This is a genomic window from Bradyrhizobium guangxiense (assembly GCF_004114915.1).
GTDB classification, from domain to species: Bacteria; Pseudomonadota; Alphaproteobacteria; order Rhizobiales; family Xanthobacteraceae; genus Bradyrhizobium; species Bradyrhizobium guangxiense.
Genome location: NZ_CP022220.1, coordinates 57,672 through 173,014, shown reverse-complemented (window position 1 = coordinate 173,014; position 115,343 = coordinate 57,672). Strand labels below are relative to the sequence as shown.

At 59.2% G+C, this 115,343-nt stretch carries 101 protein-coding genes and 13 pseudogenes (2 of these 114 cut by a window edge); 49 read left to right on the top strand and 65 right to left on the bottom strand.

Going from position 1 to position 115,343, the window contains the following annotated elements:
- The 4 genes from X268_RS35375 to X268_RS35360 all read right to left on the bottom strand — a co-directional run.
- Nucleotides 1-95 carry the 5' end (the start) of a hypothetical protein gene (locus X268_RS35375; protein ID WP_128929606.1) on the bottom strand. It extends 127 nt beyond the left edge of the window, so 95 of the gene's 222 nt are visible here — the first part of the coding sequence; its start codon is at nucleotides 93-95; its stop codon lies beyond the left edge, outside the window.
- A 15-nt stretch (nucleotides 96-110) separates the two neighbouring features.
- Complete coding sequence (locus tag X268_RS35370) at nucleotides 111-812, bottom strand: SAM-dependent methyltransferase (RefSeq protein WP_237866549.1); 702 nt, start codon at nucleotides 810-812, stop codon at nucleotides 111-113.
- Between the two features lie 210 nt (nucleotides 813-1,022).
- The gene (locus tag X268_RS35365) at nucleotides 1,023-1,280 is read right to left on the bottom strand and encodes a hypothetical protein (RefSeq protein ID WP_128929604.1); all 258 of its coding nucleotides are present in this window, start codon (nucleotides 1,278-1,280) and stop codon (nucleotides 1,023-1,025) included.
- A gap of 240 nt (nucleotides 1,281-1,520) precedes the next feature.
- The gene (locus X268_RS35360; protein WP_128929603.1) at nucleotides 1,521-1,712 is read right to left on the bottom strand and encodes a hypothetical protein; all 192 of its coding nucleotides are present in this window, start codon (nucleotides 1,710-1,712) and stop codon (nucleotides 1,521-1,523) included.
- A 313-nt stretch (nucleotides 1,713-2,025) separates the two neighbouring features.
- Between X268_RS35360 and X268_RS40605 the strand changes: the two are divergent.
- Nucleotides 2,026-2,748, top strand: a pseudogene (locus X268_RS40605) (CBASS cGAMP synthase); the annotation flags it as partial.
- Nucleotides 2,749-2,800: 52 nt separating this feature from the next.
- Here the strand turns inward: X268_RS40605 and X268_RS35350 are convergent.
- The gene (locus tag X268_RS35350; RefSeq protein ID WP_128929601.1) at nucleotides 2,801-3,220 is read right to left on the bottom strand and encodes a GFA family protein; all 420 of its coding nucleotides are present in this window, start codon (nucleotides 3,218-3,220) and stop codon (nucleotides 2,801-2,803) included.
- 56 nt (nucleotides 3,221-3,276) lie between these two features.
- Here X268_RS35350 and X268_RS35345 point away from each other — a divergent pair, with 56 nt between their 5' ends.
- From X268_RS35345 to X268_RS35315, 7 genes and pseudogenes are all read left to right on the top strand, one after another.
- Nucleotides 3,277-4,101: a hypothetical protein gene (locus tag X268_RS35345; RefSeq protein WP_128929600.1), complete on the top strand. Its 825-nt coding sequence runs from the start codon at nucleotides 3,277-3,279 to the stop codon at nucleotides 4,099-4,101.
- A 405-nt stretch (nucleotides 4,102-4,506) separates the two neighbouring features.
- On the top strand, nucleotides 4,507-5,700 hold the full coding sequence (locus tag X268_RS35340) for a Fic family protein (RefSeq protein ID WP_128929599.1): 1,194 nt from the start codon (nucleotides 4,507-4,509) through the stop codon (nucleotides 5,698-5,700).
- Nucleotides 5,701-5,758: 58 nt separating this feature from the next.
- On the top strand, nucleotides 5,759-6,175 hold the full coding sequence (locus tag X268_RS35335; protein ID WP_128929598.1) for a hypothetical protein: 417 nt from the start codon (nucleotides 5,759-5,761) through the stop codon (nucleotides 6,173-6,175).
- Between the two features lie 179 nt (nucleotides 6,176-6,354).
- On the top strand, nucleotides 6,355-6,954 hold the full coding sequence (locus X268_RS35330; protein WP_128929597.1) for a DUF6088 family protein: 600 nt from the start codon (nucleotides 6,355-6,357) through the stop codon (nucleotides 6,952-6,954).
- Nucleotides 6,947-7,953: pseudogene (locus tag X268_RS35325) on the top strand (nucleotidyl transferase AbiEii/AbiGii toxin family protein). Before X268_RS35330 ends, X268_RS35325 begins: the two are co-directional and overlap by 8 nt.
- Before the next feature lie 51 nt (nucleotides 7,954-8,004).
- Nucleotides 8,005-8,751 (top strand): restriction endonuclease, encoded by a 747-nt coding sequence (locus tag X268_RS35320; protein WP_128929596.1) that lies wholly within the window; start codon nucleotides 8,005-8,007, stop codon nucleotides 8,749-8,751.
- A gap of 129 nt (nucleotides 8,752-8,880) precedes the next feature.
- Complete coding sequence (locus X268_RS35315) at nucleotides 8,881-9,276, top strand: AAA family ATPase (protein ID WP_164935606.1); 396 nt, start codon at nucleotides 8,881-8,883, stop codon at nucleotides 9,274-9,276.
- On the opposite strand, the pseudogene X268_RS35310 reads toward X268_RS35315, so the two are convergent.
- Nucleotides 9,186-9,528 (bottom strand): annotated as a pseudogene (locus X268_RS35310) (transposase); the annotation flags it as partial. The gene X268_RS35315 and the pseudogene X268_RS35310 sit on opposite strands and share 91 nt — an antisense overlap.
- An 11-nt stretch (nucleotides 9,529-9,539) precedes the next feature.
- On the opposite strand from X268_RS35310, the pseudogene X268_RS40190 reads away from it, so the two are divergent.
- A pseudogene (locus tag X268_RS40190) lies at nucleotides 9,540-10,865 on the top strand (AAA family ATPase).
- A gap of 416 nt (nucleotides 10,866-11,281) precedes the next feature.
- On the opposite strand, the pseudogene X268_RS35295 reads toward X268_RS40190, so the two are convergent.
- Nucleotides 11,282-12,557, bottom strand: a pseudogene (locus X268_RS35295) (DUF2130 domain-containing protein).
- A 315-nt stretch (nucleotides 12,558-12,872) separates the two neighbouring features.
- Here X268_RS35295 and X268_RS35290 point away from each other — a divergent pair.
- Complete coding sequence (locus X268_RS35290) at nucleotides 12,873-13,670, top strand: type IV toxin-antitoxin system AbiEi family antitoxin (RefSeq protein WP_128929593.1); 798 nt, start codon at nucleotides 12,873-12,875, stop codon at nucleotides 13,668-13,670.
- Nucleotides 13,657-14,577 carry a nucleotidyl transferase AbiEii/AbiGii toxin family protein gene (locus tag X268_RS35285; protein WP_128929592.1) on the top strand — a complete coding sequence of 307 codons (921 nt, stop codon included), beginning with the start codon at nucleotides 13,657-13,659 and terminating at the stop codon, nucleotides 14,575-14,577. Before X268_RS35290 ends, X268_RS35285 begins: the two co-directional genes overlap by 14 nt.
- A 1,300-nt stretch (nucleotides 14,578-15,877) precedes the next feature.
- Here the strand turns inward: X268_RS35285 and X268_RS41080 are convergent.
- Together X268_RS41080 and X268_RS35270 are read right to left on the bottom strand one after the other, a co-directional pair.
- Nucleotides 15,878-16,111 carry a hypothetical protein gene (locus tag X268_RS41080; protein ID WP_476727269.1) on the bottom strand — a complete coding sequence of 78 codons (234 nt, stop codon included), beginning with the start codon at nucleotides 16,109-16,111 and terminating at the stop codon, nucleotides 15,878-15,880.
- A gap of 262 nt (nucleotides 16,112-16,373) precedes the next feature.
- On the bottom strand, nucleotides 16,374-17,438 hold the full coding sequence (locus tag X268_RS35270; protein ID WP_128929591.1) for an XRE family transcriptional regulator: 1,065 nt from the start codon (nucleotides 17,436-17,438) through the stop codon (nucleotides 16,374-16,376).
- Nucleotides 17,439-17,650: 212 nt separating this feature from the next.
- On the opposite strand from X268_RS35270, the pseudogene X268_RS35265 reads away from it, so the two are divergent.
- From X268_RS35265 to X268_RS35225, 9 genes and pseudogenes are all read left to right on the top strand, one after another.
- Nucleotides 17,651-18,590, top strand: a pseudogene (locus X268_RS35265) (CBASS oligonucleotide cyclase).
- A 2-nt stretch (nucleotides 18,591-18,592) separates the two neighbouring features.
- Complete coding sequence (locus X268_RS35260) at nucleotides 18,593-19,093, top strand: HORMA-1 domain-containing protein (RefSeq protein ID WP_128929590.1); 501 nt, start codon at nucleotides 18,593-18,595, stop codon at nucleotides 19,091-19,093.
- Nucleotides 19,090-19,986 carry an AAA family ATPase gene (locus tag X268_RS35255; RefSeq protein ID WP_128929589.1) on the top strand — a complete coding sequence of 299 codons (897 nt, stop codon included), beginning with the start codon at nucleotides 19,090-19,092 and terminating at the stop codon, nucleotides 19,984-19,986. Before X268_RS35260 ends, X268_RS35255 begins: the two co-directional genes overlap by 4 nt.
- Nucleotides 19,986-21,152: a hypothetical protein gene (locus X268_RS35250; RefSeq protein WP_128929588.1), complete on the top strand. Its 1,167-nt coding sequence runs from the start codon at nucleotides 19,986-19,988 to the stop codon at nucleotides 21,150-21,152. The genes X268_RS35255 and X268_RS35250 overlap by 1 nt, the downstream gene beginning before the upstream one ends.
- Complete coding sequence (locus X268_RS35245; RefSeq protein ID WP_128929587.1) at nucleotides 21,149-21,703, top strand: 3'-5' exonuclease; 555 nt, start codon at nucleotides 21,149-21,151, stop codon at nucleotides 21,701-21,703. Before X268_RS35250 ends, X268_RS35245 begins: the two co-directional genes overlap by 4 nt.
- Before the next feature lie 123 nt (nucleotides 21,704-21,826).
- Nucleotides 21,827-22,501: a DUF1889 family protein gene (locus tag X268_RS35240; protein ID WP_128929586.1), complete on the top strand. Its 675-nt coding sequence runs from the start codon at nucleotides 21,827-21,829 to the stop codon at nucleotides 22,499-22,501.
- An 83-nt stretch (nucleotides 22,502-22,584) separates the two neighbouring features.
- On the top strand, nucleotides 22,585-22,950 hold the full coding sequence (locus tag X268_RS40750) for a hypothetical protein (RefSeq protein ID WP_128929585.1): 366 nt from the start codon (nucleotides 22,585-22,587) through the stop codon (nucleotides 22,948-22,950).
- 35 nt (nucleotides 22,951-22,985) lie between these two features.
- Nucleotides 22,986-23,411 carry a WGR domain-containing protein gene (locus tag X268_RS35230; protein WP_371746380.1) on the top strand — a complete coding sequence of 142 codons (426 nt, stop codon included), beginning with the start codon at nucleotides 22,986-22,988 and terminating at the stop codon, nucleotides 23,409-23,411.
- Nucleotides 23,412-23,656: 245 nt separating this feature from the next.
- Complete coding sequence (locus X268_RS35225) at nucleotides 23,657-24,640, top strand: hypothetical protein (protein ID WP_128929584.1); 984 nt, start codon at nucleotides 23,657-23,659, stop codon at nucleotides 24,638-24,640.
- A gap of 200 nt (nucleotides 24,641-24,840) precedes the next feature.
- On the opposite strand, the pseudogene X268_RS40180 reads toward X268_RS35225, so the two are convergent.
- Nucleotides 24,841-25,061 (bottom strand): annotated as a pseudogene (locus tag X268_RS40180) (helix-turn-helix transcriptional regulator); the annotation flags it as partial.
- 898 nt (nucleotides 25,062-25,959) lie between these two features.
- Here X268_RS40180 and noeE point away from each other — a divergent pair.
- Nucleotides 25,960-27,165: a nodulation protein NoeE gene (noeE, locus tag X268_RS35215; RefSeq protein WP_283818307.1), complete on the top strand. Its 1,206-nt coding sequence runs from the start codon at nucleotides 25,960-25,962 to the stop codon at nucleotides 27,163-27,165.
- 113 nt (nucleotides 27,166-27,278) lie between these two features.
- On the opposite strand, the pseudogene X268_RS35210 reads toward noeE, so the two are convergent.
- A pseudogene (locus X268_RS35210) lies at nucleotides 27,279-27,974 on the bottom strand (IS91 family transposase); the annotation flags it as partial.
- 334 nt (nucleotides 27,975-28,308) lie between these two features.
- On the opposite strand from X268_RS35210, the gene X268_RS40175 reads away from it, so the two are divergent.
- The 6 genes from X268_RS40175 (at nucleotide 28,309) to X268_RS35175 (ending at nucleotide 35,077) form a co-directional block, all read left to right on the top strand.
- Entirely contained in the window at nucleotides 28,309-28,470 is a 162-nt protein-coding gene (locus tag X268_RS40175) for a hypothetical protein (RefSeq protein WP_232995580.1), read from the top strand.
- A gap of 616 nt (nucleotides 28,471-29,086) precedes the next feature.
- Nucleotides 29,087-29,413: a plasmid mobilization relaxosome protein MobC gene (gene mobC / locus X268_RS40170; RefSeq protein WP_237866544.1), complete on the top strand. Its 327-nt coding sequence runs from the start codon at nucleotides 29,087-29,089 to the stop codon at nucleotides 29,411-29,413.
- 143 nt (nucleotides 29,414-29,556) lie between these two features.
- Nucleotides 29,557-30,486 carry a relaxase/mobilization nuclease domain-containing protein gene (locus X268_RS35195; protein WP_245478031.1) on the top strand — a complete coding sequence of 310 codons (930 nt, stop codon included), beginning with the start codon at nucleotides 29,557-29,559 and terminating at the stop codon, nucleotides 30,484-30,486.
- 276 nt (nucleotides 30,487-30,762) lie between these two features.
- Entirely contained in the window at nucleotides 30,763-31,584 is an 822-nt protein-coding gene (locus X268_RS35190; RefSeq protein WP_232995578.1) for a hypothetical protein, read from the top strand.
- A gap of 1,150 nt (nucleotides 31,585-32,734) precedes the next feature.
- Nucleotides 32,735-33,505, top strand: a complete 771-nt coding sequence (locus X268_RS35180; protein ID WP_128929582.1) for a helix-turn-helix domain-containing protein — start codon at nucleotides 32,735-32,737, stop codon at nucleotides 33,503-33,505.
- Between the two features lie 15 nt (nucleotides 33,506-33,520).
- Complete coding sequence (locus X268_RS35175) at nucleotides 33,521-35,077, top strand: hypothetical protein (RefSeq protein ID WP_128929581.1); 1,557 nt, start codon at nucleotides 33,521-33,523, stop codon at nucleotides 35,075-35,077.
- Nucleotides 35,078-35,656: 579 nt separating this feature from the next.
- Here the strand turns inward: X268_RS35175 and X268_RS35170 are convergent.
- From X268_RS35170 to X268_RS40740, 4 genes and pseudogenes are all read right to left on the bottom strand, one after another.
- The gene (locus tag X268_RS35170; RefSeq protein WP_128929580.1) at nucleotides 35,657-37,750 is read right to left on the bottom strand and encodes an ATP-binding protein; all 2,094 of its coding nucleotides are present in this window, start codon (nucleotides 37,748-37,750) and stop codon (nucleotides 35,657-35,659) included.
- Nucleotides 37,747-38,760 carry an SIR2 family protein gene (locus X268_RS35165; RefSeq protein ID WP_232995577.1) on the bottom strand — a complete coding sequence of 338 codons (1,014 nt, stop codon included), beginning with the start codon at nucleotides 38,758-38,760 and terminating at the stop codon, nucleotides 37,747-37,749. Before X268_RS35165 ends, X268_RS35170 begins: the two co-directional genes overlap by 4 nt.
- A gap of 606 nt (nucleotides 38,761-39,366) precedes the next feature.
- Nucleotides 39,367-40,103, bottom strand: a pseudogene (locus X268_RS40745) (DUF2130 domain-containing protein).
- Between the two features lie 157 nt (nucleotides 40,104-40,260).
- Complete coding sequence (locus X268_RS40740; RefSeq protein WP_347341921.1) at nucleotides 40,261-40,671, bottom strand: hypothetical protein; 411 nt, start codon at nucleotides 40,669-40,671, stop codon at nucleotides 40,261-40,263.
- A gap of 586 nt (nucleotides 40,672-41,257) precedes the next feature.
- On the opposite strand from X268_RS40740, the gene X268_RS35150 reads away from it, so the two are divergent.
- The 4 genes from X268_RS35150 to X268_RS35135 all read left to right on the top strand — a co-directional run bounded on the left by X268_RS35150 (nucleotide 41,258) and on the right by X268_RS35135 (nucleotide 44,895).
- Nucleotides 41,258-41,926 carry a DUF6088 family protein gene (locus tag X268_RS35150; RefSeq protein ID WP_128929578.1) on the top strand — a complete coding sequence of 223 codons (669 nt, stop codon included), beginning with the start codon at nucleotides 41,258-41,260 and terminating at the stop codon, nucleotides 41,924-41,926.
- A 9-nt stretch (nucleotides 41,927-41,935) separates the two neighbouring features.
- A complete protein-coding gene (locus X268_RS35145; protein WP_232995576.1) occupies nucleotides 41,936-42,967 on the top strand; it encodes a nucleotidyl transferase AbiEii/AbiGii toxin family protein in 1,032 nt (343 codons plus the stop codon).
- A gap of 294 nt (nucleotides 42,968-43,261) precedes the next feature.
- Nucleotides 43,262-43,468, top strand: a complete 207-nt coding sequence (locus tag X268_RS35140; protein WP_050631493.1) for a hypothetical protein — start codon at nucleotides 43,262-43,264, stop codon at nucleotides 43,466-43,468.
- Between the two features lie 245 nt (nucleotides 43,469-43,713).
- Nucleotides 43,714-44,895, top strand: coding sequence for a radical SAM/SPASM domain-containing protein (locus tag X268_RS35135; protein WP_128929577.1), 1,182 nt, complete (start codon nucleotides 43,714-43,716; stop codon nucleotides 44,893-44,895).
- Here the strand turns inward: X268_RS35135 and X268_RS35130 are convergent.
- Genes X268_RS35130 through X268_RS35120 form a run of 3 tightly spaced genes read right to left on the bottom strand, consistent with a single transcriptional unit; the run spans nucleotide 44,870 to nucleotide 48,065 of the window.
- On the bottom strand, nucleotides 44,870-46,564 hold the full coding sequence (locus X268_RS35130; RefSeq protein WP_128929576.1) for a hypothetical protein: 1,695 nt from the start codon (nucleotides 46,562-46,564) through the stop codon (nucleotides 44,870-44,872). The genes X268_RS35135 and X268_RS35130 overlap by 26 nt on opposite strands.
- A 20-nt stretch (nucleotides 46,565-46,584) precedes the next feature.
- Nucleotides 46,585-47,073, bottom strand: coding sequence for a hypothetical protein (locus X268_RS35125; protein ID WP_128929575.1), 489 nt, complete (start codon nucleotides 47,071-47,073; stop codon nucleotides 46,585-46,587).
- On the bottom strand, nucleotides 47,067-48,065 hold the full coding sequence (locus tag X268_RS35120; protein ID WP_128929574.1) for a hypothetical protein: 999 nt from the start codon (nucleotides 48,063-48,065) through the stop codon (nucleotides 47,067-47,069). Before X268_RS35120 ends, X268_RS35125 begins: the two co-directional genes overlap by 7 nt.
- 157 nt (nucleotides 48,066-48,222) lie before the next feature.
- Here X268_RS35120 and X268_RS35115 point away from each other — a divergent pair, with 157 nt between their 5' ends.
- The gene (locus X268_RS35115; RefSeq protein ID WP_128929573.1) at nucleotides 48,223-48,804 is read left to right on the top strand and encodes a hypothetical protein; all 582 of its coding nucleotides are present in this window, start codon (nucleotides 48,223-48,225) and stop codon (nucleotides 48,802-48,804) included.
- A 617-nt stretch (nucleotides 48,805-49,421) separates the two neighbouring features.
- Nucleotides 49,422-50,318 carry a hypothetical protein gene (locus X268_RS35110; RefSeq protein WP_128929572.1) on the top strand — a complete coding sequence of 299 codons (897 nt, stop codon included), beginning with the start codon at nucleotides 49,422-49,424 and terminating at the stop codon, nucleotides 50,316-50,318.
- Nucleotides 50,319-50,346: 28 nt separating this feature from the next.
- On the opposite strand, the gene X268_RS35105 is transcribed toward X268_RS35110, so the two are convergent.
- The 3 genes from X268_RS35105 to X268_RS35095 are packed head-to-tail and all read right to left on the bottom strand — an operon-like array spanning nucleotide 50,347 to nucleotide 53,625.
- Entirely contained in the window at nucleotides 50,347-50,799 is a 453-nt protein-coding gene (locus tag X268_RS35105) for a Mov34/MPN/PAD-1 family protein (protein ID WP_128929571.1), read from the bottom strand.
- On the bottom strand, nucleotides 50,796-52,529 hold the full coding sequence (locus X268_RS35100; protein ID WP_210347026.1) for a ThiF family adenylyltransferase: 1,734 nt from the start codon (nucleotides 52,527-52,529) through the stop codon (nucleotides 50,796-50,798). The genes X268_RS35105 and X268_RS35100 overlap by 4 nt, the downstream gene beginning before the upstream one ends.
- Nucleotides 52,477-53,625, bottom strand: coding sequence for a CBASS cGAMP synthase (locus X268_RS35095; protein WP_128929569.1), 1,149 nt, complete (start codon nucleotides 53,623-53,625; stop codon nucleotides 52,477-52,479). Before X268_RS35095 ends, X268_RS35100 begins: the two co-directional genes overlap by 53 nt.
- Before the next feature lie 159 nt (nucleotides 53,626-53,784).
- On the opposite strand from X268_RS35095, the gene X268_RS35090 reads away from it, so the two are divergent.
- From X268_RS35090 to X268_RS35080, 4 genes are all read left to right on the top strand, one after another.
- Entirely contained in the window at nucleotides 53,785-54,801 is a 1,017-nt protein-coding gene (locus X268_RS35090) for a CBASS cGAMP-activated phospholipase (protein WP_128929568.1), read from the top strand.
- Between the two features lie 164 nt (nucleotides 54,802-54,965).
- Nucleotides 54,966-55,397, top strand: coding sequence for a Cap15 family CBASS effector (locus X268_RS35085; protein WP_210214793.1), 432 nt, complete (start codon nucleotides 54,966-54,968; stop codon nucleotides 55,395-55,397).
- Nucleotides 55,301-55,609, top strand: a complete 309-nt coding sequence (locus X268_RS40735; RefSeq protein WP_210214794.1) for a Cap15 family cyclic dinucleotide receptor domain-containing protein — start codon at nucleotides 55,301-55,303, stop codon at nucleotides 55,607-55,609. Before X268_RS35085 ends, X268_RS40735 begins: the two co-directional genes overlap by 97 nt.
- A complete protein-coding gene (locus X268_RS35080) occupies nucleotides 55,590-56,708 on the top strand; it encodes a nucleotidyltransferase-like protein (protein WP_128929567.1) in 1,119 nt (372 codons plus the stop codon). Before X268_RS40735 ends, X268_RS35080 begins: the two co-directional genes overlap by 20 nt.
- Nucleotides 56,709-56,720: 12 nt before the next feature.
- Here the strand turns inward: X268_RS35080 and X268_RS35075 are convergent, their stop codons facing one another.
- Entirely contained in the window at nucleotides 56,721-57,173 is a 453-nt protein-coding gene (locus X268_RS35075; protein ID WP_128929566.1) for a hypothetical protein, read from the bottom strand.
- Here X268_RS35075 and X268_RS35070 point away from each other — a divergent pair.
- Nucleotides 57,172-57,765 carry a Cap15 family cyclic dinucleotide receptor domain-containing protein gene (locus tag X268_RS35070; RefSeq protein WP_128929565.1) on the top strand — a complete coding sequence of 198 codons (594 nt, stop codon included), beginning with the start codon at nucleotides 57,172-57,174 and terminating at the stop codon, nucleotides 57,763-57,765. The two genes, X268_RS35075 and X268_RS35070, sit on opposite strands and share 2 nt — an antisense overlap.
- A 266-nt stretch (nucleotides 57,766-58,031) precedes the next feature.
- On the top strand, nucleotides 58,032-58,301 hold the full coding sequence (locus X268_RS35065; RefSeq protein ID WP_128929564.1) for a WGR domain-containing protein: 270 nt from the start codon (nucleotides 58,032-58,034) through the stop codon (nucleotides 58,299-58,301).
- A gap of 297 nt (nucleotides 58,302-58,598) precedes the next feature.
- Here the strand turns inward: X268_RS35065 and X268_RS35060 are convergent, their stop codons facing one another.
- The 5 genes from X268_RS35060 to X268_RS35040 all read right to left on the bottom strand — a co-directional run bounded on the left by X268_RS35060 (nucleotide 58,599) and on the right by X268_RS35040 (nucleotide 62,694).
- On the bottom strand, nucleotides 58,599-59,159 hold the full coding sequence (locus X268_RS35060; protein WP_128929563.1) for a ubiquitination-like system serine protease family protein: 561 nt from the start codon (nucleotides 59,157-59,159) through the stop codon (nucleotides 58,599-58,601).
- Between the two features lie 9 nt (nucleotides 59,160-59,168).
- A complete protein-coding gene (locus X268_RS35055; protein ID WP_128929562.1) occupies nucleotides 59,169-60,773 on the bottom strand; it encodes a phosphotransferase in 1,605 nt (534 codons plus the stop codon).
- Entirely contained in the window at nucleotides 60,727-61,926 is a 1,200-nt protein-coding gene (locus tag X268_RS35050; RefSeq protein ID WP_232995573.1) for a HesA/MoeB/ThiF family protein, read from the bottom strand. Before X268_RS35050 ends, X268_RS35055 begins: the two co-directional genes overlap by 47 nt.
- A gap of 146 nt (nucleotides 61,927-62,072) precedes the next feature.
- Entirely contained in the window at nucleotides 62,073-62,456 is a 384-nt protein-coding gene (locus tag X268_RS35045) for an E2/UBC family protein (protein ID WP_082847948.1), read from the bottom strand.
- Nucleotides 62,443-62,694, bottom strand: coding sequence for a multiubiquitin domain-containing protein (locus X268_RS35040; RefSeq protein WP_042336969.1), 252 nt, complete (start codon nucleotides 62,692-62,694; stop codon nucleotides 62,443-62,445). The genes X268_RS35045 and X268_RS35040 overlap by 14 nt, the downstream gene beginning before the upstream one ends.
- A gap of 455 nt (nucleotides 62,695-63,149) precedes the next feature.
- Here X268_RS35040 and X268_RS35035 point away from each other — a divergent pair, with 455 nt between their 5' ends.
- The gene (locus tag X268_RS35035) at nucleotides 63,150-63,566 is read left to right on the top strand and encodes a hypothetical protein (RefSeq protein ID WP_128929560.1); all 417 of its coding nucleotides are present in this window, start codon (nucleotides 63,150-63,152) and stop codon (nucleotides 63,564-63,566) included.
- Between the two features lie 374 nt (nucleotides 63,567-63,940).
- Here X268_RS35035 and X268_RS35030 read toward each other — a convergent pair whose 3' ends face one another.
- A complete protein-coding gene (locus X268_RS35030) occupies nucleotides 63,941-64,441 on the bottom strand; it encodes a type 1 periplasmic-binding domain-containing protein (protein WP_128929559.1) in 501 nt (166 codons plus the stop codon).
- Nucleotides 64,419-64,681: pseudogene (locus X268_RS40905) on the bottom strand (IS110 family transposase); the annotation flags it as partial. The gene X268_RS35030 and the pseudogene X268_RS40905, both read right to left, overlap by 23 nt.
- 178 nt (nucleotides 64,682-64,859) lie before the next feature.
- On the opposite strand from X268_RS40905, the pseudogene X268_RS35020 reads away from it, so the two are divergent.
- Nucleotides 64,860-65,132: pseudogene (locus X268_RS35020) on the top strand (IS21 family transposase); the annotation flags it as partial.
- A 546-nt stretch (nucleotides 65,133-65,678) separates the two neighbouring features.
- Here X268_RS35020 and X268_RS35010 read toward each other — a convergent pair.
- Both X268_RS35010 and X268_RS35005 read right to left on the bottom strand, forming a co-directional pair.
- Nucleotides 65,679-67,952, bottom strand: coding sequence for a hypothetical protein (locus X268_RS35010; RefSeq protein ID WP_128929558.1), 2,274 nt, complete (start codon nucleotides 67,950-67,952; stop codon nucleotides 65,679-65,681).
- A 625-nt stretch (nucleotides 67,953-68,577) separates the two neighbouring features.
- Entirely contained in the window at nucleotides 68,578-69,036 is a 459-nt protein-coding gene (locus X268_RS35005; protein WP_128929557.1) for a helix-turn-helix domain-containing protein, read from the bottom strand.
- Between the two features lie 655 nt (nucleotides 69,037-69,691).
- Between X268_RS35005 and X268_RS35000 the strand changes: the two genes are divergently transcribed.
- Nucleotides 69,692-70,558 (top strand): IclR family transcriptional regulator, encoded by an 867-nt coding sequence (locus tag X268_RS35000; RefSeq protein WP_128929556.1) that lies wholly within the window; start codon nucleotides 69,692-69,694, stop codon nucleotides 70,556-70,558.
- A gap of 24 nt (nucleotides 70,559-70,582) precedes the next feature.
- On the opposite strand, the gene X268_RS34995 is transcribed toward X268_RS35000, so the two are convergent.
- From X268_RS34995 to X268_RS34975, 5 genes are all read right to left on the bottom strand, one after another.
- On the bottom strand, nucleotides 70,583-71,290 hold the full coding sequence (locus X268_RS34995) for an RraA family protein (RefSeq protein WP_128929555.1): 708 nt from the start codon (nucleotides 71,288-71,290) through the stop codon (nucleotides 70,583-70,585).
- 115 nt (nucleotides 71,291-71,405) lie between these two features.
- Nucleotides 71,406-72,212 carry an amidohydrolase family protein gene (locus X268_RS34990; RefSeq protein WP_164938220.1) on the bottom strand — a complete coding sequence of 269 codons (807 nt, stop codon included), beginning with the start codon at nucleotides 72,210-72,212 and terminating at the stop codon, nucleotides 71,406-71,408.
- 97 nt (nucleotides 72,213-72,309) lie between these two features.
- Nucleotides 72,310-74,178, bottom strand: a complete 1,869-nt coding sequence (locus X268_RS34985; RefSeq protein ID WP_128929553.1) for a TRAP transporter large permease subunit — start codon at nucleotides 74,176-74,178, stop codon at nucleotides 72,310-72,312.
- Nucleotides 74,175-75,161 carry a TRAP transporter substrate-binding protein gene (locus X268_RS34980; protein ID WP_164934238.1) on the bottom strand — a complete coding sequence of 329 codons (987 nt, stop codon included), beginning with the start codon at nucleotides 75,159-75,161 and terminating at the stop codon, nucleotides 74,175-74,177. Before X268_RS34980 ends, X268_RS34985 begins: the two co-directional genes overlap by 4 nt.
- A 93-nt stretch (nucleotides 75,162-75,254) precedes the next feature.
- Nucleotides 75,255-76,553 (bottom strand): NtaA/DmoA family FMN-dependent monooxygenase, encoded by a 1,299-nt coding sequence (locus X268_RS34975; protein ID WP_128929551.1) that lies wholly within the window; start codon nucleotides 76,551-76,553, stop codon nucleotides 75,255-75,257.
- A gap of 205 nt (nucleotides 76,554-76,758) precedes the next feature.
- Here X268_RS34975 and X268_RS34970 point away from each other — a divergent pair, with 205 nt between their 5' ends.
- From X268_RS34970 to X268_RS39730, 7 genes are all read left to right on the top strand, one after another.
- A complete protein-coding gene (locus X268_RS34970; protein WP_128929550.1) occupies nucleotides 76,759-77,676 on the top strand; it encodes an SMP-30/gluconolactonase/LRE family protein in 918 nt (305 codons plus the stop codon).
- Between the two features lie 54 nt (nucleotides 77,677-77,730).
- Entirely contained in the window at nucleotides 77,731-78,705 is a 975-nt protein-coding gene (locus X268_RS34965) for a flavin reductase (protein WP_128929549.1), read from the top strand.
- Between the two features lie 35 nt (nucleotides 78,706-78,740).
- A complete protein-coding gene (locus tag X268_RS34960) occupies nucleotides 78,741-79,799 on the top strand; it encodes a ketopantoate reductase family protein (RefSeq protein WP_164934239.1) in 1,059 nt (352 codons plus the stop codon).
- 31 nt (nucleotides 79,800-79,830) lie between these two features.
- Nucleotides 79,831-80,835 carry an Ldh family oxidoreductase gene (locus tag X268_RS34955; protein WP_164938219.1) on the top strand — a complete coding sequence of 335 codons (1,005 nt, stop codon included), beginning with the start codon at nucleotides 79,831-79,833 and terminating at the stop codon, nucleotides 80,833-80,835.
- Between the two features lie 84 nt (nucleotides 80,836-80,919).
- Nucleotides 80,920-81,159 carry an SDR family NAD(P)-dependent oxidoreductase gene (locus X268_RS40900; RefSeq protein WP_128929546.1) on the top strand — a complete coding sequence of 80 codons (240 nt, stop codon included), beginning with the start codon at nucleotides 80,920-80,922 and terminating at the stop codon, nucleotides 81,157-81,159.
- Between the two features lie 18 nt (nucleotides 81,160-81,177).
- Complete coding sequence (locus X268_RS40895) at nucleotides 81,178-81,420, top strand: SDR family oxidoreductase (protein ID WP_128930146.1); 243 nt, start codon at nucleotides 81,178-81,180, stop codon at nucleotides 81,418-81,420.
- On the top strand, nucleotides 81,421-81,576 hold the full coding sequence (locus tag X268_RS39730) for a hypothetical protein (protein WP_164934241.1): 156 nt from the start codon (nucleotides 81,421-81,423) through the stop codon (nucleotides 81,574-81,576). It abuts the gene before it with no gap.
- Between the two features lie 459 nt (nucleotides 81,577-82,035).
- On the opposite strand, the gene argE is transcribed toward X268_RS39730, so the two are convergent.
- The 29 genes and pseudogenes from argE to hypA form a co-directional block, all read right to left on the bottom strand.
- Nucleotides 82,036-83,199: an acetylornithine deacetylase gene (gene argE, locus X268_RS34940; RefSeq protein WP_128929545.1), complete on the bottom strand. Its 1,164-nt coding sequence runs from the start codon at nucleotides 83,197-83,199 to the stop codon at nucleotides 82,036-82,038.
- Between the two features lie 304 nt (nucleotides 83,200-83,503).
- Nucleotides 83,504-84,178 carry a DUF1028 domain-containing protein gene (locus X268_RS34935; protein ID WP_128929544.1) on the bottom strand — a complete coding sequence of 225 codons (675 nt, stop codon included), beginning with the start codon at nucleotides 84,176-84,178 and terminating at the stop codon, nucleotides 83,504-83,506.
- Nucleotides 84,179-84,182: 4 nt separating this feature from the next.
- Complete coding sequence (locus X268_RS34930; protein WP_128930145.1) at nucleotides 84,183-84,599, bottom strand: RidA family protein; 417 nt, start codon at nucleotides 84,597-84,599, stop codon at nucleotides 84,183-84,185.
- Between the two features lie 64 nt (nucleotides 84,600-84,663).
- Nucleotides 84,664-85,953 carry a flavin-containing monooxygenase gene (locus X268_RS34925; RefSeq protein WP_128930144.1) on the bottom strand — a complete coding sequence of 430 codons (1,290 nt, stop codon included), beginning with the start codon at nucleotides 85,951-85,953 and terminating at the stop codon, nucleotides 84,664-84,666.
- A 328-nt stretch (nucleotides 85,954-86,281) separates the two neighbouring features.
- The gene (locus tag X268_RS34920; protein WP_128929543.1) at nucleotides 86,282-87,541 is read right to left on the bottom strand and encodes a Glu/Leu/Phe/Val family dehydrogenase; all 1,260 of its coding nucleotides are present in this window, start codon (nucleotides 87,539-87,541) and stop codon (nucleotides 86,282-86,284) included.
- Between the two features lie 243 nt (nucleotides 87,542-87,784).
- The gene (locus X268_RS34915; RefSeq protein ID WP_128929542.1) at nucleotides 87,785-89,056 is read right to left on the bottom strand and encodes a hypothetical protein; all 1,272 of its coding nucleotides are present in this window, start codon (nucleotides 89,054-89,056) and stop codon (nucleotides 87,785-87,787) included.
- A gap of 47 nt (nucleotides 89,057-89,103) precedes the next feature.
- Nucleotides 89,104-90,540 carry an NAD-dependent succinate-semialdehyde dehydrogenase gene (locus tag X268_RS34910; protein ID WP_128929541.1) on the bottom strand — a complete coding sequence of 479 codons (1,437 nt, stop codon included), beginning with the start codon at nucleotides 90,538-90,540 and terminating at the stop codon, nucleotides 89,104-89,106.
- Nucleotides 90,541-90,554: 14 nt separating this feature from the next.
- On the bottom strand, nucleotides 90,555-91,049 hold the full coding sequence (locus X268_RS34905) for a flavin reductase family protein (RefSeq protein WP_128929540.1): 495 nt from the start codon (nucleotides 91,047-91,049) through the stop codon (nucleotides 90,555-90,557).
- Between the two features lie 486 nt (nucleotides 91,050-91,535).
- Complete coding sequence (locus X268_RS34900) at nucleotides 91,536-92,162, bottom strand: UPF0149 family protein (RefSeq protein WP_232995571.1); 627 nt, start codon at nucleotides 92,160-92,162, stop codon at nucleotides 91,536-91,538.
- Complete coding sequence (tnpC, locus tag X268_RS34895; protein WP_128929539.1) at nucleotides 92,159-93,718, bottom strand: IS66 family transposase; 1,560 nt, start codon at nucleotides 93,716-93,718, stop codon at nucleotides 92,159-92,161. Before tnpC ends, X268_RS34900 begins: the two co-directional genes overlap by 4 nt.
- A 50-nt stretch (nucleotides 93,719-93,768) precedes the next feature.
- A pseudogene (gene tnpB, locus X268_RS34890) lies at nucleotides 93,769-94,123 on the bottom strand (IS66 family insertion sequence element accessory protein TnpB).
- Nucleotides 94,120-94,593 (bottom strand): IS66-like element accessory protein TnpA, encoded by a 474-nt coding sequence (gene tnpA, locus X268_RS40890; protein ID WP_128929538.1) that lies wholly within the window; start codon nucleotides 94,591-94,593, stop codon nucleotides 94,120-94,122. Before tnpA ends, tnpB begins: the two are co-directional and overlap by 4 nt.
- 350 nt (nucleotides 94,594-94,943) lie before the next feature.
- Nucleotides 94,944-97,067, bottom strand: coding sequence for a hydantoinase/oxoprolinase family protein (locus X268_RS34880; RefSeq protein ID WP_128929537.1), 2,124 nt, complete (start codon nucleotides 97,065-97,067; stop codon nucleotides 94,944-94,946).
- A 17-nt stretch (nucleotides 97,068-97,084) separates the two neighbouring features.
- Nucleotides 97,085-98,680: a hydantoinase B/oxoprolinase family protein gene (locus tag X268_RS34875; RefSeq protein WP_128929536.1), complete on the bottom strand. Its 1,596-nt coding sequence runs from the start codon at nucleotides 98,678-98,680 to the stop codon at nucleotides 97,085-97,087.
- 238 nt (nucleotides 98,681-98,918) lie between these two features.
- Nucleotides 98,919-99,854 (bottom strand): LysR substrate-binding domain-containing protein, encoded by a 936-nt coding sequence (locus X268_RS34870; RefSeq protein ID WP_128929535.1) that lies wholly within the window; start codon nucleotides 99,852-99,854, stop codon nucleotides 98,919-98,921.
- A gap of 199 nt (nucleotides 99,855-100,053) precedes the next feature.
- Entirely contained in the window at nucleotides 100,054-101,403 is a 1,350-nt protein-coding gene (locus X268_RS34865; RefSeq protein WP_128929534.1) for an LLM class flavin-dependent oxidoreductase, read from the bottom strand.
- A 45-nt stretch (nucleotides 101,404-101,448) separates the two neighbouring features.
- On the bottom strand, nucleotides 101,449-102,216 hold the full coding sequence (locus X268_RS34860; protein WP_128929533.1) for an amino acid ABC transporter ATP-binding protein: 768 nt from the start codon (nucleotides 102,214-102,216) through the stop codon (nucleotides 101,449-101,451).
- Complete coding sequence (locus tag X268_RS34855) at nucleotides 102,213-103,103, bottom strand: amino acid ABC transporter permease (protein ID WP_128929532.1); 891 nt, start codon at nucleotides 103,101-103,103, stop codon at nucleotides 102,213-102,215. The genes X268_RS34860 and X268_RS34855 overlap by 4 nt, the downstream gene beginning before the upstream one ends.
- A complete protein-coding gene (locus X268_RS34850) occupies nucleotides 103,100-103,975 on the bottom strand; it encodes an ABC transporter substrate-binding protein (protein WP_128929531.1) in 876 nt (291 codons plus the stop codon). The genes X268_RS34855 and X268_RS34850 overlap by 4 nt, the downstream gene beginning before the upstream one ends.
- 571 nt (nucleotides 103,976-104,546) lie before the next feature.
- Nucleotides 104,547-104,789, bottom strand: a pseudogene (locus X268_RS40885) (hypothetical protein); the annotation flags it as partial.
- 213 nt (nucleotides 104,790-105,002) lie between these two features.
- Complete coding sequence (locus X268_RS34840) at nucleotides 105,003-106,364, bottom strand: sensor histidine kinase (RefSeq protein WP_128929530.1); 1,362 nt, start codon at nucleotides 106,362-106,364, stop codon at nucleotides 105,003-105,005.
- Nucleotides 106,339-107,793, bottom strand: coding sequence for a sigma-54-dependent transcriptional regulator (locus X268_RS34835; RefSeq protein WP_128929529.1), 1,455 nt, complete (start codon nucleotides 107,791-107,793; stop codon nucleotides 106,339-106,341). The genes X268_RS34840 and X268_RS34835 overlap by 26 nt, the downstream gene beginning before the upstream one ends.
- Nucleotides 107,790-109,490, bottom strand: coding sequence for a hydrogenase maturation protein (locus X268_RS34830; protein WP_128929528.1), 1,701 nt, complete (start codon nucleotides 109,488-109,490; stop codon nucleotides 107,790-107,792). The genes X268_RS34835 and X268_RS34830 overlap by 4 nt, the downstream gene beginning before the upstream one ends.
- Before the next feature lie 8 nt (nucleotides 109,491-109,498).
- Nucleotides 109,499-110,539: a hydrogenase expression/formation protein HypE gene (gene hypE, locus X268_RS34825; RefSeq protein WP_128929527.1), complete on the bottom strand. Its 1,041-nt coding sequence runs from the start codon at nucleotides 110,537-110,539 to the stop codon at nucleotides 109,499-109,501.
- A complete protein-coding gene (gene hypD, locus X268_RS34820; RefSeq protein ID WP_128929526.1) occupies nucleotides 110,536-111,678 on the bottom strand; it encodes a hydrogenase formation protein HypD in 1,143 nt (380 codons plus the stop codon). Before hypD ends, hypE begins: the two co-directional genes overlap by 4 nt.
- Entirely contained in the window at nucleotides 111,675-111,911 is a 237-nt protein-coding gene (locus X268_RS34815; RefSeq protein ID WP_128929525.1) for a HypC/HybG/HupF family hydrogenase formation chaperone, read from the bottom strand. The genes hypD and X268_RS34815 overlap by 4 nt, the downstream gene beginning before the upstream one ends.
- Nucleotides 111,911-114,166: a carbamoyltransferase HypF gene (gene hypF, locus X268_RS34810; protein WP_164933597.1), complete on the bottom strand. Its 2,256-nt coding sequence runs from the start codon at nucleotides 114,164-114,166 to the stop codon at nucleotides 111,911-111,913. Before hypF ends, X268_RS34815 begins: the two co-directional genes overlap by 1 nt.
- 2 nt (nucleotides 114,167-114,168) lie before the next feature.
- Entirely contained in the window at nucleotides 114,169-115,074 is a 906-nt protein-coding gene (hypB, locus tag X268_RS34805; protein ID WP_128929523.1) for a hydrogenase nickel incorporation protein HypB, read from the bottom strand.
- Nucleotides 115,074-115,343, bottom strand: the 3' portion of a protein-coding gene (gene hypA, locus X268_RS34800) for a hydrogenase maturation nickel metallochaperone HypA (RefSeq protein ID WP_128929522.1). 72 nt of this gene lie beyond the right edge of the window; the window shows 270 of its 342 coding nt (coding positions 73-342); its start codon lies beyond the right edge, outside the window; its stop codon occupies nucleotides 115,074-115,076. The genes hypB and hypA overlap by 1 nt, the downstream gene beginning before the upstream one ends.

The window sequence follows — 115,343 nt, the reverse complement described above, 5'->3', positions numbered from 1 at the left end:
GGCATTGCTCTGATTTCACGGGCGCAATCGTCGGGCGCCGTCAGCAGCAACTCCTTCGCTCTGGCGAGCACGCGCTCAAGTGGGCCGGTAGTCATGGCAAACGTCCCGTTTCAAAAGCCGTTCTCGCGACCGCCATTGGCGGGGTCGATCGGCGGAATGTAGATTGTCGTCGCGTAATTTACCCCATCCGCCGCCAGGCTCCAAGCGCAAAGCGGAACGGTCAGAAACAGCGGCTCCGCGCCGCTCTCATCGAGGTCGCAAAAAGTTATGCGGTGGTCGGCGGGATACTGCTCGAGCAGCCGCTCCATCAATGGTGCCAGCAATGCGGGAGCCAATGCCTGCTCGCCGTCTGCGGTGGGGATCCGAAAGCTGCCGATTTGCGCGACGAGGGTCGATCGCCACGGATTGATCGAGGCTGTGCCTTCGACCAAGGGATCGGCCGAGATGACCTGGAAGCCGGCCGGGCCGACCACAAGCGGCAATCGTGCGATGATGGAATCGACGAATGAGACACCTGGTACGACGTGCGTCCGCAGACCTCTTGCCGGTGCGCCGGCTATCATCAAACGAACGGGCTCGTCGAGATACATCGGATGCCCGTAGGTCAAATACGCGACCGGACGCTCCCTGGTCGCCTTTTCGAAAATATGGGCGGCGACATCTGCGTAAATCTTCGCTCGCTCTTTCCCTTTTTCGTAGAGGTGCTCGATGTTGACGAAATCAAGCCCGTTGCTTTCGAGAAACGACCGGAGATTGGGGCTTGGCAGCGTCGTATATGAGACCACCTGACGCAGGATCGAGAGCGCTTCCAAAGTGACGTCTCGCGCAGGCAGGATTCCGCATCCGATGAGGTAGAGATCGGCGGTCTTGATCGGCGGGGACTCCGGCGAAGGTGGACAGCTTTGCGACATCACAGGTCGTTTTTACCCCAGTTCCTTCACTATCCGCTACTCCTGCCCGGAGAAATCCGGAAATTGGGAAGCGAATTCCGCTTGCCCCATCCACCCGCTCTCCTCTGTCGCCTAGCCAGCACCAGAGTTCCGGCTCGCGCGTGCTGCCTTGCGCCCTTCCTTCGCCACCTTCGCGATCGCGACGTCGAAGTTGGTCCGCCCGCGGCGCTTGTGCGGCACCGGGGGATGATCAAGAGCGGCGATGTCGTAGCGCGGGTACTTCTCGATCTCGGCCGCTATCGTCTCGATCCAGCAGTCTCCGTAGTCGTTGCCCGCGTTCGAGTCCTTGGGACGGTGGCCGGTGATGAAGCCTTCGACCTCGCGGTCCATCTTGACGTGCCTCGCCACGCTCTTGAACAGATGGCGCCAGCCGTGGTTGGGCTTCACGTCGTAGGGTATGTTGATTCCGGGACCGTGAACCCATTCGCCGATCCGCTCCGCGAGCTTGTGGAATTGAGGATGCCCTGACCGTTCCGCCGCGACGACGTTCCGGATCGTAGAACAGAGGCTTCTTGAGCTTGGCGCGGGTCGCCACTTACCTCGGTCGAGTTCGCCGCCCGGGCAGCCCCGTCACGCAGGCGGGCCCATTGAGCCTCGATGGCCACGTTGACGGCGCCGATCTTGATGTTGGCCCTGGCGTTCGTCCTTGGTCCCCAGAGTGGCCCAGAGCTCGGTCTTGCCGACCAGGGGCACCTTCTTGCGGATCCAGTAGTTCTCGGAGGTCGGTCGCTTGATCGGCTTGGGCATCTTGAAATTCGACATGGTGGAGCACCTCGGTGTGGGACCGGCCGTACAAGAACCCCTGAAAATGAAGGTTAGGCTTGTAAACAAGGGGTCCGCGACCCCGAAAGGGGGTGAGTCCCACTCTCTCTGCCAGATCGTATTGAAATCACTTATATTTTTTTGAAGTTTTGTTACAAACCACGGCTTGCCCACCGGAAGACCGAATCCTCTCGCATTTTTAACTGGGAAAGAAGGCGCGTTCCGGCGGGACCCTATTTGTTCACGTCACCTCTCGTGTCTGGGCAGCAGCCCACCACATTTTGTTGATATTCCGCTCGATTTGGGGGTGATAATGGCTCTACTCAACTTGCATCGCGCATTCACTGACGCGGCGACCGAGAACGACTATCTCGCCCGGCTCACGGTACCGGAGCCGCGCGAGGGAAAGCTCCGCAAGGCACGTGACGAGATCCGAGAGACGCTTAAGGCTGGATTTTCGGATTGGCAACGCTTCGCGGATCGTAGTTTGGTTATGGAAACGACTGCCGTTCGGAAGGGCGCGACCGAACCTCGATTGCGTCTGAAGTTCCGTATGCAGGGTAGTGCCTCGCCCGCGTATCGCACGCTCAATGATCCGGCACATCCGCCGCAGCAGATTGATTACGACGATGGCGTTTACCTTCCGGTCTCGTTTCTCGCCAAGACGGGAAACCCCGTGATCGCGGCCGCAGGTTACTACCGGTTGGTCGAGACGGTCCTTGCGCCGCTCTGCGAAAAACGAAAATGGACGTTGGATAGACGAGCCAAAAAATGCGTCCGCGTCGTCCTCGACAGCAAAGCTTACATCGACCTTCCGCTGTACGCGATCCCGGATCAGGAGTTCGTTCGGCTGGCCGAGGACGCCGCATTGACCAAGCGGGCTGACAGCGCGCTGTTTCTTGATGCAGAGACGCTCGATGACGAGATATACGAGCGCCTCAATCAGGACGAACTCCGGCTCGCTCTTCGGGAAGGCAAGTGGATCGAATCCGACCCTCGTCTGCTCGAAGATTGGTTTAAGCAGGCGGTGGCCGACCTCGGACCGCAAGTTCGACGCGTCAATCACCTCGTCGGCGCGGGGCGAGATTTCAGCCTGAATTTTCCGGGTGGTAGTTTTCCCGAAAGTGCTTTACGGCACCCTCAATTTGAACCCAGTCGTGTTTCGATTTCTCAAAAACCGATATGCCGGGAGCTGGGTACTTTGGATTTGCCATCGCGCCGACTGCAACACCGATCATCGAAGGCAAGCTGGTGACTTTCCAATAGACCGTTGATCCGCACTGCGGACAAAAATAGTTATGCATTTCCCCGCCGCTTGCAGCGGCATGTGCGAACTCTTTTGAAGTTCCTGAGACGGTAACAACCTCCGCGGGGTAATATGCTCCCACGCCGAACGGCGCACCTGTTCGACGTTGACAGTCGATGCAGTGACAAGCAACGACTATCTTGGACGGTTCTTCCGGGAGCGAGAGCATGACTGCACCACAGTTGCACCTTGCGTAGACCATAGTAATTCCCCATCGTCGTCCGAGACTCACTGCAAAGCACTAGGCTAGCAGATTAGTTGCGCGAGGAGAGTGCGAAAGCGACGGCCCAGGCCGCGCGCGTTCTCGATGAGACCGCCGACAAGATAACTTTGTCCGGCGACTACGTCCGATCGGACAGCGGTTCGCCGGTGCTGGATTCGGATGGCCGGGTGATCGGACTTATGATCGAAGCGACCAACCAGCCGGGCAGCGCGACGCAAGGCATCGCAATTCCGGTGACGCGCTTCGCATCGATCCTCAGCGGTCCGACCGCGTCACCGATCGCGCGAAAAGCCATTCCGAGCATGGCCGAGCTCGGCGGAACCAGGCCGACGAGCACGGCCGTAGATGCTATCGAAATCGCGGTTTCAGGGTGCGTCTTTCTCGGAAAACGTTCGGCTCGGCTCGCCAAAAATACGCCCGACATGCCTTTCGGATTGAGTACTCTGCAGATACTCCTCGACGCAGATAAGCGTGGATTCTTGATGGGCACGAGGCTTTCCCCGGATATCGCAGTCAACCTCCGATCCGATTGTCCGGTCGTCGAGTCTGGATCCGCCTACTACTCGCCCGCGCGCGTCCAATTGAAGCCCGGAGACCGGGTGACACTCTCCGAGATATTGCCGTTGAACTACCTCGACGACGTGTTCTTCTGGGCGCGAGTAACCGCTCGGGGGAGCAACAGTGGTTCGAACGACAGTAACGCGGGCATCGACCCAAGTGCGGCCCCAGCGGACGCCGGCTCGCTTCAAATCGGCGAACGTGATGTCTGCGGCAGCGCTTTACTTGGCCTCCTTACCGTCATCGGTCAGCGCCACGCAGGCGTTTGCCCAAGACCGTGGCCGATGCACGAACTCGGGTAGGAACGCCGCAGCGCAGCACTCGCCGTCATGGCCGCTATCCGCACGTCACGGCGCGCGAGTTTGCCGAATATGTCGCGCGAAGATTATAAACATCCCAGTACGTCGGGACTGGTATTTTTCGTAGTGGGCGGCGAGGCATATGTATGTACCGGCCAGCGAGGAGGGCCGTTGGGTGAGAGGACTGCCTATGAAGAACCTTTCATGTAGAGATCGCAGGACCGGCCAAAATACCGGCCAATCGAAACGTTAAAGGTCTAAAATATGCTTTAAAGTCAATGCCTTGAATGAAAGTTCCAGCGGTCACGAAAGCGCAATCGGAGATCGGCCAATAAATGGGCCAAATTCGGTTGTAATTTGGAAATTCATGCGTAAAATCAGCTAGTTAATTTGCGATAAGATCGGCCAATGGCGATAGAAACACCCCAGCGCATTGAGCCGGCGCGGCTTGAGGAAACGTCCGAGGCCATCGCGGATGTGGTTGCCGACCTGTCGGCAGCCTCGGCCAGGCTCGGTGTCGGGCTTCATCAGCGCACAGCTGCGAACCTTGCCAACTTGGTGCGGCTGATGAACACCTACTACAGCAACCTCATCGAGGGCCATAACACGCGGCCAAAGGACATTGCTCGCGCGCTCGAGGGGGAGCTTGACCAAGACGAGGGCCGTCGCAACCTTCAGCTGGAGGCCGCGGCACATGTACGCGTGCAGACGGAGATCGATCGCCTTACCGCCGACAGCGAGCTCGGTGAGCCGGCCTCAGTGGAGTTTATCAAGTGGTTGCATCGTGAATTCTATCGAGGGGCGCCGGGCGATATGCTCCAAATCCGCGGCAACGACACGACCTTTATGATGGTGCCCGGCGAATGGCGGTCGAAGCCTGAGCATGATGTTGCGATAGGCCGTCACGTTCCGCCATCTAGCGAGCGTGTTGACGACTTTATGCGCTATTTCGAGCAACGCTACGCCTTCAGGCCGCTGAAAACAGCCGGCCGAATCATGGCGATCCCTGCGGCGCATCACCGCTTCAACTACATCCATCCGTTTCCTGACGGAAACGGCCGCGTTAGCCGCTTGATGAGCCACGCTATGGCCCAGCTGGCCGGCATCGGTTCACACGGGTTATGGTCGATTTCGCGCGGCCTCGCCCGAGGCCTCAAATCGCCGAGCGAGTACAAGCGCATGATGGATATGGCGGACTCGTCACGACAGGGAGACCTCGACGGACGGGGCAATCTTTCGCTGAAGGCGCTCAACGAGTTTGTTCTATGGTTTCTCCAGGTCTGTCTTGATCAGGTGAAGTTCATGGACGGGCTGTTTGAGCTTGATAACCTAGGCTCGCGCTTAAACACCTATGTCGAACGCAGCGACACGCTCAAGCCAGAAGCAAAGCGCCTCCTCGAAGAGGCGCTGGTTCGCGGGCAGTTCGAGCGTGGTGACGTCGCCCGGATAACGGGTTTGCCTGAGCGCACCGCGCGTCGCGTGCTTGCTGACGTGCTTGCCGACGGCGTGCTCGGATCAGACACGCCCAAGGGCGCGGTATCGCTCCGCTTTCCGGTTGAGGCCTTGGATGTGCTGTTTCCGCGATTGTTCCCGGAAACGTGATTGCGGGAGTGAGTGGTAGGAGACTCGTTACGCCCCTGAGCGCGCCCAGACACCCGTAATGCCGCGGGAGCGCAGGAAACATGTCGCGCGCCATGGAAAACTGCCCCCTCACAGCGACATCGACATTCCGGTTCGGGTGGATCAGCCAGCAAGGGCGAGAGTCGTCGTCACGTATCGTTATCAGGTGCTCCTGCTTTCCAAATTGCTGAAATCCCAGATTGAACAAGACGCGCAACCTGTTCGGCCGCGCGCCTTGGCTATGCAAGTTTTCGCCAGTCGGAAATCGCCGGCATGTGATGACGTGCCAATTCGTGACCAAATAGAAACGTCCGTTTCGGCTCCAAATAAAACCCATGGCAATGTCCAGGCTCTCTTCATTGAAGAGCTGTTCGAGCGGCACGACAGCCAGCGAGTAACGATCAATTCGGGTCATCGGAACCTCGGTGAATTAGCTTGCGTGACGGATTCCTCATGACACTATCTTAGGGTGCGGGCGTGCGATCCATCAGCCCGCTCGGGAACAAAATCCAGCGTGTTTCGACCTACCTGCTTGATGAATTTAGCAGCTAACCTGCTGATTTTGCTTGGCAAGCATGCTAAGTATTGCAGGCTGTCAGAAATCACTATCTATTTCTGACAGATAGGAGGAGGGGCATGCAGACCGTAGCTGAGCGCATTCTGGAATATGCCCGAACATTGCCCGAAGGCGCCTTGATTGGTGCTAAGGATGCTTTGCATTTGGGGAGCCGTGCAGCGGTCGATCAAGCTCTGAAAAGGCTTTCTGAGCGCAACGAGCTGATGCGCCTTGCTCATGGGTTCTACGTCCTGCCGGTCAAAACCCGGTTCGGTGTACGCGCACCGCAAGCGGAGAAAGTCGTCCAAGCGCTCGCTGCCACGCGTGCCGAAACAATCGTCCCGCACGGGGCAGCAGCTGCAAACGCACTTGGTCTTACGACCCAGGTGCCAACGAAACTCGTCTATCTGACGTCTGGTCCTGACCGGGAGCTTAAGCTCGGCGCACAAACCGTTGAGGTGAAGCATGCGCCAGAATGGATGCTGTTTCCGGCAAAGCCGGCTGCCGGGCAAGCCATTCGCGCCTTGGAATGGCTCGGCAAACGGCAAGCGAACGATGCGCTGCGGGGCCTTAAGCAGAAATTGTCGGCGGAAACGTTGCAAGACCTCATCGCCGTGCGCCCCGCTCTGCCTGCGTGGATGTCAAAATCGATCAGCCAATCGCTGCTAAGCTATGGCTGAATCCTTTCTGACGTTTTCTGCCGAAGATCGGCTTGAGGCACTTGGCGTTGCTGCCACCGCCTCAGCCGACCCATTCATTTGCTTGAAAAAGATAGTTGGGTCGTATGGGCCTTGCAGGGCCTGTTTGAAACGAAGCTCGGCGAACATCTCGTTTTCAAGGGCGGCACCTCGCTCTCAAAAGGTTATGGCATCATCCAGCGCTTCTCCGAAGATATCGATCTCACCTACGACGTTCGTCAGATCATTCCCGAACTCGCCAAAGGCGATCACCCGATACCCGAGACACGCGCCCAAGCCGACAAATGGACGAAGGCTGCGCGCGAAAAGTTAGTCGTGTGGGTCAAAGATGAAGCCCTGCCGGTTCTACAGCAACATGCCGCGGCGACGGGTGTGAATGTAAAATTCCGCGTCGATGCGGATGTGATCTATATCGACTATCACCAAGTCTCCGAAGGTTCCGAATATGTAGCGCCGTCCGTCAAACTCGAATTCGGTGCTCGATCAACCGGCGAGCCGGCCGAGATACGCCAGGTCACATGCGACGCAGCATCTTATCTGCCGGAATTATCGTTTTCGGCAGCGGCGCCCAAGATCATGCTGCCTCAGCGCACCTTCTGGGAGAAAGCCACCGCCGTCCACGTCCTTTGCGCCCAAGGCATCAAAGGCGATCGCATCTCCCGCCATTGGCATGACCTTGTGAAGCTTGATGATGCTGGCTATGCCAAGGCTGCATTCGACGATCAGGATCTCGCAAACGAAGTCGCCGACTGGAAAAGCAAATTCTTTCGCACAAAAGATCGGGACGGCAACGTGATTGACTATCATGCCGCCGTTTCCGGCAAACTCCAGCTCGTCCCTGACGGTGAAATGCGCAAAGAACTTGAGGCCGACTATCAGAAGATGGTCGATGCCGGTTTGCTTCTCGGCGACGCCATGCCTTTTGCCGGTCTGATGATGCGCTGCGCAGATTTGCAGAAGCGTGCCAACGAGCGACATTGATGCGCCGCCGCCCTGTCCATCGTCGGCTATGTTCATTCAATCGCCTTTCGCATGATCACATCGAGAACCCCCTCAAGCTGGCAAGATCTTCAGGAACAGTCCGCACGCATCTTGGCGGAATGCGGGTTTGCCGTCGAAATCGAAAAAAAGGTGAAGCTTGTTCGTGGCCAAGCGGAAATCGACGTCTATGCCGAGGAAACTCTGAAAGGACGAAAATACATCATCCTTTGTGGGTGCAAGCATTGGAGGGCCGCCGTTCCCCAAACCGTGGTTCATTCCTTTCGCAGCGTGATGACGGATGTCGGCGCCCACAAGGGCTACATCATCTCGAGTTCGGGCTTTCAGTCGGGAGCCCGCGATGCCGCGCAGATGACAAATGTCGAGTTGGTCACCTGGGATCAGTTTCAGAACGCGTTCGAGCCGAGTTGGCTCGAAAATTGTTTCACTCCGGTGATCACAGCGAAGCTCGATCCGCTGATGGGCTTTTCCGAGCCGTTCCTGCCGCCCTCGTTTCCCCATTGGCCTGAGGCCGATCAAAACGAATATCTTCAATTGAAGGATGAGCTCGATCCCCTCGGCTGGTTCGCGATGTCGATGGCTACTTATTCGAGGATTCTCCGCCATAGCAGTTATCCACCGCTGCCGCTCAAGAATATTCCCGATCCCACCGAGAAGTATAAGGGGCTTCCCACGGATATCATGAGCGCCGTGGGTTATCGCGATCTTCTCGACGCCACACTTCACCATGGAGAAGCGGCGATTGCGAAATTCCGCGCGGTCAGAGATCGCAACAAGTAAGCCAGCATTGAACCATCTGTCGAACAGTTGAAGCAGTGTCGGTCTCCGACTGATCAGACCGACTTCAGCTTAGCGACACGCATGTAGCGGGTATAGCTGCGGGTACCCGCTGGTTGCGAGTTCGAGTTTGTGACAAGCGAAGGAACGACGGTAAAGGCGGGTGCGGGCAATAGCTTGAGCAATCGCCTTGCAGTCTTCAATGAAGATTTCATCGACCTGAATCTGCAATGGTCGGCTGGTCGGGCCAAACCCGTCTTCTACATCGGCCGAGAACAGGCCGAGTTAGCCGCCGAGCTTGCAAAGAAGGAGGCAGCGCTACCGGTTGCCAACGAACGCAAGATCGCGGCAGAAGCGCTCTTTCGCGCAAAGGAGCAACAGCTAGCAAACTTCAAGCGTGCGCATGCTCGTACAGTCTCAACAGAGCTGCGGCAGGGAAGCCGATCGCGGTTCTTGCAGAACACGGTCGCGTCCCACACCGAATCGTCCGCAGACAAGCCGACGAACCAGCGAAACAGCAGGTTGTAGTCAAGCTGCTCCATCATGCCGTTCCGACCGCACCGTGTAGAACGCCTGCAGCAACAGCGCTCGCAACAGCCGCTCCGGAGGGATCGATGGCCGTCCTTCGCGGGCATACAGCCGATCAAACGACCGCGACAAATCCTTCAGCGCCGCATCAACGAGTTCCCGGATCGCTCGCAGCGGATGGTCCGCCGGGATCCGGGTCTCCAGCCGCACGTAGCTAAAAAGGCGTTCCGCATGCTCATCTTCGCCGCGCATCCCGTTCCTCAATCGAAAGGAATCAACCGCATGCACAGAATCACACTCCAGCCGCCTCACGAAACGACTTTTTCAGCAGCCTGCTAGAAGCGGTCGAGACAGTTCTCAGTCCGGCGGTTGCCGCCATCGACGCAAAGTTAGCCCGACCGACAATTGCGCTACGGGAGGAACTGGCGTGGAACGACGACGAGACGATCGCCGTGACGTTGGGCTTGGTAAACGCCTGGGTGGGCACGCTCAACGCTGCCATCAAGCAGCACAACGAGACCTTCGCGCAATTCACCCAACGGCAGGATGAAGCCCGTCTTGCTCTGAGGCGCCACCATTTGGCTGACAAATCCCAGGAGTTTCAGAACGCGTGCGACGCGGTGAGCGAAGCCAAAACGGACGTTGATGCTAGGACGCTCAGTTACAATCAACTTCAAGAGCAAGCCACGGACTTGCGATCTCGGATCAAAGAGCACGGTCAGGCTGCGGAGAAAATCAATCGCTTGATCGAGGCCTACCTTGGCCACAAGGAACTTTCTATTGCAAGCGTAGAAAAAGGCTATGAAATCCACCGTCGCGGTAGGCCGATAGACAGCAGTCCTAGCGAAGGGGAGAAGACGGCGATCGCACTCTGCTATTTCCTTTCAAGGCTTGAGGCTGAAGGGCGTTCGATCAAGGACCGTATCCTCGTCGTGGATGATCCGATTTCTAGCCTGGACAGCAGAGCGTTGAACTAAGCGTGTTCCCTTCTTTTAAGTCGGCTTGGGAATGCAGCTCAGGTGTTCGTTTTGACACACAACCAAAACTGCATGAACGAGTTCAAGAAAGCCTGGAAGGGTTTCCACAAACCTCGCAACGAAGCGACCCCGCCTACGGCAAGCCTCCTGTTTTTAGATGTCAAAATTCCAAAAGGGCTGGACGGACGCTCAACAGCTATTGTTGAGATGTCAAAGCTGCTCCGTGAGGATGAGTCTGAATACCACTACTTGGTGGATCACGTCCTGAAGTTCAACGCCAGCGCAGATCCAGACTACGAATACGCCTACATGATGCCGAATGTACTTCGGCGAGTGCTCGACGTTTTCTTAGCGTTCCGGTGCCCGGGAAGTGCAGGTTTCGCTTCGAAGATGGGCCAGTTGCGAAAAGATCATGCTACGCTCGACGGCGAGCGCCTGGCCGCGCTGGAACGTCTCGTGCAACTGGAATCGCACTCCGATAACATCGATGACCTAATCGGGTTTTCCTCTATGACGCTGGAGGAGAGTAAGGCTGCCACGGCGGCCTTGATCGCGATGATGGAGGCCGTAGACCCTACCCATCTGGCTGGGCTGCAACGACTATGCCGATGAACCCTTGTCGCAGTTCCAACCCGGCGCAAAGAACACAGCTATGCTAAAGTGGTCCAGTTCGGAGGCAAGGACCTTGTTGCCTGGCCGACTAGACCACGACGGCTGGTGAGCAGATCGTGCTGACGGCGAACGAAGTAAGGGCACGCGCAGAATCCACTGCACGACTGCGTGCTGTTTGTCCTTCACGGTATCACCTTGGGCCGACGCAAGAAATCAGGGGGAAAGATCGACTTGCAGCGTCCGTGGAAGCCAGAGAACGACCGTTTGAAGCCGGTCACCTTTATCTATCGTCGCAACAGCTGATCGTTTTCCGCTTTAGTATTCGCCATCAATGGCGATCGAGCCCAATCGCTGGATGCAGCGCAAAGAGGGTAGGGGACGGATCACCCAGTTTTCCGTTCGGCCTCGACAGCGTTCTACAACAGCGGAGCATCTAGGCTGGGAATCTCCGGCATGGCCTTGCCGGCAATTGCCTGCAGGTCGCCGACCATGCCCACGGTCGAATCGATGACGGCCAGGATTTGGGTTTCCCGCTTGGCCCATTGGCCGGCCCATAAACTTGCGCTCCTTGTCGAGATCCTCGCGCATATCGTTGAATTTCTCAACGACAGCTTCGACCCGCTGTCGAAACTTCGTGCCTGTCAGGTAGTGATAGACCTGCTCCATCTTGGTCTGCTGGCCCTGCTGAACGAGGCGTGAGCTGCTCACGTCGATCAGACCCTGGCGGAGCGCCACGGCGACCGGCAATGCGCAACGCGGATGAGCCACCCATACGCCGTCGACGAGGTCAAATTGCTCGATTTGTTTCGGCAGCGCGTGGGAGATGATCAGAGCGACGTCGGCGCCGGAACGGCGCTGGTCGTCACGTAATTTGGCGAGCCACACGTCACTCCATGCCTTGGTGCGTTTAGTTTCCCAAAGGATGATGCCGGCAGATTGGCCGATAGCACCATTTACTTGCTGAATTACGTCCGCCCCGAGCTCACCTTTTCCAACCGGCTCAATCGAATCGGTCGGAAAACGTCCGCGCAGAAGCTCTTCGAGCTCGAGCTCGAGTACTTCCCCTTGGGATTGCTGTGATCCCTGCTCGGCCTTTCGCTTAAGTTCCTCGATCGTGCGCGTCATCGACTCGATAGTCTGGTCCTTCTCGGCAACGCGTAAGCGCGCAGCCTCGTCGGCTTCCTGCCTGGCCTTGATCTGGATTTCGCTGATTGAGGCCTGCACGCGCTTCTCTATTGTCAGGTCGAGCTCGCGCTTTTCCTCTTCGAGTGCGCGCTGCTGTCGCATCAGTTCGGCTTGCTGCTTTTGGGCCTCGGCAAGCTTTGCGTTGTTGGTAAGCAGGTTGGCTCGCAGCTCCGCGGCTTCCGCTTCCTTCGCCTGCAGCTCGGCCGCGGCCGCCTCTCGCGCCTTCTTGCTTTCGGCCGCGACCAGCTGGGCACGTTCGGCGATCAATCGTTTCGCAACGTGGTCCTCGATTTGCTCGCGGTCCTTAGCGACCTGCTCGCGTTCCAGCCGCAGTGCCTCGGTCTTACGCTCCATCTCTGCATCTTTGCTGGCCAGCTGCTGTTGAAAGCGCTGACGGGTTTCAGCGAGGAGGGGAGCGGCCAATGACTCCGTCAGACGGATCTCGTGATTGCAGTTGGGGCAATGTAGGGTCGCCTCGTGCGAAGCGCCGGTTGCTTTGAAACTCATGAATTCCCCATCATCGTTGCAACCGGATTCAACATGATCTGTGCGTGATTGCGATGTCGCTCGACTTCATGTCCACATACGCGTCGTCGATTTCGACCTTGGCCGGCGGGTTTTCCACCGACACGTCGATCTACCCGAACGCGTGCACGAGCAGCCTCGCACGAATGTAGTCCAGAATAGAACAAAATAGGAACGCGCGTCAACTTTGGATCCCGAGGTGAGTTTGTATGACGACGATTTTACTTAGTCTGGCCATGGGAAATGGATAGAACTTAAACCTTGGATATAGTTTGAATATGCGCTAGTTTACTTAGTATGGCTGAGCAAAAGGACAGAAAGCTAAACAGGCTCGAAAGGACCCTTCCGCAGGGACTTCTGGTCGATGCCGCCTGGATGGAACGACATGGATATTCCACCAGCTTGCGCAGCCAATACGTATCGGCCGGCTGGCTCGTTCAGCCGGCGCGGGGAACCTTCAAGCGCCCGCTCGGTGAACTCTCCTGGCAGGGCGCCGTCGTGTCACTCCAGCGATTGCTCGGCTCCGACTTCGTCGTTGGCGGACGCACCGCCATCGAAGTGCAAGGCTTCGGCCACTACCTGAGCCAGACGGGTCCTTCGACCATACATCTATACGGAACGCGGTCTGCTCCCGGCTGGCTCGGCAAACTTCCGCTCAAACAGAAATTCCGCGTTCACCGCACGCAAAGCCTGTTCAAAACGCACGGGAGCCTGCCCACATCAGAGTCGGGGACAACGCGGGAAATACCGGGACCATTCGACTGGCCTCTCACGGTATCGACGCCCGAACGCGCGTTTCTCGAACTGCTCGACGAATTGCCCCGCCACGAAAGCTTCCATCACGTCGATGCACTGGCGGAAGGCTTGAGGAGCCTGAGCCCCCGGCGGCTGCAAATGCTTCTGAACGACTGCAAAAGCGTCAAGGTCAAACGATTGTTTTTCTGGTTCGCGGAGCGACATCAGCACGCTTGGCTCAAACAGATCGACAAGTCGAAAGTCAATCTCGGCACGGGAAAGCGCATGCTCGTCAAGGGCGGCAAACTCGACACCAAATACCTCATAACCATCCCAGACGACCTCAATGCCCCTGTCTGAAAAATATCGGCATCAAGTGGCCTTGTTGATCGAGACGATCCCGTTCGTCGCGGCGGAGCCCGATTTTGCGCTCAAGGGTGGCACCGCCATCAATCTCTTCCACCGAGATATGCCGCGCCTATCGGTCGATATCGACCTGACATATCTGCCGGTGGCTCCGCGTCCCGAATCTCTTGCGGCGATAGATGCGGCGATGAAGCGCATGACAGAGGCCATAAGGAAAGGATTGCCGGGCGCGCGGCTGACGGAAGTCGTCAATCCCCGTGAAAAGATCGTCACCAAGCTGACCGTCCAGAAAGGCGACGCGCAGATCAAGATCGAGATCACGCCGGTGATCAGGGGCTGCGTCTTCGAGCCGGAGCTGCGCGACGTGTCGCCGAGCGTCGAAGAGACGTTCGGCTTCGCGCAGATGAAAGTCGTTTCGTTCGCCGATCTATACGCCGGCAAGCTTGTCGCGGCGCTCGACCGGCAGCATCCGCGCGACCTCTTCGATGTCCGCGATCTGCTCGCCAACGAAGGCATCACGGACGATCTCCGCAAAGCGTTCATTGTCTACCTCATCAGCCATGACCGGCCGATCTCCGAGGTCGTGGTTCCTCGTCGCAAGGACATCCAGCACGAATTCACGCACGGCTTTGAGGGCATGACCGCCGATGAAGTGACCCTGGACGAGTTGCTCAAAACCCGGGAAACGCTGATCGCCGAAATCGCGGGAAAAATGCGGCAAGCTCGCAAGGACTTCCTCATGGGATTCAAGCGCGGCGAGCCGGATTGGAACCTGCTAGGCGTCCCTGACGCAGCGGACCTGCCGGCGGTGCGCTGGAAGCAGATCAATCTGGACAAGCTTCCTGCCGAGCACAGGGCGACGCTCGTCGCGCAGCTCGAGAAGGTCTTGCGCAATGCCTGAGGTCGGAGGAGGGGATCTCAGTCGAGCACGCTCGTAGCAACTTGTTGAGAGAATTTTTGGGGTACGCCCGCCACCCAGCGAGCCCAGAGCTTGCGGGCTTCAGCTCAGCCGCCTATCGAACAGTGGACGCGCCTACCTATGCGTGCCGTACACGTTTCCGGTGCTTGGATTTCGGTAGGAGCCGCCTTTATGAGAAGAGCCCGAGCCGCCGATGTAAGTCCCGCCGTGGCTAGAGGTATGATGGTCTCCACCATACGACACGCGGCCGCCAAAATGGCTACCACCTATTCCAACAGCAGACGCTCAGAAATGCTCGCTGTTGTGTTTGTCGGATTTGCGCATTGAGGGCATGAACCGCAATATCGTTCTCGTCTTTATCACCGCCTCTGGCGGCAAGAAGATGCGCGAGGCAGGCTTGGCGAGATTTGCCCACATCGTCTTTGCCGATCGTAGCTTGCTCGAGAAAAGGCGCGCGATGCGCCTATCCGCTGAACGCGCGTCGATGTTGCAAGCCGGATTCGCCACCTCGGGTGAGAAGCCTGATCATGGCGACCCGGGTCGGCGCCGAGTATGCCGAAATAGATTATTCAAGGTAGACGGAGGGGAGGGTGAAAGCCTGACTCGGTATTGGTGCGCTCCTTCTAGCGCTCATCATTGGCGCGCAGTTCATCACCATCTTTGTTGTCCAGCCTATTGGCGCGTTACCCGAGGGGCGGACCGTCGTCATAGCTCGCCTTACAAAGCTGAACTTTATCGACAGCGCGGACGCCTTTTGCGACCGAACAATGGGTGGTGTCAGCCTCCTGTGCCAGGCTGCCGTCCTCGGCAAGGTCACGAAGGAAGGTCCCATTCTCCTGCGTCTTCCTTATTCGGCGACCCTTTATCAAATCAGCACCGGCGGCAAACACTACGACCGATAGAAAGCGGCGAGCCGCCTATGAGGTTCGCGTTCGCCAGGAACGATGTTGCCCTTCGTTAGCATTGAAGTGCGAGAGTCTATCGCGCCATCGACCTAAAACTCCCTCGTCGACAGCTGGCGCGCCAGGGCGACAGCAGCCCTTGGTCTGAGTTGCATGTCGGGCTTGATGGCAAAATGAAACTTCTTCCTCTTGATGAAGGAGAATGGTCCAACCTCCTCGGGACCTAGGCCGAGCGTCGAGGGATTTTGCGCCTATTGACTTTGCGCCGCCGGTTTCGATGGTCCAGAGACCGTCCCGGCGGGCAGGGGGTATGGATACGACCTCTGGCGTGAGCTCGGCGCTTTCGCGGTCGTCTTCGGGGGGGGGGCGTGGTGGATCGTTCACGCGCCGAACCGGGTCAGTCGTCGCCGAACTTCCGTCGTTGGAAGCCGGCAGCGAGGATGCCTGGAAATGGCAGTTAAACCCGCGTGCAGTCGGCTCAGTTCGCAGTGGTTGCCGTCGGCGAGCTGGTCGAAAATCCATAGCACGCCGTGCATTTGCAGCCCGACCGAGGTCGCCAACTCGCGCAGCCCTCCGTCGCCGGTCAGAAGCGTCCATTGGCGGGCCTCCGCGATGGCAAACGCGAACGTGTCCGGCGTGGAGAGATGAGCGCGTTGCCGCGGACTGTCGTCGCGCGGGTCAATTCTGCCGGGGACAGCTCTTCGACCCGTAGGCCGAGCGCAGTAAGGCGATCGCCCAGGTCCCCGGCCAGCTCTCGAACAAAGAGCAGGTCGGGGACCGCAAACTCAAAAGGGAGACGAAACAGGTCCTCGAGCAAGGCGCCTCGCTCCAGATCGATCAAAACCGAGGTATCGGAAACGAGGACCGCCAAGGTGCTTACGCCGCAACTTGATCCAGACGAGCGTCCAGTTCGCGAACCGTTATTCCCAGCAGTTCAGCGGCCCGGGCTTCGCCGATGACTCGTTCGGCCAGCGCACGATAGCAAAGCCTCTCGAAGCGCTTCGGCTCCTCGAGTTCAGGCTTCATCCGGCCTGGCTCTTCATAGGGCGCCGTCCGCCATCCCCGTTCCGCGAAGATCTTGAACAGCCGGCCAAAAGCGGACTGGCTGATGATGCCGAGATCCTTGCAGCGATAGGCGATGGCCTGGATGCTGACGCCAAAACGCTTCTTGAGCGCGACCAGCTCGCCAAGACTGATCGACGATCGGCTGACCCCAACTTCGGCCCGAAGGACGTCGGCCGGCATCAGGAAGGCGCCGGCAAACCGATGCGCCGCCTTTTCCTCATCGACGCCGGGGGATGGGGCCAGCACCATATGACCGAGCTCATGGGCGAGATTGAAGCGCTTCCGCTCCGACCACGTGCTTTGCTTGATGACGATTACTCGCGCAGCGTTGCGGTCCTTGCGTCGCACCTTGGCGGCAAGCCCGTCGATATCGTCGAGATCGAGCGACAGGATCTTGATCCCGCGCTCCTCCAGAAGCTCGGCGAGCTGCGGGATGGGATCGTTTCCCAAACCCCAGTCTTCGCGGACAGAGCGAGCCGCATCTTCGGCGTCCCGGACATCGGCCACCGGATGTGGTGCGCTGCGTGGCTGCTCCCAATCGATGCTGCGCATCTGGAGCAGGTCCTCGATCGCGAGATAGCGCTCCAGCATGTGAATCGCGCGGGCTTCGAGGGCGGCTTCTTCCCGGAACGACGTGCCCGCCTTCTTGCGGAACTCGACGCCCTCAAGGGCAAGTTCGTCCTCGCTGAGCAGGTAATCCTCCGTCACGTGGAGCGTCGCCGCCAAGGCGATCAGCACCCGCGAGCTCGGCATATCCTCGTTTCTCTCATATTTGCCAATGGCTTGGGCCGATACGATGCCATCCATGGCGTCAGCGAGGCCACGCAACGACAGGCCCGAGGCCGACCGTGCGACCTTAAGCTTGTGTCCGATCATCTGGGCCTCCTTTGCGTCTCAGTTTACAGAAGTACGATATGGGCACAAATTTGTAAACCAAAAACCCTTGATGCGCGGAAAATTGAGCCTATATGGCCCGCATACCGCTCCATTGTCCCGGATTTGTAAACCGGTCTGGGTCGGACAAGTTCCACTGTGGCGTACTTTTGCGCCAGCCGCCGGCGAAACCGACCAGCAGGAATCGAGCAGCGATGTTGAACAATACTCAACTGCGGTACTACGACAGCAACGTGCTGCGCCTGCCTGCCGACAAGCGCAAGGAATACCACGAGCAGGTCGATCGCTTGATCGATGAACTCCGCAAGACCGTTCGCGACAAGACCGAGATCAAGATCACTAAGGTCGTGAAGGCCGGCCTTCGCCAAATACACGATTCTGCGGAAGACCGCTGTCGATCCGGTCGATGTCGATGTCGTTTTTTACATTTCTGGCCGAGACGTCAGCAAGGAGACGCTGGATAGCCTGAACGACACGATCTACGCGCTGCTGATCAAGCAGTATCCGAACAAGTCGGTCGAGGATTTTGAGATCCAGCGCAAGGCGGCGACCGTCACCTTCGTGGGCACGGGCCTCAGCGTTGATATCGTGCCGGTCATCGAAGACGAGAACCGCGCCGGCTACGGTTGGCAGTTCGACATTCACGACGGCACGAAGACGCAGACCTGCGCGCCTTGCCAGATCAAGTTCGTCCGCGATCGCAAGGACCAGGACGCGGATTTCCGCACCTTGGTGCGCATGGCCAAGAAGTGGCGCAACCAGGCGGAACTGAAGCCGCTGAAGTCCTTCGCCATCGAGCTGATCATGGCGCATGTCCTCGCCAAGCAGGGCAACGGTGCAAGCATCGAACAGCGCTTTCGCAATTTCCTCCTCTACGTCGCGCAGTCGCAGTTGAAGGAAGAGATCAAGTTTCCCGAGAATGTCGCGCCATTCACGACGTTCTGCGATCCGGTGGTCATTCTCGATCCGGTCTACAGCCTCAACAACGTGACCAGCCGGATTTCCGAGGACGAGCGGAAACAGATCGTCGCCGCCGCCCAGGAGGCCTGGGAGACGTCCAATTTTGCATCGGCCGAGAACGACAATGAGGTCTGGAAGGAGATCTTCGGCCCTCGATTCAAGACGGAGGACTGAAGATGAGCATGACCCAGGTCAGAAGCGCGAGCGCGACCTACACCTACGTCGACATCGAGAACGTCGTTCGGCGCGTCAACGCCGATCTCGTGATGATCGCGGACAGCACCGGCTGCTGGACTCCGGAGGAGGCTCGCAACTACGCCCATGACATCGAGGTCCTGGCCAAGGACGGCTACCTCAAATGGGTCGACGTCACGCTGATCAGCAGTGGGGTCGAGATCAAGGCCGTCAGGTTCGAAGTCGATACCGACGCCGGCTCGCTGTCTACGAGCCGGCCCGGCGGCGTTCTTTGGCCGAAGGTCGCAGGGGCCAAGCTTCGTGTCGTGCTGAGCTACACCGACGACTACACCAGTGCCGCACGCGAAGCCACGAAAGGTAAGCTTAAGATCGGTTGGGTGACCTGCTACGACGATACCAGCCATGCCGCTCTCTCGTCGGCTGGCGGCCGCAACTATGTCAGCAATGCCTATGGCATGCAGCGCAAGGATTGGGCCTCGTGAGTCAACCCAGCATCTTCGACAGCGAGACGCCGCTGCCCAGCGATACGCTGGCCAAACGCGAGAAGACCCTTCTGGGGTTCGATACCCGATATGCGCGGGTCCACGATCAGCTTCGTCTGCTGCTGAATGTCCGCGAGCTGGCGGGCTGGAGCCACAAGAATCACGGCAAGAGCCTTCCGATCTGCGATCTCGTCGCCGAGCAGTATCCGCTGGTGATCTTTCACGGCGATGTCGGCACCGGCAAGACCGCAACAGCGGAGTGCATCGCCAACAAGTTGGTAATCGAGGCCAGAAGCGAAGATTCGATCCTGTTCAAGCTGAGTAACCGCGTCCGCGGCAGCGGCATGGTCGGCGAGATGGGAACATTGATCGCGGAAGCCTTCAAGAAGGTCATTCAATCGGCCGGCAAGCACCGCCGCGCGGTCCTGATCATCGACGAAGGCGACAGCCTCGCCGCCTCGCGCGCCCAGGAGCACAGCCACCACGAAGACAAGGTAGCGGTGAACACGCTCATTCAGGGCGTCGATGACCTGCGCCAGTACGGCGGCCGGATCGTGGTGATCCTGTGCACCAACCGGCTGTCGGTCCTGGATCCTGCCTTGTGCCGCCGCGCCGCCATCATCGAGGAGTTCCGCCGTCCAACGGACGACGAGCGCCGCCAATTGCTCACGATGGATCTGGCCGGGTTGTCTCTGACGCCCATTCAGCTATCGCAGCTCGTCGAAGCCACCGGAGCGCGGGCAGGCAAGCCGTCCTGGACCTATTCGGATATCAGGACGAGGCTCTATCCGGCCGCGCTGGCAAAGGCCTTCCCGAGCGGGCCACTGCGCTTCGATCAACTCAAGCTCGCCGCCGCGGCGATCACCGCGTCGCCGGTGATGGAGGATCGCTGATGGCGCGCTCCCCTCTGTTCGGCCGGCGCATCCACATTGCCGGCAGCATCGTCGAAGACCTTGCCATCGCCTCGACCGCCGACGTCAATCAGGCCCGCGAGCTCGTTGCTGCGCTGGTCAAGGAATTGGCCCGTCGCGGTGCGAATTTCGTCGTGCCTGTCGACGCTGAACCTCTGCGCAAATCCGACGGGCTTCCGATCTGCTTCGACTGGCTGATCTGGAAGACGCTCAGGGAGAGCCTCGCGTCACGCCCGGCGAATGTTCCGGGCCCGCTCGCGGTCGCCGTGCAGCACCACAAGAGCGAAGATCAGGTCCCGGCTGAGTATGCCGACCTATGGGACGAGCTGCGCAGCTCGCCAATGGTCAAGATCGAGAACGCCGCGCACTGGAACATGGCCAGCAAGCGCATGGAAGCCCAGGCCCGCTTCGGCGATATTCTTGTCGCGCTCGGGGGGACGGAAGGGGTCCTCTACCTCGCAAATCTCTACCACGATGCCGGAAAGCCGATCATTCCCCTCAATCTTCCCGTGTCGCCGGAAACGGCGGGCGCTCGCCGGCTCTACAGCTTCGGATTGACTAGCAGCCAAACCCGCCGCCTGTTCCAGGTTGCGGATGACGGCGACGCCCATGACTGGCTCAACAAGATCCGGTTTCCGCCGCGCCAGTCCATCCCCGATCGCGTCGCGGTCCTCGTCGACCTGCTCGAGTCCCTGGAAAGACCAAAGGCCTTCGCGGTGCGGCTGCTGAATCCGGCGCTGCCGGACTATGCCGACGTGCAGGACTTTTTCGACACCGTCGTGCAGCCGGTGATCGAGAACGAGCTTGGCTACCGGCTCGTCGTCATCGACGGCCGGCAAGCCCACGACCATGCCCGTATCGATCAGGAAATCTTCGCCAAGTTGCACCGCAGCGCCGTCGTGATCGCCGACATTACCGGCGGACGATCGAATTGTTTCCTCGAGCTGGGATATGCTCTGGGTCGCGGGCTGCCTACTATGGTGACGGCGCGTGAGGGCTCGGACCTGCCGTTTGACATCACCACGCTCTCTGGCCTGCATTGGAAGAACAGCGGCGCGGCCGAGGATCGCCGGCGCGCCTTCCGCGAACATTGGCAGGCGATCCGCACGCGACCCTCGCTCGTGCCGGCGGAGCCATTGATCTCATGAGGCGTAAAACCGAAGTGTTCGTCTCAGTCGACGTTGAAACCGCCGGGCCGATCCCCGGTGAGTACAGCCTTCTGTCGATCGGCGCCTGCGTTGTCAACGATCCGGCAAAGACCTTCTCCTGCGAATTGAAGCCGATCAATCGCAATGCCGATCCGAAAGCCCTGCAGGTTTCCGGCCTGTCGCTGGATGAGCTTGCCAAGAACGGGCTCGAACCGGCGGAGGCGATGCGGGCCTTCGCGCAGTGGCTCGACGCGCTTGTTGAAAAAGACGGCTCGGTCGTCTTCGTCGGGCTCAACGCGCCGTTCGATTGGTCATTCGTAAATTATTATTTCCATCGGTTCACGGGCGATAATCCATTCGGGTTCACGGCTTTGGACATCAAGGCGCTTTTCATGGGTGCGACGGGGTGCGATTGGGCCGATACGCGATCGAGCAAAATGACGGAGCGCCTGTCGCCTCGGTTGAAGGGCGATCATCAGGCCCTGCATGATGCGCAGTATCAGGCCGAGTTATTCAGTCTCATTCGAACCAAGCTCTTGGGAAATCGGTAGAGCATGGCGGGAGACATGAAGCGACGCTCGCTCATTGTCGAAGGACCACTCGCATTCGCGATGCAACTTTTTGCAAAGCAACTACGTTTGATCGGTCGCTTTTCTATTAAAGGGGAACAATAGGTGGCATCAGTCGCGCGATATGTCGTTGAGCGGTCGCCGGACCAGGTCCGGCTCGCTTTCAAGAGCGTCCTCGAAATTTGCAAGGAAAGGAATATCTCCAGCGTGACGTTGGTGGTGCCGCAGAAGGGCGGCTTCGATCGGACCATCGTGGCCGAATTCCTCGGACCGAACGTCGTAAAGGCGCTCGTCAAGGGGCAACCCGTTCTGGTGGCGCAGGGCGTTCAGATGAAGTTGGAAAGTGCGCAGACCTCCCGGGGGAGTTGGTCAGATGGGCTGCTGATCGGCGGCCACATCTCGGACAAAGACATGAACAAGCTGGACGATGCGATCGGCGCGCAAGCGATCGTCTACCTTCCTTGGAACGATACCGACGGCAAAAACTGGCGAGCGACATGGGGAGCTCAGATCGTAGGAGCCACTACTGCACCGGCACCGACCGTTAGTTTGCCCGAGCCCGTGGAGGAGGCGCTGCAGAGCCTGACCCAAGCCGTCAATTTGGGTACGGGTCTCAATCATCCCTCAGACAAGAAACACGCAGAGCGCACAATCGCGCAGCTGCGTCAGGAAGGGCATTCGTTTGATCCAGTTGAGGTCCGCCGATGGGCTCAGCGGAACGGCTGGTCGTCAAGTGCGGCCGCAGACCTTGAAAAGGTAGCTCGCAAAGCATTCCGATAAGGTCAGTGTTGGATTCTAGTTTGGGATCCAGAGAAGGCAGCCGTTGAGAAGAATATATCGATGTCTCCTGCGCATTCGCCGTGATGGCGGACCTCAAGCGCGGCGAGCCGGATTGGAGCCTGCTGGGCGTCCCTGGCGCGGCGGACCTGCCGGCTATACGCTGGAAGCAGATCAATCTGGACAAACTGCCTGCCGAGCACAGGGCGAAGCTCGTCGCGCAAGTCGAGAAAGTCTTGCGCAACGCATGGGGTCGGAGGAGGAAACCCTCCATTTACCTGGCGGCCATGCGATGGCAACTTGTTCAGACGGCTTCTCCAGGGGAGACGCTGCCACCCAGCGAGGCCGGAGCGCGCCTCAGCTCAGTCGCCCATCGCGAGCCTCGCCGCGACCTGTCTCGTTGTCAGCATGAAATTTTTGAATCGTTGGCGCTGATCGATTCATTTATTTAATTGGACGGTCGATTCGGCGGCTGCGATTCTGGCGCATGTCCGAACTCACCGTGCAATATCTCGTGCTCGAGCGTCGCGATCCGGCCCGTAACATGGCGCGGTTCTATGTGCTCACGATTGAGCCGACGCTCTTTGGCGATACGGCATTGGTGCGCGAATGGGGCCGTCTCGGTGGGCGCGGTCGACGGCGACTCGATCTGTTCAAGCCGTCGAGGCTCTTGAGTCCTGGCTCAGGCGCAACGCCCGTCGCGGTTACGTCCAGCGGCACTTTCCGGGCTCGGAGCCGGCGTGCGACACGCCACAAGTCGGCTGATCTGGACAAAATGTCAGTGGAAGTATATCAAAGTAATCCGAGATCATACTCGACCATATTCCAAGAATTGCGAAAGTATTCCATAATTAATTATGCGAATTTAAATAGTGTCATGGTTTCAGTAGGAGAGATCAACCGAACTCCATAATAGAAATGCTCCATCAGTTGCTATTCAAGCGAGGCGTGGATCCGTGCGGCGCCAGATCGCCGGGAATGAGTGAAACAGATCGAGTCGACCGCGCTGTTGCCCACAAGCAGAGCATGTGTCATTCGACATGGTCACCGGCTCCCGCCATCCGGAACTGACCCCCCGCATTGCCTCACTAAAAATGTTACCGGACAACTTCTCTGCCGTGTCTGGGGCGGAGCTGCCGAATCAGTTCGGTGGCAGGTATGGCAGGGAAGATCAGCATGCGCGCAAAGCGCGAGATCAGATCAGCGGGTGGACCGAATGCTTTCCGCTTGTTGTGCGTGAAGCAGCTCTTGTGGTCGAAGCTCTCGAGCGCGCAGAACCTATTTCCCTGGCCCGTTCGGGGGCTCGATTTTGACAACGACAGCGCCTTCATGAACGACACGGTCGTGTCGTGGTGCCGTTCTCACGATGTCGAAGTCACTCGTTCCAGGGCCTACAAGAAGAACGATCAGGCATTCGTTGAACAAAAGAACGGAGCTATCGTTCGCCGCCTGGTGGGCTACGGGCGGTTTGAAGGCATTGATGCCGCCCGTTCATTGGTTCGCCTGTTTGCGGCGGCCCGGCTATACATCAATTTCTTCCAGCCCTCGTTTAAGCTGAAGGAGAAGCACCGCGAAGGTGCCAAGATGATCAAGTGCTATCTTCCTCCCGCTACGCCGTACGAAAAAGCATTGGTCCACCCGAGGCTCAATGAGGCATTCAAAGGTCGGCTGCGGGAGATTTACCGGACGCTTGATCCTGTGGCATTGCTGGCACAGATGCGGGACGCTCAGAATGAGTTGGGTAAGCGTGTCGATCAACGGGCTGGAAAGTCAGCGATGACTGTCGCGCAGGGGCACAGTGATTTGGCGGCCTTTGCCCGAGAGCTCGGCGATGGTTGGAAACAGGGTGAGCAGCGAGGCATTCATCGGCGTCGCTATGTGCGGCGCAAGCCTGTGCCACGTCGGCCATCGATGCTCGACCCATACATTCCCATCATCGAGGAATGGCTCGCCGCAGCTCCGCACTTGTCTGCGGTCGATCTTCTCTCCCTGCTGGAAGCGCATGCGCCCGGTCGGTTCAGCGGCCATCAGCGGCGCACGGTGCAGCGATTGGTGAAGAATTGGCGATCAAAGGCCGCTCGACAGCTCATCAGCAACACAGAGATCACACTATCGGTCCAAGCTTCGCGCCTTCGTATTTAATCCTGACAGGTTCTTTCGCTGAAGCACCGCAAGCCGCTCGCTCGCTACGGCGCTCTGGGGGGCGAGCTTCGCGAGCGGCTTGCTCCGACTCGCGGCAGTCGATCCAGAAGACACCAGGGTGACTTCGGTAACATTGTCATCTGAGGCAATATGGGGGGCAGTTTTCCATGGCGCGCGACACATAAGGAATGCGGTATTTGCCGCTTTGCGAGCAAGACCGTTCCTGTGCCGGGATCGCTGGTCGATTTCTTGGCTCCGCGGTCCACCAAGGCTTCGAGGTTTTCGAGCCCACCGAGCTTGCGATAAGTCGGCCCCGTACCGTATGTGCGATGCTTTTCCAAAGTTCGGCGGACAGGCCGAGAAAGCGTGCCGCTTCGGGGCTCCGCAAGTATCGCGGCGGCAGCCGGCGGTGGTCTGGCATTTGAGATGCTCCCTGCTCTTCTGGAGGGCTCGCGCGGCTGATCGCGTGCCGACGAGCATGATGGTGTGGAGTAGAAGAGCGCTTAAGGGGATGCCGAAGATGCGGGAATGATTTCGGCACCCCTGCTCTGTTCCTTGCGAGATGACAGGCAGAGCACGGCCGTGTCTCTTTGGATGCAGAGGCCGTTGGCCGGTTAAGCCATCAATCCACGGTATGGATGTGCTCCATCAAAACTATTGAGTTTTGCCGATCCTACGAATGGCGGATATTGGGTTCAGATGGCGCACTTAGACATCGAGATGAGCTACCGTCTTCTTTGGCTGGCGAGGGAATGGCATCGTGGCGGCTCGAAGCGACGGGCTTCCGCGGTCGCTTTGCCGCTTATTTCCGATAAACCACGGTATAGCTTTTCTGATGGTCTCAATATGGCTTAGCTCCGCGCGGCGGGGCGATGCTTGGAGGCTCCGGCCCCGAAAGGAGCTGGGCGCAGCCGATCTCAGGTGCGGTGCTGTGGCTGGCTAAATGGATTGAATTCATGGCACCCAGATCATGCGAAACAGGGATAGGGTCGTCTTCCATTTCCGCTACGAATGGGATCGATGAGAGTTACGGTCTATCTGCAACAAACCTGAACAACGGGCAATCTACGTACGCATTGCCAATCGGAGATGGCGCGCGTCCATCCGAAGCGCGCAGTAGGCGCTCATGCAGCGAACAAGCCAAAGCTGCCACAAGGGCCATCGAATGTTGTCGCGGCATGATGTCATCCTCGCGGATGTCACGTCATCTGAGGATAGGGATGGTTGACCCTATCTGGATTGCCATTGCTGGTGTTGTCTCTTTCTACCGGACGAAGGTTTTAAGACGGACGCTCGGTCTGTCCAAGATAGGCTGTTGAATGATGAACCGCGATGTAAGCCATGCGCCTGCGGTGTGCTTTTTGCTCGGTCTTCCCCGCTCGGGGACGACGCTGCTAGCGCATTTGCTGCAGCGGCACCCGGATATTTTGGCTCCGCCTGAACCGTGGCTCATGTTGGCACTTGAGGCCTTCGGTAAAGTCGACCACCGCCACCCAGCCGGCGCATCATTGGTTCAAAGCGCAACCTCGCAGTTCTTGGGGCGAATAGATCGGATGATCGTTACCCGCGCTTTTTCCGATGCAGCTTATTGCCAGTATTTAGCTGCTGCAGGCAAACGCACTCTCATAGACAAGACGCCGCGCTATTGGACGGTGCTCGACTTTTTGGATTCCCTTTATCCGGAAGCACCGCGTCTCGTTCTCATGCGTAACCCCTACGCCATCGCCGCATCACTGAAGACGACATGGGGCGTCCCTCTGCTGGCCGCAAGTTCCCCGCCCGCCATCGCATCGTGTCTCGCCGATATCGCGTTGGGCCAGCCCACGCCCGCGATCGCATCTTCTCTCGCAGATCTTGTCCTGGGCCTGCCTGCGCTAGCAGCATACCGCAGTCGACCTCAGACGCAGGTGGTCCACTATGAGACCCTTGTGGCGCACCCCGATGACGAAATTCGGCGCGTGCTTGCCGGCCTCGGTTACACTCCGACCGAGACGGGATCGGCGCGGGGGGGGCAGACGGACTATCTCCGCTCCAGCACTTTCGGAGATCGCAAGATCCTGGAGCGAAAGGCCGTCGATGACCGCTCAGTGGAGGCTTGGCAAACTGACTTGAGCATCGAAGAGATGCAAGTCGTGACCGACCTGGTTGGGGCGAAGCTCTTGACAGAGCTCGGTTATGAGCGGGATTTTCAGTACGCAAAGCAAGCCGGCGTCGTCGATAGGGGGCCGGAAGCAACCCAAGGCTATCGCCACTTATTTCGGACCTGCTGGGATTTTCTGGACGGCAAGACGGGAGGATCGTTCGAGCTCCCCGCCGAACTCAATAATAGTGGTGGGCAAGCGGAGGAACACGCCGCGGTTGCTTTCGCAGCCTCAGTGTTTCAGCAAGCGCAACGTCTGGCCGCCACTAAGAAGGAAGAGAATCTGCGGGTGGCAAATTCAATCGCGGCGCAGTTGAACGAGGAGCTCACGGCGGTCGTGTCCTCGGAGGTGAGGCGACAGCTTGCGCCGGCGGGCCGACGATAGGACAAACGCGTGACCACCGCGCGCCCGATCGCCCCACCGGCCCACAGGTCCCTCCCGCGCGCGCTGCTGCGTCGCTTGACGTGCAGTGGGAGCGAATAAGTCGAGGTAGTCGGTCATGATGTATCGCAGCGAGGTGCGCGTCGCGGCGGCGCACGCGGCGCAGGCCCAATCTCGACCATGCGGCCTCCGCAGATGGGGCACACGTCGAGGCGGTGACCAAGGAGGATGGCGCAGCGCTCACGATAGTCGACAGCTTCGGCAGGCGGAGGGGGCTGCGGGGCTTCAAGTGCCGCTCGGATGCGCGCGAGTTTGGCGGCGCGGCAGGCGTTCGCCAGGAAACCAAAATGACGGATGCGGCGGAACCCCTTCGGCAATATGTGAAGCAGAAAGTGACGAAGGAACTCCTCAGTGTCGAGCGTCATTACTTTGGATTTGTTCCCGGCGCGATAATCTTTCCACCGGAAGCGGACGTGGCCCTGCTCACAGGTAAGAAGCCGGCCGTTGGCGATCGCAACGCGATGAGTGTAGCGCCCGAGATAAGTCAGAACCTGTTCTGGTCCGCCGAAGGGACGCTTGGCGTAGACGACCCACTCGACCTTGCGGAGGGCGTTTAGATGGCGGGCGAATGCCGCTGGCTCGACGAGGTGCGCGAGATGGCCGAACAACTGGAGCTTGGTGCCATCGAACGCCGCCTGCAGGCGCTCCAGGAATAGCCGACGATGCAATCGTGATAGCACGCGAACGGGAAGGAAGAAGCCGGGGCGACAATGAACCCAGCTTCCATCAGGAGCGATCCCGCCGCCTGGTATGCCGGAATTTCTCCGGTCGAAGCTTGCGGGCTCGTCAATCCGTGCAGTGTATGAACTCTACCAGGCTTGGCGTGAGCAGCCCAACGCCGTCGAGACCATATGTGCAGCACAGGAGAGCTTCACCGACGCCCACGCCCGCCAGCTGGCTCGCAAAATTCGTAGCGGAGTTGGGGGCTCCCATGCTGATAGCGAAGGTGCCGCTGGAGCTCAATCGGCGCGAGGCCCGATCGCACCGCAAGTAGCATTGCGACCCATAGAGAGAGACCGTGTAACGGCGGCCGCGGAGAAGAGCTCCAGGTCTTCCGTCCATCGAAATGAGCGAATGAGTTCGTCAGTGACGATCAGAGTGCGCCACCAAGATCGCGCGGGCTGTCTTCTCGTCGATCGGCTCGCGTCTCAAGGCTCACGCCATGCCGTGCTGTTGGTCGATGGCGCAGAAGAAGTGGAAGAGGTGCCGGCATCGACCATCACCATCGAAGAGATCATTTTCGCATGAAGCTGGCCTTCGACTGTCTCCTCAGAAAGACCGCTGCGCTTGGCATGCCGGCGGAGCGGATTTCCCATCCGAAGGATGGCGCGTTAGCGCAGCAGCCGGAGGCCGAACGCGCCCCCCACAGCGCCGTAGAGAGGCCGGAGGCTGCTGGTAAGCCGCGGTCCACATACCCGGTGCCAATGTTGCCGGTCTCCACGCGCGGCGTTCGTGGAATAAGAGCACCGGGGCTGACGGCGGCGCCATTCCCGGAGGAATTCTGCGCATCGATCGTCGGCTGGGTTGGATCTCACCTGCAGCAAATCCCGAGCTTTGAATGCCGAGCCTGTTGGTTCGAACCAACACGGAGGGAGTGGAAGGATTCGCTTTTTCTAGTGCAGGATAGGCTTCGCGCCAGCGATGTATTAGATCGCGATTGGGATTGGAGTGCATGGCTCTGATCTCGCTTCGCGTCTCTGACGAAGTCGCTGCGGAGTTCTCAGCTTTGGCAGCGACCCAGGGCGGCAAATCCGCGCTCTTGCGGCGTCTCATTGCTGAGGCACTTGCTGAACCAGTGCCGCGCATCTCCGTGCTGCCTGTCGGGCGACCGGAGAAGGTGACGGTGCGATTTCGCGAGAGCGAGATGCGGCAGCTCGCGGAAGTGTCACATCAGCGCGGCATGACCCGAACCGGCTGGATCGTTGCATTGGTGCGCTCGCGGTTGGGATCACCGGTGCAGCATTCTCCAGGCGAGCACGAGGCGCTCCGCGCGATTGTTCGCGAGCTCAACCAGATCGGCGGCAACATCAATCAGATCGCGCGCGCAGCGAACGCCAGTGTGCTGCAGGGCAGGGCGGTCGAGCCCGATCTGTCCGCAATTCAAGAGGCCCAGTTGGTCATCGAAAAAGAGCTCGCGCAACTACGCAATGCGCTGCACGGCAACGCGGATTATTGGGATGGGCGGCGATGAGTCGGCGCCATAAGCCGCGGCCGGCAGACCTGGCCTCCGAGCTTCCGCCGATCTCATATGTTTGGGAAACGCCCAATCGGCGCCCGCGGCGGGCCGAGTGGGATATCCCCGATCCGGCGGTTCCTAGTCGCCTGACGCCGGCTATGCGCGCGAAGCTCGAACGGATCGTGCGCCGAGCGCCAGAGGTGATGGTCAAGATCACCGGCCGCACCAAGGACGTGGCGCATCTCAAGTCGCACCTTGCGTATATCACGCGAAACGGCGAGCTCGATGCGGAAACAGAGCAGGGCGCGAGTCTGGCCGGTCGTTCCGGATTGAAAGACCTACAGCAACGCTGGGAGGATGATGCCGGCCTTGACGACAAGCGCCGCCGTGATGGGTCGCTTTCGATCAACATCATTCTGTCGATGCCGGCTGGCACCGATGCCGTCGCCGTCAAGGATTCAGCCCGGGCATTTGCCATCGAAACGTTCGGGGACAATCATGACTATGTCTTCGTCCAGCACCTCGACGACAAACATCCCCACGTGCACTTGACCGTCCGGTCCCTGGGCCACGACGGCAAGCGTCTCAACCCTCGGAAGGCAGATCTGCAGGCTTGGCGGGAGCGATTTGCTGGCGAACTCCGGCTTCGCGGGATAGCGGCCGAGGCAACGCCGCGGCGAACCCGCGGGCGAGTTCAAAAGGCCGATCGCGGGGCGGTGCTCGCTATGCGCAAGCGAAAAATCGTACCTGATGTCGACCGGCTCGCCCGGAAAGAGGGGCTTTCGGAGGGGAGGGGCGGCACGACTGCAAAACGTCCTTGGGACGAGCAGATCAAGTCACGTCAGGATGCGATCCGGCGGCGATATCTCGATTACGCAGCCGAGCTGCAGCATTCTGGAGCGGCGGCAGATCACGCGCTCGCGCGCCAGGTTAGGCAATTCGTGAACGACATGCCCGCCGTTGAAACCCGGCGGCATGCACTAAAGAATGAGCTTTCGGAGCTCACCAATAGCCGTCGCCGCAAGGCAGAGCAGGGAATCGATGCCGAGTTGCGCGGTCACAAGCGAGACGATGAGCGGACGAGGTAAGGCGCCCGCGCGCTCCGCCAACCGTTTCATCGGTTGGCACGTAGATGTGCACTGGCGGCTTGTCATGTTCCTCGAGCGCGCGAACAGCATTGGAGCCGTCAACGGGAAGTTACACCCCTATGGAGCGGCTGCCCTGAGGCGCCTAGGTCCTTGAAAGCTGGCTGATAGATCGTGCATTCTTCGAATCGGCCGTCTCGCCGGACCTGCCACAGGGTCAAAGTGGGCACTATTTCAAATCCTTGGATCGACCGTCATATCCAGGTCGGTGCGTAATCTGTGGACATCGGCCGCCGATATGAACAGGTGGATCCTTTGACCGCTATCCCTTTGACTGAATCTGCGCTCACGTCCGTGAAGCGTGCGGTTAGGCAGGGCTATCCGAACTACAAATCATCCCATCTGACCGAGGCGATCGCAGCCGCATGCGGCTTTGCAAGTCATGCAGCGCTGCGAGCCCGCATGTTGGAGCGTGCACCGGTGCATCCGGACTTTGCATTGCTCGAGGAATTGCCGTTCCTGAGCCGGCTCGCGGCGATGACGGGTGTTCCGACATCGGACGAAGACCTCCGCGGATTCTCCTTCGATCGCCTCAACTACGAGGGTGCGGACGTGATTCCGACCGCGTCCAAGGGGGTAACCAAGGTGAAATACGACGGGTCCCGCAGGCGGCGGGCCTGGCGCAATGTGATGGTCGCCGGGATCAATGCTGGCATCGACCAGGGATTGTTTACGCCGCGTGCAGGAGAAAACAGCTGGCCGCTGCTGGATCCGAGGTACGGGGACGATGGTCGAACGTACCGATTCATGATCGAGGATATTGCGGCGATTGCCAGCGTTCACGACGCGGATTGGGACGAGCTATCAATCCACGTTGCTCTGTGGCCTGCGATCGACGGCGAACGCTGGGTCCGAACGGCAAATGGCGGTTTCCTGGCGGGCGAGGTGTTTGCATCCGGATGGCTTGAGCGCCGTGACGGAGCGTGGCTCCAGGTGGGAGATCACCCCGAGTTTGGTTGTCGGAAGCAGCGCCTGGACCTGATCGCCGCGCTGGATATTCGGCCCAAAGGTTATGCGGATCGCGGCAGCTTTAGGCTTTGATTACGAACGAGGTGCGGGCTGCACGACAGTGCCAAGAAGGAGACGCTTCGCTCTCTCTACGCCTTTGCGTGCTGCGCGCCCCGACTGCGGGATGCCTGTGAAGGCGGCTGTCGGGATCAGACTGATGATGCCGGCGAAAAGTGAGTTTCCTCGGTGGCGATGATGTGCCAGTACGGAGAGCGACATAGTAGGCGCCGGGCAGGAGATGTGTGCTACCGGTGTCGAGGACCAAACGGCTGCCTGGATGGATGATCTGCAGGCGATCGGCAGGCAAGTCTCGCCACCGTGGCGACACGATCAGCACGACGGCGGTCGCCGGCTGACAGCCTAGCGTCTCAACAAGATAGACTTCGGGAAGCCGCGTCTCGTGGGCTCGATAGGGGCCAGATGCCACCAAAGCGGGCAGCGGCCTCTCAACTGGACTCGAAGCCGGCCGCTTTTCGGGCGGCGTGAAGTCGTTAGCCCGATCCGTGTCCCGCTTGTTAAGGCTCCTTCATCCCCGATCTTTTCCGACGACCTACCCCTTCGGGTTGGCCCTGCCCGTCGATTTCAAGGAGTCGTTTGCCCAGCTCCTTCTTTAGAGCGTTGCGATCGCCACCGGACAGGGGTGTTGGATGGTGGTTAAGCGCCATTGAGTAACAAACCGATCGCGAGCGGATCCTTTAGGAGCTCTTGAAAGATAGCCAGCAGCCATCCTCCTCGTAGCGCGCGCTACGATTCTGACATGTCCGATCGGCCGACTTCTGCCCGACGTCCTTCCAGACTGCATGCTGATCGAAAGACCCGACCGCATCTGCCTTTTCGGATCTCAACGATTCGACTGCAGCGCTGGCAGGTCACCCGCAAAACGTGACGAGGGATCTCCGATAGCCGTCGCTGCTGAATTGGCACGCCTGGACTCGTTCCGACGCTCGCGTCAGCCAGGATTGAATCCCAATACTCTTGCGGTAAATCTGCGTCTGAACCGACGGAATGCGATGACGACGACCGAGTAGCGGCGGTCCATTTTTCAATCTGTTTTGGTGACGGCATTCGCCAACTCGCGCGTCGGGACGACACTCCCGCGGAAGGGGAGGGGGACAAAGCAGGTTCTTTTTTCTGACATATTGTCAAAATACGAAGGACAAATTATCAAAACGGATTTTACATAATGACAAGTATTGAGCTGACTGAAATTTTGACATTTCTGGGCCTCGACCTGGCCGAGGCTGCGCAACTGTTGGGAGTTTCGACGCGAACGCTTCGAAGATGGATGGAAGGCGAGGAAATTCCCGGTCCGGCCCAAGCCGCTCTGCGTGCCTGGCACCAACTCCACGCGCGGCACTTGGCTTGGAAGCCGGACGCCATTTCCATATTCGAGAACGACCAAGCTCAGCTCGAGCGTGCGCGACTTCATGCGCGAGAGGTGAGCGGGCTGATCAAAGCGGTCGAAGCTCGCGGCGGGCCGCAAAATCCATGGTCGGTCAATATCGCTAAAGGCGTTGCGACGTTCGGTCCTTTTGAGATCGGGTTTTACAACCTGCAAAACGGAAGCTTCTCTCTCAGCGGGTACCGCCGCAAAGACAGCTCGCCGGACCTCGTGCGGGACAGGCCGTACCTTGAAGATGCCGCGTACAGCATCAGCATGGCTTTTTCAAAGGCCGGCGAAAGCGAAATTGCGCTGGACAACGTCGCGGAGTACGTCCGAAAACATTCGGCCGCGTTTGTTGTCGATGGCCCGCAGCGGCTGTCGCCTGCGGACTCCAAACGCCGCCAGCGGGACATCGAATTACTCGCCGGCAAAATCGATGAACTGGCGAAGCTTGCCGCCAAGGGCAGCGCCAATCACCTTCAATTTGAGGAATTACTGCATCAACTCCACGAACTCGGGTTCTTCCCGACTATCGATCTGGTTTCAGCAGTAGCTAAGGCTATGGTCTAAAATATGAAGAATTCAGTGAGCGTTCCAGATCTTGGCGCGCGAGGTGAGAATGTGTTCATCGGTTGGTGTGAACCGGAAGGGTTTCGTGCCCAGAAATCACAGGCAGACCGTCTCGGCTGGGACTACCTCCTTGAAGGCGAGCCTTTGCGGATGAAAGAGCGTCCGCTTGATTCCCAGAACGATCTTCCGAAATTCTTGATCCAAGTGAAAGCGACAGAAGGATCTCAGCCGCCGAGGATCAAGCTGTCGGCGCTCAAGCATCTCGTTGATGCTGACCTGCCGGCGGCGATCGTCGTCATGTTTTTCGTCAAAGACGGGCGGACGCCGATTCGCACTCTCCTCGTCCCGGTCGATCAAAAAATGATCTACGACACCCTCAAGCGGGTTCGCAGCGAGGAAGCCAAAGGAAAGCGGAACATTCACAGAATCACGATTCTTGTGCCACTCGATCGTGCGGTAGAATTGTCTCCAGCAGGAGAAGGGCTGGCAAAGGCTTTAAACGGAATGCTCGGAGGGGCACCTGCCGATTATATTGCAGGGAAGGTCGACTACCGCAAGACTTGCGGTTTTGATAACAGATCCATTGTCGGTCGATTTTTCGTTCCAGGAGAAAATGCGGGCGAAAAGATCGGTCAGCTCTTTTTGGGTGGCCCTCGCACGCTTAAGGTGACGGACCTGACGATTGAGCGACGCCGGTTCGGAATTCCGCTCGACAATGATCGCGATGAGTTTCGGGAAGCGGTGCTGGAGCTAAACGTATCGTCATCGATGTCAACCACGGTTGAACTTTCTTCGGAAGCAGGCGAGTGGACCTCGGTAGAGCTCGAGATGTTCGTCACTCCGATATTCGATGGAAAGCTCGGGCCGGTGCGACTTGCAAACAACTTCCTTGAATTTTTGATCGACTTTCCGAAGGCGGAGGCGAACCTAACGCTCAACTATGACGGTGAACGAATTGTCGACCTGGAGGAGGCGGTCGCCATCATCGAGATTGGCGTCATACTGGCCAGGCCGCAGAAATCGATAACGCTCCGTTTCAAGGGAAAAGAGCTCAAGTTGGAAATGGCACCAGGCGAAGGGCCATTTGCGCATTGGATTCCGGCCGCGCCAGTTCTTCGTAGGATTGTATCGGCGATGGTTCGGGCAGGTCGGCAGACAGCGCGCCGCTTTAAATTTGCCGACTTCGTCGATTGGGTTGATACTCACATCGAATTTCTTGCCGTAGCATCAACGCCAGGCGTCAATATCATCTTCAACCATTGGCCTGACGAAATTCAACTGACTTCTGACGATGCTTTGTTGACGCCTTTTTCGCTCGAATGTTTTGGGTCGTGCTATACGGCGCTTATCGAACTTCCGATTGTATCATCGAGCCGCTCGGAGCCGGAGGTCACGCTCATCGGTGGTCGGCCCCATATTGTATCAGAGGTGGTGCGGGCATTGAATGCCGATACGTCTGACTTTGTCGAGAGCGCAGTTGAACGATCGAATAAGGATCGGGGGTCGAAAAGACCGGCCTTTTTCGCGGAGGGATTCTCTAACTGGGATAAGGTCATGCTCTCCATCTCGTAGAGAAGTGCTTATCAGTCACAACGGTGGAAGTACGACCGTAAAAAGCAAGGCCAGCGCAGCCGGCAAAGTCGGCTGAGCTCTCTAAGGCTGGAGACGAGCTTGCGGGGAAAGCAGTCTGCTATTGGGAAGGCAGGTGCTATTCTTTCGATTTCGTCGACACCCTCATCCTCAAAAACTTGGCGCCAGTTGATTGCAATGGTGTCGATCCGATCGATCTCGGCCCTAGCCTCGTCTGTGCTCAGCACGAAGTCCCCGCAACACGAAACGCAGTTAGCAATGCTCGGGCACTTGCTGCCGGATCAGTGTTTCCGTCGAAGCGATCTCATCGCCTGCTGACGCCGGCCGACTTACGCCACTCAACTTAGCGGGCAAGCTGTCATTCGGCATGCAAAATTGGATGCTGAAGGGATCAATTGTGACGCCGAATGACAATAGCGGATTCGACGAACTCGACCTCGCTCTCCGTCTCGTCCTGCAAGCCATTGAGCAATGAGATCACCAGCTCACCTTGTTTTCTCCCGTCGGACTCATAAGGCGTGCGGCAGTCATGGAAACGTCTGATCGAGGAGCGCAGTCTGTTCAATTCTGCGCACTGCCGGTCCAATCGCCGACGAGGGTGGGCCAATCGATCGGACGTGGGTTCTTGCCGATCCAAACGTCCCAGAAATCTGGGTCTGACGATTGCGGCCGATGTGCCTCGGCAAGTTCATCCATCTCCACGAGCAAAGGAATCGGCGTGGCCCATCCCAGCAAAATTGCCTGACGGGATGGTAGGCTAGGTAGCTCCTTTAGCAAGCCCGCCACATTGTCGGGAACGAGACGTCCAACTAGCGCCTGATCGAGGTCGTTTACGATCCGGTGCAGTAGGAAAGTATTGCACTGTGCAAGGATCGTGGGCGAGAGCTCCGATGGGCGTTGTGACGATAGCATCAATCCAAGACCAAACTTGCGACCTTCGCGCGCGATCTTTTCGAACGTCTCGCGACAGAGCTGGGTCGGGTTTTCTGCCGGCCCATCTTCGTTGGCGCCTCGCCGAACAAAGTTGTGTGCTTCCTCTAGAACCAAGGTCGTGGGCAGAGGTTTGCCATCAGGATGAAGCCGTCGGTAGCGCTGCAATGCCTCAAACGTCAGCCGTCCCAGAACCGCAACGACTACGTGGATTATTTCTGAAGGCACCAACGAAAGGTCAACGATTGCGACCTGTCCGTTGGCCGAGGCGTTGCTGCCCACGAACGCGTCAAGCCAGGCATCGAAGGTGATCGCCGGGTCACTTCCAATCACTTGACCGAGTCTCGGGTCCGACATCATGCCGCGGATGCGCATGCCGAGCGTGCTGATGAATCCGGCCAACGCACCTCCCTCCGTCGCTGCTATCCTCTCAAGGTGCTCTGGCAGCATGTGTACGTCGAATGGTATCGGTGCATCTTCCGTAAGATGCGCGATGGCGAAAGCATCCTCTACCAGATCTACGAAGCTCTGCAGTGACCTCCGCACCGCTTCCATGTCCTGTACTGAGAAGGAGTTGAACCAGTCTCCTGACCGACGGGAATTAGCGATAGTTTCGATAATGCTGCTTATCTCTTCCAGAGCTGTCTTGTGCTCACCATCAACGGATTCCGTCATATTGCTGCAGTCTGATGCAATGTTGTCTAGCAGTTCGCCGCAGCGCCGCCGATTGCTTGCGCTGCCAGCGTAGGTCGCGGCACCTTCGGCCAACATAGCGGCGATCATGATGCGATAGGAATACAAATGCCGCCTGACGATAGTTTGGCGAGGCGTCCCCGCCAGCTGCCCGTTCTTTAGTTCACGAAGCGCTTGGAGCAGCAGGGGCCGCTGCGCTCCGGGTCGTGCGAACGATACCGCGGTCCACTCGTGACCGTTCCAGAGCCAGGCCGGCAGACGGAGCGCGCGTTCACCCCTGTTGAGGTCGATGGGCGGGACACGAAACAGGCGGATATTTCCGCCCCTATCTGCAAATGCTTTGGCGTACTCCCCATTAGGATCAAGAATAATAAACCGCGCATTCGGCTGTTCTGTGCCATTCTCAAGAGCGGCCTGCGCCGCATCGAGTGACCAGCGGATCAGCCCAGCGACGGAGCAGGATTTTCCACTACCGGTGTTGCCGAGTACGGCGACGTGCCGCCCGAAGATCTTATCGGGATCGACCATAATTGAGGTATCTGCAGCCAGCGGTGACGAGCCGATGCGAACGCGGCGGTCCTTGTCCTTTGCTCCGACGATAGCTGTGATTTGTTCCGGCGTTGGGATTGGTATCTGATCGCCTACCGAAGGGAACGCAACGATTCCTCGACTCAATTCGAACATACTGCTTCCCTCGCGTCGGTTTCGAGCGACAGACAGGGTGCCGATCGGAGTGAGCGACATCTTCCGCAGAGGGAATGGCAGATCGATCAGGCCGAAATCCTTAAGCCCCGACCGTTTGGGGTACGGCGATCGTTCAATCCCGATCCACGTGACGTAGGCGACGGTAGCACCAGCCTCATTCGGTATCAGCACGTAACTATTGAGCCTTGGGAAGCTCATCGGTGTGCCGGTGTTGAGCGCAGTAGCCTGTGGCGCATCGAGATCGAGCAGCACACGGATCTCATCCGAGGAGATCGACTCGACCGTGCCGATGACCAGTTCAGCGAGCCGTTCGATCGGGGAGCTCACGTTCCTCCTCCAGAGCCCGCTGGCGGCTGACTCGGTTCGGCTGGCGCCAGGCCCGCAGCGGCATCTGCGAAAGCGCGGTTCTTCAGCAAGTCAGACATACGCCCGGTGATGTAATCGAGCGCGGGCTTTGGCAGATAATCGTCGACGAGGTGCTGGAGGCTTCCGAAATGGTTGCCGGCGAGGAGGCTGACTTGTGCAGGACGAGTTTGATTGAGAAATCCCTTGATGCGATCGTCTAGTTCAAAGGCGATGATCACGAGGTGTGCGGACGGAACCGACAGCATATCGAGCAGAACACGGTTGATGTGGTCATCACCGAACCCGTAGCCGTAGGTCACCACCACCGAGTTGGGTCTGCAAGTTGCCGAGGCGAAATCACGGAATAGCTCCGCATAAGGATATTGGGTGGTCTCCACGTCCTTAGCCGGATTAGGATAGATCATCACGGTATCAACTGGAGAATCTGGTAAGCTCGGATGATCGTCGTCGGCACCAAATGGTGTCTCTGACCGATAGATCCGATGCGCGATGGGGTCGAAGCGCCAATCAAGGCTGCCGTGGAGCTTGGTCAGACGGACGACGCCTTCCATAAAGCGCGGCTCACCGCGGATCCCGGGTGGGTTGTAATGATAATCGAGCTCGATCCGAGTGTTGCGGAACAGTGGACGCAAGCTCCCCACAAAGCGATCAATGATCCGTAGCCCCGCTTGATCGCAGCCATGTTCGATCAACCGGTCGTAGTTGGTCGTGAAGATATGTAAACGCTCGCGTGAAGCGGCGCGGCTGACGAAGCTGAGCAGAAATGACTGCACCGTCGCCAGTGCTGATGCACTGTTTGCTTCGAAAATACCTCGCTCGGTAGCAAGCAGTGAGGTTAGGAATGTCGCGATTGCGGAGTTAATGTCGTCGCGAACACCTTGCGCCGACCCCTTATCGATGATGTCAAGACCATCGAGCACAGCAATGGCGCTACGCAACTGATCTTCGATGTTAGCTTGACCGCGACCCATCTTTTTGGCGCTTGCGGTCGCGTGACGAGGATTGCCTTGGCATGTTTCGACTTCCCCGTCGCAATCGCCATACCCGTCGCCTTGACGCCGGCAGCGAAGCCCACAGCAATGGTAAAGCCGCTGCCAAGCAGGAGGTTCAGATGCTCAGCTTGGAATACCGCCGAGAGCCACGGCTCGATCTTTCGGCGGTGTAGCGCGATGAACCGATCAAGTTCGTCTGCGCTTTCTGGGATGCTATCGAAGGTCTCGCTCGATGCACCAACCCGGTAACCGTGCGCCTTCCACTCCATGGACCCTCGCGACGAGTTGCAGGACCGACCTGAGTCCCCGCTAGTAAGTCTTAAAGCAACATAATCAGAGGTTGCAAGGCGGGCAGGTAGTCAAAGTGAAAAAGGTAAGCAGCGAAGCGGCGAGGGGATGAAGGGCATCGAGATTAGCTTCCTCGACTAATCGCTTGAACCGGTGAGGAGACGAGATCTGACGAGGAGTGCCGCTATCCTGGCTCCCTCACGCCTCCAGCTTCAGTCGATCCCGTCCGCCGGCTCGGGTGGAGGCGGCGGGAGCGAGGTATGCTCTCCGACTCGAGCTCGCCATCAGCTTCCGCCATCATCCCACCTTTCGTTCAGGAGCGGCGTGGCTCTCAAGCAGTGGCATATCCAGGCTCGGAATCTCTGGCATGGCTTTGCCGGCGATCGCCTGCAAATCGCCCACCATGCCAACGGTCGACTCCACCACGGCGAGGATCTGAGTTTCGCGCTTGGCCCATTGCCGGCCCATGAACTTGCGTTCCTTGTCCAGGTCGTCGCGCATATCGTTGAATTTCTCAACCACAGCTTCTACCCGCTGCCGAAACTTCGTGCCGGTCAGGTAGTGATAAACCTGCTCCATCTTGGTCTGCTGACCCTGCTGAACGAGGCGCGATCCGCTTACGTCGATCAGCCCCTGGCGCAGCGCCACGGCGACCGGCAATGCGCAACGCGGATGGGCCACCCATACGCCGTCGACTAGGTCAAATTGCTCGACGTGCTTCGGCAGCGCATGAGAGATGATCAGAGCGACGTCGGCGGCGGAACGACGCTGGTCGTCACGCAGTTTGGCAAGCCATCCGTCACTCCATGCCTTGGTTCGCTTGGTTTCCCAAAGGATGATGCCGGCAGGTTTGCCAATGGCGCCATTTACTGCTGAATACGTCCGCCCCAAGCTCACCTTTTCCACCGGCTCAATCGAATCGTCGGAAAACGTCCGCGCAGAAGATCTTCGAGCTCGAGCTCGAGCACTTCCCCTTGGGATTGCTGTGATCCCTGCTCGGCCTGTCGCTTGAGTTCCTCGATCGTTCGAGTCATCGACTCGATAGTCTGGTCTTCTCGCAACGCGCAAGCGCGCAGCCTCGTCGGCTTCGTGCCTGGCCTTGATCTGGATTTCGCTGATTGAGGCCTGCACGCGCTTCTCTATTGTCAGGTCGAGTCGCGCTTTTCCCTTCGAGTGCGCGCTGCTGTCGCATCAGTTCGGCTTGCTGTTTTGGGCCTCGGCAAGCTTTGCGTTGTTGGTAAGCAGGTTGGCTCGCAGCTCCGCAGCTTCCGCTTCCTTCGCCTGCAGCTCGGCCGCGGCCGCCTCTCGCGCCTTCTTGCTTTCGGCCGCGACCAGCTGGGCACGTTCGGCGATCAATCGTTTCGCAACGTGGTCCTCGATTTGCTCGCGGTCCTTAGCGACCTGCTCGCGTTCCAGCCGCAGTGCCTCGGTCTTACGCTCCATCTCTGCATCTTTGCTGGCCAGCTGCTGTTGAAAGCGCTGACGAATTTCAGCGAGGAGGGGAGCGGCCAATGATTCCGTCAACCGGATCTCGTGATTGCAGTTGGGACAATGCAGGGTAGGTTCGTGTGAAGCGCCGGCTGCGGTTACTTTGAAACTCATGAATTCCCCCGTCATCGTAGAGCAGGATTGAACACCATCCGCGCGCGATTGCGATGTCGCCGCTCTCGATGTCCACATCCGCGTCGCCGATATCGACCTGGCCGGGGGATTTTCCACGGAAGGCATCACGACATGTCGACGTAAGGCCACGCCTCAGGGCGAGCCGTTCTATTGGGAATATATTCTAGATGAGAACAAAACAGGATCAAGCGCCAATTGGCTGCGCAGGCTGGTGGAATAACCCTGTCGTTCCATCCAGGCAGCATCGACCAGAAGCCCCTGAGGGAGAGTCCTTTCGAGCTTGTTTAGCTTTCTGTCCTTTTGCTCAGCCATACTAAGTAAATTAGCACTTTTCCAAACCAACCCGAGGGAATCCTCTATTTTACGTAATCTGACTGGGCAAAGACGCCGAAACAGCCGGAAATCTCGCGATGGCTCCTGGAAGAGGCCCATCGCGTGGTGCTTCGCTGCTCCGATATGTTCCGGCGCCGAAATTAGACGGCCGTAAGGAATATGAGTCATATTTCTTACGCGGTCTTGACTTTGTAAGATTTAAGGCGCAAATTTCTTACAAGGGAACCGTAAAATGGCTAGCACAGCGAACCAGATATACGATCGGATGAGCCATGACCCTCAGCCGAGCAAGGTATGGACCGCACGCGATTTTGCGGACACCGGCACTCGATCGGCTGTCGACGTCGCCCTCCACCGCCTCCGGAGTGACAACCGCATCAGGCGCATCGACCAAGGTCTCTACGATCTTGCTCGCACCAACCAACTGACGAAGAAGATTTCGCCACCGGACTACAAGTCGGTGATTCAGGCGGTCGCGAGACGGGACGGCGCCAAAGTACTGGTCGACGGAATAACCGCCGCCAACAACTTGGGACTTACCAACGCCGTCCCGGCGAAGGTGGTCGTGTGGACGGACGCCCGCGTGAAGCCGATCCAACTCGACCAAATGGTCATCGACTTCAAGAAAGTCGCGCCAAGTCGACTTCTGTGGGCTGACCGCCCGGCCGCGCAGTTGGTGCAAGCTCTGATTTGGCTGCGCGACGTTCTTCCTTCGGATGGCGACAAGATCGCAAAGCGCCTCAAGTCCATCCTGAACGACGGCGACGACGGGCACCGCATGCGAAAGGATTTGCAGGACCACTTGGGTGATCTCCCCGACTGGCTCGTTCCTATCGTAAAAGATATCCTCAAGTCCGACGCAACGGCGCCAGATCCGCTCCCGCCGATCCGCGGCCAATGAGATGCGATCATGACCGACCTGCCGCAGATCATTCGAGCAAGCGCTGAAGACCGGCGGGGACTGTTCCAACAAACCGGACAGCGTCTCTCGTGCCCCCCGGAGAACATCGAAAAGGACTTTTGGGTCTGTTGGATCCTCGACGCGCTCTACAACAAGGCGGGCATCGAGCAGCGTCTGCTTTTCAAGGGCGGCACGTCACTCTCGAAGGCCTTCGATCTGATCCAGCGGTTCTCGGAAGACATCGACATCACCGTATTCCGCGACGACCTGCCCGGCGAAAACTTCCCGTCAGATGACGATCTCCGCGCGATGGGATCGAACGAACGCAAGCGAAAGCTTGACGAAATAAAGGAGCGGTGCAGCAGTTTCATTAACGGCGAATTCCAGAACGCGCTGACGAACTTCGCCGCTGGTGAGCTCGAAGGACTGACGTTCAAGATCGAGCCCGATCCGGACGACCCCGACGCTCAATCCCTGCTCTTCCACTATCCAAGCGCATTCGCGGATTCCGACGAGCGGTACGTCCGACGCGTCGTGAAGATCGAATCCGGCGCTAAGTCGGCGCTCGATCCGCATGAGACGAAAACGATCAGTCCATATTCTGCCACCGACACCGACGGCCTGGACCTCACCGTGCCAAACGTGCTGACGATCAAGCCCGAGAGGACGTTCTGGGACAAGATCATCATCCTACACGGACAGCGACACTGGTTCCAGAACAGAGGGGAGCTCTACAAGGACGGGCAGCGATTGTCGCGCCATTACTACGACATATTCCGGCTTCTGACCTCCGAACACGGCGAAGCCGCACTTAAAGATCTGGAGCTCGCGGAAAGCTGCGTTCGCCATGCCCGCCTCTACTTCAACCGGAAGCCTCTCGATCTCGACCAGGCGACTCCCGGAACGTTCGGTATCGTACCGGTCGACGGCATGCTCGAACCTTTGAAGGCGGACTACCAGAAGATGGCCGGCATGATCTTCGGAGGATCCCTTCTTTCGAGGATATCCTCGGCAAGATTAAAGCAGCCGAAGCGACCTTGAACGCCACCTGACCAAAGTCTCAATCGGTCCTCCACCGGCTACACCCCTGCCGATGGACTTGCCGACGTGCCTGCCGTCGGCGGCCGTCGCGAAGTCGGGTACCCACATCATCGGCGAAACCCGGTGGAGCGATTGAAAACGAGTTCGCTGGACGCTTAGCCTCGATACGGCTTCGATGCCAGGCGCACGCCGCCGTCAGGGATTCCTAAGTTCGGACGGGCAAAAGGCTGCACTTGACGATTGCGAAGAATGTGCGACCATAGGTTGTTCACGGAAACGGGGCGGGAGGAAGCCATGGCGCGAAAGCCGACCAAGAAGCCGAAGGTGAGCTTGATCGTCTCCGACGACAAGGACGTAAAGTTGAAGGTCCGACCCGGCAAGCTGCACGTCGTTCAGGTCGAAACTATCACTCCGGATCTGAAGAAGGCCGGTCGCGTCGGTGCTCGGCTTTGCGGGTACGGCACGAATATCTGCCTCGCCATCGTCGATATCGACAAGTGACTGCAGCGCGGCATCGTCTGCGATCATCGCGCTACAACTTCTGCGTCCCGCTAGGCGACGACAACGTCCTGTACAACGCGGGTACGGGCGCTTCGGTTCGGCTGTCGGGCCAGGACGCGCGCGAGCTTGCGCAGCTGCTTTGCGGTCCTCCGCGGAGGGTCGCCGCCAAGACGATCCCGCGTACGCTCCTCGCCACACTACGGCGAGGGGGCTTTCTCGTCGACCACGAATTCGACGAGCTAGACATGATCCGCGAGCGCTATTGGCATGCGCGTGGACGGACGCCTATGGTCATCACCCTCACGACGACGCAGGACTGCAACCTGGGTTGCTACTACTGCTACGAAGAGAGATCCCGCGATGCTCTCGCAGAAGGCGATGTTCCGGCGATAGTCGATTGGACCCGACAGCGCCTTGTCGCGTCGGGTAAGGACAGCCTTCACGTCGACTGGTACGGCGGAGAGCCGCTCCTCAACGTCGATTTCATCGATGCAGCGTCCGCTGCGCTTCAATCGTTATGCAAGGAGATCGGGGTAAGTTACTCCGCTTCCGTAATTTCGAACGGGACATGCTGGCCGGACGACATCGCCGGCTTCGTGAGGCGACACCGCCTCCGGCAGGTGCAGATTTCCTTTGACGGCCTCAAACCGAACCACGACAAGAGACGCCGATATAGAAGGGGCAGGGCGCCCGATCCGTCTGTCTCCTCGTTCGATCAGGCGACCGCGGTGGTCGACGGATTGCTCGAGGTGGTACGCGTCGACGTAAGGTTCAATGCCGATCACGGAAACCAATGCGATTTGGACGGCTTCATCGCCTTCTGCAAGGACCGCGGCTGGTTCGACAGAGCGTTTCCGTGCGTTTTTCAACTCGCACGGATATCCGACTTTTCCGAGCGCGCCGGATTTCTTAGCCGCACGAAGCTTTCTGAGGAAGAGTTTGAGAGACTTCGCGAACGGTCCCGGCAGATGGTCCCCGACGAAGCAACTCTCGACGAAACCACAACCCGCTCGCTCTATCCTTTGCCAAGGACCTCCGTTTGTGCAGCGCTGGCCAACGATTCGATCGTGATCGGAGCGGACGGCAATCACTATCGGTGCGGGCTTCAAGTGGGCGAGAAGGACCGCCCCGTCGCCATCCGCCGTGCCGGAGGCGACATGGTGCCCGGCCGCGATGCGGCCTGGTGGACCGGCTTCGACCCAACGCGGCAGCCCAATTGCAGCCGCTGCTCGTTCCTTCCGGTCTGTTGGGGCGGCTGTCCGAAGAAGCACTTGGAAGGCGACTCGCATTCCTTGCACGAGCAGAGCTTGTACTGGCGCAAAGCTTTGCCGCAGAAGATCGCCTGGCAATTCGGAGTGGCCCTCCAGGAAAGCGAATTCACATTCGCCGAGTCCGACCAGTTTAGGCCGGCTTCTCTCGACCCTTGATGTCCACCTGGTTCGGTACCGACAGCTGGACCTCGAATGGATGTCGAGTCCAAAGCTTTGGCAGAGACAAATGGTCCCTCCCGCAACTGCATCGCGTCGACAGCCGCAGAGCAGAAGTGCGCCTGCGACCGCAGTCCAGACATCGACAAACTAATGCAAACAATATTGCATAAGCGAAGATCAGAGGCGCGCAGAATGCCAGCACGCCGATAGCGAACTGAAGGCTCGATAGGCTTGCGATGGTGAACGCTCCGACCACCAGAATGGCGGCAACCGCGTCACCTATAGCGCTCCATTTGCCCGGCCTTGTTTCGCCGGTTGCGGCGATGCGGACGCCGTTCAGGAAGGCGAGCAGGCCGAGGATGGCGGCCGTCATGAGCGCGATGCGAGCACCCCCGATCAGCGTTCCGCTCCAAATCCGATCGGCGATCTGGTCGAGCGAAAATTCATGACGCCAGCCGTATAGGACTTCCAGCACGATGCGCGGGATCTGTGTGGCTAGACCCGCGACCAGAGCGTAGATCGGAACGAACAGGGCGTACCGACGTGGGTCCAAAAGCAGACCCAAACCCAACCTTGCAAGATCAGCGCGCAGAACGGCATACAGGAAGAGGCCGGAGGCGACAGTCAGGCCGAAATTCCAAGCCTCTCTCGCCACGCCGAAAAAGTCGCGCCAGCCCGCCGTCAGCAACAATGTCAACGGCTGCAAGCCCGACATGACCAACGGATACAGGATCACCGAAATCAGGATCAGGTCACGATTTCTGATCACGCGGGTTCGTGCGGCCGGATCAGGATGCAGATTGAAGAAATCTTTGAAGGCGTCGAACGGCCGGAACGCCGGCGGCTGCTGGGCGGCGAAGACGTCGGCCAAGGCGTCCGTTCCGGCAAGTTGGGAGCCGCGGAAATCGTGGATGTGCTCGCGGCGAACGACGAAGAAGTATGAATAGACGAAAACGATCGCGCTCGAGAGGATCAGAACCGCGAACTGGGAGGACAGGCCGGCAAAGATAGCGCCATCGAAGACCGGAATGAAGCCTCCGAAAGGGGGATGGCTGCCGATGCCTCTGCGATCGATGAAACCGAGCACCAGGCAGAATATCGCGACCGCCCAGCCGAGCGTTCGAAAATGCAGGAGGATGCCGCGTCTTGCCCAAATTTCAAGCCAGGTTTCGCCAAGTTCGAGGTGCGATACTTCATGCCCAATCATGGCTTCGAAGGCACGTGGTTGATCGCGTTGTCTAGCACGCTGATTGAGACCGACGACGACCGCATCGCCGGACGGCGTCACGCGTTCTCTGGCTTCCAACGCGTCACCGTTCTTCGGAGTGTACAGGAGGCGAGGCTGCGAACGCAGGGTCGAACGTGCCGCGATCTGCTCCAGCGTTGATCGGATGGGATCGAAGGACGGGTTCACGGCAAGTCGTTCTAGTTTCGACGCGGCATTCGTTCCGTTTCGCCATCGGTACAGCGATGCAGCTGCGATGACGATCGCGCCAAGCACGGTCAGGCCGATCATCGAAAGCACGACGTTCTGATGGATGACGTCGCCCATGTACCGTATCGGGTAGCCCTCCCATAATTTTGCGAGAAAAAGATACTGCAGACAAACCGAGATGATGATCGCCGCCGCGGCGGGGCCGTCGGAAATGCCGAGGCGGCGCAGCAAACTCCTGGGATGGGTCCCCTTCATTTCTTCGGGCCAACCTTGGCAAACAGCTTGGCGAAACCGGCCTCGAGTTTAGCCTTCTCGGCCGCGGAGAAGCGGCTCTTATTGATCGCCGACGACACTTCCTTGCGAAGCTTCTCCACGTCGTCCTTCCTGGCACGACGATCCAGCACCCGATCGAGCAGGGACCCTATGGCCGTCTTTACTCTGTCCTTCACGACGTCCTTGGCGACGTCCCCGAAGAACGCCAGAAGAAACGGAGCGACCATGGCGGCGAAAGTCGCGACTTCGGCCCCGCCGATGAAGCGGCCCTCATCCTGTGCGTCCGCGCGATGCCATTCTTCCACCAGCGCATCGAAGCCGTCTTCCACGACGAACGTGTCGTCAGGCTCGACCTCGGCGACGATAGCAAGGGCCCATTTCTTGAGGTTTTCACTATTCACTTCCGTCATGATCTCTCTCCAAGGAAAGGCAGTGCAGGTGCCGCCATCGACATGGTCCGTCAGCAATTGTTGCCGGAATGCTGCGGCGCGGCAATGCACAGCCGAGCAATAGGTCTGTCGGCCAGAGGATCGTTGAGAACAAGGCCGGGTGGGCGGCCCCATTCGACCTGCTGAAGGAAGGGCAGGTTCACCTCCGCCTTGGAGTTGCAGGCTTTGAGGGGAGCCACTAAGGCCGAGTTCGAGTGGCTCCAGCCGGCGAAGTCGACCGAAAAGCAATATTCTCGTGGCATCTGCTCCGTACTGTCGTCGATTGTAGCCAAAAGAGTATTTATCGACCGGCTTCCCTGCGGAGTGATCAGCTTCCCACCGACCATCAGCCTGTATTTGATTCCAACGAGGATATCCGCGATGTCCGAATGTACGGTTTGTCCACTCCATTCGATGACCGTGCGTACCCGGTTCTTACCGCGATAATTCCGGTTGCTCGCGACGTCGTGGAGATCGTCGGCACTGAAAGTCACGCTCCGGACGTCCGCCAATACCGCCTTCTTGCTCGTTCTCGCATTCGTGTCGACGTTCTCTAGGAAAACGCTGACGCTTTCGGTCAGCCCCTTCGCATCCCATTCGACCTTCACCAGATCGAGAACGGTCAGCGCGAGGTCGGCGTTCGCACGTGCGGCAACGGGCGGTCTGGCCACGATTGACAGGGGCTCAGGCCTTGCGATGAGCCAAATGCCGAGGCCGACGAGTGCGGCGCAGACTAGAAGCACTATCAAGGTCAAGACGTTATGGAGAATGACGATGAGGCGGATCAGTTTCACGTCCTGATCGTTCACCACACTGCGGACGGCCGTGTCCCGTTCGATCAATTGACCGATGCGCGTCGGCGTGAGCGATGCGTAATCCTTGATGTCGACATTTGGAGCGGCGCGCAGCTTATCGACGACGCCCTTCATGAGGTCACCGCCGATGCGGTACTGGCCGGCCCAGAGATAGACGAAGAAGCCCACGATGCCGAGAACGGCTGGCAATCCCTTCAGAAAAACGAATGCATCCACGTCGATTGTCTCCGCACGGTAGAATTTTGCTCAATTTTCGCTTGCAGGACAAGTCCGGCGCAATCTAAGTGAATCCATGGTCGCGCGGGAGGAAAGGCTGCGACATTCGTGCATGGTATTAGATTTTAACGGAGATTTGTGAGGGGCGTGGGGACAGATGAGCGTTCACAAGATTCGCTATGTAGTCCGGCCGCCCAGCGCCTGCCCAAAGGAGTTGCTTTCCGGCATAAGTCCCGGCGGCCAATGCGAGGTGGATACCGATTTCGTGGCCGCATGTGCCATCGGAGAGCTCCTTCAGACCGGTGGCGGATCGAGCAGGCCATTGGCCCTGCTGTTCGAAGAGCTCCTCGTCCCCGGCGGAGACGGACTCATTTGGAAGGGCAAGGGGCCTGGCCGCGGCAAGGAGATGCGGCGCGCGTTTTCGGGGTTGTTCGGGCGATTTTTCGCCCGGGCTTACCTCGCCCGATACCACGGTTTCGATTGGTTCACACCGATCGACGGAGATCCAACGAACGTCTCGAAGCGTCTGCGTGTCACCAGACTAGCCGGAAAGGGGACCGAGCTTCCGGATTGGATCTGCGGCTCCGGATCGGGTCGAGTTGCGGTCGCCGAGGCAAAGGGTACCAGTCAGGCATCGAACGGCACCGGCACCGGGTTGCCTGGTCCTATAAAAACTGCCGACGGCCAACTCAAGGGAGTCGTGGTCGAGAGATTGCGGAACGTGGCCGGGAAGGAATAGCTGGACCGCGGTTCGCGCAAAGGGCTGGGCGGTCATGTCGCGTTGGGGGGTCGAAATCCCACCACGAGGTGCTTTCCTCTACGTGCTGGATCCGGACACGCACGGCGAACCCCCGTCGGCCCACGAACGGGACGATATAGTTCAGGACATTGCCCGGGCTCATGTCGGCTACCTTCTGGCCGGCATGGGGTTCAGCGAGATGGCATCGCAGCTCTTGGCGGAGCACGTTGCCGGCGGCAACAGGCCTCTGGAGGGAGCGTTCCTCGGGTCTGACGGTGAGGACTCCGCCACCTATCTAGGCGTACCCGTTGGGCCGCTTGGCGTGCTGCCGTTTCCCCTCGGTCAAGCTCAGACCCTCGCCCAAGCGATGCCGAACTCGATCCGGTTCGTAGGGGTCGATGCGGATGTCATCCGGAGAGCTCTCGCAGGCCAACGCCTCGACGCGAGGGCGCGCCGCAGCGACGGACCGGTTCAGATCGGCGGAGACGGTCTGCTCTATGCTCCGATAGATCGCGTTGCGCCGCGTTCCTTGGCGATCTGACGGAAGGACGATCCCTCTCGTTCGATAGATAGGGCAGGTTCCGACACTTGGAGCTCGAAGACAACCGAGGACTGAAATGCCCCAGCCAGAATGGGAGCGATACAAGATTGCCGACAAGTACGCCGAACTCACTACCGTGCGGCATATCGTGCACCTGCCTGTCGCCCGCCGGATCATCGAGGACGGACGGATAAAGTCCGGGCTTGTCTTCGACAAGAGCCGGCTCAACAAATCACGCATCAGCGTCACCTGGCTGTCGGCCAATAATTGGTCGCTGGGGTCACTCTATGGGACCGTCGAATTTCAGTTCGATTGGGAGAAACTCGTCAAACACAAGAAGATCTACTGGGTCGAGGCGATGCCGAACTACCACCCGCCGGCCTTCCGTTTTCTCATGGCGTTCGAGGATATCGCTTCGCCGTTGGTGACGAAGTACGATCCGGAGAAGGATGACGGCCCATTGAGGCGTGTCGACGGGAAGTGGCGGTGGCATCCGGATTTCTGTTCAGAGTTTATGGTTGCGGATGATTTTCCGTTGTCGGACATCTCGGGATTGGACTTCGTCCGGCATCACCAGAATTACTGTCGAACCAAGCCGGATTGCTTCGAGAAAATCGCAGACCCCTCGCCTCAGACGACGTCAGGCAAGCTTTTGTCCTACGTTCTGGCGCATGGAGTCCACGCCTTGGACAAACACATGCAACCGGATGGCAGCGGAAGGAATCGGCTCCTCGACATGGCCAGCGCCTGGTTGTCGATCGGTTTCAATCAGGTGGAATATGCTGGATCGGTCGCCTCGAACGAGGATTGCGATTCCGTCATGAAGGGCGCATTGGCGCTCTTCGCAGTCGATAAAATGGATGACGGCAAGAGGCTTTTGAAGCTGATCGCAGGAAGCGCGCAATCTGTTTCCGCACTCACTAGGCTGATCCGAATTCATTTCGGCTCGCCTACCTGGGACTTCGGCTTGTGATTTGCGGGAGATCAGCGCTTGCGCCGGCTCAACCGATCTTGCCCATGGCGACGAGGTGCCCGTCGGAGCCGATCTCACAGTACGTCGCGGCTGTACCGACTATGATGAATACCAAAGGGTCGGACTTGTGCCTTCGCAACTGCTTGCGCCACGACCGCCGGTCGACCCAGGACGGCGTTGGATGCCGCTCGGGATGGGTGTGCCACTCGCCCACGAAGTTCACGGCCCCTCCACTTTCGAACCACTCTCTGCTCGCGATTTCCTGATGGCCCTTGTCCTGCCGCACGAATCCGAAGCGGGTGCGGCGGTCTTCCGGCATCGGAGTCGTGCACTTCAATACTTCGACGTGCGGGCCTCGGTAGCGTCCCAAAAGTATGCCGCCGGCCTCGCGATCCGACTCCGGCGGAGCCGCGAAGCGCGCGAGCTCTTGCGCGACGGCGTCGGCGAGGGTCACCAGACGGCCCTTCGCGAGAAAGATCATGCGCTTCCGCCGCAGGCGGGACACTTGACGACCCGCTTGGGATTGCCGTCCTTCACCTCGTTGGCGGTCCGATGATCCATCGTGAGAGACCGCCAGCGATGACGCTCGCCGTTGTTCGCCCAATCGAGAACCATGTCGCACGCGAGGCCGGCCGCGCTAGCCGCCCGCGACACGGGGAAGGGGATGTAGTGGGCGTCTCCGCACGCGAGATTCCGGGCGGTCTCGATTTCCACTCCCTCGCGTAGCAGCCGGAATCTCTTCTCGCCTGCGAGCTCAACCTTCAGACACTTGAAGCAGGCGAGATCGGGATCGTGCGACATGAAGCCGACGGCGGCGGCACCGTTTCCTTCGAGCCAAGTATAGAGGATCGGCGGGAAGTCAGGACGCTTTCTTACGGCGTAGTCGTTCAGCGCGATCGACAGCGCTTCTTCGCCTGTGGCATCGATGCACAGGTCGTACCGCTGCAGGATTGCCAGCTGCTTCATGATCGAATCGCAGCTGAACCCGATGTCCAGGTGCGGCAGCTGCTGGCCCAGAAAATCGGCGCAGGCTTCGGCCTTGTTCCACGTGAGATACGGCGCGCCGAGGAGGTGCCGGCCGAGATTCGCGCCCTGGAGTTCGTCGTCGTCGACGAGCATCAATCTTCCGCCGCCGGCGCCGGCACCGCTTTGAGCCAGGTGCTGCGCAAGAAATCCGCCGACCGTTCCGCATCCGATCAGCAGGATGCGCTTTCCTGCGAGGTTCTTCATGTGACCGAGATTCCTCGAAAAGACATAGCCTTCATCGGCGGGGACTCCCACATAGCCCGAAATTTCGACAGCGGCCGGTATCCGATCGAGCGTTCGCGCGATGCTGGCTCGCCTGTTCTTCAGGAATTCCGGCGTCCGATAGGGTTTGGCGATCTCCGCCGATACGAAGAACCTTCCGTTCGGCGCGGACAGGCAGATCCATTGGATGTGGAGATCTTTCGTCCTGGCGAACGCCGCTTCGATCGATCCGAGCGCATTGGGGGCCATTTTCTTCAGCCAGCCGTTGAGCTGCGCCAGATCCTTGGGCGGCCACGGCAGCTTCGGATCGAACGAAAGCGGCGGCACCAGAATTATCGGGCAAAGGATACCTGGACCAGGATCCTTCACGGTGTTCCTCCGGTGCAGCTTCGCGAAACTTGTTTTGTCGTGGGAGACGACGATGGTTTTGTGCTCCGGATCGCGGTCCAGCCTGAGGATGTGGACCTTCGCGTCGCCTTCGAAAGAAGGGGGCAGATCGACCAAGACCTCGCCGTCCGACCAGTAGCCGCCGAACTCCTCGGCGAGGTCGTCGACCAGGCGGCCCCTTACGGCGTCACGCAGCACCTGGTCCGCACGCTCGAGGCACTGGATGATGGTCTCGGCGGGCTTGTAGCGGTCGAGCACGACGCTCTTGCGGTCGAGATAGCAGAACGTGCCGTCCGAGCGGAGCACATGCGGGACCTGCCCCTTCGATCCCGCTTCCGGGTCGGTCAGGCAAATGACCGGAGGCCTGATGAAGTCGAGGTCGTCGACGGATACGACCGCCGGGACCTTGAGTCCGGTCTCGTCGAGAAGGCCGATGTAGTGAAGGCCACGACGCGAAAAGTCGCGCCGGAAGTTGCGCTGACTGAAGGCGTCGTGAATGCGCCGGACAGAATCGTCGTCCCGCTCAGGCACTGGTCGATTTGCCGACCGTGGGGGCGGCGGCGATCCTCGGAGCATGCGAGCGTATCTCGGCATGCGCGGCCTTGGTGACGTCGACGAGATCGATCTGATCCGGAATGCGGTCACCGAACAATGCGGTCAGCCTTTCAATGGCTTCTTCGGGATCGAAGCACTTCTCGACGATCTCTGTGAGCTCCGCATCGAACTTCTTGGCCATGTCGATCGCGATACGGCGGCTGGCCGCACTCAGTCTGCCGTCGACGCGCTCGTCGCGGTCGGTGGGATTGTAGACCGGGCCTTCCAGCAGGCGCGGAAGACGTTCGGCGATCCGCAGCAGCGCCAGGTCGTCACGGCCGGGAACGTTCGGACGGCCGAGGTCCTCGCACGCTTCGAAGGCGCACACCATCAGAAGGATCGACGATACGTCGTCGAGATGGGGGCGGTGGTGGTCGCGCCAGGCCTTCAGGTACCGGCAGACGCGGCGAAGCACCGGACCATAGATCTTGATGGCCTCGACGAACCAGTCCCGGATCTTGCGCGGATCCGACGAGATCCAGTCGTGCTCGCGATGGGCGAGCAGGACGCAGTCCGACGGCAGCGCGTCCCAACGATCATCGCTGTCGACGCGCGCATCGCGGGCCATAGCGTCGAACGACTTCATCTGCTTCTCGAGCTTCTCGAATTCCGCATCTGGAATCGCGTACAGCGGCACGTCGATGTGCGAGTTCGACGAGATCACCAGCCGCGAGCAGGTCGGCTTCTTCCCGAACTGCCAGCCTTCTTCCTTCGCGAGCTTCTCGAGCGCGGCGTCAACCACCTTGAAGAAGGCGGTAGCGGCGACGGAAGGCCGCTGTACGCCCTGGATAAACGTCATCGGGAGGTAGGCGCCGTCGTCGAGGTCCATCTGCTGCGGCGGGGTCCAGCACGGATCGTTGATGGTCCGATATGCGAAGCTGCCCTGCGTGAAAAACCGGGGATGGACTGTCACGCCGAGCTCCTGCTTGGTCAAAGCCGCGAACGTCTTGCGCAGGCAATCTCGAACCTTCTCGCGCGCTTCCATGAGGCACGCGCGGTCGGTATCGGCGATGTTCAGGTTCTTCAGGAAACACGCCGCGTCGCCAGACGCGTGCAGCACTTTCGAGACGTTGGCCATGGCCGATCTCCATCTGGAAAAGCGAGGGAGATCTAGACGGTGGACAATGCCCTCCAGTCGCACAACCGCGCGAATCAGACTCTATCTTGAGAGTCCACTAGATTGTAGAACAGAAAATGAACATTTCATACGGGATTCCCGAGCCTCGGTGGATCTCCGATGCCACAGCGTGCTCCGAAACTAGAGATTGCAATGACTTTTCAGATACTTGCTCTCAGCGGCGGTGGCTTTCGAGGCCTGTTCACAAGTTCGGTCCTGGCGCGCCTGGAGGAGCAGGCAAAGCGCCCCCTTCACGAATGCTTTGACCTGATCTCGGGGACATCGGCAGGCGGCATTATCGCCCTCGGTCTGGCGATGGGAAAGAAGGCCGAGACGATTCAGGAGATGTTTCTCAAGCACGGGGAAGAGATATTCCCCCGCGGGGAGACGCCGAAAAGCCGGCTGGCGCAAATGCAGGCCCGGTGGTTCGAGTGGCGACATCCCAAGTACGACGGTACGGTGCTCCGGAGCAAGATCGAGGGCGTGCTCGGCGCCGACGCCAAGCTCGGCGACGCGAAGACGCGCGTGCTTGTTCCGACGGTCAACATGACCAAGGGAAGCGTCCAGATGTTCAAGACCGCGCATAATCCGAGGTTCATGACCGATTACAAGGTGAAGGCCGCGGACATCGCCATGGCGACGGCGGCCGCGCCGCTGTACTTCCCGATGGCCGAGATCGGGAACAGCTATTTCATTGACGGCGGCGTGGTCGCGAACGCACCTGACCTTTGTGCGCTGCACGAAGCTGTCCAGTTCCTGGATCAAAAGATCGAGGACGTATCGGTGATGAGCATTGGCACGACCACCAGCAAATTCTCGCTGCCGACGTCGGCGGGACGCAATTTCGGCCAAAGGGACTGGCTCGAGAACAACCGGCTTCCATCGACCATCATTTCCTCGCAGCAACAGCTGGTCGATTTCATGCTCAAGCATCAGCTCGGCGATCGCTACATCAGGTTCGACGAGCAGCCCTCCGCCGAGCAGATTTCCGATCTCGGGATGGACCTCGCGACCGAGAGCCGGCGGAAGACCCTGCTAGGGATGGCGGACGGTTGCTATCAAGCGCTGTGCAACGATAGGCGCGTCATCGATATGTTGGCACATCGGCCTACCAAGCCGACGTTCTATCACGTGTGAACTACGCAAGAGGGATCCAACGCGTAACATCGGCAGATTGCCTGAAGGCCGCGAGCAGGTTGAGATGCGAGCTACTCGTGGGGCCGGAAAGCTAGTGCGGGATCATCGAGGTTAAAGTTTCGGTCAATGTGTCGCAATCGAGATTTGCCAAATGGAACGTTGAAGTGAAACAACACGACTATTCGTTGCACGGTGGACTGAACCGAGCCAAGGTCGGACGCTACCTAACGTTGATCGCCGCGTCGGTATCGGCTGCGATCGTTTTCACGCTGCTTTCCGTGGTCGACGTGGCGAACCGCTTCGGGCTCAATGTCAACCTGCCACCATCGGTCCTTTCCCTCGTCGGTGCGGGCATGGTCTTTGCGGCGCTCTATTGGACGCTCGATCGGTACGCGTGGCGATGGCCCTTTCTGAATGCGGCGCTGAAGGTCCCGGATCTCGCTGGGAGCTGGTCCTGCGAAGGACGAAGCCTCAAGCCCGACGGGAGCCTCGGCTACGCATGGAGGGCGACCCTCACGATCTTTCAGACCTGGGACAAGATCCGAGTGAGGCTGAAGACGGATCAATCGGGCTCCGACAGCATTGGGCAGCCCTGATCTGCGACGACGCAGAGGGATATAGGCTTCTGTACAACTATCGGAACGACCCGGCTATCGGAGAGGTGGACTTAAGAAGCCATCTCGGTTCCTGCATGCTTATTTTCTCGAAAGATCTGGAATCAGCAGAGGGCGAGTATTTCAACGGTCACGGCCGCTTCACATTTGGCACGATTAGTTTGAAGAGGGACCATGGTAAGGGACATCAATAGTCGACTGAACAAACTGCGCCTGCGTCGCAGGGGCGTCGACCGTCTTGGAAAACTCAACGAGGCTTCCCGCAAGGAAGTGTTGTCGAAGAGCTTGGCTGCGGAAAGCTGGCAGAATAGGGCTCCGTCGCATGCTTACACGCGATATGCGCTTGGCGCGATGCAGGAGGTGGGACCTGAGTACACCAGAATCAGTGTCGAAACGGCCGAGCGCGTGGGCAACCAAATCCAGAAATCCATCGATTCGGTCGAATTTCGGCTTCAGGGGTCGGTGCCCCTCAACGTCCATATCCGGGGAGTCAGCGACGTCGATCTGCTCGTGCTGGAGACCGGTTTCCTCATATTCCACTCGTCGGGGCCCGCGGCAGGCACCTATGTTCCCACGGCGCGCAACTCGCTTGGAGTGCTAGGCGAACTACGTTCCTCGATCGAGAAGATCCTGCCATTGAACTTTCCAGCCGCCGACGTCGATACGTCCGGTGGGAAGGCGGTCGCCGTTTCTGGAGGGTCTCTGGCGCGACCGGTGGATGTTGTTCCGTCCCACTGGTACGATACCGTCGTCTACCAGCAGTCTAGACAGATTCACGACCGAGGAGTTGTTATTCTCGATCGCAAAGTGCCGAAGACAATCGAGAACTTCCCATTCAAACACATAAAGCTGATCGAAGATCGTTGCAGTTCGTGTCTCGGCGGCCTGAGGAAGGCCATACGGCTCTGCAAGAACGTCAAGGCTGATGCGGTCGAGGAGGGTACCAAGATCAATTTCCCCAGCTTCGACATAGCCGCTACCATGTATCACGCGGATCAGACGGCCTTGAAAATCGGATATCTCTACGAGTTACGGGTCCTCGCGGAGGTGCAGCGACATTTGGATTACCTGTATCACAACCCTGAAGAAGCAAAGAAGTTGCGCGTCCCGGACAGCTCCCGGTTCATTTTCGACACACAGGAGAAGTACGAAGGCATGAAGGCGCTCTCACATGAAATCGATGATCTCGTGAAGAACGTCGCCAAGGAGCAGAAGCCGCAACTGACGTTCGATCTGGGCATACCCTGGGGGGTGGCGCGAGGCGCCATCGAGTCGATCGAGATACCGAGTTAAGTCGTCGGGCCGCTAAAGCCTATTGACGCTGCCGCGTTCGAATCTCCACGTCGTGCCCTTGGAGACCAGGTAGAGAGCCAGGATCCCGGGAACGAGGGACATCGCCACGCAACTGTTGAACGCCGATCCTTTGTTGACAGGTGGGGGTATCTCTGAGGGGGGAGGGAAGAGGCGGTAGGACCACCCCGTGATGGTACAGCGCGAATGATGATCTACGGCAGCCATGATCGCTCCATCGTGAATCGCCTCGTTAAAAGCGATTGCTGCTCGCACGGTCTCCGCAAAATTCTGGTCGAGGAATTGGCCCACCTCGGGGGAAGGATCGCGCGGCATTGGCTCGGCGAAACGTGGTAGGTTATTCTGATGGTAGAGACAGCAAATCAGCGGATCGAAAGCTGCTGGACGTCCAGCCAGAATCCTGAAGATTTCGTCTATTCCAGTCATCGCGGCTTCGGTCTTCGACATGATCAACTTTCTTCAGACCCGGCTTCTATTTACGATAGTCGTCTGTCTGGCGATAGCGATATTCGCAGGGTTGAAGTTTGCCGATGTATTCACCGGCAACACCTACGAAGACGTCTGGATATTCTCCAGGTATGTCTTTGGCATACCTGCTGCTCTTGCTGTCGTCATCTACGGGGCATGGCGTGCTATCCCGATACTTCAGCGTATGACATTCCCCTATTTGGGTGGCCGGTGGACCGGTGTGCTGCGCTATGGTCCACCCGACAGGCAGGAGCTCAGGGATGCCACGCTGACGATCCGACATCACTTGAGCGGGATGTCTCTTGTCCTCGAAACCAGGGAATCGACCTCGACTACGCTGGCGGTTGTAGCCACACGCGATCCTACCGGCACGCAATACCATGTGTACTACGTCTTCGAGAATCGACGGAAGGCTGAGTACACTAAGCCTGGGCTTCCTACGATTTATCGAGGCGTGGCTATAATGAGTGTTGGGATGTCGGGGACGAAGACTTTAAGCGGTGAATATTTTACGGACCAGCCGACAAATGGCATCGCCGAGTTCAAACTGGAGAGGCACGCCTGGTTTTAGGCGACGATGCCGCGCCCGATCTTGCGATCGGCGGGGGTGGGGGCATCCATGACCGGGCTGTACCGCTAAAGGCCTCGCAATCGATTGGGCGCAGTTGTCGACGCAACGGCATAAGCTCTATCGGGCGGCGCTTGACGGGGTCATCGGCGGAAAGCGGATACGCTTGGCCTCGGCGTTTGTTGCCACAATGAAATTTCTGAATCTTAGGCCCTGATCGGTTCATTTATTTAATTGGACGGTCGATTCGGTAATTGCGATTCTGGCGCATGTCCGAACTCACCGTGCAATATCTCGTGCTCGAGCGTCGCGATCCGGCCCGTAACATGGCGCGGTTCTATGTGCTCACGATCGAGCCGACGCTGTTTGGCGATACGGCATTGGTGCGTGAATGGGGGCGCCTCGGTGGGCGCGGTCGACGGCGGCTCGATTTGTTCGATGGTCACGCGCAGGCCGTCGAGGCCCTTGAGTGTTGGCTCAGGCGAAAAACCAGTCGTGGTTACGTCCAGCGGCACTCGTCAAGCTGTGACCCGGCGTGAGATGCTGGGCTGGACGAAAAGCCGAAATAAGTATATCAAAGTAATCTAAGGTCGTTTCAGTCCTATTCGCAAGAATTGCAAAAGTATTCCATAATCTTCATTATGCGAATCCAAGTAATCCTAGCCGATCACAACCTCTTTTAGTATCGAGCATTTGCAGAACGAGCTATTTGCCAGCGCAGCAATTCAACCCAACTTGCCCTGCCCCAACGCGCTCTCGTGCTGATCAATCAAGTGACGAGTACGCGAGCTGACTATTTTATCTTCGATATTCGCAGCCGTTTGAAGCAAACGTTCTCAAGCCGTGAAGTCGACCTTGTCCGTCCTTCCCAAGGCCGAACGTAAACGGAAGTGGCTTCTCAGCTTGCCAGTTCCCTCCTCGGCCACCCGCTTGCGAGCGAGGGTCCGACAGGCCTCCAGAACGTCCCAAGGGATCTCTCCGAGGTCATCGGCGACCTCGACAAATGACCGCCAAGCGGCGGACGACAATCGTTTCGACACTGGCTCGAGCAAATCGTCCAATGCAATACCAGCGTCTGTTTCCGCATCATTGTCTGATCCGAACAGATAAATACGTCCGCGCCAGATGATGTAGTGACTTTGACAGCCGGTATCGCGCCAAACAGAAGGAAACACACTCATTTTTCCTCCTTCCGCATTGTAGATACGCCAGGCGGGCCCACTTCTTGGATCGAGGTTGACTGGAAATCGTTCGCCGCAACCGCAAGGACAGGACAACACAAGCCAACGTGGACCACCGCGGTTGACCAGGACAGCATCGCCGGGTTTCGACAGGTGCTGGTCCGCCTCGCCTCGTGAAGAAACCTTCGCCCGAAAGTTGAGAATGACGATGCCCATGAATTCGCCTCACTGCGGTGCGAAGTTGTTGTTGAGAATGCGCTCTGCTAACACGTACGCAGCGGCGCGACGCTCATCCTCAGGACCTTTCAGGTTTGGATCTTTGGCCGCCTTGTTCAGAAGGGCCAGTGCAAGAGCCGCTCCGTATTGATCTGCTGACGCGACACGCGCGGCATAGTGCCGGATCTGTCGCACGGCTTCGTGAAACCAGCGATGCGGATCGCGCGGATCACCGTGCCCGAGCAGCATGTCGAGCGGCTTACCACCATACGGTTGCTCAATCGACCTCCACCACTCATCGAAGGACCAGAGCTCATGATTATCGAAGGCATCGACCAATAGGCTGGCCTCCAAGGTCGCTATGTCCCACACCAGCGGTCCATCCTGATTGGCATAGAAGTCGATGACGAGCGCCTCGTGCCCCCTCACCTGAACATTGTCGACGTGGAGATCGCCATGAATCTTTGCGAATAACACCGGAGAACTTGCGCAGTATTCGAACAATGTAAACAGTCGATCGCGGTCGCATCTCGAGCCGATCGATCGCGCCCTTTGCATCCGGCGCCGGTCAAATTGCTTTGGAAAGCGCGGACCCAGGGTCTGCGAAAGTGGCGTATCTCGGCGTTCGATATTTCGATACCACGCTTGCAGCGTTCGATCGAACAGGCACGATATTGCCGGCCCGGCCCGGCCGCTCCGTGCGGCAAGCCTTAGACTCTCGCAGGATTCGATGAGATCGCCGACCAGCACACCGCGTGTCGATCCGAGACAGCATAAATCGTAGTTCAATCGCGGCCCGAGATTGAAAGGCACGTATTTCTCGACATTCAATTGGTAATTCTGAAATTCTTGAAAGATCTTGCTGCGATCACCGAGTTTGACAAAACGCGGCATAGTATGAAAGGCGCCGAAGACCGGGTAGGCACGGTATACGGCAGCCCCGGACCGGCCTTCGGTCATTGGACTGAAATGCACGGCCGTGTAACCTCTGAATGCGCGCTTCAGAAGGACTTGGCCAACACCAGCGTCGTTCTCTCCAAACTCGCATTCGGGAGCGAAGCTGAAACTGACAGACTCTTGTACGGCCTCGCCGGGGAGATGCCGAACCAAGAAGTTGGCCGCTTCCGACCAATTGGCAATGGGCGACAAGATGGTGACGTGCGGCAGCGGGGGGAGAGGCATCGGATCGCCCAATGATCTCTGCCACGTGAACTGATTGCGCAGGACGTCGCTCGGAAGGTTGCTGGCAAACACACGCGCCTCTTCCAGACATCTATACACTTGCGGAAGACCAGCAACGCCGAACGGCACGACAAAGACGCGGCATTCGTAATCAAGCAGGTGCTTAAGGCAGCTTCGAACGATTCGCTGGAATCTTGATGGGTAATCTTGTTGCTGGACGATTACGACGGCGGCAAGGCTCGCCAACAGAGCAGGCTCCATCGGCTGAAAAGCGGTAATCTGCTGTTGTCTGATCGTGAGGCCGCGGTCTTGAAACGGCGCCTTAGCCTCAGCCGGGGGATCGGCGCCGATCCAGCCAACCTCCGACCGACCAAAAGCTGTAACGTCAACGATTGACATTTTGAGCGAGACGGCCTTGGAGAGCCAATCCATCGCCCCTTGCCAAAACGCCTGCCCGCGAGCAGACGATGCAGTCCTGGACGGGCTCACCCTTGACCGACCGGAGGCGACTTCTCAGACCATCATACAGAAGATGCCGCGCCGGCGATGGCACGCCGACAACAGCGGACAAGAACATGGTGATGGCGAGCGAGGTAATAGTGCTGTTGATCGAGATCACCGCGGGCGCAGGTTCACGAGCGCCGACGAGATAAGGATCCTGCTTGCGCTCGGCCTCCGACATCATGTCGCGGCGGACCTCGTTACCGTCCAAGAGGCCACCGCAGGTGAGGCAAGCCAATCCAGGCGACAGCATCTGGGCGCGGCCGGTAATGTGAGTGATCTTGCCCCCCTTAACGGCGATAACCGTCCCGATATCGATGCAAGGAATGAGATATTGATAAGCTAATTGCTGAAGGACGGCTCGACTACCGTGTGAATCGGTGCAGCAAAACAGCACATCAACGTCTCGCAATTTCTTTGCGGTTTCGACGAAGACGACGTTCTCTTGAAAAGAGGTGACTACGGCACGAGGTTGAACTGCGCGAATATATCGCTCGGCCACCGCGACTTTGGCCTGCCCCGTATCGGCAGATGCGGACCCTGCCAAGCGGTTCAAATTAGTCAGCTCGACGTCATCTGGATCAACTAGAACGAACTCCTTGACGCCGAGGTGAGCCAATTGCTGCACGGCCAGCGATCCCGTGCCACCAAGTCCCACGATCCCCACCCTGAGGCTTTGGAGGATGCTCTGCCCGGCACGACCGAAGGCCCGAACCTGCCGATCGTAAAGATCGGAAGGGTCGTGTGATCGACTGGGATCAAACAGGACTCGTCGATCATCCCCTACCGCAATCAGACGAAGATGTCGGTCGCTTCCAAGGTAGCGACATGCATACCCTCCGTCGCTCACAACAAGGGCCAGATGCTGCAAGTCAGGGGTTCGATGCCGAAAGAAGTGTGCGAGAACCTCCTCGCCCGCATCGTCAATGCGCGAAAACTCGGGCGCGGCCCTCCCGGGATGGCTATGCACAAACACCAGGCTACTTTTGGTCCGCGCAGCAATCTTTGCCCACCTGGCGATGAACGCAGGCCGCAGCTCTGCTTCGAGTTGGCTGCGCCGAGTGTAGTCGTCTTCAGCGGGCACTACGACCTCTCGCACCAACACCCTTGCACGACCGTCGGCCCGAGACGTTCTGCCGCACATCAAGACCAAGCATAACTCGGTTCGACCGCCCAGCACGGAGCGCCGGACGAAGTCGAGATCGGCAAAGGTGATGAGAAGATCGTCCACTATCGTGCGGGGTTTAGACGTTGCGCGATGACGTTGACATAGGTCAGCATGTTGTCGCGATTTGGATTCCAAGATTGCAAGTGCCACGAAAACCAAGTGCCTCGCGGCTCACCCCCTGGGACCGGATTGGCATCGTTCGAGGCGGTTGGAGCGCCGCCGTCCACCAAGCGAACAGGCCCCGGTTCCAACCAGAAGCAATCCGGTTGTGCCGAAGGATATCCCGGTGGCAGCAGAAAAATGACGGTCCCTTTAGCGATGCTCCAACCTTCTGGAAGATCGAATTCCGGAATCTCAACCAATACAGCTCCGTTGGACATCGGGGTTCGACGCGCCAAGGGAAAATGCTGTTGGAGCGCCGCAAACTGCTTATCAATGATTTCCATGTCCAAATGTCGCCGGCGGCACTGCAAAAAAATGCTTGATCCGATCGTTCAGGGGCACTGTATCTGGGTCAGCGATCGGACGATCCGGCGTGTCTCCCTGCTCTTCCAAAAAAAGCTGATAATTCGCTTCGATCTTGGCGATCCGCTTAATGTCGGCCCCGGAGAGATAAGAATGCTCGGTCTCGTATTTCACCCCATCAACGAAAAAGTGGAATTCCTTTTCTTTTTTGTCGTTCATGATCTCCTACCTGCTCCGGTGCGGCCTCCCGACGAAGACCGATGCGCATGCTATCAGCTAGAACAAATAAAGAACAGTGTCAAGGTCTTCTCCCCTTGGATCTTGCAGCTAGGTGCCTGTCAGTTGCGCCGAGTTCGTGCGGCTCAACGTGACTGGCGGCTACCAGCGAGTGGCGAAACGCCGCCGCTTCGCGCGGGCCTAGCTGCGTCCTGGATCGCGGAAGCAATCTAAGCGGCTGCTTGCGGCGCCGCGCGCGGGTGAATTCTTCAAGCTTGCACGTCAACTATCCTCAATCCCGACGCGGGCATGACCGTTCCGAGCTGGAGTGCTACGCCATCACCACGCCCGCACCTCCAAGACAAACCAACGAATGAATGGCGTGAGTCGACAGGAGGTCTCGAGTGCCTCTAAGATGTAGGGAAGTAAGTTCGCGGAAGCCGCGTACGGGTGGGGCAGTGAACTTCCAGGTGACGGTTCTCAAGGTGCTGGTCAGCTATCCGGACGGGTTCGCCGTCCTGGAGGACATCAAGCGCGATATGGCGATTCTGGCCACCAGCGGACGGGACTGGGCCGAACGCACGAAGCGATTGGCGGCCCGCGTGCCTGACCTGGATATCTTCTCCCAACGTCTCATCGAGCGAAGGAACGGCGGCTGGCGCATCACTGATAAGGGACGCGAGGTTCTCGCGGTCATGGAGGCGCGGCCCGCACCAGCTCAGCCAATGGAGCTGCCTGATGCCCGCGCGGTCGAGGAGCCGGCGCCAGCCACGACACTGTCGCCGATGCCGTCGATCACGCCGGTTCGACGCCTGCGCAAACAAACCCGACGCCAAGCGTTGCGGCAGTTGCAACGTGCGAGAGCTCGCTCGTGAGCAAAGGACGGGCCTTGGCTCCAGCATCGAAGATGATTGATTCGTATAACCTTCATTATGTAATATCCGAAGTTGAGTTTGCATCAAATTGTGTAGTCTGAAGTTGGTCCCTAAGTACCTGCTGTCGTCGGTTGCGTAGTCGCGTGATCCCCGCTAGAAAAGTCATCTTCAGCAAGGGTGCTCACAATGGACGACTATTCGGACGACATAAGACGACCGTTGTGGCCGCGTATCGAAGTGTATGCTGGCGCAGGTCGCAAGCGTCGGCCGGATGTTGGTGCTGGACGCTGTAGCGGAACCGTTGGAACGTTCAAAGAAGTGTGGGCCTCAGAGGCAGGCCTCGCGCAAGAACCGGCTTTGCGCAAGCCCGCCATTTAACCGATGGCAGCATCATTAGCCGTGAACACGGCGTCTACGCCGGGAAGCTGCGCATGCGCCAGCGTCGTGCAGGCCGTGTTGCGGTCCAGGATCAGCCGACGTGGGTCAGTAAGGCCGCTCGCAACGGCGTTGTCGCGAAATCCGAGCCGGCGGCGGGTCGTGCGCGGGTCGGTGCCGTCGATGAACGCTAAGTTCTTGCGTCCTTGCGCGACGAAGTGCCGGGCGACGGTATCGCCCGCCTGGTAGTTATCGAAACCGACGACTGCATCGATTGGAGACGATGGCAGCTCCCGTGTTTCACCTACGGGACTGCGTGCATGCCGCAGCAGGCGAGCGCCCTCCTCCGTTGCGGGTGATCCGACCATGATGATCGCCTCCGGCCGCCGCGACAGCAGTGCAGTCAGCAGGCGATCCTGCGAGGGGAGAGTCGTAGCGCGACTGCGCGAGAATGACTGAGAATCCGAGCGGTTCGAGCACTGACAAAGGCGCCTGCGCATGCCGAGCGTCGATACAGACCACTGGAAGATCAGCCCTACGAAGCTCGTGCCACAGCCAACTCGCCATCGTCCCGGTCTCAAAACAAATGCGCTCGGCGTGTGGAGCTCGCTTGCGGAGCAGTGCCGTGAGCGCCCGGGGTCGGACTTGGCCTTTCCCTCTAACAAGACCTGACCGACCTCGTCGAGCACACACACTGACGTTTCATTCTGCGAGACATCCAGCCCAACATATTGCTTCATAGCCCCTCCGATTCGTAAGATGGTGGAGGGCTTGAAGATAGTGGACCTTTCGTGCCGCGGGCGCGACCGCAATTACGTCATCGTCTGCAATATTGCCCCCCTAAGCCGGGATCGCGCCCAACATTGACCCAGTTGGGCTGTTGCGCTGCCTGCTTTGGAATGAAGCAGGTGGTCGGCGATGCTGGTCATGGAGACGATTGCGCGAATACGGCGTGAGCACTTCATCAGAGGCAAGACGATCAAGGAGATCGCCTGTGACCCGAAGGTGTCGCGGAACACGGTCCGAAAGGTACTGAGGTCTGGGGAGACCTCCTTCGAGTTTGACCGCCAAGTGCAGCCGCGGCCAAAGCTGGGAGGATGGCCAGTAGAGCTTGACGGACTGCTCGCGGCGAACGATGCTAAACCGGCTCGTGAACAGCTGACGTTGATCCGGATCTTCGAAGACCTGCGCCGGCCGTGGTAACGCGGTTATAGTTCTGGAATTCAAGTAGAGGCATTCAACCGCTGCTCGCCTAAGCGACTGGCGCAATAGCCACCGTTAGCCTTCTTAGGAGAGCCAGTTCGGCCTCACCAGCGGCCGTGCGCCTAAGTACCAGCTTGGCAAGCTCTGTTCGATTGACGGGAGTTCGCATACTTGCAGGCAGCGCCGCCACCGCTTCATCATAGATCTTTCCCAACACCGAAAGAATTTCCGCATCGAAGACCTCACCTCGTACCTGCAACACTTGTACCAAATCTCCTGTCGAAACATCGCGCTGGCGACTCGCTGCAACAAAGCCTGCCTGACCTACTTACGCGGGCTGATCGTCCGCGTCGGCGAAAGGGTGCGCCCGACGCTCAGTTTGTCTCCTTCCAATCGCTGCGGCCAGACCGGACAGTCGCGCGCAAGCTGTCGCCGGCCAGCTTGTAGGCCCACGACCCCGATTACGGCCCACTGGCTTCGGATTTCCTGGTCTGACCAATGATGTCGCCACTCGGTACTCTACCGTTAAAGCCCCTAGATCCCAAGTCGAGCGGCCTGCGTTGACAGTTGCTCCGCCTCGGCAAGCCGATAGGGTGGGATGTCACTACGCACTGTGGCCAACAAGGACTTACAGAACGCAGGCGTGAGCTTGCCGCGGTGAATCACGACGTTTTCGCAGCCCGTCGCCGCCCGGGCGTTCTGCCACTGCTGATTATAGCCGCGTTGTTCGTTGGACTTGACGTGGCAAGCGGCGAAGTCGGCGTCATCCAGCGTCGCCAACTGGCCCGTATGTACCGGTCGCTTCGTATGGATGTGAACCCACATGGGGCTCGGCATTGCACCATTGCGCAGCGCCTTGGGTTGCAGCTTAACCTGAAACAGCACCCCTGGCTCGCCCTTTAACGCGCGCGGTAGATCGGCAGGCGCCAACTCCCCGGCCGCGCGCAACTGTTCAAGGTACTTCTGCGACGGAAAGCCGTAGGTCTTCATGCATTCAATCCTAGTCAATGCCCTTCGCTCGTCCAAAGTCTTGGCGAGCCCCTGCGCCTCGGCCCGCATCATCTTGAGTCGGACTAGCTTGCCATGCACCTCGGGCACTTGCGTTGGCGTGAGTAGGATACGTCGACCAGGCTCCGCGAGCGAACCCTCACAAGCCTGCATTTCGGCGGCCTGGGTCTGCAGGCGCTCGATCACGGCATCCACAACGTGGTCGGCGTCCTCGGGCTTCATTTGGCGGGCTTGCGAGACGGCCCGTTGCTGACCAGCCAGATCAAACTGCAAAAGTGCGTCCAACCGCTCGAGTAGGCGCGCCAGCGTCTCCATTGATGGCGGGGCCTGCCAGATCGCCAAGTGTGCCGTCGCCGAGGATGTCGCCCTCGCATGCGCCTCTTCCGCGCTCACGAGCTTCTTCGTACCCAGATCCGAGAGCACCACAACTTTGGCTGCTGGCGCCGTGGCTTTGTCGGTTGTAGCGATCTGCAGCTGCGTCCCGTCGCGTGCCGAACTCCCGGCGAGAGTGCTCGGTGTACGTTTGGCTTTACCCTTCCTGCGCGCAGAAGTGCCTTCGGCCGCTACAGCCTCTCGCGTAGCGTTGGCCGGCTTCGCAGCCCCTGCTTCGACCGCCGGTGAATTGATGGCCGACGTTTTGGGCTGTAGATCCAGCAGCCGCATAACGTCGTGTGCAGTGACCCACGCGCTTTCCACGATCTGATGCAACAGTTTCAATGGCAGGTCGTCACCGGTCCCCTGACCCCTTAGCTTTGAAACGAGGTTGTGCACTCCCAACGCAAATTCAGAAAGCCGCTCCATAACTCCTTCCAGGACCGCGCAGTGCGCCGCGTCGAGTGCGCGTCCTTGGCTCTGTAGAACTGCGTCCTTTGTCGATATGAATGCCGGAAAAACGTCATCGATGAAAGTGCCGAGCAGGCGAGCCCGTCCGTTCTCGGCCATGAGGATTTCCCTCGTGGCTGGGTCGAACGTGCTTTCGAGAGGCTCAATCATGATTTGTGCGAGAGCGACCTGCGATTGCAGATGCATGCACTTGGTGTGCAGTGCCCAACCGCTGTGCAGCCGCAGTGCGGCCTCGTCGGCCTGCCGCTTTTGGGCCGTTACATTGGGTAAATTAGCAGTAGCGGCGCAGACGCATTGCATCCGTTCCGAACGCAACGCCTTCTTTCCCCACCACTCCATGCAGTCCGCATAGCGGTTTGCTACGCCGGAAACCGCTCGGTTCAGTAGGTCAGAGGGAGTGTTGGATAGCATCCGTTGGAGCACGACGGTTGCACTTTTCCTGCTCTGCTCCAAGGCGTAGATGGTCGGGGTGGCCAGAGCGTTACATTGCTCCGCCGCATGGAGCACCTCGTCCCGGAGACCGCGAGCCTGATCGTCAGACAGAATCCTGCGCGCCTCGTGCTGGGGCAGGCTGGCGTAGTACTCCAGAACTTTTGAGCCGACCTGGATGAGCTTGTCGATCAGCTCTTGTGCCTCTGACGAGCTCCGCGCTTGCATGGCCGCCTTACTGCGAGCGCCAACTTCCGAGAGCAGGCTTTCCATTTGTCGCTTTGTTGCCTTGATCTCGTCACCCGTCGATGAAATGGGGACTGCCATATCCGAAGTTCGCGGCTGGCTGCCGACCAACGCCGCTCTATCCTGAGGCCAAGAGCGCATTCGCTCCACGATGGAATAGAAGGATTGGCCGCCCTCCCCAGCGGCGAGACTCGATTCTGAACGCAAACTGCTCGAGTCCCAAGTGCTGTCGGCTCCGGGAGCCCCAACGAGCGATTTGCCAGGCCGGCCAATACCCGTCATATTCTAACTCCGATCCAGGCGAGAACGTGAAGCCTAATTAGATAGACGGCTTGGCTGACGATCAGCTGACGAACGGCATTCTCCCGGACTCACCACGAAAATCAGAATCACCGTGCTTCCAATTCCATAGAAGATGCCTTGGTTTGAGGTTTCCGGTCTGCAGACACGCGTCCTGCTTTGCAACCAGGCCGTGGAGACGGAGCGCAACACTCCCCGCCCTAAAGCAGAGGCTGGTGGGCCCTCAGCAGGCGAGGTATCGGACGCGCACGCTGCAGAGCCGATGGTGCGATCACAGTCGGGCTGAATACGCAGAGCATTCGATTGACCTTCGCGGGCAGTTGGAAGCGATGATCTATCGGTGGTCCAGTCGCGGGAATACTGCCTTTGATAGCGCTAGTTCGGCGCAGAGACCGAGAGTGGCGCGAGTGCAGGAGACAGCCAGCGGGTCGTTTTACACGCAGGCGATTGATCTCAGTCAGCTTTCGTTGATTTGCACAACCTTCATTTTGGAATATCCGAAATCAGAGCTGCATCAAAATTGTGCTGCCTGAGGCCAGTCTATTTTTGAGGGCACTCGCAAGGGAGCACGCATCGACGAATGCGGTGAAACGATTCGCAAACAAGCTTACAGATGCTCCGCGTCCAGCTCGGCGAGATTCGCAAGCGCGTTGCCTCGCTTCTCATCACGCGTGCGCTTATAGGCGAATAGATCCTCTGCCCTAATCCTGCGATGACGCCCCACTGTCACGTGCTGAATTTCGTTCTTCTCTAGCAGAGAAACCAGAAACGGACGTGAGACATTTAGGATGTCGGCAGCTTGCTGTGTGGTCAACATCTCATGCACAGGCACAAGGGTCACCGCATCGCCGCGGCCGATGTGCCGAAGCAATTCCATTAAGAGGCTCGACAGGGCCGGCGACAAGGTTATCTCAGCAGCCTTTTGAGCATCGTCGAGCACGCGTAGCTTGGCATCCCCAGTCGCATGCGACGCGAGTATTTGACGAAGCTGGTTGGCTGCCGCCTTCTCGCTCGCGGAAGGCAGGCGAGTACCTCCCAGCTCTTCGGCGTAGGCTGGCATCGTAATCGTTGTTCTCCTCGGTACGGCATTGTATGTAGGCTATATTCGAAATAAACGCAACAAGTGAAATAAACGAAAATACTGAAGTTCCGGTTGGCTGGGGTCCCCTCCCCGGGGTCAAGTAGCTCAATGCAAGGTGAGACTTTCGGGGCCGCCCCGGATAAGCATGGAATGCTGCGGAACTGGCCCAGGACCGGGCAACCGCCCGGTGAAGTCCAGAAGTAATTCTGGGCAGAGCCTACGCATAGGGGGAAGGCTGTTTTATCAAGACTGATCTTTTTCCGTTCAGCCCCCCGGCCCTGCTCTCACATCCTAACAGGACCGACGGCTTCATCCGCAATGTGGCTCGGCTCTGACCCTCGATACGCATCCGAGGGTCGTGCAGTCGGAGCTTGCGCTCGTGCGCTTCTCGTTCCACGCCGATTAAACGGACCTAGCGAGGCATGGCTGGGGAGATCTTCATATTCTTTCAGCACCTGAGCCCAATCCGCCCCATTGGCGATGACATGGGTAGACAACGGCCAGCCGCGTCGCGGTCGGCTGCGTGGAGTATAACCTATAGCTGTTAGAACGGTCTATCTGGACCCTCAACTGATGCTCGCTTGGGCTGCTTGCGCTCTGGCTAATCGAATGACAGGAATAATGAAAGTAAGATCAACCGATGAAACGCCACGACGAACAAATGTCCAACAACGCGAGGACAACCGAACGGGCCTTCAGCGGCCCTCGTTCGGCGCTTCGGGTGATGGATATCCTGCAGGCGTTAGCGGCCGAACCGGAAGGTCTTACGCTGGCAAAGCTCAGTGACCGCCTAAAACTGCCGAAAACGAGCGTCTTCAGCCTCATGCGCGCGCTCGAAGGCGGGGGATATGCTCGCAGCGACAACGGCCACTACATTCTCGGCGATCAAGCGATCAAGCTTGGCGCGAGCCTGGCTCAGGCTCGATCGTTCCCGAAATGTGCGCGTCCCGTCCTGGAGCGGCTCGCACGAGAGACCGAGGAGACGATCCTGCTCGGTGTCCTCTCCGAGGAGGGCCACGAGATATCTTACGTCGATGTCATCGAATCGGAAAAGCCGCTGCGCTTTGCGGTCCGCATCGGCAACCGGCGGCCGCTGTATTGTACGGCCGCAGGAAAGGCGATGCTGGCATTCCTACCAGAGAATGTTCAGACGGCGTATCTGACCCAGACCAAGTTTGTAAAGTTCACGGACGACACATCCTCGAAAGAGGAACTCGTCGCCATGTTCCCCGAAATCCGTCACCGCGGCGTCGTTGTCGACGCTAATGGTATAATTGATGGCGCCACCGGCATCGCGAGCCCCTGTTTTGACGAGGCCGGCCTCGTCAGCTGCTCGGTGACGATCGCCGGCCCTACCGCGCGCCTGCTGCTTGCGCGCGAGCACATCGAGCGGCTGACCTTCAAGGCCGCCGAACAGATCTCGCAGATCCTCGGCTATCGCGGCCCATATCCGCCGGCAGAAGATTCTGCCGAGCGGGCCGACACCGGCAAGCGGCGCAAGAAATGACCTCGCGCCAGGGACGCCGTCCGGTCAGCCGTCAATCCAGAGAGTATCCCTGATTTCAGCGCCGGCGGCCTGCACGTTCTTGTCCATCTGCAGCAGCTCGAACAACGACGAGCCGGTCTTCAGACGGTCGCGCAGCTCGATCTCCTTCCGATTGCGCTCCCGTGCGCCCTTCACCGCACGCTCGAGCGAGCGCAGCGGAATCGCGAGCGCCCCGTCATCATCGGCGACGATCACGTCACCGGGATCCACACGTACGCCGTCGCAAACGATCGGCACGTTCACCGCGCCGGGGCCGCGCTTTTCGGGATGACTGGAGGAGATCGACGTCGACCAGGTCAGCGAGCCGAGCTCACGCAGCGCAGCGACATCCCGGGCCGGACCATCGACAATGATGCCCGCAATCCCCTTCTGCTTGGCGAAGGTCGCGGCCACGTCGCCCCACAACGAGCCGTGCGCGCCACCGCCGTTGACGAGGACGAGCACCTGGCCTCGCTGCGCGACGTTGAGGGCGGCATGGATCATGAGGTTGTCGCCAGGGAAATTATACGACGTGACGGCTTGGCCCGCGATCCGCTGGCCTGGCGCGATCGGCCGCATGCGCGAGCTCATGAGCTGCATGCGCCCCTCGACCGGGCCGAGTGCCTCGTGCAAATCGGAGACCGGATATTTTGCGACCTCGGCCAGGAGGTCTGCCGGGCATTGCGGAATGCGCTTGTAGATGACGGACTGCATGTTTCCTCTTTCTGTAAGCGTTCTTCACGTACGAAGGGTTTTCAAGTTGCCCGGAGCCGCATCCTCGGGTGCTCACACGAGCCGCATCTGCCAACGGTCATGATCGAGCATTGCATCAGCCAAATCCGTACAGAGCCGCCGGATTTCGAACCATGATCTTGGTCAGGACGGTTTCGTCGCACCACGAATAAAGCGCCGAAAGGAGATCTGTCGCGTCAGGGGTCGGTCCATGCGTTGCGGCATGCGGCCAGTCGGTCGCCCACAGCAGACGATCCGGTGCCTCAGCCAATAAGGCTTCGACGAGCGGCTCGAGCTCGTCATAAGCCGGTGCAGCGGTATTCATGTGATACGGCGCCGAAATCTTCGTCCAGCAATTGCCCGATCGGAGCAGCCGAAGGAGAGCCTGAAAAGCAGGTTGTTCCGTTCCCTTTTGGGCGTCGGGATCGGCCAGGTGATCGATCACGAAGGGGCACGGCAATTTTTGCAGCCGGTCCTCAAGCGCGACGATGGAGCGACCGTCGAGCATCAGCGCGACATGCCAGCCCCATCGCCGAATCCGGGATGCAATTCGCTCCAGCTGTGCGAGCGGCAAGCTGCCTGGCCGGGTCGCAATGAACCTCACGCCTCTCGCGCCCTTGTGGTGTAGCTCGTCGAGTTCTTCGTCCGAGACATCGGGATCGACGACGACAACTGCACGTGTTTCCACGCCTGCGATTTCGCGCATCGCATCGAGCTGCCGGCTGTTATCCGATCCATAGACGCTGGCCTGGACGATGACGGCACGATCGATGCAAAGCCGCTCGGCCAACGCCATATAGGCTGCGGGTGTTGCAGCAGGCGGCGCGTAGGTCAGCTCGGTCCGATAGGGATATCGGGCCTCCGGGCCGAAGACATGGAAATGGGTATCGGTCCGTCCCGGCATGGTCTTGAAACTTGCTTGAGAACTCCGGGTCACCGTTCTTCTTTCTTCTTGGCACGACATCGTCGAGACCTTCGACCGCGGCAGACGGTCCGGAGCCTCACTTCCCGATCAGATTTGGCAGCGCGTGCGTAAACCAGGGGACATAGGCGATGAGCAGCACGCCGAGACAGAGCACAACGAGGTACGGCACCATCGATCGCGACGCCTGGTCGATGTCCGCGCGTACGACAGCGCAAGCGATATAGAAGCCGATGCCGACAGGCGGCATGAAGACGCCTACGCCGATCGACAGGATGATTACCATCGCATAATGAATGGAATCGATGCCGAGTTGATTGGCGATCGGCATCAGGACGGGTGCGAGGATGATGATCGCCGGCAACCCCTCCAGCAAGGCCCCGACGATGATGATCAGGGCGATCGAACCCAGGAGAAACAGCAACTTGCTGTTGCCGAGCAGCGCGACGACCTGGCTCAGATGCGCGTTCAGCCCGGCGGCGGTCAACACCCAGCCGAATGCGCCCGCGGCCGCGACGATGAACAGAACCATCCCTGTCAGCCGTCCGGCTTCAATCAGGATTCTGGCGCATGCCCTGAGCGTGAGCGCGCGATAGAACACGGATGCGAGGACAAGCCCATACAGCACGGCGATCGAGGACACTTCGGTCGGTGTGGCGAAGCCGAACTTGATGCCGAGGATCATGATGACCGGCATGCCGAGCGGCAGCAACGCGTCCGTGCCGGCCCTGGCTCGCTCTCCGGCGGTCGCTTTGGGATTGGCGGACAAACCGCTGTTGCGGGCGGAAACATAGATCAGCAGCATGAGCATCACGGCAATCACTGCCGCGGGTATCAGACCGGCGACGAACAGCGTGCCGATCGAAACCGGTGTCACCGTTCCGAGGATCAGCATCGCGATGCTCGGCGGGATCGTCTCGGACATTGCGGCCGATGCCGCCAGCGCCGCGGCGGATTCCTGGGGCTTGTAGCCCGTTCTTTCAAGCTCTCGCCGCATGACGGATCCTACGGCGACCACGTCGGCCGCTTTCGATCCGGAGATACCCGACACGAGATAGGTCGTGATCACCACCACCTGGAGCAGACCGCCACGGAAATGGCCGACCAGCGACATCGCAAAGCGCACGAAGCGCACGCTGATTCCGCCCTGATCCATGATACCGCCGGCGAGGATGAAGAACGGTAACGCCAGCAGGATGAAGTTGCTGTTGGCGTCGATCATGCTCTGCGCGATCGCGACCAGTGGAATGTCGTTGGCCAGGAGGTAGATCAGCGAGCCCGCCATCAGTGCGAAGCCGATCGGCATGCCGATGCCGATCATGGCGAACAGCACGATCAAGAGCGCCACCAGCGAATATCGCGAGCTGAAAGTCTGTGTGAAGAGGCTGGCATCGGCGAACAGGCAGCCGGCAAGCACGGTAGCGGCGGCAAGCGCGACCAGGAGCGGTCGCCCGCGCTTTGCCAAGAGCCGCTCGGCGGCGGTCAGGGCGATCAGCAGCAGCCCGAGCCCGAGCGGCACGACCAGGGTGGCGGTCGGCCAACCCGTGATCGGCAGATGCTCGTCGAGACGGACCATGAACAGCGAGGCGCTGCCCCGGAGGATGGATATCGCCGTCACCAGCACCCCAAGGTCGACCACGCAGCCCAGGACCTGTCGCCAGTGCGGGGTCAAACGCTTTGTGATGACCTCGATCGAGGCATGTTCGGCGCGCCGATAGGCGATGGCGCCGCCCATGAAGGCAATCACGCTCAGCGACAATTTTGCGGTTTCGTCCACCGACAGGATGGAGAACGGCGTCACCTCGCGAATCAGCACGGAGAGCAGCGTGATGGCCAGCTGCAACGCCAGCGCGATCGCCACCATGATCTCGGCGATGGCACCGAGACCAAAGCGCGACAGAGCGTGGCTGTGCCCTGAAGCCGGAACATCACAGACCTGCTCGGTCATCCCTCGGCGGCTTTCAGCAGTTTGTCGATGAGCTGCTCGCCCATCGACGTGCGGAACTGAGCGAACACGGGCTCGACCTTTTGCCTGAACGGCGCGTAGTCGACGGGGTTGAACTGGATGCCGGCATCTTGGCAGGTTTTCTTGGCCGCGGCGGAGGCCTCGACGATCGACTTGCGGGTGTCGTTGCCGAACCGCAGCGCTTCCTCACGCAGGACCTTCAGGTGCGTCGGATCGAGCTTGTCGAGCTTGAACTTCGAGCCGAGCAGCGCCATCGCGTTGTAGGTGTGATTGGTTTCGGAAACGAATTTCGTCACCTCGTGCAGCTTGGTCGCGACGACGGAGAGCAGCGGGAATTCGTAGCCGTCGATCGTGTTCTGCGTCAGCGCCAGATACATCTCGGAAACGTCGAGCGACACGGGCTGGGCGTTGAATGCCTTGGCCATCGCGACGAAGACCGGGCTTTGCTGGATCCTGAACTTCATCCCGGAAAGGTCGTCGGGAGCTCGCACGACCTTTCTGGTGGTCTCCACCACCCGCCAGCCATTGGTGCTCCAGGCCAGGCCATAGACATTCTTCGGCGCGAGGCTGGCGAAGATCATCTGGCCGATCTCGCCATCGGTCACCCTTTCGCCGCTGCGCGCGTCGCGGAACAGGAACGGCAGATCGAGCACCTGCATCATTGGGAAGATGGAGGAGAGGAATCCCGCGGTGTGGTACACGAGATCGACCGTCCCGGTCGCAACGCCGGTCGCGATGCTGACACTGGAGCCAAGCTGTCCGCCGGCGAAGATATCGATCTTGACAGCGCCATTGGTGCGTTCGCCTACCCGGCCCGCAAAGGCTTCCGCCATCTTGTGGTTGGGATGGAGGTTGCTGTCGGGATGAGCGAATTTCAGGGTGACCGCCCCCTGCCCCCGCGCGATGTTCGGCGCGAAAAGACCAAGGGCCGGCGCGCCGATGCCCGCGAGCAGCGTCGTCTTCACGAACGCTCTCCGAGTGTGATTCATTGTCACGATCTCCTCCCTGCTCGTAACGATACTCGTTGGAACGCGGCCAACTCGCGTGGCCGTTGCCGTTCAGTTCAGCAAATTTTCGCGGAACGTCTCGCCCTCATATGCGGTGCGGAACACACCTCGTTTCTGCAGAATTGGGATCACCTGGTCAACGAATTCCTCGACGCTGGAGGGCGTGGTCGTCGGCGTGATATTGAAACCGTGGCACCCGGTCTCCCGCCAGATCGTCTCGAGCTGATCGGCAACCTGCTCCGGTGTTCCGATCAGTTGCGGCATGCCGACCGCAAGGCCCCAGCGTACCGCCGCCTCGCGCAGCGTGAAGCGGCGATTCTCGAACGAGGCCGACATGGCCTTCATCAGACCCTGCGATGCCTGCGTCTTCTGCTCCTCGAGCGGCAGATCGAGCTCGACTTGGCTGAAATCCACCCCGAGCGAACCGGACAAGCGGCTCAGCGCGGCCTCAAGCGGAATGCGCGCGGCGAATTCGTCGAGCCGGCGCCTCGCCTCCGCCTCGGAGCTTCCGAGAATCGGCTGCACGCCGAACGTCACCTTGGGCGCGGCCGCGCTCCCCGATGCTGCGCCGAGCTCCTGCATGAAGGTTTTCATGCCGCCCAGATGCGGTTGAATGGAGAACACCACGTCGGCGTGCTTCTGCGCGAAGCGCTGGCCGCGGCCGGAGGATCCGGCCTGGAACAGCACCGGATGGCCCTGCCGCGACGGCAAAGCCGGCGGCACCGTATGGCAGCGGAAATACTCGCCCTCGTGATTGATGATGTCCACCTTGGCCGGATCAGCATAGACGCCTGTCGTCCTGTCGGCCTGGACCGCGCCCTCGCGCACCCCGCTCCAGAGCGCACGACAGACTTCCATATATTCATCGGCGCGATCGTAGCGCTGGTCGTGATCGAGTTGATTGAGACCGAGTGCACGGTACTCGCCGCGCAGATGGCCAGTGACGATGTTCCAGCCGACCCGACCGCCGCTCATATAGTCGAGCGTCGAGAGCGAGCGGACCGCCTGATAGGGATGATTGGCCGAAATGGAGAGCGTCACCGCAAGGCCGAGCCGATCGGTGGCGGCGGCGAGTGCACTCAGCAGAACGACCGGATCGTGCGGCGGCCAGCACACGCCGTAGCGCACCGCCTCGTCGGAACGCTCCTTGTAGCGGTCGAACACACCCGGCGTATCCGCGAAGAACAGCCCATCGAACAGGCCGCGCTCATAGGTCTGCGCAAGCCTCTGCCAGCGCTTCAGGCTTCCCATCGCCTCGAGACGCTGATCGGCGGGATCCGACCAGCTCAGGATCGTGTGATTGATAGGCGAGTTGATCAGAAACCCGATCAAGTGCATGCCGCCACGCATGAAGTCGCTCCCTCCGAAAAGCCGAGCCGCATCGCGCTGGCGCGACGCCCCGGTTTTTCCTTGCGTTCTCATTTCGGAACGTTATCCTTATATAAGAATAGATAGCCAATCACCACGGCTGTCAAGCCGGTTGCGCTCACGTGTCGTCACGGAATGCGCGGCTTAACGAGACGCGGATTAACTCCGCGCACGGGAGAACTCGACGATGTATGCAGCACCGCCAAGCGTGGAGGCGCGCGTCTTCACTGCAATCCCCGAGCATCTGTTCAAGAGCGGCCAGCGCTCGGAATGGGCTGAGGTGCAGTTTCACGGCGCACCGACGCCGACCTTTCTCGAAGGCCCATCCTTTGACCGCAATGACGATCTCTGGGTCGTCGACATTCCTTGGGGCCGCCTGTTGCGCATCACGCCGAACGGTGAGGTCAGTGTTGGCGCGGAGTACGACGGTGAGCCGAACGGCCTGAAGTTTCACAGGGACGGGCGCGGCTTCATCACCGACCACAAGCAGGGCATCATGGTGTTCGACCCGGCCACGGGTCGCGTCGAGCCCTTCCTGGAGCGCTCGCTGTTGCAGCGATTCAAGGGCGTCAATGATCTCGTGTTCGCCTCGAACGGCGACATGTACTTCACCGATCAGGGGCAGACCGGATTGCATGATCCGAGCGGCCGCCTCTATCGATTGCGACCCAGTGGCCAGCTCGATTGCGTGCTCGACCGGATTCCGAGCCCGAATGGCCTCGTGCTCAACAAGGCCGAGACGATGCTGTTTCTGGCGGTGACGCGCGCCAATGCGATCTGGCGGGTGCCGCTGATGCGCGACGGCACCGCAAGCAAGGTTGGCACCTTCATCCAGCTTTCCGGAGGTGGCGGCCCCGATGGCCTTGCGATCGACGAGGACGACAATATCGCGATCTGTCACGTCGGCCTCGGCGCCACCTGGCTGTTCAGCGCGCTCGGAGAACCGATGCTGCGCATCAAGTCTCCGAAGGGACTTCTCACCACCAATTGCGCCTATGGCGGTCCGGATCGGCGGACACTCTTCATCACGGAATCGAAGAGCGGTACGATCCTCGCAGCGGAAATGCCGGTGGCGGGACGGCCGATGTACTCCCACGCTGCGTGATCAGGATATTCGCAGCAACCTCCGAGCGACTGACCAGAAGGCCGAGTGCACGCCATGCAGCAGTTCTCCCCGACCATCGCGGCCGTCGACAGCGGCGATCCCAAGGCAGATCCGGCCGCGTTTCGGCGCTGCCTCGGCCAATTCGGGACCGGCGTGACCGTCGTCACCGCCGCTCACGGTGACGAGCTCGTCGGAATGACGGCGAACTCGTTCTCCTCGGTCTCGCTCGATCCACCGCTCGTGCTGTGGTCGGCCAAGCGAACGAGCCAGAGCTTCCCGACCTTCAAGGTCGCCACGCATTTCGCCGTAAACATTCTATCCAGCGACCAGATCGCTCTCTCAAATCATTTTGGCCGCTCGGGCGGCGACAAGTTCGGGGGCGTCTCCTGGAAGCGCGGCATCGGCGGCGCACCGCTGCTCGAGGGAACGCTGTGCAGCTTCGAATGCCGCAAGGCGGCCGAATATCCCGGCGGCGATCATCTGATCATGCTGGGTGAAGTCGAACGCTTCGTGCGCCACGACCGCGGCCCGCTACTGTTTGCGCAAGGACGCTATTGCATGGCCGCCGACTTCGCCGATCCCACCGACCTGTCGAAGGCGACCGGACAGGCGCACGCCGGCGGCCCGATGAATGAGTTCATGACGGCGCTGATGTATCGTGCCCATGGCGTGCTCTCGGCAGCGCTCGACGAGGGTCGCCATGCCGAAGGTCTCAGCGTCCTGCAGAGCCGGTTGATGGCCGCGATCGAAACGTTGCCGGGACGCACGCTCGCGAGCTTGCTGCCTGAATTGTTTCTCGGGCTCAACGCCGCGGAGAGCACCGTGAACGAGCTAGTGCGCATGGGCCTCGTCGAGGCCGACGCTAGCGGCGGCTTGACACTCACGGCCATGGGACGCGACCGCAACCACGCACTACACGCGCGCGCCCGCGCAATCGAGGCAAAGGAACTGTCCGGCATTTCGCCCGGCGAGATCGCGAGTTGCCGGCACGTTCTCGACAAGCTCGTTCGCCGCGCACCGACGGCATAGTAAGAACCAAGGCCGACGACGAAGGAACAATGGTAATGAAGAAACGTATCGCAATCGTCGGCGCCGGCGCTGTCGGCAGCTATCTCGGCGGCCATTTGGCGCGCACCGGCAACGACGTCACGCTGATCGATCCCTGGCCCGAGCACATCGAGACGATCCGCCAACGCGGGCTGCATCTGTCCGGCATGAGGGATGAGGAAACCTGCATCGTTTCGGTCCCGACGATGCACCTCACCGAGGTGCAGAGCCTTTCGAGGCAGCGGCCGATCGATATCGCGATCATCTCCAGCAAATCCTACGATACCGAATGGTGCACGACCCTCATCAGGCCGTATCTCTCGCCGCAGGGCTACGTCGTCTCGGCGCAGAATTCGATCAACGAGGAGATCATCGCCGGCGTCGTCGGATGGGGACGCACGGTCGGCTGCATCGTCGGCAATAATTTCGCCGTCGATCTCTATGAACCGGGCTGCGTCCGTCGCACCATGCCGCGCGACTTCGAGACCAAATCGATTCTCGTCGGTGAGGTCCATGGGCGCGTGACGCCGCGCGTGAAGGAGCTGCACGCCCTGTTTACCCCGATCGACGGCTCTGGCGTCACTACCAATCTGTGGGGCGTGCGCTGGTCGAAGCTCTGCGTCAACGGCATGCGCAACGGCGTCAGCGCCGCGACCGGCATGAGCGGAAACGAACGCGACGCCCATCCCGTGATCCGCCGCCTCGTCATCCGCCTCGGCGGCGAAGCGATCCGGACCGGCCAGTCGCTCGGCCTCGACCTCGAGCACATCACGGGCATCGAGCCGAACCTGCTACGCTCGGCATCCGAAGGCGACGCCACGGCGCTGGCCGAGGTCGAGCGGCACATGCAGAAGGGAACCGGTTCGCAGGCGCGCAGCAATTTGCAGCGTCCCTCGATGGCACAGGATATCCAGAAGGGGCGGCGCACCGAGATCGGTGAGATCAACGGCTTCATCGTCCGCAAGGCGAAGGAGGCCGGCTGCGCAGCGCCGGCGCATGAGCGGATCGTCGATATCGTCCGCAAGGTCGAACGCGGCGAGGTTACCCCGCGCCCGGAGCTGCTGTTCGAGATTTGAGATAGAAAGCCGGGCGATGGAGACGATCAACATGCTGCTGCCGCCGCTCGAAGCGTGGGTCGCAACCATCTTCGCGCGGGCCGGACTCGGCGAAGATGACGCGAGGCTGGCAGCCCGTCGTCTGCTGCTCGCCGACATCACGGGCGTACGGACCCATGGCATCGCGCGTCTGCCCTCGTATTGGCGCCAGCTCGCGCGCCGCGGCTTGAACCCGAGGCCGGATATCAAATGCGGCTGGCATGGCACGGGGTTGGTAATCGACGCCGATCTTGGGCTTGGACAAATCGTTGGCCCCAAGGCGTTGGCACTGGCGATGGATGCGCTTGGCCCGACCCGACCGTTCGTCCCCTTTTTGATCCGCAACGCCGGACATCTTGGCGCAGTCGGCTCGCATCTGCTCGACGTCGCCGAAAGCGGCAGGGGCGGCTTCCTGTCGCAGGTGACCCAGCCGGTGATGGCTCCCGGGGGCGCAACGCGGCCGGCAATCGGTAACAATCCCATTGCATTTGCAGCGCCGAGGCCGGACGGACCACCGCTGCTGATCGACTTCGCGATGAGCAATGTCGCGCGCGGCAAGATCCACGTCGCCCTACGCGATGGCCTGCCGATCCCGGAAGGCTGGGCGATCGACGCGGAGGGCCGGCCGACGACCGACCCGACCGCGGCGCTCGCCGGCTCGATCCTACCGGCCGCCGGTCACAAGGGACTCGCGCTGGCGATGATCGTGGAAGTGCTTGCGGGAGTGCTGACCGGGGCAAGGCCCCTGTTGTCGGAAGGCGGCGCCCCGGGCGGCGTCGGCGCCTTCGGCTTCGTGTTCGATCCGGCGGCGCTCATCGGCAAAGATGCTTTCGATCAGAACATGCAGGCTTGGACGCAGCGCTATCTCGCAGCGGTCGGAGGAAATGGCCGCATTCCCGGCGAGCGCGCGGCAGAACTGCGCGCGCAAGCGGACCAGGTCGGGATCGCGATCGAGCGCAATCTCTTCGAACAACTTGCCGAACTCGGTCGAGAAGGCGGAGCGGTACTTCCAGCTTAGTTCAATCGTTCGCAGGTGAGCTCCGAGGTGCGGTTTGTGGTGGCCGTCTCGTGCGCTGGCGGCGCCGGTGGGAGGACGCGACCGATGAGGGACGTGGCGGTCGTTACGGGCGCAGGGCGTGGAATCGGTCGTGCAATCGCCGACGCGCTCGGTAAGGCCAATTTCACCGTCGCCCACGTGAGTCCCGAGGATCTGGAGCAGGAGCCAATTCCGGCTCCCGACCGGTATTATAGATACGATGTTTTCCGAGATCGGGAAACGATGCGTTGCTGGCCCGGATTGCGGGAGAGCTCGGCGAGCCACCTGCCTGGTCAACAATGCTAGCGTAAGCTCACTGCAGCACTGCAGCGCGGGGATATCCTCGACCTTGAGCCGGAAAGCTACGATCGGACGCTGGACATCAACCTTCGTGCCGGCTTTTTCCTCACACAGTGTTTTGCGAGGAGGTGCCTGGGCCTCGTCGAAAGGCGCCCGGGATCGGTGATCTTCATCGGCTCGGCGAATGCAGAGATCATCGGCGAAAACAGGGCCGACTGTTGTATCAGCAAGGCGGGCGTTGGAATGACACCCGGCCTGACGTCGTAGATGGTGATAGGCTCGGAAGCCAGTCGTGAGGCGAACAGCTTCGTCATCATTCGCACCGAGATGACAGCCGCGGCGAAGGATCGTTATGACGATTTGATCGCCACCGGCGGCATTCCAATGGCGCGCTGGGGCCTGAAGAGATCGGCCGGGCCGTGACCCTCCCTGTTCGCGGAGAGATCCCTTATGCGATCGGCATTCATATCGACGTTGGCGGTGGCCAACAGCTCTCCCGCCTTTGAACTTGAGCTTGCAGTCTTGCGTCCGGTCGAGTTCAGAGCAGAGCGCGTCAGGCGTCAGCGATTCGCGAGGCGATATCCTCGAGCGGACGCCGGCTGAAATCCTTCGCGAGCTGGATTTTGAGCAGTCCGAGCTTCGCAGTCTTCGAGTGCTGATTTGATGGTCGGTGGTGCCAAGAAGCCTATGTCTCGCCCCAGCCGGGCGGGAGCGGCTGGTCCAACCCCGCAGGCAGCTCGGTTCCCGCGCCACCCAAGTGGGTGATGGTCTAGCGGGGTAGTTCGGCGATCTCACCGCCGCGGTCTCCCGGGCTCACTCTATGTCTGGGCGCAAGTCACATCGTTGCGCGAGTTCCTGCCGCATCGGGCCGCAACGCCTCGCTCAGGGGAAGCCATGGCCGCTTGCTAGTCGGTCAATCAATCTATCTAACATCTTGTCGCAGCGGTCAATCTGGTCAATTTCGATAAACTCATCCGGCTTGTGACCCTGCTGCATCGACCCCGGTCCGCAAACGATCGTTGGAACCCCCAGTCTCTGCAAAAACAGGCCGGCTTCCGTTCCGAATGGCACCTTCACCACGTTGGCGTCACCGGTGAGAGACTTGACAAGATGGACGACCGGGGCGTCGCAGGCGATATTGAGCCCGGGATAACTGTTGACTACATCAATATTTATAGCGGCTTCGGACGCGATGGTCCTTGCGCCATTGGCGATTTCACTCGCTCTAGTTCGCAGCCTACTCAATATCTCCTCAGGTATCTCCGCTGCGACATTCCTGATCTCGAACTCTAACTCGCATCGGCTCGGCACAATATTGAGCATTCCCCCCGATTTAATCGTGCCGACGTGAAGCGTTGTATACGGAATTTCGTAGCTCGCATCCCGCGCGCCCTCGTCGCACAACTTAGCTTGCTCTCTGCGGATGGCTTCGACAAATTCGCAACCCAAATGGATCGCGTTTATCCCGGTAGGCGCCAATGCGGAATGGCATTCCCGGCCAACGCAAGTAACGGGAGCCGCAACCTTGCCTTTGTGTCCGATTGCAACGTTCATATTTGTTGGCTCACCAACGATACAGAAAGATTGCCGTTGCAGCTCATTCACCATCGAGTCAAGCAGACCTCGCACTCCTACACAGCCAATCTCTTCATCATATGATAGTGCCAGGTAGAGAGGCGCATTTAAGCGTGTCTTCGACGCCTTAAGCGCGGCGGAAATGGCACAGCCCACAAAGCCTTTCATGTCTGCAGTTCCACGACCATACAGCTTACCGTCTTGTCGTGTGGCGCTAAATGGCGGTTTGGTCCAGCTCTGATCATCGGCCGTAACGACGTCCGTATGACCTGAGAGAATTGCGCCTGGCCGATCATCGGGTCCGATCGTAGCCAGCAAACTCGCTTTTCGCCCGTCCTGCGAATAGACAAGACGGCAGGTCACGCCGTTTTCGCGAAGCAGCTGAACGACAAAGTCAATCAAATTGAGGTTTGATTCCTGGCTGACGGTCGGAAACGCAACCAACCTCTGAATAATGGCGATGCTGTCCATCTGTATTTTGCTCAGTTTTCCAGTTCTTCTGAGGTTCGTAGCGTTCGCTCGTCGCCAGACTACAGCGTCATCATGGTTGTCCGAGACAGCATCAGATCTCCGCTATGAAAGGTCGATACAAAATTAACCCCAATCTGCCCGACATTTGCCAATGCCCACAATTCAGGGGTCTTCTGTCAACATCCGCGGGTTTGCGTAGACTGCTGACTTGAAGCGTATAGCTCAATCTACTCTGTGCTCTGGCACCGCGTCATGAAGACGATCAAGGGAGCGGTGCGGCCAATGGCGAGCGCTCGTCGGAGCGCTATTCGTCACCCGGGACGCCGAACGAAGGAGCCGCTCGTGGATCAAGCGCGCGCTTCACGTAGGCGTTAAGTTGGGGTTTGTAGACCTTCCAGGCAGAAACGAGCAGTTCGATCGGACACTCTTGTGTCCAGTCGCAGCGCAGGTCCACGACTGGCCAACTGACTTGGTCAACAAGCTTCATGCCGGCTGAGTGTAACGGACCGGCCTCCCCGCCGGCGGCCAACCCGGCTCTTAGTGACGCAATCAGGCGGTCACCAAGATGCCCTGACGAACCAATGAATGCATCGACAATTGCGTGCGGTACTCCGTCATTTGCTAGGAGATTGCCGCCGGCCGCGACATTTTCTCCGCTCGTCTGAGCCCATATGCCTAGTGAATTGGGCCCTGAATAAACAGCGGCATTTCCGTCGCGGTCAACTGCCAGTAGCTGGCGATACTCGATAAATCGACTACGTTGTTTCACTTCTTCGACGGCTTCCCACGCGGACATGCCGCTCTCCATCGCATCCAAGGCCAATGGTCCTAGCGAGGGATCAGTTACGTTCTGCGAAGCGACCGCGCCGACACCAGCTCGCGCGAATGAACACCTTGAAGCGACAGCCGGAGATGAAGACGAAATCGCTACGCCGAACATTCCAGTCTGGTCGCACCGAGCAACTAGGGAAAACGTCATACGCTCACTCGGGTATCACCGCTGTGGCGTCGATTTCAACAAGCCACTCAGGTCGCGCCAACGCTTGGACAACAAGTCCTGTGGACACGGGATGCACGCCCTTTATGTACTGACCCATCGTTCGATAAACGGCCTCCCGATGCCGCACGTCGGTAAGGTAAACGACAACCTTGACCAAATGTTCAATCTTACCGCCACTTTCTTCGATGAGTTGCTTAATATTCTGCATCACCTTATGCGTCTGCTCGACAGGATCATGGCTGTCGATGTTGACGGCGTCATTCAAGCTCTGGGGGCACTGGCCCCGTAGCCAAATAATTTTTCCGCCGCTAGTCACCACTGCCTGACATAGATCATTGTCGAGCTTCTGCTCCGGATAAGTGTGTTTCGTATTGAATTTCCGAATCCGCCTATGAGCCACTTCTTGCTCCTTCTTACGTGTCAGCACCCGCAACCCCAACTGGTGAACTGTTTCGCCAAAAAACTTAGGGGCCTCCCGTCGCTTTTCGTGGATCAACTTTCTCCGATTTTACGACGTGATGTTCCAGGTAACGCCGCCGAGTAGAGATACGATCAGCAATATATTTAGCGTCATGCCAGACACCCCAGATAAAAGCGGACCCTCGCCTAGATTGCCAAGGCAAGCCCACAAAGTAGACGCCCGGCTCCGAGGATACCCCACGTTGGTGTTCGGGTTTTCCGGCCTCGTCGAAGGCCTTGACCTTAAGCCAGCTGTAGTCCGACGAAAAGCCCGTCGCCCAGATGATCGTATTCACGCCGGCAGTCTTTAGATTGAGCTCACGCTGCGGATTCATTAGGCAGTCCGGGTCCGGGAGTAACCTGCGCGCTTCAGGCTCCTCCGGAAGTGCAAGTCCATTCCGCCTAACGTATTCATCGGCCTCATCCAACAGAGTGAAGAGCGAGGCGTCACCCATCGCGACATTCTTCGCGAGATCACTGGCAAACGTTACGTTGCCTGCCTCGAACGCTTCAGTTGAGCCAACAAGCATCATTCCGTCTGCGGCGAGCTTCCTGAAGTCGACCGTGTATCCCCCACGGGCCCCACTGACGGAGATCGTTACGTGCTCGGTACCGCGAACTCTTGCTTCATTATCCCACTTTCCCAAGACGCCGAGCCACCAGCAGAAGTCGTAGCCGCGGTAGGAGCGCGGGGGGCGTTCGTGGGGGCCCACGGAGAGATAGACCTTCCGATCAGAGCGCAGAAGTTCGTCTGCGATCTGGCTTCCGGAAGATCCTGCGCCAACAACCAACACGGCCCCTCTAGGCAACTGCTCCGGGTTTCGGTAGTCGCTCGAGTGAATTTGGACGACTCCAATGTCCTGCGGTACTACTTGAGGTATTGTCGGAATCTGGAATGGACCGATCGCTGCAACTACGTTATTTGCCTCCAACGTCCCTTGCGAGGTTTCCACTCGAAAGCCCAATCGTCCCTCGTTCCGTTGTACGGCCGTAACCTCCACCCCACAGCGCACCGGCGCGGCAATCTTCTTTGCGTAGGCAACGAAATAGTCCGCGATCTCCTCCTTACCCGGGAACGCATCAGGGTGCGTCTGAAATGTTAGGCCGGGGAAACGGTCATGCCACGCGGGACCATTAGCCACCAGCGAGTCCCACCGGGCTGTTCGCCATCTCTCCGCGATCCGGTGCCTTTCCAAGACGACGTGAGGAATACCAGCCGAAGTCAGATGTTCACTCATAGCCAGCCCTGCCTGACCGGCTCCGATCACGATCGTATCTACTACTTCTAATGACATCTCTGTATCCATTTCTAATTCGATTGAGTGATCGCGTCGAACATGGAGGAAATCCGGTTCGAGAGTTTGGAGGCGAGCATGATCATGTGGGATTATGTCGGAGCGCTTAGGCCTGCATCTATGCGCCGCAGAAGCTGTTCTGAAACTGAGCGCGGAGTTGCAACATGATGGCATCATACCGCTATGGAATTAGCGACTATCCGTGCGCTTGATACAACCGCCATCCCATTCAGGTTGTGGCCATTGCGGCTCGCCGGCGCTAATAAGGCTCGATGTGAACCATTGCGGGTTCGGGCAAATACATCACGGAATCCGACCAGGCCGTCCCTCATGGAAATAGACCTCGCGTATTCTTGGCGCCCCGCACCCGCTCGACGCCTATGGCCATGGCCGCCGTGCGATTGAACACCTTGTCGCGGCTCGCCCTCGCCACCATCCGATCGAACGCTCGATCGAGAATCTGGTATTCGCGTCGTACTACTTCCTCCTCTTCCCAGAAGAGTTGTTGCAGATCCTGCACCCATTCGAAATAGCTCACCACTACCCCGCCGGAATTGCACAGAATATCCGGGATCAGGAAGATCTCATTCTGTCGCTGCGTAAGAACCAGATCGGCTTCCGGTGTCGTCGGCCCATTGGCCCCTTCAGCGACAATACGGCAACGCAGCTTCGTGGCGACAGCAGCGTCGATGACCCGCTCCATCGCGGCTGGCACAAGAACATCACAAGACAGCGTGAGGACTTCCTGCGGATCGAAGGCTAGTTCACTCGAATACCCCGAGAGACTGCCATGTGTTGCCGCATGTACCACGAGTTCTGGAATGTTGAGGCCGGAAGCGCAGTAGAGCGCGCCGGTGTGGTCGCTGACGGCGATCACTTTAACGCCCATATGGTGAAGCTCAAGTGCGGCGATCGAGCCGACATTTCCGAAGCCCTGCACAGCAGCCGTTGCATGGTTCAGATTGATGCCCTGTTCGTTCATCACGCGGCGCGTCAGATGCGCGACGCCCCGCCCTGTCGCCTCGCGGCGTCCCAATGTCCCTCCGGCGCTGACCGGTTTACCGGTAACGATCTCCGTCACGGTCCGGCCCTGATACATCGAATAGGTGTCCATAAACCACGCCATCACCTGCTCGTTGGTCCCCATATCGGGGGCCATGACATCAGTGTGAGGGCCAACGAAGGGGATCATCTCCTGCATGTAGCGGCGTGATAATGCCTCTAGTTCGCGCCTTGATAGATTCGATGGATCGACGCTGATGCCGCCCTTGGCGCCACCATAGGGCAAGCCGGTTAGGGCGCACTTCCAACTCATCCAGATCGCAAGCGCAGCAACCTCGCCGAGGTCCACACTAGCCGCGAAGCGCGTGCCGCCTTTCGTAGGTCCTAGCGTGAGGTGATGCTGAACTCGATACCCTTCAAAAACCGCCGTCGTGCCGTCGTCTCGATGAATAGGACAAGATACAGTGATCGCGCGCTTTGGTATTAACAAGCGCGCCCTCGCGTCCTGCGGCACAGACAGGTGATCAGCGATCACTTCGAACTGTTGTACGGCCATGTCAAAGACAGGTCCACTGTATGTGGTCACGTTTGCTCCATTGTACTCGATCGAAACCGGATCGGACGGCGGATAGCTACCATTCGAAGTATTCCCGCCGCTGTAAGAGGCAAGCAAGCCCCTTCAGCGAGGTCGTTATGCTGAATTTCAACGAGATTCGATGAGCTGAGCGCTCAAGGTAGGTCGAAATGCCCTTGGACGGATGCCTTGCGGAAAACAACGTTCCCTTGCTTTTAGACACCTGCTGTCGCTGGATAGGGAAAACAACAAGCACTACACGAGAGCGGAGACATCAATTGTGTACATTCGCCTCCGTCTCTCGTGATAGGAGTCGATGCAAACGCACTTCCCATCGCGGCTCCACCTTGGGTGAAGATCACACCGGTTCTCTTTAGCCAGAGTTGGATCAGTATAAAAGCTTCCGAGGTCGAGCCGGACTTCATTGTTGGCATCGAAAAGGAAGAGATCACGCAGGTTGGTCTCGGAATGCGGATACGTATCGCTCAAAAGCCAGCGCATATTCACAGGTGAATAGGACATGTGTCCGTTCTCTCTTAGGAGGCCGTCGCCAATAGTCTGGACTAAGCCATTGTGCGCGTCTTGGTAAACCTGATAGTTTATACGTCCGGCGTGAGGTCCCCAGACGACGATGCTGCTATCATCCCGCCATAACGGGTGAGAGATCTGGTATTCGGACTTTTCGTAGTCGTAGGTACCTACGGCCTTTGAATCGAACCGCCGAGCCAGCTGCGGCAATGGATGATCAGAGCATTCAAGGAGACGTAAGTTGCTTCCATCCGGATCCATTGTGATCAAGCGATGCAAGAAGCAGGTCTCGTCTTCAACACGCTCTGTCCATCGGTGAAGGAAGAGCACACGTGTTGATGACGGATTTATCTCAATATGGCTCACCCAATGAATTGCCTTATCCATGGATGGCTTATGAGCAAGCTCGTAAAGTTGGCGGTAACTGACAACGAGTGTCGAGTCGCCGCTTGCAATGTCGAGGCGCCAAATGCCATCATCGTCCGGTGCATTATCCAGTGGAAGCCGTCCCGCGAGTGCGCAGTAGCCGATCGTCTCATGCGTTTTGTAGAGACGTCGATAGTCAATGCACATCGCGAATTTGCTGTTCGCGGCTACGACGTAAATCGGGATATTGAGATCGCGAGTGCGCCCCGTATCCACGTCGGTAATCCGCGCACCGATGTTGGGATACGGGCCACCCGCGTCGTGCGACGTACGAATATTGTAGATTATGTTACGGCCAGGCATGCCGGTGAGCCATTGTAGTTGGCTCCCCATTTGCCAGTTCCAGGCTTGGGTTCGATCAACCAGCCGAAACTCACGCGCTTCATCAAAATAACCGACATTGCAGCCGCTATTTCTGCCAATGCGGAAGTTAGGTTCATCGACTTGGTGGCCTAGGATAAGGCGACCCTGCCCGTCCCACGGCGTCTTATTATAGTAACCAAAAAAGAAGTTGTAATCCTGACCACCAAGTCGTGTGATGCTGACTCTTTCGTTGATAGTTGAAGGGGACATTGCTCCTCACAGAGTCGTCGTGGTCGATTGCCCAAATGGCATGACGCCTAGTAGGCCTTATTGGTGATGAATCTGGTATTGAGATAGCCTTCAGTTGATTCTAGGCCACCCTCGGAACCGTACCCAGACTCTTTGACGCCGCCAAAGGGCGTTTCCGGCAAGGCAAGGCCCAGGTGGTTGATGCTGAGCATACCGACCTCAAGATTCTCCGCCAGGAACTGAGCGTTCGCCGATGATTCCGTGAAGGCATATCCGGCGAGCCCGAAGGGCAATCGGTTAGCCTCTGCAACAGCTTCATTTGGATTGTCAAAGCCGCTAATGAGCGCGATTGGGCAGAATGGCTCATCGTTCATGACTCGCATCGATGGATCGACATTCGCAAGTACTGTTGGCTGCCTGAATGTTCCGCGAGTAAATAAGCTCTCGCCGCCGCACATGAGCTTTGCGCCTCGCTGCCTCGCGTCGTCCACAAATTGATCGAAGAGTTTCCCTCTGCGTTCGTTCGCGAGGGGGCCCATCTGCGTTGTCGCATCCAGACCGTTGCCAACGACAAGCGATTGTGTCTTTTCAACAAAAGCTGCGACGAACTCATGATAAACATCGTTGTGTACCATAAACCGCGTCGGCGCGGCGCAGGTTTGACCGGCGTTGCGATACTTGCCTGAAACGAGCAGCGCCGCGGCTGAGGATATGTCGGCGTCTTTGAAGACAATCGCCGGCCCATGCCCGCCGAGTTCCATCGTCGTCCTCTTCATCTGCTCGCCCGAGAGCGCAGCTAGATGTTTTCCAACCGGAACAGAGCCGGTGAAGGAGATCTTCCGAATCGCCGGGTGGGCAATCAGGTGCCGCGATATTTCATCGGGAGTGCCGTATGCGAGCTGGACAACACCTGTTGGAATGCCAGCATCGACAAGTGACGTGATGATTGCCGCGGCAGATCGTGGCACCTCTTCCGAGGCCTTGACGATCACGGAGCATCCGGCAGCCAACGCTGGAGCAAGCTTCTTCGCGACTTGGCTCGCGGGGAAATTCCACGGGGGGAACGCAGCAACCGGGCCTACTGGAGCACGTACGACATATTGCGCAACGCCTGCTGCACGCGACGGTATCACGCGCCCATAGAGCCGCCTTCCCTCTTCAGCAGCCCATTCGAAGGCATCGGCGCAACTCGCGATCTCCGCTCGCGCTTCCAAAAGAGGCTTACCTTGCTCCAAGGTGAGAACATGGGCGATGGACTCTAGTCGATCGCGGAGCAGGCCAGCTGCCTTACGTAGCGTAACTCCGCGTTCCACCGCGGGCGTTCTCCGCCAAACATGGAACGCCTTCTCGGCGGACGCAGCTGCACGGTCGAGATCGGCCACCGTCGCCTTAGCGACGTGACCGATCTCCTCGTCAGTTGCTGGATTAAAGATCGGGATCGTTTGCTTCTCAGAGCCGGAGCACCATTCTCCGTCAATAAAGAGGAGCGTATTCTCATATTTCATGTGTTCCCCGCAAGTCATCCGTTATTAAAGCGTCCATTCAAATAGACCAGCGGAGACGCATCGTGGAGACCGATCTCGATGACATCGCCAACGATTATGACGTGATCGCCGCCATCAAAGCTGCTGTTCAGGTGACAGATAATATATGAGGCGACGTCCTGGATAATTGGTAATCGATTTAGACCTTCTCGATAGGAAATCGCCGAAAACTTATCTGTCCCCTTCTTTGCAAACGTCATCGCAATGCGCTCTTGGGATGAGGAGAGCATGTTGATGCAAAACCACCCTGTCGAAGTGATGGCGGGGAGCGAGTTCGACTTTCTGTCGATGCATATCAGGTATTGCAGGGGGCTGATCGATAGGCTGACGACGGCGCTCATCGTGGTGCCGAAAAGCGCTCCGTGACTATCGACTGCAGTTACGACGGCGATTCCAGAGGCCCACTTCCGCGACACTTCTCGAAATGTTTCGGGCGTCGCTGTGGCAATGGCGCGACCTGCATCGATCATCTAATGGACCCTCCTTTGAGGTACCAGCGAAAGCATGATAGCGGTGGCGAAGGACGGCCCCGTCCACAGCGAACAAAGACGTATCATTGCCATTGGCCTTCATCCAATTGAGATACTGAAGGCATGTATTCGGATCAGGCATAGTTGCACCAAACTCGCATGTTCCGCGCGCGGCGCGCAGCGCGCTGATTGCCATTGACCGTTGATTATACTCCTACCAACGCCACTCATCCGTGGTCACGGGCGCCTCAAATGCCAGCTGTGTTAGGCAGCCCGGTGGTCTCCAACGGTCACGATGACCAGGCGACGATGCTTCGGAGTCCCCTACGCAGAATCCGTTCATCCTCGAGCCAAGCCGCTCTCAAACCGCGACGGTAGCCATTCACTCCTCAGAAAAAAGGAGCGCCGACCTCTGAGGCTGGCGGCCGAGTTCGGGAGGGACGCACAGAAGGGCGTAACCGGTATGAGCTCCCACGTCTGCAGTGATCAGCCTGTGCGAGCGTAGCGGGTCGGCATCCAGTACTGACGCATGGCCTCGACGACGTCCGGAATGTCGGCATGGGCGTTGCGCAGGAATTCCTCGGTCTCGCGGCCTTTCCTTGGTGGTCCAAGCAGTGGACGCCCTTGATCGTCGACGCAATGCAGCAGGATGGGCAGGAGCAAGCCGTGGTGTATGTTGCTGACGTCGAGCAGTGGGCCCCAGGCTGATAGTCGCAACCGCATGGCGGCATGGAATCCCTGACACCACGGCCGCGCATCAACGTCGCCATTCGGCTTGCGGCCATGGACCGGTGCGAACCGATGTGGTGCGGTGGAAAGAACATTACTGATGTCGTTGTGGCGCAGCGCGACGGCCGAAATCGCGGCGAACTCCGGCGTGCCGCCATGGTTGAATGCGTCGGCGTCGATGGCGAGCAGCGGACAGATCCAGTCGAGCGGACTCATCGACACCGGCCCGGCCACGATCGCGGCGACATAGCCGTCGAGCATGGGAAGACTGGTGGCGACGGGATGCTGCTCGGCACGAGCCTGTAGCCAAGGCTCAAGTTCGTCGAGCGGCATCGCGGCTGCCGCCATCGATGATGAAGATGATGAACGGCGGCGGCGGGTCATGCGGCCACCCGTGCGCTGAGCTCGCGGGTCGCCTTCCAGTTCCAGGGGAGAAGTTCGTGCAGCTGGTGGCTCTTGGTCTGACCGGAGACGATGCGCTCCAGCACATCGGCCAGATAGGCCTGCGGATCGAGTTCGTGGAGCTTTGCCGTATTGACCAGCGACGCAAGGATTGCCCAGCTCTCGGCGCCGCCCTCGCTGCCGCTGAACAATGAGTTACGGCGCCCCATCGCAATCGGGCGCATTGAACGCTCGACGGTGTTGCTGTCGACCTCGACGCGGCCATCGCGGAGAAATAGCGTCAGTCCGTCCCAGTGATTGAGCGTATAGTTGATGGCCTCCACTAGCTTCGATTGGGAGAACAGGTGGTCGAGCATCGAGGTCAGTCGCGCCTTCAGCACCTCCATCAGCGGTGCGGACCTGGTGCGGCGGGCGGCAAGCCGCTGTTCGGCGCTCAAGCCACGGATCTCGGCCTCGATGGCGTAGACCGCTTGCAGGCGCTCGATCACTTCGTGAGCGAACGGCGACTGCATCGTCTTGTACACCTCGACGAATTTGCGTCGGGCATGCGCGAGACAAAAAGCCAGCTGGATCGCCCCGCCTTGACCGCGGGCAAGCGCTTTGTAGGCGGCATAGCCATCCACCTGCAGAATGCCGGAGAAGCCGGCCAATTGCCCGGCGATCTCCTCGGTGCCGCGGCCATCCGCAAACACATAGGCGACCGCCGGCGGCGATGGGCCACCCCATGGGCGATCATCCATCGCATGCGCCCAGAACTGGCAGATACGAGTGCGATGTCGTCCGGGATCGAGCACCGGCATCGGCGTCTCGTCGCAGAACAGCCGCGGCGAAGCCTGGATCGTCCGCAGCTGAAGCTCATAAAGACTCTTAAGCCACCATGCCGCACGCTTCACCCAGCCGGCGAGCGTCGCGCGGTCGAGATGAAGGCCCTGACCGGCCAGGATCTGCACCTGGCGGTACAGCGGCAGATACCAGGCGAACTTCGAGATCACCACGTGAGCCACGAGTGCCGTCGATGCCATGCCGCTGTCGATCAGACGCGGCAGCACCTTCGCCTGCACCACGCCGTCGGTGCAGCCGCGGCAGGCGTATTTGGGACGAATCGTGCGCAGTACCCGCAGGATCGCCGGGATCACGTCCAGTACCTCGCTCACATCCTCGCCGATCCGGTGCAGAAGGCCCTGGCAGCACGGGCACGCTGTCGTGTCTGGCTCGAGCACCTGCTCGCAGCGAGGCAAATGCTTGGGTAGCGCGCCGATGTTGCGCCTCGCCTTCTTGCGCGGCTTCCCAGCCGGCTTCGTCGCAGGCAAATCGTCGTTGGCTGGCGCAGGTGATGTGACGCCAGTCGCGAGATCGTCCAGTTCGAGCGCGAGCTGCTCGGCCACGATCGCCGCCAGCCGCTCTGAGCGCTTGCCGAAGATCATCTCCTTCAGCGTCTGCATCGCCACACGTAGCTTCTCGTTCTCGGCGTCAAGCGCGAGCACCATCTCGGCCAGAGCCGCTGCATCGGTCGGAAGAGCTTCGGGACGAATCGCCATGATCGAACGATATATCCGCCCATCACAGGCTCCAGCAAAATCTTCGCCTCTCAGCCGACAACGGCCGGCTGCTTCACAGGCTTGTGTGAAACACGCGTCCACTCAAGTCCGTCGAGCAGCATCGCGAGTTGTGTCGCACTCAGATGCACCACGCCGTCGCGGACCGGCGGCCAGGTGAAGTGTCCCTGGTGCAGCCACTTCGTCACCAGCACCATGCCGCTACCATCCCATGCCAGAAGCTTCACTCTGTCCGCGCGCTTGCTGCGGAACACGAAGATGTCGCCGCAATACGAGGTTCGCGTGCAACGCTTCGCTCACCAGCGCCGACAGCGTGTGCACCGACTTGCGAAAGTCGACTGGCTGTGCCGCCAGCACCACCTTGAGGTCAGACCGTAATGCAATCAACGGATGCCCCGAAGCGCCGATAGCACTGTCGAAAGCGTCGCCAGCTCCACTCCGGGCTCGACCCGGATGCGTGCCCCGCCCAGCTCGATCTCGATCATTCCGCCAAGCTTGCCTGGAGCCGATGCCATCTGCGGCGGCACCTTATGCGCGCACGCTAACCGGTCCGACTCGTCTGCCGTCGCCGGACCGCTCTCGGAAGCGATCCGGACCGGCACGAAGCCTGGCGCCTGAAAGCTCACTGCCGTCGCGAACTTGCGCCGCCACACCGTCAGCAACCCACGGACAACGCCATGGCGCCGAGCGACCTCGGAAATATTGGCCCCTTCCTCGAAGCTCTCGGCCACGATCCGAGCCTTCTCTTCAGCCGTCCAGCGCCGTCGTCGACGCTGCCCTGTGATCACCTCGATCCGACGATAGGAGCCGCTTTCCTGCCTGGCATCAAGCCTGGCTTCATGCATGGCATCTGCCATAGCCCACCTCCAAAAAACAGTTCATGCCAGGCTGTATCGCAGCTCATTCGCGCGATGCCCAGGGGGGGGGCTCATGCCGGTTACAGAAGGGCAACGGTAGAAAACCGTTCTACCGCACAACACCGCCGATCGATCGGCGGATCGTGCTCGACACCTCCTGGCTCGCGCGTTGCCGCCCGGTGGGGTCGCTAGAGCATGCATACGAACGCGACTGAGGGGGCGAGTATGATCGTTTCCATCCGAGAGCTTGCCTCGCGCCTTGGTTGACTTCGAGATCCGAAGGCCTCCCGGCATGACATCCTGCGGCGCCACGCGACTGCCGTGACGTGACAGGCCTGCATATTAGAGCCCTACGCCCCGATTTCGGTGGCGTGCTCTGCTACTGGAACGGTAACACTGTCACCATCATCCCTGAGCTGAACAATGACATTGCCAGAGGCGTCCAACGTCATGCGGCTCCCGCGCGGCACAACTAGTGTTGATGATTGCTCATCCAAAAGGGCCGGGCCTTCGATCGATCCTGCAATCCCGAGTTCCGATCGTCGAAGAACTGGGACTTTAACCCAAGCGCGAGTTGCATCATCATACACGGGTCGATAGCGAGATCCCTCCGAGCGAGGAGGGTCTTCCATCCGACCAAGTTTCGCGGGTTCTCGTACTTCTTTCAGGGTTACACGGATGTTCATAATCTCAAGATCAAGATCGGGTATGATATCGCCGAAGATACCTTTATAGGTCTGGATGAACGCAGCGCGAATAGTTTCACGTTCGCTCTCGCTGTAGGGTCCAACGGGCAGTCCTGTTACCAGCTCCGACCCTTGGCCCACAAAGCGAATGTCGGCGCGGCGCTCCATCTGAAGTGTACTGTGCGGAGATCTGGCCTGCGCAATCACGCGCCTTGTGTCGTCTTCCAGGCGCCTGAAGGCTGCTTCGAGTTTCTCGATTTCCATCGATCCCAGCAGGGCGCCAAGCGTTCTCGAGCGATCAACACGCGCGGGTGCAATCAACAAGCCGAGTGCCGACGCGACGCCAGCATTCGGCGGACAGATAACCTGTTTGATGCCGAGACGTCTGGCGACGTCACAACCGTGCATCGGGCCGCCACCGCCCGTCACGATGAGCTTGTACTTAGTTATATCGTGGCCTCGCTCAGCAACATGGACACGCGCGGCGGCTGCCATCGTCTCGTTAACAATGGCCTGAATGCCATTCGCCACTTTGATGAATGGCATCTCTATGGCGTGCCCGACGCCTGTGAGCGCCGCCTCTGCAGCTCCGCGGCGCAAAACCATAGTGCCACCGGCAAAGTTATCAACGTCAATCGCCCCCGAAACAACGTTTGCATCGGTAACCGTTGGCGCAGTTCCGCCGTTCGGGTAGCAGGCGGGGCCAGGTCGCGATCCCGCACTTTGCGGCCCCACCTTGAGCATTCCTAGCTCATCAACATGTGCGATGCTCCCGCCGCCCGCACCGATTTCGATAAGCTCAACAGTCGAGATGTTCACCGGCAATCCGCTTCCTGGGGCGAACCGCTTCTGGCGAGCCGCTTCAAACTGATACGCGATCAGGGGCTCGCCGTTCTCAATCACGCCAAGCTTTGCAGTTGTCCCGCCCATGTCGAAGGCAAGCACATTGTCAAATCCGGAGCGTTTGCCGAAATACGCGGCCACCAATGTGCCAGCAGCCGGCCCCGACTCCAACAGTTCGATCGGCGTACGGCGCGCTTCCTCGATATGCGTCAATCCGCCGTTTGAGAGCATCATGAAAAGTGCTCCTGGTATTCCAAAGGCCTTTAGCTGCACCTCGAGTTCACGCAAATATTTGTCTGCAATGGGCTTGATATACGCGTTCGCGGCGGTCGTTGACGTTCGTTCGTACTCCCGGATTTGTGGGCAGACCTCGGACGAGATCGACAGTTGGACTTGTGGGAAATGCCGCTCGATTAGGCTCTTGGCTCGCAGTTCATTTGTCCCATTGGCATATGAATGCAAGAATGAAACTGCCAGCGAAGTGACGCCCCTGTCGAGCAGCCGGCGTGTTTTTATTAGAAGTTCGTCTTCGTTGAGTGGATGCTGGATGTGCCCGTTGAACAAGGTGCGTTCATTAACTTCAACGCGATCATCCTGCTCAATCAATGGTTTTGGCAATTTCAGAAATAGATCATACAGATCGTATTTAAACTCCCGCTGTAAGTCGAGCGTATCCCTAAAGCCGCTCGTTGTGATCAATCCGGTCCTTGCGCCACGACGCTCGATGAGAGCGTTAGTGAACAACGTTGTCGCATGGACCACGCGACCAATCTGATCGGGATCGGTGCCGCTGGCGTTAACGACCTGCTTTACGCCGGCGAGGGCTCCAATTGTTGGATCATGGGGCGTCGTCAGCTCCTTGTGTGCGACAACGCGACCATCATCAGTGCAATAGAGGACAATGTCGGTGAACGTGCCGCCAATATCGATACCAAGCGAGTACATATCGGATCTAACCCTTCTTATACAAAATCTTTGGCGCCATCGGCTTCGGCCAGCGCTTCCTGAGCGCGGATCGGAACACCAAATCCGCCAGCGCCAGGTGTGCGCAGCAGAACGCGGGCACCAAAGTCGATAGTGTGTTGTATCTTGGGATCAACCCGAACGGTGTTGATCTGGATCTCACCGGCAGCGCCGGGATCGCCGCCTGCTAAGCCATTCGCCACAGCTTCTGGCTTAGTTCGTTCAGCCATAAAGGAAATTATGGTAGGCCCTTTATTTAGATTCTCGAAGAGAAACTCCTGCCCAGCCCCCCCTGTGAACCGACCGCTGCCCGCTGTCCGCGATCGGATTCGGCGGTGGCAAATTCTGATCGGCGCGGTTCGTTCCAGCACCTCGACGGGCGTGGAGGAAATGTTGCTCGGCCAAGACAACACGCTTGCGCCGTCCGAGGCCGCGCTGGCCCCATAGCCTCCGTTCAGGAAGAATAAGTTAGCGAAAGTCTTTCCATCCTCTTTGACGCCGGCCAGGTTTACGCACCAGAGAGGTGAGCCGACGTCGGAGATGACTCTCTCCGGCACGACTTGTGACAGCGCACGCAAGACCATCGCCGGCAGGAAATGTCCGATAAGTGCGCGTGCCCCGCCCGCTGCGGGCGGCTTTGAATTAAGAATTGAGCCAAGAGGTGCATGAATATTGAGCGGTTCCAACGCACCGTCATTGTTTGGCGTGTCGGGCGTAAGAACGGCTTTGATTCCATAGGCAGTGTATGCCGTCGTATAAGCAGCGCAGACGTTGATGGAGCGCTGCACTTGAGGATCTGTACCTCGGTAATCAACCTCGATTTCATCACCATGAACTTTAAGCGCCATCCGCAACACGATGCTATTTTCAAATCCATCGCTGACGGCGGTGGCATGATAGACGCCATCCGGTATTGCGGAAATCGCACGCCGCATCGCGGCTTCCGTCCGACCGCGGATCTGTTGAGACACTTCGGAGAATGAACGGAGCTCCCACTCCTTTAGCAAAGAAATGAGGCGCACCTCCATCAGATGCAGTGCAGAAAACTGCGCATAAAGGTCGCCTACCGTCTGATCTGGCGTACGAACGTTCTGGCGAAGCAGGCTTTCAAATGTGCGGTTCATTCGACCCGCCTCAACCACCTTCATCATTGGGATTTGGAATCCCTCCTCGTACACCTCGCGTGCATCGGCAGAACGGATGCGTCCACCAATGTCAGGAGCGTGCGTGACCGACCCAGCGAACGCAACAATATTGCCATTCAAGAAAATGGGCTTGGCTACCGTGATATCGGGCAGATGGCCGGTGCCAAGCCAGACATCGTTGGTGATCAGGATATCGCCCTCGGAGAGGGTCTCATGTGGAAACTGTTTGAGAAAGCCACGAACCGTCCGCGGAACGGTACCGATAAAGGATGGAATGCTGTTAGCGGGTTGCGCTAACGAGCGTCCTTCGGCATCCATGAGAACGCACGCAAAATCATTAGACTCGCGAACGACGGATGAGAAGGAGGTACGCAGCAGCGTCGTAGCGGCCTCTTCAGTCAGAGAAATCAGCCTTCGCCAAATCAATTCAAGCTGGATTGCATCAAGCACGTGTCAGTCTCCTTGGAGCGCCCGCGGCCTTGCCCTACGGTCTTGCACTCGCCCACGAAGCGCTGCGCGACAGTCGCACCAGCTCGGGCATTCTGCGGGACATTAAGTCAGGCTAAACGCGTCAGCCAATTCTTCTTGCTGCACGCTCTATACGCGGGTGATATAGCATTGGGATTGTTTGGCGGGCACGTCGGCCCGCGAGAGTTGCCTAGCTCGATCCGAAATCCCGCTAGGGGGCTTACTCCGTGCAGTCGCCGCACTTCACGACATGGGGGTCGTTGTGCAGGAACGTTTCCTTCAAGCTACGCGTGAAACGCTGCGACAGCGATGACTTCACAAGATGTCCCGGAAAGATTGCGAACATCTTAACCGAGATTCTCGGCGAAATACGAACAAATCGAACGTTATCGGAAATAAGCGGTTTGATGTAGGGACTTACGACGCCGATGCCAAGGTCGGCGGCGGCGAGCGAACAGAGGATCGCCGAATAGGTGACCTCGATCTCGGACGAGGGTTTCACGCCGTGCTGCGCGAGTGTCTGACGCCACAAATCACTTAGATCGTCTCCACGATTGAGAGTGAGCAGCGTTGCCTCTTGAAAATCAGAGACCGCAACCTCCTTCTTCGAAGCAAGCGGGCTGTTTGCGCAGACCGCACATAGGGCCTCAGATTCGTCACACACCTCGATTTCGAACTCTCCTGTTCGGAAATGAGCTCCGCTCGTCGTCAGGCCAACATCATAAATGCCATTGAGGAGCCCGTCTCTGATCTGCAGCGACCCTCCCGTCTGAAGGTTGATGCTCACACCGGGGCTAGACTGCCGGAATGCCTTCATGATCGTTGGAATAACGCCCATAGCCAGGGACGGAGTGGCAGCGATGCGCAATAGGCCGGTGCCGGATGACCTGATACTTTCAGCGGCTTGCTGTATCGTTTCCAAGCCAAGATAGTGCTTTTGGACGATTTCAAAGAGCATTTTGGCTTCAGGGGTTGGAACCAAACGGCCCCGTCGATAATCGAACAGTCGAAATTTCACAGCGTCTTGCGCTTGCGCCAACAGCCGGCTCACCGACGGTTGCGTTGTATTTAGAATTTCGGCTGCGGCAAGCGTTGTCCCACATTGCATCATAGCCCGAAACGCATCGATCTCGCGGGAACTGAGCGCTCTAGCCATATGCCGCCCAAACAAATTTACATTTTAGATGCATAAGCCCGATTCGAATAAATCAAATGGTATTCTCGGCCATGCGTCAAGTCGTTCGACGGATGAACTTCAGCTCCCACAATAAGAAAGGCCGCGGCGCTTTGTTGCACCGCGGCCCTTTTGTATGCGCATTGAAAGGCTCGACAAAGGCGGCGCGCCACGAGATCTCTTATGGAACGCCTGTAGCTGGACGTTTCGTATTGACGTTTTTGGGATAGCGTAACCCGAGGTTTTCGCGAAGTGTCTTGCCGCGGTAGCTTTTGCGCATAAGTCCGCGTTCCTGGAGCACGGGGACTACCATCGACACAAAATCTTCCAGGCAGGTCGGCATGTAAGGGAACGTTATCATAAACCCATCTCCAGCTTCATTGTCGATCCAACGTTCCATCTCGTCGGCGATCTGGCTTGGAGTGCCACAGAAAATCTCGAATCCGCGTTCGTAGCGCTGTGCAATCTCCCTTAGCGTGAATTTACGCGATCGGATCATGTCCGCAAGTATATTGAAATAACCCTGATGAAGGTTTGAGGAAGTCGGGATCATCTGTTCGGGAACGAGTTCGTCCAGTGGCAGCTTCGACAGGTCGACTTCAAGGTCCGTACTGACATACGCGACCTTGGCTTCAATCGGCATCACACTGTTTAGTAGGCGAAGCTTTTCCTTCGCTTCTGCTTCGGTTGAACCGACCATCGCGCGGAAGCCGGCGAGTACCTTAAGTTCGGAAGGATCACGGCGGTACTTCGCCATCCTGCTTTTGATATCCTTGTAGAGGGACGCAGCCTCCTCAAGAGTTGCGCCCGTTCCGAAGACGACCTCAGCGGTTTCTGCGGCAAATTCCCTACCCACCGAGGACGCGCCCGCCTGGATAATGACGGGTTGCCCCTGCGGAGCACGTGCAATATTGAGTCCGCCTTGTACCTTGAAATGTTTCCCTTCGTATCGAACGTGGTGAAATCGGTTCGGATCGAAGTTCATAGCTCTTGCCTTGTCGAAGATGAAGGCATCATCGTCCCAAGTATCCCAGTAAGCTCGGACCACCTCCAGGGCTTCTCTGGCTCTGGCATAGCGCTCGTCGTGTGGCGGCATCGTCTTATAGCCATAGTTGCGGCATGAATACTGGTTTGCAGTCGTCACAACGTTCCACGCTGCTCGCCCTCCCGAAAGGTGATCGAGCGATGCGAATTGCCGGGCGATATTAAACGGCTCAGTGAAGCTCGCAGATACCGTGGCGCCGAGGCCAAGCTCTTCTGTGCTCGCAGCTAGCGCAGAGAGAAGCGTCAAGGGCTCAAGTACGTTTTGCCCGCGTGGCCATTGCGCCATTGCGTGGAGATTGTCGACATCAACGCCCGGACTGTCCGCTAGAAACATCAGATCGAAGCGGCCTGCTTCACATAGCTTTGCGAGCTCTGTGTAGTACTGAAGACTCAACGCCTTCTTTGGATCCGTATCTGGATGGCGCCACGCGGCACTTGCGCTACCGGCTGCATGTATGAGTGCGGCGAAAGCGATTTCCTTTGCCATTTCGTTCCTCAATTCCTCTCTGGTCGTATGTAGAGATGCTGCGTGTTAATCGAGCACCGCCGAAATGAACTCTTTGGTCCTTGCGCCCTTGGGGTGCATAAGAACCTCTCGGGCAGTGCCTTCTTCTGCGATTTGGCCTTGTTCCATAAAGATCACGCGATCTGCGACCTCGCTCGCAAATCCAAGTTCGTGCGTAACGACCACCATAGTCATGCCGGTGCGTGCCAATTCCTTCATCGCCGCGAGGACTTCGGCAACGAGTTCAGGATCGAGTGCAGATGTCGGCTCGTCGAAGAGCATAAGGCGCGGGTGCATAGCCATAGCCCGCGCGATGGCCACACGTTGTTGCTGGCCGCCAGACAGGCTGGAAGGGTACGCGTTACGCTTCTCGGATAAGCCTACGCGTGCTAGGAGGGCTTCCGCCTCACAAACGACGTCAGCCTTATTGCGCTTTAAGACACGCACGGGTCCCTCAATGACATTGTCAAGAGCAGTCATATGGGGAAAGAGATTAAATCGTTGAAACACCATCGCGGTCTTCGTCCGCTGGCGGGCGAGTTCCGCACCGCCTAGTGGCCGCAATTGCGACCCCACTTGGCGATAGCCCACGATTTCGTCGTCTATCCAGATATGTCCTGAGTCGACGGAAACCAGTTGATTAATACATCTCAAGAGCGTCGTTTTGCCTGAGCCTGATGAGCCGATCAAACACACTACTTCATTGGGCATGACGTCGAGGGAGACGCCGTCCAGAACTTGTAGATTTCCATACCGCTTCTTAACTCTTCTCATTGAGAGCAAAGGCTTGGTCATCGGACCCTCACGACAGATGTTCCCCGCGCGAACCGCCATTCGAGCAGCAACTGAAGCGGCGTGAGAATGGAGACAGCGAGGAGATACCAAGCGCCTGCTACGATCAGTAGCTCAATCACGCGCTGATTGACGAAGTACACGTTCTGTGCGCTGTAAAGTAAATCGGTGTACTGGATCACGCTGGCGAGTGACGTCATTTTTACCATTCCAATAAACTCGTTACCAATCGGCGGAACTATCACGCGCATTGCTTGAGGTAGGACGATTCTCCAGAGCGCGTGTAGACGGGTCATGCCAATCGACTGTGCCGCTTCGTGCTGGCCCGCATCAACCGAGAGGATTCCGGCGCGAATGACCTCCGAGGTATAGGCACCCTGATTGATGCCAAGGCCAAGCAGCGCGGCCCAAAAGGGCGTGATGACATCGACAGTCGGGGCCGTCCACAGACCGGGAATGCCGATGACTGGGATGATTAAGGCTAGATTATACCAAATCAGAAGCTGGAGGATTACCGGCGTCCCGCGAAAGAACCATTGGTAGCCAAATGCGACGATGACTAGGAGCGGATTATCCGACATTCGCATAATCGAGATAGCCAAGCCGAGCGCGACACCGACAATCATCGCCAGCACGGACAAGATCATCGTATGCCAGAAGCCCGCGAGAATTGTAGGCGCCGCTAAGTATTTGGCAACAACGTTCCATTCGATCTGCGCGTTAGCGAAGGCCCTTACAATAAGGACCAACAGACCAAGAACTAGTACGCCCATTATCCAGCGGCCGACGTAACGCGGCGGCACGATCTCGACCAACGACAGATCGGGCCGTGAAAAGAGAGTGGAGGAACCGCTGCTCGATCGTACAGGCTTTTTTGACACCGCGCTCATTTTCGCGGTTCCGAATTTAGATATACTTCCGAAATAGCGAGTTTGCTCAACTGATATCTAGCCAGGATCTTTGCATAAGTGCCGTCCTTAATCATCGCATCCAGAGCGTCGGCGATCGCGTCACGCAGCGCGACATCGCCCTTACGCACACCAATTGCCTTGAATTCTGGCGCGAAGGGCTCGCCGATCGTCTTGTAAAGGCCTTTGGACTCCGCAATCATGTAAGGAACCTCGACGAAGCCCTGCAGTGCTGCATCAATTCGGCCTTGCGTTAGCTGCAGCCGCGTATCTGGCGTTGATTCGGTGCCAATCAACTTCACAGCCGGCATTCCCTTCTGAACGCAGTCCGACTCGCTCTTTGCAAGCATCACTTTGTACCAAACAGTGGACCGAATGGCGCCGGCCCGCTTACCGCAAAGATCGGACAACTCCTTTAGCTGAGAATTGGAAAGTGCGTAGACCTGATAGAAATCCCTGAAGTAATCGACCATCTCCATAATGGAATGACGTTCAGGGAGGTCGCTAAGTCCACCCATGATGATATCGATCCGACCGGTCTGCAGTGACGGGATGTACTGCGCAAATAGCATTTCATTGAATTCGGCCTTGACGCCCAAACGTGCTGCGATTTCCCGGCCAATATCTACATTCATCCCTCTGAATTCGCCCGTCTCCGGATCCTTGAACTGCAGCGGTGGCAATGCATTGCTGAGCCCCATGCGCAGGACTCCCGCCGTTTTGACTGCGTCGGGCACCTGGATCTCTGCTGCACTCACTACCCTCCAGGAGGCAATGGAAAGCCCTACAATTGCTGATAGGGCAACAACTTTCGCGATTTGACTGGTGAACCCGTTTACTCGCCACGGTCCCATCTATTTCTCCTCCCTATTGGTAGCCCTTGCCTTCAGGGGCACGTGTTTCACTCGGCCGCGTGCTGTTGAGGGTAGGAAATTAGACCTCAATGACGCGGCACCGACGTCTTCCATTGGCCAGCACGGCAAACCGCGAAGCGTGCTTGGGCTCGACACGGGAAGCTGGGCGGCAGTTTCGCAACTCGTAAAGTGTTGCTTTCCTGCCGCCACAGCTCGACGGTGCTAATTAGCAACGCTAAGGGGCGGGCTATTTTGGATCAAATTCATTCTATCAAGGTCAGTATGCATCCAAGGCATAGGCCGACCCTCAGCACAAAAAATGGCCCATGCTAGGACAAAACGCGCCATCCATTGATTGTGCGTTGCGGGGCCTCGCGAACCGCTGAGCGGCAGTCTCGATGGCGGTCTCCATTATTAGAGCTCCGGAGCGGGAAAGGGAGGTGCTCTTTCCGTGACACCTGCGCGATGGCAACGGCATGGGCGATGTCCTCGGAGTTGAAGTGTATCGAACGCACTTAAAGATGCTTGTCGCCACACGACCGGGCGAGATCTCGGTGACGCGAGCGCGAGATCAGTAAAGAACGGGGCTCAGCCCGCGAACGCGCAATACGCTGGCCTTGGTGGCATGATGGCTAGGGATGAAGAAAGCCAGGGCGTTCTGGAAAGGCGTAGTGGCCAGCGACCGACCAGACGTCAACCACGTAGCGGCGCGCATCGGCATTCTTGTCACGATCAGCCGTTTCACGTGCAGTGCCGCGCGCAGATTGACGTCGAGCAGCGCGTGGATTTCGTCAGACGCAAGGTCTAGGATGTTGCTACGCTGCGACTGACCGGCCTTGTTGACGAGAACGTCGAATGTGGTCGTACGCGCTAGCGCTCCAGGACGTCGAGATCGTTAATCTCGCGCCGACAGCCTCCGCATCCGGCTTGGCCGACAGCCTGGCCAGCGGCCGAACCTCGCGCTAGCGAGTAAATTAGAAGCCCTGAGGGCGGAAGCGGCGCCGAACCGTCGCAGCCCTGACTAACTCTACGCCGCCGGGAGAGCGAAGGAGAATATTGCCCCTCCCTCTGGTGCGTTGACAACAGTCAGTTCGGCACCATGTTCGCGCACGATTCCGTAGCTGATCCAAAGGCCGAGCCCGGTGCCCTCTCCAACGCGCTTGGTCGTAAAGAACGGCTCAAATATGCGACCTATGTTGTGCTGTTCGATCCCGGGCCCGTTATCGGACAAACGAATCAGGATCTCGTTCTGATTGCGGCGAGCCGATATCTTTAGCCGTGGCTCCTGAGTGCCGCGCGTCGCGTCAATTGCGTTTTCGACGAGATTTACGATAACCTGGTGGAGCTGCCCTTCATTCCCGCAAGTCCAAAGATCCGCCTCGATGTCCATGTGAATGTCGAGGCGAACCTGCTTCGTGCGGACTGCCCAGAGCACGGCGGTGTTGATCAGAGGCTCGATGTTGACGCGATCAAACTCCCCGAGCTTGCTGAGGGAAAGCCGGCGTAAGTTTTTTACAATTTCGCTAATGCGCACGGCGCCTTCCATTGTCCCGTCCAGGAGCGGGCCGAGATCCTCTAGAATGGCGTCAATGCGGAGGCTTTTCTTCAAGGCTGCAGCTTCGGAGCTTATCGATGTGCCGTGGACGGCATCAAGGTAGGATGTCAGCGCCGTGCGATAGCGCATCAAGGTGTGCACGTTTCCATAGACGAAGCTGATGGGATTATTAAGTTCGTGAGCGACACCGGCCACCAGTCGGCCGAGACTTGCCATTTTCTCCTGTTCTACCAATTGACGCTGCACTCGCTGTAGCTCCTGATGAGCCGTGTGCAATGCTTCATAGGCTCGGCGAAGCTCGCCGATAGGCCTTCCAGTCAGAACCACGCCAATGAAGCGGCCCCGATGGTCGTGTCGGGGCGAGCTGTTGATTGCGAACAGGTCTGAGCTGCCGCCTTCGGTCAAGAAACGGAGTTCCCCATCCACAACCTCGGACGGGCTCCGAGGCTTGAGGAGCGACATGAGCTTGGCGCCATCGGCAGCGTCAATGATGTCTGCCATCCTCCAGCCGACGATTTCGTCATTGGCGCGGTCAAGCGTGCGCTGTAAAGCGGAATTGACTTGCTGGATCTGGCCTTTCGCGTCGCAAACGATGAGGATATCAGAGACAGATTCGATGACGTTGGTGACAAATGCTTGAGCTTCCTCGAGCTCGGCATTCTTGTGTTCCAGATCGACCTCATAACGCAATAGGTCGGAATAAACCTCATCCATCTTGCGGATGACTTCGATCCAAGCGCCCTCACGCTCGTGGTCGAACTCGATAGCACCGCGATCGCTGATCAACTTGAGCAGCGAGTCGGATCCGTCAGGAGAATGCGTCGCCTTTGCCATTTTTTCTCAAATCATACCTGGACAGCTTGTTCCGCAGGCCTACCCGGGACAGGCCGAGCTCGCTGGCAACCCGGCTGATATTGCCCTCATACTTCTCCAGGGAGTTGATGATAACCGACTTCTCCAGATCCTCCACCCTGTCCTTCAGGCTCGCTGCGCCGTTCAGGTTCTGTATGACCCCCGTGGCGGTCCGCCTGCCGTTGCGCCGGCCGAGCAGCGTGGGAGCCTGCAATTCGTCCGAGTCAGCCAGCACGGCCATACGCTGGATCTCGTTCTGCAGTTCGCGCACGTTCCCTGGCCAAAGGTATTTGACGAAGCCCTCAAGAGCAGCGGAGGCAAAGCGCAGACCTGGCCGGTTGAAGGAAGTCTTGACTTGAGACAGTACTCCTTCTGCGATCAAGGGTATATCCATCGGCCGCTCCCAAAGCGCCGGCATGTGAACCGGGAACGCCGCCAGCCGGTAATAGAGATCACGGCGGAAGCGGCCCGCCTCCACCTCGGCCTCAAGATCCCGATTGGTGGCTGCCACCACACGGACGTCGACTTTCCTTACACGTTGCGCGCCCAGCGGACGGATCTCGCTCTCCTGCAGCACGCGGAGCAGCTTCACCTGAAACGCCGGCGAGGTCTCTCCGATTTCATCAAGGAAGATGGTACCGCCATCGGCAACTTCGAACAGACCGATGCGATCCTGGTAGGCGCCTGTGAAAGCGCCCTTCTTACACCCGAACAACTCGCTTTCGAGGAGCTCGTCAGGCAGCGCCCCACAGTTCTCAACGACGAAAGCCTTACCGGCTCGGGCTGAGCCGTAGTGGATCGCGCGTGCCAGCAGCTCTTTGCCGGTTCCGGATTCGCCCGTGATCAGCACGGAGATGTCGTATTCGGCCGCCCGCCGGCCGAGTTCAATGACCGCATGCATCGGGCTGTCCGGGGCGTGCACAATTCGGTTGAAGTCATAGAGATGCTTAGCTGCGCCGCGCTTGACCGAAACGACCCTCTTGATGTGCTCGGGCGTTGCTTTGACGTCGACCCCTGCGGTCTCTGTCTCCTTCTGAAGCCGATAGAGCTGGACCGCCTCCTTGACAATGTCGATCAGCCGGTCCGGCTGCCAGGGCTTCGTGATGTATTGATAGATGCCCGCCTCATTGAGCCCTGCGATGATGTCGTCCGATTCCGAATAGCCGGAGATGATCATGCGAACCGGATCGGGCCAGAGCTCGCGCACCCGCTTGAGGAAACTGACGCCGGATTCGTGCGGCATGCGCTGATCGCAGATGATGGCGTGGACGATCTCCCCTTCGAGCAGCTTTTCAGCGTCTGCTGCGCTGCCGGCGCAGAGTACCTCAAAATCCTCGTTGAGGACGCGGCGTAGCGCCTCCTGTGACCTGACCTCGTCGTCGACTACCAAAATAGTACCCTGGAAGCTCATATGCGCACCGCCATGCGGGTAGATTTGTCGAGCGCGCGAGGCGACCTATGGGGTGCGATTGTGAGTGGCGTGCGCGACTTCGGCACCTTGTGAATGAAGTTGTAGCGGGCGACGTGGTAACTCGGATCGAATCCGTAGAAATTAAGCCGCATCCGCCGCAGCTCCTCGTCGCGATAGGCCTGCAAGGGCTTGTGGGCTTCGTCCGCTGCGCGACGTCGCTGCTTGTCAGCAAGACGCGTCGCAAAGCGTTCATCCGCCGCCATGCTCGCGGCAAGGCTCATGAGGCGGCCCTCCGCCAGCTCCCCGCCCGACAGAGCACGATCGATGATGCCAAGGCGCCCCGCCTCTGCCACGCCCATCGGCAGGCGGCATTGCGTGATCCGGGGGGCGTTCGCTGCACCCGCGCGGCGCGGCAGCAGATAAGTCCAGTATTCCGAGCCGAAGAGATTGCCTATGTCCTTATAATGTGGATTCAGGACGACCTGATCGCTCGCCCAGACCTCGTCGGCAGCGAGACTTAAAAATACCCCTCCCGCCCCGGCGTTGCCGCGAATGACGGAAACGACGAGCCGATCGGTGGTCTCGATGACAGTGTGCGCAAGATCGTCGATCGCATTGATGTTGCGCCAAGACTCGTCCGCAGCGCTGTCAGCCGCCTCGATCTCGGCGAGGTGAATGCCGTTGGACCAGTAATCACGTCCACCGGTCAGGAGAAGCACCTTGGTTGGGCGGGCCAGCGCAGCTCGGTAGGCGTTCAACAACGCTTCGCAGTCAGAGGTCGCCATGGCGCCATTGTAAAAGGAAAACTGCAACTCGCCGACCTCGCCCTGCTCGCGATATCGTATGGGCGCATAGCCGCAATCGGGTCGGTACGGCAGGGGCATCGCCTGCTCCGCAAAGACCTTTGCTGCGGATCGTTTCAGGCTTTTCGGTACAAGCTGCCGCACATGGCCGATCCAGACGGCACCATCGACCGTGGCCCGGGCCAAGGCTCCATCGCAATGCGCCACAATGGTTCCGGGCACACCGGAGATGCCGCGCGCCTCGTGGGCGTCGAACAGCCTGACATCTTTGAAGAACAAGCTGTCGACCAAGCCCGGCATTCCGTCTGCACTGTGGATCTTGCGCAGGACGGTCTCGCTCGTGTCGTGCTGCCAATCGATCATCCGGTCGGCCTGCCGGCAGGGCCCGCGCACCCGAATGCGGGGATCATCGGCAGGCATCGGCGACGGTGTCGGCTGTCCGGCTTCGATTGCTGCAATGGCTTCGAGCACCGCCGCGACCGCGCACGTCGTGACCTCGTTGCGGTAGATGCTGGATTTAGCCGCGCACCGCATCGGGAAGGTTCTGAAAGCCCAGATCGGACCAGCGTCGAACCCGCCGTCGGCCTGAAGCACAGTCACGCCCCAATTGGAAACACCTTCCAGAATCGCCCAGTCGAGCGCCGCCGGACCGCGGTCGCCGGGCGGACCGGGATGGACGATCAGGCAGCGCACGCTACGCCAGACATCTTCGGGGATTGCGCGCTTGAGGAACGGCGCGATCACCAGATCTGGCTGATACAGCGCCACGCTTTCGCGCGTAACGTCGGGGTGGATATCCAGCTCGACCGAGACCTCGTGGCCGCCCTCCCTGAGCTCGACGTGGAGCCGTTGCGTCAGGCTGTTGAAGGAGTGCGTGAGAAGCAGGATGCGCATGACCGGCCTCAGCAGATCCTCGGCAGTTGTTCGCCCGACAGCCAGTCGACGATCCGGCCACCGCCAAAGCTCGTCGCCATCTGCACGAAATGGTGATCGTCGGCCACGGCCTCGCCGATGTCGGCCGCATCACAGCCGAGCGGATGCGCGCGCATCGTCGCGAGCACGGCAGCGGCCGCCTCCGGGGCCACAATTGCAACCAGCTTGCCTTCGTTGGCCACATAGAGCGGGTCGAGGCCCAGCAGTTCGCAGGCCGCGGCCACGCCCGGCTTCACTGGGATCGCCTCCTCCTGCACACGGAAGCCGAGGCCAGACTGCTGGGCGATCTCGTTGAGCGCGGCGGCTAGCCCGCCGCGGGTCGGATCGCGCATCAGGCGGATGCCCTCTCCGCCTGCGGTGACCATCTTTGCCACGAGATCATGCAGCGAGGCTGAGTCCGAGACGATCTCGGTCTCGAAGGCGAGGTTCTGCCGCTTCGACATGATAGCGACGCCGTGGTCCCCGAGCGTGCCGGAGATCAGGACGCGATCGCCGACGCGAGCCTTCTCGGCGGATAGATCGAGGCCATCGGGTACGACGCCGACGCCGGCGGTCGAGATGAAGAGGCCGTCGGCCTTGCCGCGCTCGACCACCTTGGTATCGCCCGTGATGATATGGACGCCGGCCGCGCGCGCCGCCTCGCCCATAGATTCCGCGATCATCTTCAGGTCGGAGAAGCGAAAGCCCTCCTCGATGATGAAGCTCGCCGAGAGGTAGAGCGGCCGCGCGCCGGCCATGGCGATGTCGTTGACCGTGCCGTGCACGGCGAGCGAGCCGATATTGCCGCCCGGGAAGAATAGCGGCGAGACCACGTAACCGTCGGTCGTCATGACCATGCGTCCGGCTGCGACATCGAAGGCCGACTGGTCATTGCCGCGCGCCAGCCATTCGTTGCCGAAGGCCGAGTGGAAAAGACCCGAGATCAGCTGTGCCATCGCGCGGCCGCCAGAGCCGTGGGACAGGTCTACGCAGCCGTTCTTGATGTCGAGCTTGCGTTGATGGGCCTTCATGATGCCCGCCTCTGCTGATGGTCGCGGAAGCGGCCATAGGTCCAGTGCGCAGCGCAGGCGCCCTCGGACGAGACCATGCAAGACCCTATCGGCGTTTCCGGCGTGCAGACCGTGCCGAACAGCTTGCAATCGACCGGTTTCTTCACGCCGCGCAGGATGGCGCCGCATTCACAGGCCGGATTGTCGGCAACGCGGAGCTCCTTCATGTCGAAGCGCGCTTCGGCATCGTATTTCGCGAAAGCGCGCTTCAGCTTCAGGCCGCTATAGGGTACCTGCCCGAGCCCGCGCCATTCGAACTGGTCGCGCAGCTCGAAAATGTCGGAGACCTCCTCCTTGGCGCGCAGATTGCCGTCACGCTTTACAGCGCGGCTGTACTGGTTCTCGACCTCGTGCCGGTTCTCATTGCCCTGCCGCACCAGCATCAGGATCGCCTGCATCATGTCGAGAGGCTCGAAGCCCGAGATCACGACCGGCTTGCCGAATTCTTCCGCGAAGAACTCGTAAGGAGCCGTCCCGATAATAGTCGAGACATGCGCAGGTCCGACAAAGCCGTCGATCTCGACCCGGCCGATGTTGCGAATATCCGGGCTCTCCAAGATGTTCTGCATCGCCGGCGGCGTCAGCACGTGGTTGCAGAAGACGCTGAAATTGGCGAGCTGCTTCTTTTCGGCCAAACGGATCATGACCGCAGTGGGCGGCGTCGTCGTTTCGAAGCCGATGGCGAAGAATACGATCTGGCGCTGCGGATTCTCCTCGGCGATCCTGAGCGCATCGATGGTGGAATAGACCATGCGGATGTCGGCGCCTTTCGCCTTTGCCTTCAGCAACGAGGCGCCTTGCGAGCCCGGCACGCGCATCAGATCGCCATAGACGCAGAAGATGATTTCGGGCCGTTCGGCCAGTCGGATCGCCATGTCGATGCGCCCCGCCGGCAGTACGCAAACCGGGCAACCCGGACCGTGGATCATCCGCACGTTTTTAGGCAGCATGTCCTCCAGGCCATAACGCGAGATCGCATGCGTGTGGCCGCCGCAGAATTCCATGAAGCGATAGGGGCGCTGCGGATCTGCTTCGGACTGGATCGCGTTCGCAAGCCCGAGCGCGATCTCCTTGTCGCGGAACTCGTCGGCATACTTCATGGCATGGCTCCCAGGGCCTCGGCGCTAAGCTCGTGCAGCAATTCCAGCGTCCGTTGCGCCTCTTCCGGATCGATTTTGGTAAGCGCGTAGCCGACATGGATGATCACGTAGTCGCCGATGGCGAGATCCTCGATGAGCGCGACGGAGATCTCCTTGCTGACGCCGTCGATGGACACAATGGCCATGTCGTCAGGCAGGAGCTTTGTCACCTCGGCGGGTATGGCAAGACACATCAGGCGGTTCCTTCTAAGCCTTGGTGTTCGAGAAGTTGCAGCCCCGCGATCCAGGCCTGACCCAGGCTTAGGCCGCCATCATTCGGCGGCAGTTGGCGCGGCAAGAGCGGGGTGAGCCCGGCAGCGATGCAACCGCGCGAAATCCCGGTGCTGAGGCGGGCGTTCAGGAAGCAGCCGCCGCTCAAGGCGACGGTCTCAAGTCCGGTCTCACGAGCCGCTTGGGAGATCCAATCGACGCAAGCGGCAGCGAAGGTGCCGTGAAACAGCCCGGCCCCGTCGGTGGGATCCGGCGCATCGACCACCAGACGGTCGAGCAATGGGAGCAGCGACAGCACGCCATTCTCGATCACCCAGCCGCCGGACACAACGCGCGGCTCGCGGACCCGCGCCTCTAGCTTCATGGCAGCCTCGCCTTCGTAGGTTTGTACGGTGCAGACCCCGAGCAGCCCTGCGGCCGCATCGAACAGCCGGCCGGCGCTGGTCGTCGTGGGCATACCGGGTTGTTCGAGCAGAGCCGATAGGCGCGCGGCCTGCGGCTGTGCCGCAAAGCGAGACGCAATCGCATCGCCGCGCCGAAGCGCGTGCAGCACGCTGGCGGCCATCCGCCACGGCTCGCGCGCGACCCGATCGCCGCCCGGCATCTTCAGCGGCGCCAGATGCCCGAGCCGCCGGAACCGCGCGCCTTCACAGGCAAGCAGTTCGCCCCCCCAATTGCCGCCGTCGCTGCCGTAGCCGAACCCGTCAAGCACTAAGGCAAGCACCGGACCTGCGATGCCATGCTCCGCCATCACCGAGGCCGCATGGGCGTGATGGTGCTGGACCGCGATCAGCCTGGTCCCGCGTGCCTCGGCGAAACGGGTCGATGCCATGTTCGGATGCAAGTCGTGGATCAGGGCGACAGGCTCGACGTCGAGGGTAGACAGCAGATGGTCCACAGTTTCCTCGAAGAATCGGATGCCTTCTGCGGTGTCGAGGTCGCCGATGTGCTGGGAGACAAAGGCCTCGTTGCCGCGCGTCACCGCCACCGTCGACTTCAGCGCTCCGCCGACGGCAAGCAGGGGCGCCACCGAGCGCGCAAGCCGGACAGGCTCCGGGACATAGCCTCGCGCACGCCGAATGAACTGGGGCCGTCCGGCGACCACCGCAGCCAAGGAATCATCGGCGCGGGTGACGATGTCGCGGTCATGCGTGACGATGAGATCGGCGATGCCGGCAAGTCGTTGCTCCGCTTCGCGATTATCGATCAGCAGCGGCTCGCCGCTGAGATTGGCGCTGGTCGCGACAATCGCCCAGCTCTCGCCGACCGGCGCATGCGCCGCATTCAGCGCATCGAAAATCAGGTGGTGAAGCGGTGCGACCGGCAGCATGATGCCGATGCGCGCCAGCTCCGGCGCGATTGACTGCACAAGGCGCCCGCGCGACGTCAGCAACACGATCGGCCGCGGCCGTGACTCGAGCAGCGCAAGTTCGACAGCGTCGGCCTCGGCGAACTCGGCGACTGCCTCCAGCGTACCGACCATGACGGCGAAGGGCTTCTGATCGCGCTGCTTGCGCAGGCGCAGTTGCCGCACGGCCGCATCATTGTGAGCATCGCAGATGAGCTGATAACCGCCGAGGCCCTTGATCGCGACAATCTTGCCGCCCGCGACGGCGGCGGCGATCTCGGCGATGCCATGGCTGAGCCGCGGCCCGCATCGCGGGCACGCAATCGCCTCGGTATGGAAGCGGCGACTGCCGGGGTCAGCATAATCAGCGGCACAGGCTGCGCACATCGCAAAGCGCTTCATTGCGGTGGCCGGACGATCATAGGGCAGCCGCTCGGCGATGGTGTAGCGCGGACCGCAATGCGTGCAGTTGATGAAGGGATAGCGGTGGAATCGGCTTGCCGGATCGAACAGCTCGCTCAGGCATTCCCGGCAAGTCGCGGCGTCCGCGACGATGCGCGTCGACACCCTACCCTGCTCGCTGGTGCGAATCGAGAACTCCTCGGTGGCGGCGGCGCCGATCGGCTGAACCGAGATCTCGTCGATCCTGGCAAGCGGCGGCTTTTCCAGTGGCAGCGCGGCGACGAAATCGGACGCCCGCTCGCCTTCGACTTCGATAAGAACGCCGTTCGGATCGTTGGCGACGAAGCCGCCGAGGCGATAGCGGGTGGCGAGACCATAGACGTAGGGACGAAAGCCGACGCCCTGCACGGCGCCACGCACATGCAGGCGCAGCCGCTGTCCGTCCCGCGCTGTGGCCTTGTCGCTCATCCTCACTCCGCTGCCGTCATCTCGGCCGGCTTCGCCTTCGAAGCCCGCTTGCGGAGCCAGGCATAGAAGGCCAGGAAGCCTTCGCCGGTGCGCGCCGACACCGTCAGCACCTCGATCCTGGGATTGACCCGCCGCGCATATTCGATGGTCCTGGCGAGGTCGAAATCGAGCACGGGCGCAAGATCGATCTTGTTGATCAGCATAAGCGCGGAGGCAGCGAACATGTCCGGATATTTCAGCGGCTTTTCCTCGCCTTCGGTGGTCGAGAACACCACGATCTTGCAGGCTTCACCGAGGTCGAATGCCGCCGGACAGACGAGATTACCGACATTCTCGATGAACACGACCCCACCGTTCAGCCAGGGCAGCCGGTCATAGGCTTCACCGACCATGGCCGCGTCGAGATGGCAGCCCTTTCCGGTGTTGACCTGGATCGCCGGCACGCCGGTTGCGCGGATGCGCTCGGCATCGTTGGAGGTTTGCTGGTCACCCTCGATCACGCCGATCGGGAAACTGTCCTTCAGCTCACTGACGGTGCGGACTAGCAGCGAGGTTTTGCCGGCTCCGGGGCTCGAAACCAAGTTGAAGGCGAGCACGCCGTCGGCACGGAAGCGAGCGCGGTTGTCGGCGGCGAGTCTGTCGTTCTTGCCGAGAATATCGCGTTCGATCTGGATGATGCGATCGCTGCTCATGCCCGCGATCTGTTGGCCGGCGGCGTCTGCACTGCAGTCGAGCAGGCCCGTATCGCCAGGCCCATGATCGTGGCTTCCGTCGTGATGGTGGTGGTGATGGTGACCGGGGCCATGGTGGTGATGATGACCTCCATGAGCGTGCTCGTGATCCTGATTATGATCATGCGTATGTTCGTTGGACGCTTTGCCGTCGCTGCAGCCGCAGACCGTACACATCAGTCGACCTCCAGTTCCTTCACACGCATCTCTTCGCCGCCGGTGACCTGCAATTGATAGCTGCCGCAGGATGGACACGGCTCGTAGCGCTGCTTGATCTCGACGTTTTGCGAGCAGGCCATGCACCAGGCCGTGCCCGGCGTCGCGATGATCTCGAGTCTTGCGCCTTGCGCGATGGTCCGCGCCGCGACGGCCTCGAAGCAGAATTGCATTGCGTCCGGCGCGACATGGCTGAGCGCACCGATCTCTAAACACACCGCCTTCACTCG

Bases quoted from the DNA above. Each gene is read 5' to 3' on its own strand.
- X268_RS35365 (WP_128929604.1), bottom strand. From the start codon at position 1,280: ATGGACCGCGAGGTCGAAGGCTTCATCACCGGCCACCGTCCCAAGGAC.
- X268_RS35360 (WP_128929603.1), bottom strand. From the start codon at position 1,712: ATGTCGAATTTCAAGATGCCCAAGCCGATCAAGCGACCGACCTCCGAG.
- X268_RS35350 (WP_128929601.1), bottom strand. From the start codon at position 3,220: ATGGTCTACGCAAGGTGCAACTGTGGTGCAGTCATGCTCTCGCTCCCG.
- X268_RS35340 (WP_128929599.1), top strand. From the start codon at position 4,507: ATGGCGATAGAAACACCCCAGCGCATTGAGCCGGCGCGGCTTGAGGAA.
- X268_RS35335 (WP_128929598.1), top strand. From the start codon at position 5,759: ATGCCGCGGGAGCGCAGGAAACATGTCGCGCGCCATGGAAAACTGCCC.
- X268_RS35330 (WP_128929597.1), top strand. From the start codon at position 6,355: ATGCAGACCGTAGCTGAGCGCATTCTGGAATATGCCCGAACATTGCCC.
- X268_RS35320 (WP_128929596.1), top strand. From the start codon at position 8,005: ATGATCACATCGAGAACCCCCTCAAGCTGGCAAGATCTTCAGGAACAG.
- X268_RS35290 (WP_128929593.1), top strand. From the start codon at position 12,873: ATGGCTGAGCAAAAGGACAGAAAGCTAAACAGGCTCGAAAGGACCCTT.
- X268_RS35285 (WP_128929592.1), top strand. From the start codon at position 13,657: ATGCCCCTGTCTGAAAAATATCGGCATCAAGTGGCCTTGTTGATCGAG.
- X268_RS35270 (WP_128929591.1), bottom strand. From the start codon at position 17,438: ATGATCGGACACAAGCTTAAGGTCGCACGGTCGGCCTCGGGCCTGTCG.
- X268_RS35260 (WP_128929590.1), top strand. From the start codon at position 18,593: ATGAGCATGACCCAGGTCAGAAGCGCGAGCGCGACCTACACCTACGTC.
- X268_RS35250 (WP_128929588.1), top strand. From the start codon at position 19,986: ATGGCGCGCTCCCCTCTGTTCGGCCGGCGCATCCACATTGCCGGCAGC.
- X268_RS35245 (WP_128929587.1), top strand. From the start codon at position 21,149: ATGAGGCGTAAAACCGAAGTGTTCGTCTCAGTCGACGTTGAAACCGCC.
- X268_RS40750 (WP_128929585.1), top strand. From the start codon at position 22,585: ATGGCGGACCTCAAGCGCGGCGAGCCGGATTGGAGCCTGCTGGGCGTC.
- X268_RS35230 (WP_371746380.1), top strand. From the start codon at position 22,986: ATGTCCGAACTCACCGTGCAATATCTCGTGCTCGAGCGTCGCGATCCG.
- X268_RS35225 (WP_128929584.1), top strand. From the start codon at position 23,657: ATGGCAGGGAAGATCAGCATGCGCGCAAAGCGCGAGATCAGATCAGCG.
- noeE (WP_283818307.1), top strand. From the start codon at position 25,960: ATGATGAACCGCGATGTAAGCCATGCGCCTGCGGTGTGCTTTTTGCTC.
- mobC (WP_237866544.1), top strand. From the start codon at position 29,087: ATGCGGCAGCTCGCGGAAGTGTCACATCAGCGCGGCATGACCCGAACC.
- X268_RS35195 (WP_245478031.1), top strand. From the start codon at position 29,557: ATGCGCGCGAAGCTCGAACGGATCGTGCGCCGAGCGCCAGAGGTGATG.
- X268_RS35180 (WP_128929582.1), top strand. From the start codon at position 32,735: ATGACAAGTATTGAGCTGACTGAAATTTTGACATTTCTGGGCCTCGAC.
- X268_RS35165 (WP_232995577.1), bottom strand. From the start codon at position 38,760: ATGGGTCGCGGTCAAGCTAACATCGAAGATCAGTTGCGTAGCGCCATT.
- X268_RS40740 (WP_347341921.1), bottom strand. From the start codon at position 40,671: ATGAGTTTCAAAGTAACCGCAGCCGGCGCTTCACACGAACCTACCCTG.
- X268_RS35150 (WP_128929578.1), top strand. From the start codon at position 41,258: ATGGCTAGCACAGCGAACCAGATATACGATCGGATGAGCCATGACCCT.
- X268_RS35145 (WP_232995576.1), top strand. From the start codon at position 41,936: ATGACCGACCTGCCGCAGATCATTCGAGCAAGCGCTGAAGACCGGCGG.
- X268_RS35140 (WP_050631493.1), top strand. From the start codon at position 43,262: ATGGCGCGAAAGCCGACCAAGAAGCCGAAGGTGAGCTTGATCGTCTCC.
- X268_RS35135 (WP_128929577.1), top strand. From the start codon at position 43,714: ATGATCCGCGAGCGCTATTGGCATGCGCGTGGACGGACGCCTATGGTC.
- X268_RS35115 (WP_128929573.1), top strand. From the start codon at position 48,223: ATGAGCGTTCACAAGATTCGCTATGTAGTCCGGCCGCCCAGCGCCTGC.
- X268_RS35110 (WP_128929572.1), top strand. From the start codon at position 49,422: ATGCCCCAGCCAGAATGGGAGCGATACAAGATTGCCGACAAGTACGCC.
- X268_RS35105 (WP_128929571.1), bottom strand. From the start codon at position 50,799: ATGATCTTTCTCGCGAAGGGCCGTCTGGTGACCCTCGCCGACGCCGTC.
- X268_RS35100 (WP_210347026.1), bottom strand. From the start codon at position 52,529: ATGCTCCGAGGATCGCCGCCGCCCCCACGGTCGGCAAATCGACCAGTG.
- X268_RS35095 (WP_128929569.1), bottom strand. From the start codon at position 53,625: ATGGCCAACGTCTCGAAAGTGCTGCACGCGTCTGGCGACGCGGCGTGT.
- X268_RS35090 (WP_128929568.1), top strand. From the start codon at position 53,785: ATGCCACAGCGTGCTCCGAAACTAGAGATTGCAATGACTTTTCAGATA.
- X268_RS40735 (WP_210214794.1), top strand. From the start codon at position 55,301: ATGGAGGGCGACCCTCACGATCTTTCAGACCTGGGACAAGATCCGAGT.
- X268_RS35080 (WP_128929567.1), top strand. From the start codon at position 55,590: ATGGTAAGGGACATCAATAGTCGACTGAACAAACTGCGCCTGCGTCGC.
- X268_RS35070 (WP_128929565.1), top strand. From the start codon at position 57,172: ATGATCAACTTTCTTCAGACCCGGCTTCTATTTACGATAGTCGTCTGT.
- X268_RS35075 (WP_128929566.1), bottom strand. From the start codon at position 57,173: ATGTCGAAGACCGAAGCCGCGATGACTGGAATAGACGAAATCTTCAGG.
- X268_RS35065 (WP_128929564.1), top strand. From the start codon at position 58,032: ATGTCCGAACTCACCGTGCAATATCTCGTGCTCGAGCGTCGCGATCCG.
- X268_RS35060 (WP_128929563.1), bottom strand. From the start codon at position 59,159: ATGGGCATCGTCATTCTCAACTTTCGGGCGAAGGTTTCTTCACGAGGC.
- X268_RS35055 (WP_128929562.1), bottom strand. From the start codon at position 60,773: ATGGATTGGCTCTCCAAGGCCGTCTCGCTCAAAATGTCAATCGTTGAC.
- X268_RS35045 (WP_082847948.1), bottom strand. From the start codon at position 62,456: ATGGAAATCATTGATAAGCAGTTTGCGGCGCTCCAACAGCATTTTCCC.
- X268_RS35040 (WP_042336969.1), bottom strand. From the start codon at position 62,694: ATGAACGACAAAAAAGAAAAGGAATTCCACTTTTTCGTTGATGGGGTG.
- X268_RS35030 (WP_128929559.1), bottom strand. From the start codon at position 64,441: ATGCGCAGGCGCCTTTGTCAGTGCTCGAACCGCTCGGATTCTCAGTCA.
- X268_RS35010 (WP_128929558.1), bottom strand. From the start codon at position 67,952: ATGACGGGTATTGGCCGGCCTGGCAAATCGCTCGTTGGGGCTCCCGGA.
- X268_RS35000 (WP_128929556.1), top strand. From the start codon at position 69,692: ATGAAACGCCACGACGAACAAATGTCCAACAACGCGAGGACAACCGAA.
- X268_RS34995 (WP_128929555.1), bottom strand. From the start codon at position 71,290: ATGCAGTCCGTCATCTACAAGCGCATTCCGCAATGCCCGGCAGACCTC.
- X268_RS34990 (WP_164938220.1), bottom strand. From the start codon at position 72,212: ATGCCGGGACGGACCGATACCCATTTCCATGTCTTCGGCCCGGAGGCC.
- X268_RS34985 (WP_128929553.1), bottom strand. From the start codon at position 74,178: ATGACCGAGCAGGTCTGTGATGTTCCGGCTTCAGGGCACAGCCACGCT.
- X268_RS34975 (WP_128929551.1), bottom strand. From the start codon at position 76,553: ATGCGTGGCGGCATGCACTTGATCGGGTTTCTGATCAACTCGCCTATC.
- X268_RS34970 (WP_128929550.1), top strand. From the start codon at position 76,759: ATGTATGCAGCACCGCCAAGCGTGGAGGCGCGCGTCTTCACTGCAATC.
- X268_RS34965 (WP_128929549.1), top strand. From the start codon at position 77,731: ATGCAGCAGTTCTCCCCGACCATCGCGGCCGTCGACAGCGGCGATCCC.
- X268_RS34960 (WP_164934239.1), top strand. From the start codon at position 78,741: ATGAAGAAACGTATCGCAATCGTCGGCGCCGGCGCTGTCGGCAGCTAT.
- X268_RS34955 (WP_164938219.1), top strand. From the start codon at position 79,831: ATGCTGCTGCCGCCGCTCGAAGCGTGGGTCGCAACCATCTTCGCGCGG.
- X268_RS40900 (WP_128929546.1), top strand. From the start codon at position 80,920: ATGAGGGACGTGGCGGTCGTTACGGGCGCAGGGCGTGGAATCGGTCGT.
- X268_RS39730 (WP_164934241.1), top strand. From the start codon at position 81,421: ATGGTGATAGGCTCGGAAGCCAGTCGTGAGGCGAACAGCTTCGTCATC.
- argE (WP_128929545.1), bottom strand. From the start codon at position 83,199: ATGGACAGCATCGCCATTATTCAGAGGTTGGTTGCGTTTCCGACCGTC.
- X268_RS34935 (WP_128929544.1), bottom strand. From the start codon at position 84,178: ATGACGTTTTCCCTAGTTGCTCGGTGCGACCAGACTGGAATGTTCGGC.
- X268_RS34925 (WP_128930144.1), bottom strand. From the start codon at position 85,953: ATGTCATTAGAAGTAGTAGATACGATCGTGATCGGAGCCGGTCAGGCA.
- X268_RS34915 (WP_128929542.1), bottom strand. From the start codon at position 89,056: ATGTCCCCTTCAACTATCAACGAAAGAGTCAGCATCACACGACTTGGT.
- X268_RS34910 (WP_128929541.1), bottom strand. From the start codon at position 90,540: ATGAAATATGAGAATACGCTCCTCTTTATTGACGGAGAATGGTGCTCC.
- X268_RS34905 (WP_128929540.1), bottom strand. From the start codon at position 91,049: ATGATCGATGCAGGTCGCGCCATTGCCACAGCGACGCCCGAAACATTT.
- X268_RS34900 (WP_232995571.1), bottom strand. From the start codon at position 92,162: ATGACCCGCCGCCGCCGTTCATCATCTTCATCATCGATGGCGGCAGCC.
- tnpC (WP_128929539.1), bottom strand. From the start codon at position 93,718: ATGGCGATTCGTCCCGAAGCTCTTCCGACCGATGCAGCGGCTCTGGCC.
- tnpA (WP_128929538.1), bottom strand. From the start codon at position 94,593: ATGGCAGATGCCATGCATGAAGCCAGGCTTGATGCCAGGCAGGAAAGC.
- X268_RS34880 (WP_128929537.1), bottom strand. From the start codon at position 97,067: ATGTACTCGCTTGGTATCGATATTGGCGGCACGTTCACCGACATTGTC.
- X268_RS34870 (WP_128929535.1), bottom strand. From the start codon at position 99,854: ATGGCTAGAGCGCTCAGTTCCCGCGAGATCGATGCGTTTCGGGCTATG.
- X268_RS34865 (WP_128929534.1), bottom strand. From the start codon at position 101,403: ATGGCAAAGGAAATCGCTTTCGCCGCACTCATACATGCAGCCGGTAGC.
- X268_RS34860 (WP_128929533.1), bottom strand. From the start codon at position 102,216: ATGACCAAGCCTTTGCTCTCAATGAGAAGAGTTAAGAAGCGGTATGGA.
- X268_RS34855 (WP_128929532.1), bottom strand. From the start codon at position 103,103: ATGAGCGCGGTGTCAAAAAAGCCTGTACGATCGAGCAGCGGTTCCTCC.
- X268_RS34850 (WP_128929531.1), bottom strand. From the start codon at position 103,975: ATGGGACCGTGGCGAGTAAACGGGTTCACCAGTCAAATCGCGAAAGTT.
- X268_RS34840 (WP_128929530.1), bottom strand. From the start codon at position 106,364: ATGGCAAAGGCGACGCATTCTCCTGACGGATCCGACTCGCTGCTCAAG.
- X268_RS34835 (WP_128929529.1), bottom strand. From the start codon at position 107,793: ATGAGCTTCCAGGGTACTATTTTGGTAGTCGACGACGAGGTCAGGTCA.
- X268_RS34830 (WP_128929528.1), bottom strand. From the start codon at position 109,490: ATGCGCATCCTGCTTCTCACGCACTCCTTCAACAGCCTGACGCAACGG.
- hypE (WP_128929527.1), bottom strand. From the start codon at position 110,539: ATGAAGGCCCATCAACGCAAGCTCGACATCAAGAACGGCTGCGTAGAC.
- hypD (WP_128929526.1), bottom strand. From the start codon at position 111,678: ATGAAGTATGCCGACGAGTTCCGCGACAAGGAGATCGCGCTCGGGCTT.
- X268_RS34815 (WP_128929525.1), bottom strand. From the start codon at position 111,911: ATGTGTCTTGCCATACCCGCCGAGGTGACAAAGCTCCTGCCTGACGAC.
- hypF (WP_164933597.1), bottom strand. From the start codon at position 114,166: ATGAGCGACAAGGCCACAGCGCGGGACGGACAGCGGCTGCGCCTGCAT.
- hypB (WP_128929523.1), bottom strand. From the start codon at position 115,074: ATGTGTACGGTCTGCGGCTGCAGCGACGGCAAAGCGTCCAACGAACAT.